Origin of the sequence: Albimonas pacifica, from assembly GCF_900113695.1 — a bacterium.
GTDB lineage: Bacteria > Pseudomonadota > Alphaproteobacteria > Rhodobacterales > Rhodobacteraceae > Albimonas > Albimonas pacifica.
On sequence record NZ_FOQH01000013.1, the window covers coordinates 1 to 112,140 of the forward strand.

A 112,140-nucleotide genomic window follows, 5' to 3' on the forward strand; every position below is an offset into this window, starting at 1 on the left:
CGTGAGCTGGGTTTAGAACGTCGTGAGACAGTTCGGTCCCTATCTGCCGTGGGTGTTCGAGACTTGAGAGGAGCTGCCCCTAGTACGAGAGGACCGGGGTGGACGCACCACTGGTGGACCTGTTGTCGTGCCAACGGCAGTGCAGGGTAGCTATGTGCGGACAGGATAACCGCTGAAGGCATCTAAGCGGGAAGCCCCCCTCGAAACCAGGTCTCGCCTGAGAGCCGTGGAAGACCACCACGTCGATAGGCTGGGGATGCACGCGCAGCGATGTGCGCAGTCGACCAGTACTAATCGCTCGATAGGCTTGATCCGCCCCGGAAGACGGCCGACGAAAGTCAGCCCACCCGGACCAGCGCGGTTCATTACAAATACCTGGCATTCTTCGGAAAGATCAAAACCCCGTCTTCGTCGCGCAGCGACGTACCGGCCGAACGGCCGGCGCGCTCCTGCGCGGGTCCGCGCCTCGCGCGGACCTCAAAACGAAAACAGGGGTTGGTTCGCAGGTCCGGCGGTCACAGCGCAAGGGAAACACCCGATCCCTTCCCGAACTCGGCCGTTAAGCCCTGCCGCGCCGATGGTACTGCGACTCAAGTCGTGGGAGAGTAGGTCGCCGCCGGACCCGTCAACCAACCCCTATCTCGTCTCCCTCACGATACCCAAAACCGCGGGGTGGAGCAGCCCGGTAGCTCGTCAGGCTCATAACCTGAAGGTCGCAGGTTCAAATCCTGCCCCCGCAACCAGAATACAAAACATCACCAATCGCTTGAACGCCGCCCCACAGGGCGGCGTTCGCGTGTGGATCTGGCGTGGCCGAACCAGGTCCGATAACGGAGGCTCCGCGTGATGACTGCGCTGACCCCGAAGGCTGGGCCGCGGGCCGGGTCAGAGCGCGGGCGAAGCCGCGCGCAGGGTCGCGTGGCGGCCCAGAGGCAGCATCATCGGCTTGCCGGAGGTCGGGTCGGGGATCACCCGGCTCTCGAGACCGAAGACCTCGAGCACCGTCGCCTCGGTCAGCACCCGATCGGGAGGACCGGAGGCGTGGACGCGGCCGGCGACCATCGCCACCAGCGCGTCGGCGTAGCGGGCGGCGAGATTGAGGTCGTGCAGCACCATCACCACCGTCGTGCCGCGGGCGCGGTTGAGGTCGGTCAGCAGATCCAGAACCTCGAGCTGGTGGGCGACGTCGAGATAGGTGGTCGGCTCGTCGAGCAGCAGCAGCTCGGTCCGCTGCGCCAGCGCCATGGCGATCCAGGCGCGCTGGCGCTGACCCCCGGAGAGCTCGTCGACCGCGCGCTCGGCGAGGTCCGCGGTGGCGGTCGCGGCCAGCGCCTCGGCCACCGCCTCGTCGTCCTCGCGCGTCCAGCGCGACAGGGGGCCGTGGTGGGGGTGGCGGCCGCGACCCACCAGATCGGCGACGGTGATCCCCTCGGGCGCCAGGGGCGTCTGCGGCAGCAGGCCCAGGCGGCGGGCCAGCGCCCGGGTCGGCAGGCGGTGGATGGCGCGGCCGTCGAGCAGGACCTCGCCCCGCGTCGGAGCCAGCAGGCGGGCGAGGCTGCGCAGCAGGGTGGACTTGCCGCAGGCGTTGGCGCCGACGATGGCGGTGATCCGCCCCGGCGCGATCTCCAGCGACAGGTCGTGGAGGATCTCGCGCCCGTCGTAGCCGGCGTGCAGGCCATGGGCTGCGAAGGAGTCGACGGTCATGACAAGGCCCCGCTGCGCCCGGCCCGGACGATGAGATAGAGGAGGTAGGGCGCCCCCAGCGCCCCGGTGACGACCCCCACCGGGTAGCGGCCCGGCAGCAGGAACTGGCCGGCGTAGTCCGCGCCCAGCGTCAGCAGCGCCCCCACCAGCGCGGCGGGCGCCAGCAGCGAGCCGCGCGCGCCGACGACCCGCGCCGCGATCGGGCCCGAGAGGAAGGCCACGAAGGCGATCGGCCCCGCGACCGCGGTCGCGACCGACACCAGCCCGACGGCCGCGAGCGCGACGACCAGGCGCGTGCGCTCGACCCGCACGCCCAGCGCGGCGGCGGCGTCGTCGCCGAGCCGCATCGTCTCCAGCGCCCGGGCCTGGGCCAGCAGCACGGCGCCCAGGGCCAGCAGGGCGGCGAGCAGGGGGCGGGATTGCTCCAGCGTCGCGCCGTTGACGCTGCCGGTCAGCCAGCGCATCGCCTCCTGCAGGGTCCAGGAGGGGGCCTGCGAGAGGCACCAGGCGGTGACGCTCTGCAGCATGGCCGAGACGCCGATGCCCACCAGGATCAGCCTGGCGCCGGCGACGCCGCCCCGCCAGGCCAGCGCCCAGATCGCCAGCGCCACGCCGAGGCCGCCGGCGACGGCGAGCAGCGAGACGGCCGGGCCGCTCCACCCCAGCAGCACGATCGCGAACACCGCCGCGGCGCCCGCGCCCGAGGAGATGCCGATCACGTCGGGGCTCGCCAGCGGGTTGCGCAGCAGGGTCTGGAAGGCGGCCCCGCCGAGGCCGAAGGCCATGCCGGCGAGGATCGAGAGCGCCGCGCGCGGCAGGCGCAGCTCGCCCACCGTGAAGGAGGCGACCGGCACCTCCTCCCCCGCCAGCACCCGCAGCACGTCGAGCGGCGGGGTGAAGGAGCGTCCGAGGCTGAGCGTCAGCGCCGCGGCGGCGAGAAGCAGCGCCAGCAGCATGAGGCCCAGGCGCTGGCGGCGGCGGCCGCGGGCCCGGCGCAGGCCGGCGACATGGGCGGCGAGGCTCACAGCGCGCGCACCTTGCGCCGGCGCACGATCCAGATGAACAGCGGCGCGCCCACGAAGGCGGTGACGAGGCCGACGTCGAGCTCGGCCGGCCGCGCGGCCAGCCGACCGGCGACGTCCGCCAGCAGCAGCAGGATCGCGCCCGCCAGCGCCGAGACCGGCAGCAGCCAGCGATGCTCGACCCCCACCAGCAGGCGGCACAGGTGCGGGGCGGCGAGGCCCACGAAGCCGATCGGCCCGCAGACCGCGGTCGCCGCGCCGCAGAGCAGCACCGCCCCCAGCGCCGCCACGGCGCGGGCGCGGGCGACGCGGACGCCGAGGCCCGCGGCCAGCTCCTCGCCCAGGGCAAGCTGGTCGAGGCTGCGGGCGGAGATCAGCGACAGCGCGAAGCCCGCGAGCAGGAAGGGCAGGGCGGGCAGGATGCCCTCCCAGCTCGCCCCGCCGACGCCGCCCACCTGCCAGGCGCGCACGCCGCCGGCGATGTCGTTGCGCGGCAGCACCACGGCGACCACCAGCGAGCTCGCCGCGATCGAGGTCGCCGCGCCGGCGAGCGCCAGGCGCAGGGGCGTGGCCGCGCCCCGGCCCAGCGAGCCGACGGCGTAGACGAAACAGGCCGCCGCGGCGGCGCCGAGGATGGCGGTCCACAGGTAGGCCTCGACGCTCTCGATCCCGAACCAGGCGACGCCGATCACCACCGCCAGCGCCGCGCCGGCGTTCACGCCCAGGATGCCCGGATCGGCCAGCGGGTTGCGGGTGACGCCCTGCATCACCGCGCCCGAGAGCCCCAGCGCGGCGCCGGCGAGCGCGGCCAGCACGGTGCGCGGAACCCGCACCGCGACCGCGGCCGCGTCGAGCGTGTCGACCCGCCCCGACAGCCCCGCCGCCACGTCCGCCCAGGCCACCGCGCGCGCCCCGAAGGCCAGCGACAGCGCCGCCGCCCCCGCCAGCGCCAGGGCGCCGGCGGCGAGCCACAGGCCGCGCAGGCGCCGGCGCGCATGGGCCGGCGCCGGGATGGGCTCGGGGACGGGTTCGGCCACGGGCCCGGCGGTCATCGCGCGCGCCGGGCGGCCTCGGCCAGGCGGTCGACGTAGGCCTCGAGCACCCAGGGGATCGAGAGCGGCGTGGGGTTCGCGCCCGTGCCCACCGGGTCGTTGCCCAGCAGCACCACCGAGCCCGCCTGCACCGCCTTCATGCGGCCGGTCAGGGGATTGGCACGGATCGAGTCGCGCAGCGCCTCGCCGCCGTAGGCGATCAGGATGTCCACGTCGTCGAAATCGTCGATCCGCTCGGCGCTGATCTCGCCGGCGTAGCGGCCGGCCGCGCCCGCCTCCTCGACCGCGCGGGGCGAGACGAGGCCGAGGTCGGCGAGGAATTTCACCCGCGTGTCGGCGGCGGTGTAGAAGCGGATCACGCTCAGGTCCCGCGCGTCGAGGTGGGTTACGAACATCGCCGACTTGCCCGCCAGCGCCGGATGGCGGGCGAGGGTCGCGGCGATCTCGGCCTCGGTGCGCGCGATCAGCGCCTCGCCCTCGGCCGAGAGGCCCATGCCGGCGGCGTTCAGCCGGATCATCTCCCGCCAGTCGGTCGCCCAGGGCCCGGCGCGCCAGGCGACCACCGGGGCGATGGAGCTCAGCGTGGCGTAGTCGGCCTGCGAAAGGCCCGAGTAGGCGGCCAGGATCACGTCGGGGCGCGTCTCGGCCACCGCCTCGAAGTCGATGCCGTCGCCCTCGTCGAAGAGGACCGGGGGCTCGGCCCCCAGCTCCGCCAGCCGCGCGGCGGTCCAGGGCAGCAGGCCGTCGCCGTCGTCGTCGCCGAAATTCGCCCGCGCCATGCCCACCGGCGCGACGCCCAGCGCCAGGGGAACCTCGTGGTTCGCCCAGGCCACCGTCGCCACCCGCTGCGGCCGCCGGGGGATCGTCGTGGTTCCCAGCCCATGGGCGACGGTGGCGGGGAAGGCGTCCGTCGCGGCGGAGGCGGCGGAAGCGAGAAGCGGGCTCGCCGCCAGTCCGGCGAGGAAGGACCGGCGGGATCGGGACGAGGGCTGCAAGGCGGATCTCCCATCGGGAAACGGACGACGGACGGCAGGCTGGCGACGGCGAGCGCGCCCCGGTTCCACCTTCCGCGCGCGCGGGTCAAGGCGGGCGGGGCGGTTCCGCCGGGATCGGCGCGGGGCCGCGCCGAGATTCACCCTGAATTCTGACAAAAACCGTCGGAAACGCCAATACACCTGCCGCAGCCTCGGCTATGCCTCGCCCCGCACAGCCGCTCCGGGTCGCGGCGGCGTCCGCGCGCCGCGATTCGCCCGCCGCCCCTCCCCCGCCCGCGGCGGGCCGGAGGGCGCCCGCCATCGACGGGACAGCCAGCACGGGCCGGCGAGCGCCGGCCGCCCCTCCGCCGACACGCAAGACCATTCGCCGGGACCGAGAATGACCGCACTGATGAAGGCCAGCCCAGGCCGCCGCTTCGCCCGCCCGGGCGCCCGCCGCCGGATCGCCCGCCTGATGCTGGGCGGCGCCACGCTGGCGCTGGTTCCCGCCGCCGGCTGGGCGCAGGAGACGCCCGCCGCAGATCCCGCGCCGGCCGAGGGCGAGGTCTACCGCCTGTCGCCGGTTCTGGTGGACCGCGGCGCGCGCGGCGACGACGACGCCCGCTCGGTGGTGGCGCGCGAGATCTCGGTCGGCGGCAAGGTGGCGACCTCCATCCAGGACACGCCGGCCTCGATCTCGGTCGTCACCCAGCGCGAGATCGAGCTGCGCGACGCCGACACCATCGAGGAGGTGCTGAGCTACACGCCCGGCATCGTCACCGACTACTACGGCTCCGACGACCGCAACGACTACTTCCAGATCCGCGGCTTCGACGCCTCGACCTATCGCGACGGCCTGACGCTGGGCACCATGCGCGGCGTGCGCGAGGAGCCCTACGCCTTCGAGCGGGTGGAGATCCTGAAGGGCGCCAACTCGACCCTCTTCGGCCCCTCCGAGCCGGGCGGGTCGATCAACTACGTCTCCAAGCTGCCGCGCTTCGAGGAGTTCGGCGAGGTCTACGTGCAGGGCGGCTCGTTCGAGCATCGCGAGCTTGGCTTCGACTTCGGCGACACCATCGACGCCGACCAGACGCTCGCCTTCCGCCTGACCGGCAAGCTGCAGGACGCCGAGCGCGAATACGCCCATTCGCGCGACGACGAGGGCTTCCTGATGGGCGGCCTGACCTGGGAGCCGACCTTCGACACCTCGATCTCGCTGGTGGCCGACTGGCTGGTGCGCGACGCCTCGCCCAACAGCGGCGGCTATCCGCTGGACCGCGACTACAGCCGCGAGCTGTTCTTCGGCGAGCCCGACCTCAACCGCCACGCGGTCGAGCGGGCGACGGTCACGCTGCTGGGCGAGCATGACTTCGGCGGCGGCTTCTCCCTGCGCGGCAACGTGCGCTACAGCGACCTGACGGACGACTTCGGCTACGTCTACCTGTCCGACTACCCGGGCCGCCCCGGCACCGTGGTCGACCGCTTCCAGTTCGGCTCCGACAGCTCGGCGCAGGAGCTGATCGGCAACCTGATCGGCCAGTACGACCGCGACTTCGGCGCCATCGACAGCTCCACCCTGCTGGGGGCGGAGTTCCGCGACGCCTCGACCTCGACCAGCTCCTTCTACGGGGCCGTGGCGGGGATCGACGTGGCGAACCCGGTCTACACCGGCGCCCCCCCGGCCGTGGCGCCCTACCTGGTGCAGGACCAGGACTACTCGACCCAGGCGCTGTTCGTGCAGCAGAACCTGTCGTTCTACGACACGATCATCGTCACCGGCGGCGTGCGCCACGACTGGCTGGACCTGCGCCAGACCGACCGCGTGGGCGGCGCGCCCGTCACGGCCTCGGACGACTTCGCCGAGTTCTCGTTCCGCGGGGCCGTCACCTGGAAGGTCACCGACGAGGTCTCGACCTACGTCAGCTACGTCGAGTCGGTCTCGCCTCCCGGCATCGGGGTCGAGCCGGAGCGGGGCGAGCAGTACGAGATCGGCGTGAAATACGCCCCCGACGCCTTCCCGGCGCTGTTCTCGGCCTCGGTCTTCGACCTGACCAAGAACAACGTCACCATCGCGGTGGTGCAGCCCGACGGCGCCATCGTCCGCCAGCTGATCGGCGAGAGCCGCGCCCGCGGCTTCGAGCTGGAGGGCAAGGCCGAGATCACCGAGACCTTCTCGATCTTCGGCGGCTACACCTTCCTCGACACCGAGGTGGTCAAGGGCGTGGTGCGCGGGGTCGACGTCTCGGGCAAGCGGCTCGCCTCGACGCCCGAGCACATGGCGAGCCTGTGGGCCACCTACGTGGTCCCGGGCGAGGGGGCGCGGGGCGACCTGACCTTCGGGTTCGGGGCGCGCTACGTGGGCGCCTACTACTTCAACGCCTCCAACGACAACGGGCGCAGCGACGACGCGGTGCTGTTCGACGCCTCCATCGGCTACAAGGTCACCGAGAACGCCGAGCTGCAGGTCAACGTCACCAACCTGATGGACGAGCAGAACGTGGTCGGGCGGGGCACCGCCGACTACTACAACCCCGGCCGGACGGTGATGGCGAAGCTGCGCTACGTGTGGTGACCGGGACGGGGGGCGCCGCCGGCCGGTCCGGCGGCGCCCCTCCCGCGAAGGGCCTCAGGCGGCGCGGGCCCGGCGCCAGGCGGCGGGGGTCTCGCCCTCGACCTGGCGGAACACCCGGGTCAGGTGCGCCTGGTCGGAAAAGCCGAGCCGGTCGGCGACCTCGGAGATGCTCAGCGCCCCGTCGGCGAGCAGCGCCTTGGCGAGCTCGATCCGCCGGCGCGACTGCCACTGCAGGGGCGTGAGCCCGGTGGTGTTGCGGAACACGTGAGAGAACCAGCTCTCCGACAGGCCGACGGTCGCGGCCATCTCGGCCACCGTCAGGCGACGGCCGCCGCCGGCCTCGAAGCGCTCGACGATGCGGCGCATCTGCCAGCGGGTCAGCCGGCCCTCGGCCCGCGCCGGCGCCGGGCCGCCGGCGGGGCCGCCCAGGTCGAGCACCGCGGTGGCGAGGCTGATCGCGAGGCTCTCGGCGTAGAGGTCGTGGCGGCGCGGCTCGGTCACCTCCTCGACCAGCAGGCGGGCCAGGCCCTCGATGTCGCCGGTGTCGCGCACCTCCGCCGGGCGGGCCAGCGCCTCGCGCGCGGCGGCGCGGCCCAGCGCGCGCCCGAGCGTGTCGGAGAGCTTGGCCGCGTCGAGATGGACGTCGAGATGCGAGAAGACCAGCGGCGCGGTGAAGGCGGTCCACATCGGCGTGCCCGCGGGCACGTAGAAGGCCCGCGCCATCGGCCGCCCGCGTCGGGCCAGGGCCCGCTCGCTCTCGCCGACCTGAACGGAGGAGACGTCGTCGAAGAACACCGAGATCCGCGGGTTGGCCGAGAGGTAATAGCCGCGCCCGCCGCACTCGCCCTCCGCCTGCCAGAAGGCGCCGAGCAGCCCGTCGAGCCCGCGCCAGCGCAGCGGCGCGGTGGCGCGGATGCCTTCGGTCCTGCCGGTGAACTGGTGTCGGTAGCCCATCTGCCTTCGGCGCGCGTCCATCCTGGGGGAGGGGAGCCGCTGGCTGGGCGCGGGCGCGTGTCCGGTCGTCGCCCGGAGACGTCTGCCCACGCGGAACTTGCGAGCCTCGCCGAACGCCTAGGGCCTTTGCGGGCGGCTTGCAAGTCCGCCCCCGGCCGCGCCCCGCCGGCTTTCCCCGCCGTTTCGTCCGGCCGCCCCGCGCCGTCGGCCGCGTCCGGTCGCCAGACATGCCGCAGGGCGAGGTCGCCCGGACGCCGGCCGCGCGCAGGCGTCGGCGCGTCCCGCGGCCTGCGCGCGGCCGGCGCAAAGGCCGAAGGGGGCGGCCCCCGCGAAGGGGCCGCCCGCGCCGCCGCCCCCTGCGCGGGGGCCGGGCGGCTCACTTCTCGACGCGGAAGTCCTGGTGGCAGGCCTTGCAGGTCTGGGCGAGGTGCATGAAGGCGCCGTCGGGCGGCATCGCGGCGAGCTGCTCGGGCGAGGGGCCGCCGTCCGCCATCATCGCGCCCATGCCGCCGCCGCCCATCATGCCGGCCTGCTTCATCGCCTCGGGGCCGCGGGGGTTGTCGGCCGCCTCCGCCAGCGCCCTGGCGGTCTCGGCGAGCCGGCCGGCGAGGGCGGCGAAGCGGTCGGGCTCGCTCCAGATCGCCGGCGCGGCCTCGGACGGGGCGTGGCCGGTGCCTTCGGGGAACATCGCCACCAGCGACTCGCCGCCGGCGGCGACGATCACGCCGGCCTGGTCGCGCACCGCGGCGGCGTCGTAGGGCGCTTCGCCCTTCAGCATCTGGGCGATCGCCTTGGTCGCGCCGGCGATGTCCTTCATCGCCTCCATGCGCTCCATCACCACGCCCTCGGCGCCGCCATGCGCCAGCGCGCCCGCGCCGGCGAGCGTCGCGCCGCCCAGGGCGAGCGCGAGACATCCACGTTTCATCATCGTCAGGTCTCTCCAGGTTCTCAGCAGGGTGGCCGCGCCGTCGCGGCCGCTCAGCCCCGCCCGGAGATCGGAGGCGGCACGCCCGGGGCCGGCGCAGCCAGCGCCCGCAGGCGTCCCGGCGCCGAGGGCGGCGCCGCCGGCGCCGGAGCGCCGACGCCCGCGAGCCCCGCCCGGTCCGGCGTCAGCGCCGCGCAGATCGCGCCCGCCGCCGCGTGGCAGCAGGGACGCTCGGCCTCGCCCCCGGCGTCGGCCCGCGCGACGGCGGGCGGCGGCGCCGCGCGCTCGACCGCCGGCGCGCCGCCATGGGCCCGCGCCTCGCCGGTCGAGACCAGCAGGGCCAGCGCCGTCAGCGCCGCCGCCAGCGCCATCAGCCCCACGGGGCGCAGCATCGTCCGGATCCGTCGCATCCGCCTCGGGTCGTCCTCGGTTCCCGTCGTCGCGGCGCAGCCTAACCGCTGATCCGCCGCCTGTCCCGCCACGAAATCGCGGGGTCCGAAACCCCCTTGACCTTCCAGCGACTGGAAGCCCCATCTCTACGTGCAGGATCGACTCTCATGCGCGGAGCCCCCAGATGACCGCCCCTCACCGCCCGCATGCGGCGCACCCTGCCGGCCACGGCCACGAGCACGCCCACGGCCATGGCCATGGGCATTCCCATGGCGATGCTCACGACCCCGCCGGGTCGGGCGTGCTGCGCGACCCGGTCTGCGGGATGACCGTGGACCCCGCGGCCGGCAAGCCGACGGCCGAGCACGACGGCCGCGTCTTCCACTTCTGCTCCGAGCGCTGCCGCGGCAAGTTCGTCGCCGCGCCCGGCGACTACCTGACCGCCAGGGACCCGGTCTGCGGCATGGATGTGGACCGCTCCACCGCCGCCCACATGACGAAGCATGAGGGCCAGCGGCGTTACTTCTGCTCCGCCGGCTGCCAGGCGAAGTTCGAGGCCGAGCCGGACCGATACCTCGGCGACCGCCCGCCGCCCGAGCCGGCGCCCGCGGGGACCCTCTACACCTGCCCGATGCACCCCGAGATCGTGCAGGACCATCCCGGCGACTGCCCCAAGTGCGGCATGGCGCTGGAGCCGATGACCCCCTCGGCCGAGGCGGGCCCCAACCCCGAATACGTCGACTTCCGCCGGCGCCTCGCGATCGCCGCGCCCCTGGCGGGCGCGATCTTCATGCTCGAGATGGGGTCGCATCTGGGCCTGCCCTTCGCCGACTGGATCGGCCATCGCGCCTTCGGCTGGGTGCAGTTCGCCCTGGCCACGCCCGTGGTCTGGATCTGCCGGCCGTTCTTCAAGCGGGGCTGGGCCTCGGTCGTCAACCGCAGCCCCAACATGTGGACCCTGATCGCGCTGGGCACCGCGGCGGCCTACCTGTTCTCCCTCGTCTCGCTGCTCGCGCCCGGCGTGTTCCCCGCGGCGATGCGCGACCCGATGGGCATGACCCCGGTCTATTTCGAGGCCGCCGCCGTGATCCTGGCGCTGGTCCTCGTCGGCCAGGTGATGGAACTGGCCGCGCGCGAGCGGACCGGCGACGCCATCCGCGCCCTGATGGACCTCGCCCCCAAGACCGCCCGCCGGGTGCAGGGCGAGCGCGAGGAGGACGTGCCCCTCGACGCCCTGCGCTCCGGCGACGTGCTGCGGGTGCGCCCGGGCGAGAGCGTGCCGGTGGACGGCGAGGTGATCGAGGGCCGCTCCTCGGTCGACGAGAGCATGATCACCGGAGAGCCGGTCCCGGTCGAGAAGACCGTCGGCGAGCCGGTCACCGGCGGCACGCTCAACAAGAGCGGCACGTTCCTGATGCAGGCCGGGGCGGTGGGCGCCGACATGACGCTCAACCGGATCGTGGAGATGGTGGCGAAGGCCCAGCGCTCGCGCGCGCCGATCCAGGCGGCGGCGGACCGGGTGGCGGGCTATTTCGTGCCCGCGGTGGTGGCGGTCGCGGCGCTCGCCTTCGCGCTGTGGGCGGCGCTGGGGCCGTCGCCGGCCCTGTCCTACGCCTTCGTCGCCGCGGTCTCGGTCTTGATCATCGCCTGTCCCTGCGCGCTGGGCCTCGCCACGCCGATGTCGATCATGGTCGCCACCGGCCGCGGCGCGCAGGCGGGCGTCCTGATCCGCGACGCCGAGGCGCTGGAGCGGCTGGCCGGGGTCGACGTGCTGATCGTGGACAAGACCGGCACCCTGACCGAAGGCCGGCCCGCCCTGACCGAAGCCGAGCCCGTCGAGGGCGTGGGCGAGGCCGAGCTCCTCTCCCTCGCCGCCGCGCTCGAGCGGGGGTCGGAGCATCCGCTCGCCGAGGCGATCGTGACGGGCGCCGAGGACCGCGGGGCCGGGCGGCTCGAGGCCTCCGACTTCGAGGCCGTCGCCGGCAAGGGCGTGACCGGGACGGTCGCGGGCCGCGCCGTCGCGCTGGGCAACGCCGCGCTGATGGCGGATCTGGGCGTCGACCCCGGCCCGCTGTCGGCGCGCGCCCGCGCGCTGCAGGAGCAGGGCCGCACGGCGATGTTCGTGGCCGCCGACGGCCGGCCCGCGGGCCTGATCGCCGTCGCCGACCGGATCAAGCAGACGACGCCCGCCGCGATCCGCGCGCTGCACGCCTCGGGCCTGCGCATCGTCATGGCCACCGGCGACGCCGAGGCCACCGCCCGCGCCGTCGCGAAGGAGCTGAACATCGACGAGGTCCATGCCGAGGTCTCTCCCGAGGACAAGCACGCTCTGGTCGAGCGCCTGCACGGCGAGGGCCTGTCCGTCGCCATGGCCGGCGACGGCGTCAACGACGCCCCCGCGCTGGCCGCGGCGGACGTTGGAATCGCGATGGGCACGGGCGCCGACGTGGCGGTCGAGAGCGCCGGCGTGACCCTGGTCAAGGGCGACCTGAACGGCGTGGTCCGCGCCCGCAGGCTGGCCGAGACGACGATGCGCAACATCCGCCAGAACCTGTTCTTCGCCTTCGCCTACAACGCCGCCGGCGTGCCGCTGGCCGCGGGGGTGCTCTACCCGGTGTTCGGTCTGCTGCTGTCGCCGGTGGTGGCGGCGGCGGCGATGAGCCTGTCCTCGGTCTCGGTGATCGGCAACGCGCTGCGGCTGCGGGTCGCGAAGCTCTGAGGCGGGCGGCCCGTCCTCAGGTCCAGAAGAGCACGGTCGCGGCCCAGGCCGCGGCCGCCGCGCTCAGCAGCACCGGCCAGCCGGCGCGGGGAAAGTCGGAGAAGCGATAGCCGCCCAGCCCGTGGGCGAGCGTGTTGTTGTGGTGGCCGAAGGGCGTGAGAAAGTCGAGCGAGGCCCCCGCCGCCAGCGCGATCAGGAACGGCTGGGGCGGGGCGCCGGAGACCTCGGCGAGCTCGACCGCGATCGGCGCGAGCGCCACCACCAGCGCCGCGTTGTTGACCAGCGGCGTCAGCGCCGCCGCCAGCAGCAGGATCGCGCCGATGGCGAGCGGCGGCGAGGCGACGGCGGGCAGCGAGGCGACCGCCCCCGCGAGGCTCGCCGCCGCGCCGGTGGTCGCCGCCGCCTCGCCCAGCGGGATCATCGCCGCCAGCATCACGATCACCCCCCAGTCGAGCGAGGCGAGCCCGGCGCGCAGCCGCAGCGCGCCCCCCAGCAGCAGGGCGAGCAGAACCGCGCCGAAGGCCGCCGCGGGATCGGCCAGGCCGAAGCCCGCCGCCGCCACCCCCAGCCCGAAGGCCGCCAGCGGCCACAGCGGCGGCGCGGGCCCCGTCTCCTCCGGGCCCGGCGCCAGCAGCAGCGCGTCGCGCTCGCCCAGCGCCCGGCGCAGGGCCTCGGGCGGGCCCTCGAGGTGCAGGACGTCGCCCACCCCCAGCCGCAGGTCGGCGAGCCGCCCCTCGATCAGCCGCGGGCGCGGGCCGAGGCCCACCGCCACCAGCCGCGCGCCCGCGTCTTCCAGGAAGGCCAGCGCGCCGGCGGGGGAGCCGACCAGCGGCGAGGCGGGCGAGATCACCGCCTGCATCGGCTCGGCCCCGCGGGCGGGCGCGGCGGCGGCGAGCGCCAGCGCCCCCTCGGCCCGCAGGGCGTCGAGCGTGCGCGGATCGGCCTCGGCCAGCAGCCGGTCGCCGGCCGCGAGCGGGGTGCGCGGCCACAGCGGCGAGACCGCGCGGCCGGCGCGCTCGATCCCGCGCACCGCAAGGCCGCGGGGCAGGTCGGCGAGCGCCCGGCCGACGAGGGGCGAGCCCTCGGGCAGGGTCAGCTCCGCCACCACCGGGCTGGGGTCGAGGGCCTGCGCCTCCTCCGGATCGGGGTCGAGGACCCGCGGCGCCCAGAGGAGCAGCGCCGCCAGCCCCGCCAGCGCCGCCGGCACGCCGGCCAGCGCGAAGTCGAAGAAGCCGAAGCCGCGGCCCACGGCGTCGGAGAGCGCCTCGCTCGCCAGCAGGTTGGGGGGCGTGCCGATCAGGGTGCACAGCCCGCCCAGCAGCGTGGCGTAGGAGACCGGGAGCAGGATCGCCCGCGGCGCCAGCCCCGTGCGCCGGGCGGCGGCCTGCACCACCGGCAGCATCAGGGCGAAGGCGCCGACGTTGTTCATCACGCTCGAGAGCGCGGCCGCCAGCGCCAGCAGCGCCGCGCGCGCCCGCCCCGGTCCGCGCAGGCGCGCCAGCAGCCGCTCGGTCGCCGCCTCGAGCAGGCGGGCGCGCGACAGCAGGCGCACGATCAGCAGGATCTCGACCACGGTGATCACCGCGGGATTGGCGAAGCCGGAGAAGATCCGGTCGGCCGGCACCAGCCCCAGCGCGGCCCCGAGGGCGAGGCCGGAGAGGGCCACCACCTCCAGCCGGAAGCGGCCGGAGGCGAAGGCGGCCAGCAGGCCGGCGAGCAGGGCGAGAATCGCGATCTGGTCCGCGGTCATGGTCACGCCGTCGACGAGGGGGCGGGCGGCCAGCCAAGCACGCGGCCGGGGACGAGAGAAGGGCCCGCGCACGGGGCGCCGCAAGGGCGTCCGCGCCGACCCGCCCGCCCAGGGGGCTCCGGCGCCTCTCCGGCGCCGGGCGGCGGCGCGCCGCCCTCCTGCGGCCCTTCCCTCCGGGCCGCGCCGTCCCTCCCGCGCGCCGCGCCGCGTCGGCGGCCGGACGGCGCCCAGGACCGCGAAGGGGGCGCCGCCTCGGCGCCGTCGCCGCGGCGCGCGGAACCGGAGCGTCGGCCGCGGAGCCCCGCGGCCCGCCCGCCGACAGCGAGGCGACGCCGCCGGGGAGCGTGGGCGGGGGCGTTCGGGCGGGCGCGCGGAGACCGTCCGGTCCCGGGCGGGGACCGGCGCGGCCGCGGCCGATGCGTGCGCGGCGCGCGGCGTCCGGGCGGGGGCAGGCTCAGCCCGCCCTGCGCCGCGGCATCGCCAGCAGGTCGCCCAGGGTCTCGGCGGCCAGCGCGGCCTGGCGGACGATCTCGGGGACCGCGGTGATCTCGAACAGGCTGCCCTGGCCGAGGGGGCCCAGCGCGAAGAGGCCGCTGACCTCGCCCCCCCGCGGGCTCCACAGCCGCCCGTCCGCCGCCACCCGCAGCCCCAGCCCCGAGGGATCGGGCGCCGCCAGCCCCTGGGCGATCAGCGCCGCGGGCAGGGGCGCCGAGAGGTCGGGGCGGTGGCCCGAGCAGTCGATCGCGACGTCGACCGCCAGCGTCTCGGGCGCCCGCGCGCCGCGCCAGGCGACCCGCAGGCGGCAGGGGGCGTCGCCGGCGGCTCCAGCACCCGGCCGGCGCGCAGGCGGGTGCGGGGGCGGGCGAGCTCGGCGGCCAGCCGCGCGTGCTGGACGGGGGGCAGGCGGTGGCGGTGGGCGTCCCAGAACGGGCGCAGGTGGCGCAGGAAGCGGGCGCGGTCGGCCGCGCTCAGCGCCTGCCAGATCGCCTGGGCGTGGGGGCGCAGGCGGTTGACCTCGCCCTGCCAGGGGCGGCCCTCGGCCTCGGCCCGGGCGCAGGCGGCGCGCAGGTCGCGGACGAGCTCCGCCAGCCGCACGCCGGCCGGGGTCTGAAGGGCGGGGGGGCGCGCCGCCATCTCGGCATGGGGGCGGGGGACGAGGGCGCGGCGCGAAATCACCGTGATCTCCGCCTCGCAGCCCTCGGCCCGCAGGCGCAGCAGCACGTCGGCCATGGTCAGCCCGCTTCCCACCAGCGCCACGCGGCGGGCGCGGGCGAGCTCCTGCGCCGGGATCGGCGCGTGCGGGCAGCGGCCGAAGCGCGGGCGCGGATCGTCGTAGCCGGTGGCGAGGATCGCCGCGTCGGCATGCAGCGCAGGCCCCAGGTCGAGCGCGACGGCGAAGCCTCCGCCCGGGGCGGGAGAGATGTCGCGCGCCTCCCGCTCCACCGTCTCCAGCGAGACCTCGGGCCGGGCGGCGGCGGCCTCGTCCAGCCGCCGGCGCACGTAGTTGGCGAAGAGCGCGCGGGGCGCGAAGCTGTCGGCGATGGCGGCCTGCGCCTCCGCGTCGCCCCCGTCGCCGGTCAGCCGGGCCATCCAGTCGGCGAAGTCGCCCGGCCGCCCGGCGAGGATCGAGAGATCCCGGGCGCGCACGTTCAGAAGCTCCCCCGCCCGCGCCCGCCCGTAGGCGAGCCCGCCCCCGCGGGAGCGGTCGCGATCCACGATCGTGATCGCCAGCGGGCCGCGGGCCGCCTCGGCCAGGGCGACGGCGGCGGCGGCGCCGGTGAAGCCGCAGCCCAGGATCGCCACGCGCGGCGGCGCGTGGCGCGCCACCAGGCTGCGCACCCGGGCGAGATGGTCGCGACGGTCAGCCATGGGCGAGCTGCCGGGCCGGCGCGCGATCCGCCGGCCGGCCCTCTCCGGCCAGCGGGTAGAGGCGGAAGGCGGTGGGGCGGAAGGCGAGCAGGGTTCCCGGCGCGCAGCTCTGCGCGAGCGGCAGGTCCACCTCGACCCGCCGGTGCGCAGCGCCCAGCTCCAGCTCCACCCGGCGCACGCCGGCGATGCGGCGGCCGCCCGTGACCATGCCGGCGAGACCGCCCGCCCCGTCGCCGACCAGCGCCTGGTGGGGGCGGAAGAACAGCTCGGCCGGCCCCTCCCAGTCGGCGCGCAGGCCGGTGGGGCGGTCGTCGAGGAACACCTCGCCGCCCTCGACCCTGACCGGCAGGCGGGAGCTCTCGCCGATGAAGCCGTGCACGAAGGCGGTGGCGGGGCGGTCGTAGACCTCGTCCGGCGTCGCGGCCTGCTCGATCCGGCCCTGGCTCATCACCACCACGCGGTCGGCGAGCTCCAGCGCCTCCTCCTGGTCGTGGGTCACGAAGACGGTGGTGTGGCCGGTGCGGTCGTGCAGCTCCCGCAGCCAGCGGCGCAGGTCGCGGCGCACCTGGGCGTCGAGCGCGCCGAAGGGCTCGTCGAGCAGCAGCACGCGGGGCTCGATCGCCAGCGCCCGGGCCAGCGCCACCCGCTGCCGCTGGCCGCCCGACAGCTGTGGCGGGTAGCGTTTCTCGAGGCCGCCGAGCTGAACCAGTTCCAGCAGCTCGCGGGCGCGCCGGTCGATCTCGGCGCGCGCCGGGCGCAGGGCCCGCGGGCGGGCGGAGAGGCCGAAGCCCACGTTCTCGAGCACCGTCATGTGGCGGAAGAGGGCGTAGTGCTGGAACACGAACCCCACCCGGCGCGCCTGCACCGAAAGGCGCGAGGCGTCCTCCTCCCCGAACAGGATCCGGCCGCGGCCCGGCGTCTCCAGCCCCGCGATCAGGCGCAGGAGCGTGGTCTTGCCGGAGCCGGACGGCCCCACCAGCGCCGCGAGCTCCCCCGAGGCGATGGCCAGGTCGATCTCGTGCAGCGCCGGATGGCGGTCGAAATCCTTGGCGACGGCTTCGATGCGGACTTCCATGGGACGTCTCCTCAGCGCACGCGGCCGGGAGCGCCGCCGCCGAGGCGGGCTTCCAGGGCCGTCTTCAGAACCAGGGTGACCAGCGCCAGCAGCGCCAGCAGGGAGGCCACGGCGAAGGCGGCCTGGAAGTTGTATTCGTTGTAGAGGATCTCGACATGCAGCGGCATGGTGTTGGTCATGCCCCGGATGTGGCCCGAGACGACCGAGACCGCCCCGAACTCCCCCATCGCGCGCGCATTGCACAGGAGCACGCCGTAGAGCAGGCCCCACTTCACGTTGGGCAGCGTCACCCGCAGGAAGGTCCGCCAGCCGGAGGCGCCCAGCGACAGGGCCGCCTCCTCCTCCGTTGTGCCCTGGGCCTGCATCAGCGGGATCAGCTCGCGCGCGACGAAGGGCACGGTGACGAAGACGGTGGCGAGCACGATGCCCGGAACCGCGAACAGCACCTGCACCCCGTGCGCGCTCAGCCACGGCCCGATCGCCGAGCCCGCCCCGAACAGCAGCACATAGATCAGCCCCGCGATCACCGGCGAGACCGAGAACGGCAGGTCGATCAGCGAGATCAGGAAGGCCTTGCCCCGGAACTCGTGCTTCGCCGCCGCCCAGGCCGCCGCCAGCCCGAAGACGCAGTTCAGCGGCACCGCGATCACGGCGACCAGCAGGGTCAGGCGGATCGCCGAGAGGGCGTCCGGCTCGACCAGCGCCGCCGCCCAGGCCCCGAAGCCAGCCGACAGCGCCTGCGCGAAGACCGCGGCCAGGGGCGCCAGCAGGAACAGGGCGAGGAACAGGAGCGAGGCCGCGATCAGCCCCGCGCGCACGCCCGGCGTCTCGGACGTGCAGTCGCGCGACGCGCCGGCGGCAGGAAGCCCGGGGAAGAACAGGGTGCGGGCGATGTCAACCATGACCGTATCTCCGACGGCTCCACGCCTGGAGCGAGTTGATCGCCAGCAGCATCGCGAAGGAGATCGCGAGCATCACCGCGGCGATGGCGGTGGCGGCGGCGTAGTTGAACTCTTCCAGCCGGATCACGATCAGCAGGGGCGCGATCTCGGACCGGTAGGGCAGGTTGCCGGCGATGAAGATGACCGAGCCGTATTCCCCCACGCCCCGCGCGAAGGCGAGCGCGAAGCCGGTCAGCAGCGCGGGCGAGAGCGAGGGCGCCAGCACCCGGAACACGGTCCGCGCGCGGGAGGCGCCGAGCGTGGCCGAGGCCTCCTCGATCTCGCGCTCGATCTCCTCCATCACCGGCTGCACGGTGCGCACCACGAAGGGCAGGCCGACGAAGACCAGGGCCACGACGATGCCCAGCGGCGTCCAGGCGATCTTCAGTCCCAGCGCCGCCAGCGGCCCGCCGATCCAGCCGTCCGGCGCATAGAGCGCGGTCAGCGCGATGCCCGCGACCGCGGTCGGCAGGGCGAAGGGCAGGTCCACCGCCGCGTCCAGCAGCGGCCGGCCGGGAAAGCGGTAGCGGACCAGCACCCAGGCGACGAGCGCGCCGAAGACCACGTTCAGCGCCGCCGCCGCGAAGGCGCAGCCGAAGCTGACCTTCAGCGCCGCAAGCGTGCGCTCGTCGGTCGCCAGGCGCAGGAATTCCGCCCAGCCCAGGTCCGCCGTGCGCCAGACCACGCCCGAGAGCGGGATCAGCACCACCAGAGACAGGTAAAGGATCGTGAAGCCCAGCGTCAGCCCGAAGCCCGGGATGACGCTGGGCCGCCGGAGTGCAGGCAGCGCCAGCGCCATGGCTCAGTTCCCCGGCCGGTAGAGACGGTCGAAGACGCCGCCGTCGGAGAAATGCGTCGCCTGCGCCTCGCTCCAGGAGCCGAAGACGTCCTCGACCCGCACGCGCTCGACGTCCGGGAACAGGCGCATGTGCTCGGGGTCCGCCAGCTCCGGCTTGGCGGGGCGGTAGTGGTGCCTGGCCGCCAGCTTCTGGCCGGTCTCGGAATAGAGGAAGTCGAGATAGGCCTGCGCCGTCCGCGTGGTTCCGTTCGCCTCGGCGTTGGCGGGGACCAGGGCCACGGGCGGCTCGGCCAGGATCGAGATCGAGGGGACCACGATCTCGAACGCGTCCTCGCCCAGTTCGTCGAGCGAGAGATACGCCTCGTTCTCCCAGGCCAGCAGCACGTCGCCGATGCCCCGCTGGGTGAAGGTCAGGGTCGAGCCCCGCGCGCCCGTGTCCAGCACCGGCACGTTGCGGTAGAGCGCGCCGACATAGGCCTCGATCTTCGCCGCGTCGCCGGCGAATTCCTTCTGCGCCCAGATCCACGCGGCGAGGTAGTTCCACCGCGCCCCGCCCGAGGTCTTGGGGTTCGGGGTGATCACAGCCACGTCCTCGCGCGCGAGATCGTCCCAGTCGGCGATCTCCTTCGGGTTCCCCTTCCGCACCAGGAACACGATGGTCGAGGTGTAGGGGCTGGAGGCGTCGGGCAGGCGGCTCCGCCAGTCGGCGGGGATCTTGCCGGTCTTCTCGGCGATGGCGTCGATGTCCACCGAGATCGCCAGCGAGACCACGTCCGCCGGCAGCCCGTCGATCACCGAACGGGCCTGCTTGCCGGAGCCGCCGTGGGACATCCTGATCTCGACCTCTTCGCCGGTCTTATCCTTCCAGAAGGCGGCGAAGGCGGGGTTCACCTCGGCGTAGAGCTCGCGCGTGGGGTCGTAGCTGACGTTGAGCAGCGTGGTCTGCGCCATGGCCGGCGCAGCGCCCAGGGCAAGGGCGAAAGCCAGCGGACGGAGGGATCGGGTCAGGGCCATGGGGCGTCTCCTTGCGACTCGAAACACCTTAATCACTACCTAATTGGTAGAGATAAGCAAGAAGATAGTCGCGAAGGCCCCTCCGACGTCGCGCGCGCCTTGTCTCGGCGGCGGTTCCGGGCTATCGGAAACCCATCCGTTCCGGTCGAGGAAGCGCCGCTCCGGCGGCGTCGCAGCATGATCTCGCAGAAAGCCCAGTACGCGCTCCGCGCGCTGATCGAGCTGGCCAAGGCGCCGGCCGGCGAGGCGCGCCAGATCGGCGAGATCGCCGACGCCCAGGGCATTCCCAAGAAGTTCCTCGAGCAGATCCTGCTGGACCTCAAGCACCAGGGGATCGTGCTGAGCAAGCGCGGCAAGGCGGGCGGCTACCTGCTGCTGCGCCCGGCCGACAACATCTCGTTCGGGGAGGTGCTGCGCATCGTGGACGGGCCGCTGGCGCCGCTGCCCTGCCTGAGCCGCATCGCCTACCGCCGCTGCGACGGCTGCGCCGACGATTCCGCCTGCGAGATCCGGCGCGTCTTCGCGCGCGTCGCCGAGGCCAGCCGCGCCGTCCTCGACGCCGCCACCATCGCCGACGCGCTCGTCGACGACGGGATGCTGCGCCGCTCCGCCGGGGCCTGAGCCCCGGCGCCCGGCCTCAGCCGTGGTTGGCGAAGGAGACGGCCGAGAGCGCCGCCTCCTGCACCGCTTCGGCGAGCGTCGGGTGGGCGTGGATCGTGGCCGCGAGGTCGTCCAGCCGCAGCCCCGCCTCGATCGCCAGCGCCAGTTCGGGGATCGTCTCGGACGCCCCCGGCCCCACGATCTGCGCCCCCAGCAGCACCCGGTCGGAGGCGCGCGCGACCAGCCGCACGAAGCCCTCGGCCGCGTCCAGCGTCAGGGCCCGGCCGTTGGCGCGCAACGAGAATTCGGCGACCTGCGCCTCGCCCCGGGCGCGGGCCTCCTCGGGCGAGAGGCCGACGGCGGCGATCTCGGGGTCGGTGAAGCACACCGCGGGGATCGCCACGCGGTCCCAGGCGGCGGCGCGCCCGGCCGCGACCTCGGCCGCGAGCTCCCCCTGCGCCATGGCGCGGTGGGCGAGCATCGGACCCGGCGTCACGTCGCCGATGGCGTAGACCCCGCGCATCGAGGTGCGGCAGCGATCGTCGATCTCGATGAACGGGCCCTGGCGGCGCAGCGACAGCTCCTCCAGCCCCAGGCCGTCGGTCATCGGGGTGCGGCCGGCGGCGACGAGGATGGCGTCGGCCTCCAGCGTCTCGGTCGTCTCGCCGGCGGCGATCTCCAGCCGGCCCTCGAACGGGTCGCAGCCGGTCACGCGGGCGCCCAGGCGCAGCGAGACGCCCAGCGCCTCCAGCCGGCGGCGCACGGGGCGGGTCAGGCGCTCGTCCCAGGCGGGGAGGATGGCCTCGGCCGCCTCGACCACCGTGACCGCGGAGCCCAGCTTGGCGAAGGCCGTGCCGATCTCGAGCCCGATGTAGCCCGCGCCGACCACCGCCAGCCGCTCCGGCGGCTCGGGCAGGGCCAGGGCGCCGGCGCTGTCGAGCACCTTGCCCCCGAAGGGCAGGCCCGGCAGCTCGGTCGGGCGGGCGCCGGTGGCGATCACGATCTGCTCGGCGCGGATGCGCCGGGCGCCGGTTTCGCCCTCTACCTCCACGGTCTTGCCGTCGAGAAACCGGGCGCGGCCCTGCAGGGTCTTCACCCCGCTCTTCTCCATCAGCCCGCCGACGCCCGAGCGCAGGCGGGAGACGACCGAGCCCATCCACTCCCGGCTCTCGGCGAACTCCAGCCGGGGTTCGGCGACATGGACGCCGTGGCGCCCGCCGCGGGCCTGCTCGCGGGCGGCGTGGAAGGTCTCGGCCACGTGGATCAGCGCCTTGGAGGGGATGCAGCCGATGTTGAGGCAGGTCCCGCCCAGGGGCCCCGCCTCGACCAGCATCACGTCGACGCCCAGGCGTGCGGCGCGCGAGGCGCAGACGTAGCCGCCCGGGCCGCCGCCGATGACCAGGAGGGCGCAGGTCAGGTCGGTCATGGCGCGTCTCCTGCGTCCGCGTCGATGAAGATCTCGGCCGGGGTCTCCAGCAGCGCCTTGAGGTCGGCCACGAAGGCCGCCGCCGCCCAGCCGTCGACCACCCGGTGATCGAAGGAGCACGACAGGTTCATCATCCGCCGCGGCACGAAGCCGGACCCGTCCCAGGCGGGGCGCACGGCGATGCGGTTGACGCCGACGATGGCGACCTCGGGGTGGTTGACGATGGGGGTGGTGGCGATGGCCCCCAGCGGCCCCAGCGAGGTGACGGTGAGGGTCGAGCCGCTCAGGTCCTCGGGCGCCGCGCGTTTCTCGCGCGCGGCCTCCGACAGGCGGCGGATGGCGCGGGCGAGCTGCCACAGGCCCTGCGCCTCTGCGTGGCGCAGGACGGGGACCATCAGGCCCTGGTCGGTCTGGGTGGCGATGCCCGCGTGCAGGGCGGCGTGGCGGCTGACCACGCCCGCCTCGTCGTCGTAGCGGGCGTTGACCCCGGGATGGTCCTGGATGGCGCGGGCGAGCGCCCGCAGCAGGAACGGCAGCAGGGTCAGCTTGCCGCGCGTGGCGGCATGGCGGCGGTTGAGCGCCTCGCGCAGGGTCTCCAGCGCCTCGACGTCGACCTCCTCGACGATGGAGAAATGCGGGATGCGCGACTTGGCGAGCGCCATGCGCTCGGCGATGCGCCGGCGCACGCCGACGACGCGGACCTCCTCGACCTCCGGCCGGGGGGCGAGGCCGCCGGGCGCGGGCGCGGCGGGGCCGTGGGAGATGAAGGCGTCGAGGTCCTCGTGCAGGATCCGCCCGGCGGGGCCGGAGCCGCGCACCTGGCGCAGGTCCACCCCCGCCTCCCGCGCCCGCCCGCGCACCGAGGGCGCGGCGAGGGGCTTTCCGGTGGCGCCGCGTGCGGGGGCGCCCCCCGCCGCGGGAGCGGGCTTGCGGGGCGGTGGGGCGGGCTTCGCGGCGGCTTTCTCCGCGGCGGGCTCGGGGTCGGGCTTCGGGGCGGGACCCTCCGCCGGCTTCGGCTCGGCCTCGGGCGCGGGCTCGGCGGGGGCGTCGTCGGAGAGTTCCGCGTTGGGATCGGTCTCGATCCGCACCAGGTCGGCGCCCACGGCCAGCACGTCGCCCGGCGCGCCGCCCAGCCAGGCGATGCGGCCGGCGACGGGGCTGGGGATCTCGACGGTGGCCTTGTCGGTGGTGACCTCGGCCAGCAGCTGGTCCTCGGCCACCAGCTCGCCCTGCTTGACGAGCCAGGCCGAGAGCTCGGCCTCGGCGATGCCCTCGCCGATGTCGGGCATGCGGATGGTGCGCAGGGTCATGGCTCAGCCCTCCATCACGGTCTGGATGGCGCGGGCGACGCGGGCGGGGCCGGGGAAATAATCCCACTCCTGCGCATGGGGATAGGGCGTGTCCCAGCCCGCCACCCGCAGGATCGGCGCCTCGAGCGCATAGAAGCACTCGGCCTGCACCAGCGCCGCGACCTCGGCCCCGAAGCCGGAGGTCAGCGTCGCCTCGTGCAGCACGATGCAGCGGCCGGTCTTCGCGACCGAGGCCGTCACCGTCTCGAGGTCCAGCGGCAGCAGGGTGCGCAGGTCGATCACCTCGACGTCGGCGCCGCTCTCCTCCACCGCCGCCAGCGCCACGTGCACCATCGTGCCGTAGGCGAGCAGGGTGGCGTCGGCCCCCTCGCGCACCACGCGGGCCTTGCCCAGCGGGATCTCGTAGCGGCCCTCGGCGACCTCCCCGGCCTCGATCCGGTTCCAGGCGACGGAGGGGCGGTCGAAATGCCCGTCGAAGGGGCCGTTGTAGAGCCGCTTGGGCTCGAGGAAGATCACCGGGTCGGGGTCGGCGATCGCGGCCAGCAGCAGGCCCTTGGCGTCGGAGGGGTTGGAGGGGACCACGGTCTTCAGCCCCGCGACATGGGTGAAAAGGGCCTCGGGGCTCTGGGAATGGGTCTGGCCGCCGAAGATGCCGCCGCCGGTGGGCATGCGGATCACCAGCGGGCAGGTGAACTCCCCCGCCGAGCGGTAGCGCAGGCGCGCCGCCTCGGAGACGATCTGGTCGTAGCCGGGGTACATGTAGTCGGCGAACTGGATCTCGACGACCGGCTTCAGCCCGTAGGCGGCCATGCCGACGGCGGTGCCCACGATGCCCAGCTCGGAGATCGGGGTGTCGAAGCAGCGCGAGGGGCCGAAGCGTTTCTGCAGCCCGGCGGTGCAGCGGAAGACGCCGCCGAAATAGCCCACGTCCTCGCCCATCACGACCACGTCGGGGTCGTCCTCCATGGCGATGGCGTGGGCGTCGCGGATCGCCTCGATCATGGTCATGCGGGGCATCAGAAGCCGACCTCGTGGCGCTGGCGGATCAGGTGGGGGGGCATTTCGGCGAAGACGTCCTCGAACATCTCGCGGGGCGAGGGGCGCTCGCCGGAGTGGAGGGTGCCGATGGCCTCCGCCTCCTTCTGGGCGGCGACGACCTCGTCCAGCGCCTCGGCCTCGGCCTGCACGTGACGCTCCTCGGTCCATTCGCCGATGGCGATCAGGTGGGCTTTCAGGCGCAGGATCGGGTCGCCCAGCGGCCAGGCCTTGCCTTCCTCCTTCGGGCGATAGGCCGACGGGTCGTCGGAGGTGGAGTGGCCGCCCGCGCGGTAGGTCACGAACTCGATCAGCGTGGGGCCGAGGTCGGCGCGCGCCCGCTCCACCGCCCAGGCGCCGGCGGCGTGGACGGCGAGGTAGTCGTTCCCGTCCACCCGCAGCGCCGGGATGCCGAAGCCGTGGGCGCGGGCGGCGAAGGTGCCGGCCCCGCCCCGCGCGATCCCCTGGAAGGTGGAGATGGCCCACTGGTTGTTGACGATGTTGAGGATCACCGGCGGCTTGTAGGTCGAGGCGAAGACCAGCGCGCCGTGGAAGTCCGACTCGGCCGTCGAGCCGTCGCCGATCCAGCCCACGGCCAGCTTGCGCTCGCCCCGGATGGCGGCCGCCATCGCCCAGCCCACCGCCTGCACGTACTGCGTGGCGAGGTTGCCGGAGATCGAGAAGAACCCGTGCTCGCGGGCCGTGTACATCACCGGCAGCTGGCGGCCCCGCATCGGGTCGGCGGCATTGGAGAAGACCTGGTTCATCATCTTCACCAGCGGATAGCCCGCCGCCACCAGCAGCCCCGCCTGGCGATAGGTGGGGAAGTTCATGTCCCCCGCCCGCAGCGCCCGCTGGAAGGCGCAGGAGACCGCCTCCTCGCCGAGATGCTGCATGTAGAAGCTGGTCTTGCCCTGGCGCTGGGCGGTCAGCATCCGCGCATCGTAGGCGCGCAGGGTCAGCATGTGGCGCAGCCCCTCGCGGAGCTGGTCGGGGGTCAGGCTCCCGGCCCAGGGGCCCACCGCCTCGCCGTCGCGGTTCAGCACCCGCACGATCGAGAAGGCGAGGTCGCGCATCTCCTCGGGGTTCTCGCCCGGGTCGGGGCGGCGCACGGCGCCGGCCCGCGGGATCGCCACGTGGCTGAAGTCGGGATCGTCGCCGGGCCGGATCGCCGGGGCGGGGACGTGAAGTCGGGGCGGGACCTCGTCAGGCATAGGCAGCCTCCAGGCTGAGGTCGACCAGGCGGTCGACGCGGTCCGGGACGGCGCGGGCGCGGCGGGGGTCGCTCTCGCCCGTCGCCAGGACCTGCATATAGGTCCCGCAGCGGCGCCGGTCGAGGCGAGGGCCCGCTCGGGCGACGCGCCTGCAGCGCGTGGGGCGAGGCCGGGGGCCTGCCGTCGCGAAGGGGTCTGACCTGCGGATCCGTGCCTGCATCTGCGCCTCCCGTCCCCGGCAGATTAGGCGGGCGTCCGCGGCATGTCCTTTCGAAATCGGCTGGAAATCGGCGGGAACCCGGCAGATCCTTTCTCCAATCGCGCTTGTCGAAGCAGGAGATTCCAGTGACCGCAGAGCCCGCCGCCCTCGACCGTCTCGACCGCCGAATCCTCGCGGCGCTGGCCGCAGACGGACGGATGTCGAACGCCCAGCTCGCCCAGACCGTGGGCCTCTCGCCCAGTCCCTGCTGGCAGCGGGTGCGGCGGCTGGAGGCGGCGGGGGTGATCGCGGGCTACCGCGCGATCCTCGACCAGGAGCGGCTGGGCGCGGCCGAGGTGGTGCTGGTCGAGGTGATCCTCGACCGCCACGACGACGCCGCGCTGGAGCGCTTCGGGCGCGAGATGCTGGAGATGCCGGAGGTGCTGGAGGTCCACCTGACCAGCGGCGAATACGACTACCTCGTCAAGGTCGCCGTGGACGGCACCCGCGGCTACGAGCGCTTCCTGCGCGAGAAGCTGTTCCGGGTGCCGGGCATCCGCCATTCGCGCTCCAGCTTCGTGCTGCGCACGCTGAAGGACGTGCAGGCCTACCTGCCCCCGGCCGAAGGCGCCTAGCGCGAGGACCGGGGCGGGGTCTCGACGTCCCGCCGCCCGCGCGGCGGCGGGATCCGCCGCCCTCGCGACGCGGGCGAGGTTTCGTTTCGCCTCAGCGGCCTGGCGGGGGGCGGGGCGTCGGCCGGCTTGCCGGGGGAGCGCCCGGGCTCTATCTCGCCGGAACGACCGGGCCCCCTGCGCAGGGGGCCCCGACCCTCCTCCAGCCAGCGGAGAGACGCGTGCCCGCCAGACCCGAGCTCAGCCACCAGGGACAGGTTCACGAGCAGCGCCCCTGGCAGGCCTGGGGGACATGGATCCTGCGCGCGCTGGGGCTGGTCGCGGCGGGGGCGGTCTACTGGGGGCTCGGGGGGTCCGAGGGCCTCTCGCCCGACGCGCGCATCGTCGCCGCCGTCGCCGCCCTGATGGCGGTGTGGTGGATGACCGAGGCGGTCCCGCTCGCCGCCACCGCGCTGATCCCCATCGTGCTGTTCCCCGCCCTGACCGGGCAGACGGTGCGCGAGACCACGTCGGCCTACGCCAACCCCATCGTGTTCCTGTTCCTGGGCGGCTTCCTGATCGCCATCGCCATGGAGAAATGGAACCTCCACCGGCGCATGGCGCTGAAGACCATCGCCCGCGTCGGCGTCCAGCCCCGGCGGATCGTCCTGGGGATCATGATCTCCTCGGCCTTCCTGTCGATGTGGGTCTCCAACACCGCGACGGCGCTGATGATGCTGCCGATCGGCATGTCGATCCTGGCGCTGTTCACCTCCGGTGGCGACCGCGCCGCGGCGCGGCAGGCCGATCCCACCGGCGGCGAGCCGATCACGCAGGCGGTGGACGATCCGAACGTCGCCGCCTTCGGGGTGTGCCTGATGCTGGGCATCGCCTGGTCGGCCTCGATCGGGGGCGTGGGCACGCTGCTGGGCAGCCCCCCCAACGCCATCGTGGCGGGCTACGCCGCCGACACGCTGGGCGCGCCGATCTCGTTCTTCCAGTGGATGATGGTCGGCCTGCCGCTGGCGTCGGTCTTCGTGCTGCTGGCCTGGTGGCTGATGACCCGCCTCGTCTACCGCTTCGACCTGCCCGAGATCCCCGGCGGCCGGCGGATGATCGAGCGCGAGATCGAGGCGCTGGGCCCGATGTCCCAGGGGGAGAAGATGGTGCTCGGCGTCTTCGCCGCCGCCGCCTTCCTGTGGATCGTGCCGGGGCTGGTCTCGAACATCGGCGCCGTGGCGCGGGCGGCCCCCTGGCTGGGGAGCTTCGACGACACCGTGATCGCCATCCTCGCCGGCCTCGTGCTGTTCATCCTGCCGGGGCAGGGACGCGGGCGGATGGTGCTGACCTGGCACGATGCCGAGGACGGCCTGCCCTGGGGCGTGCTGCTGCTGTTCGGCGGCGGGCTGGCGCTGGCCTCGGCGGTTGGGGCCTCGGGGCTCGACGACTGGTTCGGCGCGCAGGTCGAGGGGCTGGGCGCGCTGCCCAGCATCCTGCTGGTCGCCGCGGTCGTCGCGATCATCCTGTTCCTGACCGAGGTCACCTCGAACACCGCCACCGCCGCGACCTTCGTGCCGATCCTGGGCGGCGTCGCCACGGGCATCGGCGTGGACGAGATGATGCTCGTCGTGCCCGCGGCGCTCGCGGCCACCTGCGCCTTCATGCTGCCGGTGGGCACGCCGCCCAACGCCATCGTCTTCGGCTCGGGCGCGGTGACCATCGGCCAGATGGCCCGCGGCGGCGCGCTCCTGAACGTGATGGGCGTGGGGCTGATCACCCTGGTGATCTACCTGCTGGGCGGCCTCGCCTTCGGCATCGCGTTCTGAGCGCGCGCCCCGCGCGGCCTCCGCCCTCCTCCCGCCCCGCCGGGCGCGTCGCCGCCTCGGCCCCGGTCGCCTTCACCGTCGACGGCGTCGCCCAGGCCGTCGAGGCCGACGCTCGTCCGAGCCTGCTCGACGCCCTGCGCGAGACGCCGAAGCCGACCGGACCGAAGAAGGGCTGCGGCTACGCCAGTGCGGGGCCCGCTCCGTCGCGGTCAACGGGCGGCGGATCGACGCCTGCCTCAGCCTCGCCGTGATGCCCGGGGGCGACGAGATCCAGACCGTCGAGGGCCTAGGCGATCCCGACGACCTCGACCCCATGCAGGCCGCTTTCGTCGCGCATGACGGCCGCCAGTGCGGCGACGGCACGCCGGGCCACCTGACCGACGTGCACAGCACGGGCCTCGACGCCATCGAGGGCATGCCCGACGGCGGCCTGCGCATCGGCGCCATGGTGCGCAGCGCCGACTTCGCCGCCCACGAGCGGGCGCCCCGGGACTGCCCGGCGCCGACCCGCGCGCTGGTCGCCGGCGCCTCGGGCCAGCTGCGCGACAAGGCCGCCTCCGAGGGCAACCTGCTGCAGCGCACCCGATGCCCTTGCTTCTTCGACGCCAACCAGCCCTGCAACACGCGCGGGCCCGGCTCCGGCTGCGGGCTCCTTGAGGGCGCCAGCCGACAGCTCGGCCTCGTGGGCGTCCCGCAGGCCTGCATCGCCACCCACCCCTCCGACATGGCCGTGGGCCCGCGGGCGCCGGGCGCGACCGTCGAGACGGTGACCGCCGAGGGCGAGGCGCGCGCCATCCCGCTCGCCGAGTTCCTCCGCCTGCCCGACGACACGCCCGAGGTCGAAACCGTGCCGGCGCCCGGCGAGTTCGTCGCCGCGGCGACGCCGCCCGCCCCCGCCGGCGGCCGGCAGGGCTGCCGCAAGGTGCGCGGCCGGGCCTCCTGCGCCTTCGCCGTGGTCTCGGTGGCGCTGGTGCGCCGGACCGACGGGACCGGCTAGGTCGCCGTCGGCGGCGTCGCCCCGCGCCCCTGAGCGATGGAGGAGGCGGCCGCCGCCCTCCCCCGGGGCGCGGCGGCGGTGGCGGCGGTCCTGTTCCGCGACGCGCAGCCCACCCATCGCCACGCTGTTCCGCGGCGCCGAGGTCCAGCGCCACCACCACCTCGTCGCCCTGGTGGTGGCGGAGACGTTCGAACAGGCCCGCGACGCCGCCCGCCCGATCCGCGTCGACTACGAGGTCGACGAGAGCGCGGCGATCGCCGAGCGGCGGGGCGCGCGCTCAGGCCAGCAGCTTGCCGGGGTTGAGGATCCCCGCGGGGTCCATGGCGGCCTTCAGGCGGCGCATCAGGGACATCTCGACCGGGTCCTTCAGACGGGCCATCTCGTGCATGCGCAGGCGGCCCACCCCATGCTCGGCGGTGATCGAGCCGTTCATCTCCGCCACCAGGTCGTGGACGATGCGGTTGATCGCCTGGGTCTCGGCCTTCCAGGCGGCGTCGGTCCAGTCCTCGGGGCGGATCGGGTTGTAGTGCAGGTTGCCGTCGCCCGCGTGCCCGAACGTGCAGGGGCGGAAGCCGGGGTAGACCGCCGCCAGCGCCGCGTCCGCCTTCGCCACGAACTCGGGGATGCGCGAGACGGGGACCGAGATGTCGTGCTTGATCCCGGCGCCGGCGCGCTGCTGCACCTCGGCCTGGTCCTCGCGGATCCGCCACAGCTTCTGCGCCTGGTCGAGCGAGGCGGGCAGCACCGCGTCCGTCGCGATCCCCCTCTCCAGCGCCTCGCCCAGCGCGGCCTCCAGCGCCTCGGCCATCTTGCCCTGCGGACCGGGGCCGTCGACCTGCAGCAGCACGCGCCACTCGGACCCCGGCATCGGGTCCTCGTGGCCCATGGTCTGCGCGGCGAGCGTGAAGCAGATCTCGTGCATCAGCTCGAAGGCGGTGACGGTCTCGCCCATAGCGGCCTTCATCAGCGCCAGCAGCTCGATGCCGGCCTCGGCGGAGGGGACGGCGACCAGCGCCACGGCCGAGTCCCTGGGCCTGGGGAACAGCTTCAGTGTGGCGGCGGTGATGATCCCCAGCGTGCCCTCGGCGCCCAGGAACACCTGCTTCATGTCGTAGCCGGCGTTGTCCTTGCGCAGCGACCGCAGCCCGTCCCAGATCTCGCCCTGGGCGGTGACCACCTCCAGCCCCAGCACCAGCGCCCGCGCATTGCCGTAGCGCAGCACCTGCACCCCGCCGGCGTTGGTCGAGAGGTTCCCGCCGATCCGGCAGGTCCCCTCGGCGGCCAGCGACAGGGGGAACAGGCGGTCGTGCCTCGCGGCCTCCTCCTGCACCGTCTGCAGGATCACGCCCGCCTCGACGGTCATCGAGTCGTTCAGGGGATCGACCTCGCGGATCCGGTTCATCCGGGCGAGCGACAGCACGATCTCCGAGCCGCCCATGTGCGGCTGCCCGCCTCCCGTCAGTCCGGTGTTGCCGGACTGGGGGACGATGGGCACGCGCGCCTCGGCGCAGATTCGCACGATGGCGGCGACCTCCGCGGTGCTCTCGGGGCGCAGGACGAGGGGGACCTCGCCCCGCCAGCCGTCGCGCCAGGCGACGAGGTGGGGGGCGATCTCGGCGGGGTCCTCCGCCACGCCCCTGGGGCCGACGGCGGCCTTGAGGCGGGCGAGGACCTCGGGCGGGACAGGGGCGGCGCCGGGCAGGGGATAGAGACGGTCGTCCATCGAAGTCCTTCAGATCTTGGCGAATTTCGCGAGCGCCTCGCGGAACGAGAGGCCGCGGACCATCTCCGCCATCGCGCGGGCGTCGTCGGCGGCATAGCCCGCGGCGAGCTCGGCGATCTCGGCCGCGCGGGCGGCCGGCAGGACCACCACCCCGGTGCCGTCGGCGACGATCACGTCGCCGGGGGAGACCGGGATGCCGGCGGCGACGACGGGCTCGTTGATCGCCTCCACCCTTATCCGGGTCTTGCCCGGCGTGGGGACCATATGGGCGGAGAACACCGGGAAGCCGAATTCCAGGATCTCCTCGCGGTCGCGCACGCCGCCGTCGACGATCAGGCCCTCGATCCCCTTCAGCCTGGCGGCGTAGGAGGCCATGCCGCCCCAGGTCGAGACCGGGGCGCCGCCGTTCGCCACCACGATCACGTCGCCGGGGCCGGCGGCGTCGATCATGTGGCCGACCTTGAAGTCCGCGACGGGGAAGGAGCCGGCCGGCCCGGTGACTTCGCGCGCGGTCACGGCCCGGCCGACGCAGCGCAGCCCGGGGCCGGCGGCATGCAGGCCCAGCATCACGCCGCCGGCGCCGGTCTCGTCGATGGCGTTGGCGAGCGTCGGGGTGGCGAGGGTGCGCAGGGTCGCGAGCACCTCGTCGGGAACGACTTCGGGCACGGGGGTCATCGGGCGGTCTCCAGGTCCAGGGCGGCGTCGATCAGGGCCTTTTCCTCGGCGTCGTGCCAGGCGTGCCAGCCGACGGCGGGGGAGGCGGCGGCGGGCCGCGAGACCAGCCGCGCGGCGCGGCCCGCCACCCGCTCGATGCGTCGGTCGAGCCAGGGGAAGGGGCCGAGGTTCTCGGGCTCCTCCTGGGCGAAGACCAGCTCGCCCCCGGCGCCGGAGAGCGCCTCCGCCAGCGCCCCGGCGGGGAAGGGGTGGAGCTGTTCGAGGCGCACGAGCGCGACCCGCCCCTCCAGCCCCCGCTCCGCCCGCGCCTTCGCCAGCAGCCAATAGAGCTTGCCGGAGCACAGGATCACGCGCTCGGCCTTGGCGGCGGGCTCGGCCAGCACCGGGGCGAAGCCGGTTCCGGGGGCGAAGTCCGCGGGCGCGGAGGTGCAGGCGGGCAGGCGCAGCAGCAGCTTGGGGGTGAACACGGCCAGCGGCTTGGGCGTGGGCAGCGCCATCTGGCGGCGCAGCAGGTGGAAGTATTGCGCGGGCGTCGAGGGGTTGGCCGCGATCAGGTTGGCCTTGGCGCAGCGGGCCAGCACCCGCTCGACATGGCCCGTCGAGTGGTCCGGCCCGCCGCCGTCCCAGCCATGCGGCAGCAGCAGCACCAGGCGCGAGGTCAGCAGCCAGCGGTCCTCGCCCCCCGTCAGGAACTGGTCGAACATCGGCTGGAAGACGTTGAGGAAGTCGCCGAACTGCGCCTCCCACACGTCGAGGCCCTCATAGGCGGTCGACAGCCCGTACTCGAAGCCCAGCGCCGCGTTCTCGATGAGGGGGGAGTTGAAGACCTCCGCCGCGCCGAATTGCGAGAGCGTGTCGTGGACCGCGCCGCTCTCCTGGTCGTGCAGGCGCATGTGGCGCTGGGCGAAGGTGCCGCGCACGGCGTCCTGGCCGGAGAAACGCAGGGGGCGGCCCTCGGACAACAGCGAGGCGAAGGCCAGCGCCTCGGCGAAGGCCCAGTCCACGGGGGCCTCGCCGCGGGCCATCCGGCGGCGCTTCGCCAGCACCTGCTGCACCTTGGGATGCAGGCGCGCCCCCGCAGGCGGCTGCGCCAGGGCGCGGGCGAGGCGCTGCATCTCCTCCAGATCCACGCCCGTGTCATGGTGGGCGAGCAGCGCGGCCTCGGCCCCCTCCGCCAGCCCCGGCGCCTCGGGGGCGTTGGGCGTGGCGGGGGGCGCGGCGAAGGCGGCGTCGAGATCGGCCTGCAGGGCCGAGAGGTCGGGGGCCGGCAGGCCGGCGGCGGCGGCATAGCGCTCCGACAAGGGCGGCAGGGCGTCGATGGCGACGTACATGCGCGGCTGGGTGAAGCGGGCCTCGTCCATCTCGTTGTGGCCGCGGCGGCGGTAGGCGACGAGGCGGACCACGACGTCCTCGCCCCAGCGCGCGCGCCAGCGGGCGGCGGCGCGGGCGGCGGTCAGGATCGCGTCGGGGTCGTCGCCGTCGACGTGCAGGATCGGCGTCTCGGTGATCTTGGCGACGTCGGCGGCGGTGCGCGAGGACCGCGCCTCGGCCCCGTCGGTGGTGAAGCCCACCTGGTTGTCGAGCAGCAGGTGCAGCGTGCCGCCGACCGAGTAGCCGGGCAGGCGGGAGAGCTGCAGCATCTCCATGTTCACGCCCTGGCCGGCGAGCGCCGCGTCGGTGTGCAGGATCATCGGCAGCACGTCGGGGCCGCGCCCCGCCCCCTCCGCCCGCGCCCGCCCCAGCGCCACGGGACCGACGATGGAGAGGTGGGAGGGATGCGGCGCCGTCCACACCTCCACCCCGTCCTCGCGCACGCCGTCGAAGCCCAGGTGGTAGGGCACGTCCGAGGCGGCGCCGAGCGTCGCGGGCAGGTCCGGGGCGCCGCGCAGCTCGGCCGCGATGCGCGCCAGCGGCTTGCCCAGGACCAGCGCCATCTGGGTGATCCGGCCGCGGTGCATCCCCCCCGCCACCACCCGCCGCGCGCCCGAGGCGCGGATCGCCTCGTCCATCAGCAGCACGAAGCCCTCGGCGCCCGAGAGGCCGAAGGTCTTGGTGGTCGGCAGGCGGCGCCGGACGTCGCCCTCCAGCCGCTCGGCCGCGGCGATCAGGTGCAGGGCGCGCAGGCGGTCGGGGCGGGTCGGGGCCTCGGCCGTCTCGGCCTCCGCCGCCAGCCAGTCGAAGCGCCCGGGGTCCTGGAGGTGGCCGAACTCCCAGCCGAGGCCGCCCGCGTAGATCGCGGCGAGCGCCGCGCGCAGGTCCTCGGGGCCCGGAAGGTCGAGGGGCGCCGGCCGCTCGGGCGCCGCCAGGCCGAGCGGATCGAGCCGCGCGGCCCGCCAGCCGTGGCGCCGCCAGGCCTCGCACAGCCGCTGGGCCGTGGGGTCCTGCGCCCAGGCCTCGCCTCCGGCGCTCGCCTCGTCGCGCATCGCTTGCCTCCCGGTTTCGGGGCCTTATGCTGGCCTTACCTGTCGGCCGAAAGACAATCACGCGGCCGGGCGCGGGTCAAACGACGATGACGCAAATGCGGGGAGGAGAACGGCGATGGCTGTGCAGGCCGGTGTCGAACGGGCGGGGCTGCGCCCGCGGGGGCGGGGATGCCCCGGGGCTCTGGGATGAGCGACGCGCTGCCCCTCAAGGGCCGCCTGGTGCTGGACCTCAGCCAGGGCATCGCGGGGCCGTCCTGCGGCATGGCGATGGCCGAGCTCGGCGCGCGGGTGATCAAGGTCGAGCCGCCCGCCGGCGACTGGATCCGCAACCTCGGCGTCGCCGCGGCGCCGGGCGCCACGGGCTTCTCGCTCTACTACAACCGCGGGAAGGAGAGCCTGACCCTCGACCTCAAGTCGAAGGCGGGGCTGGAGGCGGCCCTCAAGCTCGCCGCCCGGGCGGACCTGCTGATCGAAAGCGGGCGCCCCGGCGTGACCGAGAAGATGGGCCTGGGGTTCGAGGCGGTGCGCGCGCTGAACCCCGGCATCGTCTACCTGACCATCTCCGGATTCGGCCTGGTCGGTCCCCGGCGGGCCGAGCCGATGGTCGACACCTACGCCCAGGCCTTCACCGGCATGATGGCGATCACCCGCGACGCACAGGGCGAGCCGGTGCGCTCCGGCCAGCCGCTGATCGACGCGGTGACCGGGCTCTACGCGGCCCAGGCGGCGCTGGCGGCGCTGTTCCCGACGCAGGGTCCGCGCGAGGCGCGCCGGCTGGACGTCTCGCTGGTGCAGTCGGCGGCGGCGCTGATGGGGCCCAAGCTGCTGGAGTGGGAGATCACCGGCGGCCAGGTCCTGTCGATCAACCCGCCGGCGGGGATCTACATGGCCGCCGACCGCCACCTGGCGCTGACCCTGGTGCGGGAGACGGAGTGGGCCGGCATCTGCCGGGCGCTGGGCCGCGAGGCCTGGATCGAGGATCCCCGCTTCGCCTCCTTCGCCCTGCGCAACGCCAACTGGGACGTGCTGCGCGCCGAGATGGCGGCGATCTTCGCCACCGACACCGCAGATGCGTGGAGCGCGCGCCTGACCGCGCAGGGCATCCTCGCGCGGCCGGTCAACGACTTCTCCGACTGGCTGGCCGAGGCGCAGGTGCAGGCGATGAACGCGGCCCCGGTGATGGACCTGGGCGCGGTCAGCCTGCCCACGCCCCGCACGCCGTCGCGCCAGCCCTTCGCCGCGCCCGCGCCGGACGCCGGCGCGCACACCGCCCGCCTGTCGGAGGAGTTCGGGCTGGTGCTCGACTGACCTCGCCGGCCGGCATGGCGCATTGACATGTGCCCTACGGGTCCGGCCCGCGCCGGCGCCCGTGGGGCGCGCCGACCGACGCGCGCCGCGCGCCCCGGGCCCGACCCGGGGCCCCCCGCGGCCCGCCTTCCGCGCGCCCGGCGCCGCCCGGGCGCGCCCCTTCGCCAAGGAGCCCCCATGACCGACGCCGCCCCGCGCATCGACCCGCTGTCGCTTCGCCCCTGCGCCACCCGATGGTTCGAGGACTACGAGGTCGGCGAGGTGTTCTACATCCCCTCGCGCACCATGACCGACGCGCTTTTCTCGGCCTTCCAGCTCGCCTCGGGCGACAACCACCCGATCCATTACGACCGGCACTGGTGCCAGGCGCAGGGCCACCGCGAGCTGCTGGCCCACGGCTATCAGGTGGTGATCCAGACCTGCGCCGGCGCCGGCCAGCTCCCGCACATGATGGGCGACGCGCTGGTGGCGTTCCTCGAGCAGGGCTCGCGCTTTCTCGGCGCGGTCTATGCGGGCGACACGCTCTACCCGCAGCTCGAGATCTCCGAGCTGGTTCCCGGGCGCTCCACCGGCGTGATGACCTGCAAGGCCTCGGTCTGGAACCAGGACGGCAAGCTGGTGCTCGACGGGTTCCACAAGTACCTGCTGCGCAAGCGTCCCGCCTGACCCTGCGGCCCGTCGCGCCGGCGCGCGCCCCCCGAGACGCCCGCCCCCTGCGCGCCGCCCGCCCTGCGCCGCGGGCGGGGCCGCGCCGCGCGCGCATCGCCCGACGCGGCGCCTCCGACGGCGCCGCGGGGCGCCCCGCGCCGGCCTCCGATCCGCCTCGGAAACCGCGATTCGTCATTCCGGTATGTGCGCCGCGCAATGGCCGCAGGCCCCTCCGAAGCCGATACGAGGCGGTCATCAACCTGAAAGCGCGACAGAAAATCAGAGGCGACCCAGGCATCCCGGGGCCTGAATTCGAAACCGAGCCCCTCCTTGAACGGGTGATCTCTATTTTTCGAAAACAGGGTATTCACAAAGGCCCGGTTGCGGGCGATCATCCCCCATTCGCCTCAAGAGCGAAGCGCCGAAAGAAGGACGCCCGCGCAGACGGGCGCTAGGGAGGATCTCCAGATGCCGCCGACCCGCTCGTCCGGGACTTGTCCCGCCATGCGCCCGTCCCGCCCCGACCCCCGACCCCGCCGGCGCGGGCTCGCCCGCCTCGCGGCCGCTCTCGGCGCGGCCGTCCTGCTCGCCGCGCCCTTCGCCGCCGGCGCCCAGCAGAAGGGCGGCTCGATCACCGTGGGGCTCGAGACGGACGTCACCGGCTTCGACGCGGTCGCGGGCGGCGTGCTGGGCCAGACCGGCGAGATCGTGATGCGCACGATCCAGGAGCCGCTGCTCGACTTCGATCCCGACACCAAGGAGGTGAAGCCCCTGCTCGCCACCGCCTGGGAGGCGAACGAGGACCTCACCCAGTACACCTTCACCCTGCGCGAGGGCGTGAAGTTCCACGACGGGACCGAGTTCACCGCCGAGGACGTCGCCGCCCACTACAACCGCATCCTCGACCCCGAGCAGAAGTCGCGCTCGCGTTCCTTCATCTCGGTGATCCAGGGGGCCGAGGCGCTGGACCGCTACACGGTGCGCTTCACCCTGGCCCACCCCTGGGGCGCCTTCCTGCCCTATCTCGCCGCCACCTCGATGTCGGGGCCGATTCCCCCGCGCGCCCATGTCGAGGCGGGCGGGCAGAACCGGCATCCGATCGGCACCGGGCCGTTCGAGTTCGTCTCCTGGCTGGGCGGCGACCGGATCGTGGTCAAGCGGTTCGAGGACTACTGGGCGAAGGACGAGATCCACCTCGACGAGGTGGTGTTCCGGATTCTGCCCGACACCCAGACCCGCTTCGCCTCGCTGAAGTCGGGCGAGGTCGACGTGATCTGGACCGACCGCGGCCAGACCATCGTCAACGCCCAGAAGGACCCCGACATCGTCTCCCTGAAGACCGAGGGCGCGGGGGCCGAGATCATCCTGCTCAACGCGCGCAACGCCCCGCTCGACGACGTGCGGGTGCGCCAGGCGCTGGCCCACGCCTTCAACCAGCCCGCGGCGGTGAAGATCATCTGGCAGGACACCAAGCCCGTGGTCTCCAGCCCGATGGGCGACAGCCGGGACTGCGGCGAGGCGAAGCTGCGCGGCTACGATCCCAAGGCCGCCAAGGCGCTGGTCGAGGACTACGGCAAGCCGATCAGGCTGAGCATGGTCCACACCGCCACCCCGCGCGGCCGCGAGATCGGCGAGCTGATCCAGCAGATGTCCAAGGCCGTGGGCATCGAGGTCGAGCTGATCCCCGTCGACCAGGGCACGCTGATCAAGCGCACCTTCGGGCGGGAATTCGACATCGTCGGCTGGCGCATCGCCGACGCGGTGGACGTGGGCCCGCAGCTCTACGCGCTGGCGCGCTCCGACAGCTCCTACAATCTCACCGGCTACAGCTCGCCCGAGTTCGACGACCTCGCCCACCGGATGCGCACGGCGAAGGACGTCGACGAGCGGTTCGAGCTGCAGTGCGAGATCGTGGCCGAGATGAACGACCAGGCCACGATGCTCTACTGGGGCGGGGGCGCCTTCTACGCCTTCACCACCCCGCGGGTGAAGGGCGTGCCGCCGCCCTACCGGGGCGCGGTGGACGTCACCCGCGCCTGGGTCGAGGAATGACCGCGCCGCGGGAGGGCTGAGCGATGAACGCGCTCCTGCGCCGGGCGGGGCGGCTGGCCGTGGTGCTGGCCGTCGTCACCCTGATCACCTTCCTGCTGGTCGCGGCGCTGCCCGGCGACGTCGCGCTCGACATCGCCGGCGCCGACGCGACCGAGCAGGAGGTGGCCGAGATCCGGGCCGAGATCGGGCTCGATCGTTCCCTCGCGGTCCGCTACCTCGACTGGGTCTCGGGCATCGTCACCGGCGACTGGGGTCAGAGCTGGCGGACCGGAGAGCGGGTCTGGGACGCCATCGCCCAGCGGGTCCCGGCCTCGCTGGAGCTGATGGTGCTGGCGCAGATCATCGCGGTGTCGCTGGCGATCCCGGCGGCGCTGCTCTGCGCGCGGGCGCCGGACGGACGGGTGGACCGCGCCATCGGCTTCCTCGCCTTCGGCTCGGTCTCGATGCCGTCCTTCATGACCGCGGTGCTGCTGATCCTGCTGTTCTCGCTGACGCTGGGCTGGCTGCCGGCCACGGGCTACGAGCCGCTGTCCGCGGGCCTGTGGGAGAACCTGCGCCCGATGATCCTGCCCGCGCTGAGCCTGGCGCTGGTCGAGTGGACGGCGCTGATGCGCACCCTGCGGGCCGAGATGATCGGGGTCCTGCAGGAGAACTACATCGCGCTCGCCCGCGCCAAGGGGATGAGCGACCGGCGCATCCTGGTGGTGCATGCGCTGCGGCCCTCCTCCTTCTCGATGATCACCCTGCTGGGGCTCCAGGTCGGGCGGCTGATGGGCGGCTCGATCATCATCGAGCAGATCTTCGGCATCCCCGGCGTGGGGCGGCTGCTGGTGACCTCGGTCTTCTCGCGGGATTTCATGATGATCCAGGGATGCGTGACCTTCTTCGCGCTGGCCTACGTGCTGGCGAACTTCTGCACGGACCTCGCCTATGCGCGGCTCGACCCGCGGGTCCGCGGCCTCGGGGGGAAGGCGGGCGCCCATGGCTGACGTCGCCGCCCCGATGCCCGCGGCGGTCGAGGACCGCCACGCCGAGGCCATCGCCGCCCACCGTCGCCGCCGGCGCCTGGGTCCGATGTTCTGGATCCCCGCCGCCTGGCTGGTCGTGCTGATCCTCGCCGCCGCCGCCGCCCCCTGGCTCGGCCTCGCGCCCCCCGACGAGATCGACTGGATGGCGATCCAGGCGCCGCCGGGGGTCGAGAACCACATCCTGGGCACCGACGTGCTGGGCCGCGACATCCTCAGCCGCGTGCTGCACGGGGCGCGGGTGTCGCTGACCGTGGGCTTCGCGGCGCCCGCCATCGGGGTGGGCATCGGCCTCGCGCTCGGCCTCGCCGCGGGCTACTTCCGCGGCTGGGTGGACGAGGTGGTGGGCATCCTGATCGACGCCTGGCTGGCGATCCCGGGGCTGGCGGTGCTGCTGCTGTTCTCGGCGGTGTTCGGGGGCTCGCTGTCGATGGTGTGCCTGTCGCTGGGGCTGCTGTTCATCCCCGCCGCCGCCCGCATCACCCGCGCCCAGACGCTGAGCTACGCCAACCGCGAGTTCGTGTTGGCGGCGCGCGCCATGGGCGCCTCCGACGCGCGCATCCTGCTGCGCGAAGTGCTGCCCAACATCGTCTGGCCGCTGATGGCATTCGTGATGATCGACATCCCCATCGCCATCGTGGTCGAGGGCGCGCTTTCCTTCCTCGGCCTCTCGGTCAAGGCCCCCACGCCCTCCTGGGGCGGCATGATCGCCGAGGGGCGCGAGCATATCGAGGACTCGTCCTGGATCAGCCTGATCCCCACCGCGGTGATGTTCGTCACGGTGCTGAGCTTCAACCTCGCCGGCGACGTGATCCGCCGCCGCTTCGCCGACACGCGGGAGGCCGCGCTGTGAGCCTGCTGGAGGTCGAGAACGCCCGCGTCGCCTTCCCCACCGCCCGCGGCCTGCTGACCGCGGTGGACGGGGTGTCGCTCTCGGTCGACGAGGGCCGTGTGCTTGGGATCGTGGGCGAGAGCGGTTCGGGCAAATCCGTGCTGTCGCGCGCCATCATGGGCCTTCTGCCCCGCAGCGCCCGCACCGGCGAGGCGATGCGCATCCGCCTCGGCGGGCGGGAGCTGGGCGCGCTGCCCGAGCGCGAGCTGCGCCGCCTGCGCGGGCGCGAGATGGCGATGATCTTCCAGGACCCGATGACCGCGCTGAACCCGGTGATGACGCTGGGCGACCAGATCGGCGAGAGCCTGCGCCTGCACCTCGGCATGGGCCGCCGCCAGGCCCGCGACCGCTCGGTCGAGCTGCTGGCCGCCGTGGGCCTGCCGCAGCCCGCAACCCGCGTCGACCAGCACCCCCACCAGCTTTCGGGGGGCATGCGCCAGCGGGTGGCCATCGCCATCGCGCTGGCCTGCGACCCGCGGCTGCTGATCGCGGACGAGCCGACGACGGCGCTCGACGTCACCGTGCAGCACGGGATCCTCGACCTCCTGCAGGCGCAGTCGCGCGAACGGGGCATGGCGATGATCCTGATCACCCACGACCTCGGGGTGGTGGCGGGGCGGGCCGACGAGGTGGCGGTGATGTATGCGGGCCGCGTGGTCGAGCAGGCCCCGACCCGCGCCCTCTTCGCCGCCGCCTCGATGCCCTACACCCGCGGCCTGCTCGCCTCGATCCCGCGGATCGAGGATGCGCCGGGCCGGCGGCTGGAGGCGATCGGCGGCCGTCCGCCCGACCTCGTCAGCCCGCCCGCCGGCTGCGCCTTCTCGCCCCGCTGCGCCCATGCCTCCGACCTCTGCCGCCGCCAGGCGCCGGGGCTGGAGGACGGCGGCGCCACCCGCTTCGCCTGCTGGCATCCCGCGCTGGAGGCCGCCGAATGAACGCCCTGACCGAGACCCGCGCCCACCGCCCCGCCACGGAGGGTTTCCTCGAGATCCGCGGCCTGACCGTCGAGCATCCCCTGCGCGGGGGCCGCAAGGTTCACGCCGTCACCGACCTCGACCTGAGCATCGCGAAGGGCGAGACGCTGGGGCTGGTGGGGGAGAGCGGCTGCGGAAAGTCCTCCGCCGCCCGCGCGATCCTGCAGTTGCCGCGGCCGACGCGCGGCTCGGTGCGGCTGGACGGGGAGGAGCTGACGGCGCTTTCGGGCGGGGCCCTGCGCCGGGCGCGGCGGCGGTTCCAGATGATCTTCCAGGACCCCATCGCCTCGCTGAACCCCCGCCGGACGGTGGCCGAGATCGTCTCGGCCCCGCTGGAGATCGCGGGCGAGGGCGACGCCCGCGCCCGCCGCGAGACGGTGGAGGAGATGCTGGAGCTGGTCGGCCTCGACCCCCGCCACGCCATGGACCGCCGGCCGCACGAGTTCTCCGGCGGCCAGTGCCAGCGGATCTCGATCGCGCGGGCGCTGGTGCTGCGGCCGGACCTGCTGGTCTGCGACGAGCCGGTCTCGGCGCTGGACGTCTCGATCCAGGCGCAGATCCTCAACCTGCTGGCGGATCTGAAGGCGCGATTCGGGCTGACGATGCTGTTCATCAGCCACGATCTCGCGGTGGTGAAGAACGTCTCCGACCGGGTGGCGGTGATGCACCTGGGCAGGTTGTGCGAGGAGGCGGGGGCCGAGGCGCTCTACAGCGACCCCGCCCATCCCTACACCCGCGTCCTGCTCTCGGCCGCCCCGCGCCCCGACCCGGACGCCATTCCAAAGCCGCTGCCGATGGCCGAGGGCGAGCCGCCCTCGCCCATCGACCCGCCCTCCGGCTGCCGGTTCCGCACCCGGTGTCCGCGGGCGCAGGCGCTGTGCGCGGCGGAGGTTCCGCCGGTGGTTCCGCGGGGGGCGGGGCACGGGGTCGCCTGCCATTTCCCGCTCGACTGAGCGCCGCGCCCGGGACCGGCGGCGGAGGGGCCCCGGGTCGAGCCCGGGGCGCCCGTGGGGCGGGCGGCGCGCGTCAGGCGGCGGCGCGGGCGCGCTCGGCGGTGGCGGCCAGGGCGTCGGCGATGCGCGCGTGCAGCTCGGTCGGCAGGTCGTGGCCCATGCCCTCGATGGCGACCAGCTCGCAGCCGGGGATCGCCTCGGCGGTGGCCTTGCCGCCCTCGAAGCGCACCAGCGGGTCCTGCACGCCGTGGATCACCGTCGCCGGCAGGTCCAGCGCGGCCAGCTTCGCCGCGCGGCCGGGCGAGGCCATGATCGCCGCATACTGCCGCGCGAAGCCCTGCGGGCGCCAGGCGCGGCGGGCGTCGGCCAGCGCGCGGGCGTGGATCTCCGCCTCCGGCGCGGGGAAGGCCGGCGAGCCGATGGCGCGCGAGGCCGCGACGGAGAGCTTCAGGAAGGTCTCGAGGTCGTCGTCGGGGTGGGGGCGGGGCTTCGACAGCGCCTCCAGCGCCGCGGGCGTGCCGGGGGGCAGGCCGGGCTCGGAGGTGGTGGACATGATCGAGGTCAGCGACAGCGCCTTGGCCCGGTGATCGCAGGCGACGAGCTGGGCGATCATGCCGCCCATCGACATGCCCGCGACATGCGCCTGCGCGATGCCCAGCGCATCCAGCAGCCCGGCGCAGTCGGCGGCCATGTCGCTCAGGCAATAGGGCGCCGCGGGCCAGCGGCCGGCCTGGCGCTCGGCGACGATGGCCTGCAGGTCGGGCACGCCGGCCTCGTCGAACCCCTGGCTGAGGCCGACGTCGCGGTTGTCCATCGCGATCACGTGGAAGCCGCGCGCGACGAGCGCGTCGAGGAACCCCTGCGGCCAGCGGATCATCTGCATGCCGAGCCCGCAGATCAGCAGCAGGGGCGCGCCGGTCTCGGGGCCGTAGGTCTCGTAGGTCAGGCGGATGCCGTTGGCGGTGGTCTGGGGCATGGGGCTCTCCTTGCCGGGCGGGTGCGAGATCTTTTGCATATTTTCGCCCGGGTGAAAATGCGGTCGATGCGGTTTTCGACCCGGGCGCCTCGGTGCGTCCTTTCGCGGGACGGGGCGGACCCTGTATAAGGGGCGGAACAGATTCGAAATAGCGGTATGGTGAAGATGGCGCAGCGTGAAGCAGGTCCGGAGTTCGACGTGATCGTCGTGGGCGCCGGCCTTTCGGGCATCGGCGCGGCGCGCTGGCTGAAAGTGAAGCGGCCGGGCGACCGCATGACGATCCTGGAGGAGAAGCCGAGACTCGGCGGAACCTGGGACCTTTTCCGCTATCCGGGCATCCGCTCGGACAGCGACATGCACACCATGGGCTACGCCTTCAAGCCGTGGACCGAGGCCAAGGCGATCGCCGACGGCCCCTCGATCCTGCGCTACGTGCAGGAGACGGCGGAGGAGAACGGCCTCCTCCCCCTCATCCGATTCGAGACTACGGTCCGCCGCGCCGCCTGGTCGACGGCCGAGGGGATGTGGCGGCTGGAGGTGGTCGAGCGCGGCGAGGCCAAGACCCTGACCACCCGCTTCCTCTTCGGCTGCACGGGCTACTACGACCACCACGCCGGCCACCTGCCGCAGTGGGAGGGCTATGGCGACTACCGGGGGACCCTGGTGCATCCGCAGTTCTGGCCCGAGGGGCTGGACGTGACCGGCAAGCGGGTGGTCCTGATCGGCTCGGGCGCCACGGCCGTCACCCTGACCCCGGCGCTGGCCGAGACGGCGGCCCATGTGACCCAGGTGCAGCGCAGCCCGACCTACGTCGTCTCGCGCCCCGGCGAGGACGCCTTCGCCAACGGCTTGCGCAGGTGGCTGCCCGACCGGCTCGCCTATTCCCTCACCCGCTGGCGCACGATCCTGGCGGGGCGGATGCGGCGGCGGCGGTTCGCGAAGGACCTGCCGGCGGCGAAGCGGCTGCTGGTGGGCGGCGTGGCCAAGGCGCTGGGCGACGCGGTCGACTGGCGCACCCATTTCGTGCCCAGCTACTGGCCCGGCCAGCAGCGGATCTGCGCGGTGCCGGACGACGATTTCTTCACCGCGCTGAAGTCGGGCAAGGGCTCGATCGTCACCGGGACGATCGCGCGCTTCACCCCGACCGGGCTGCGGATGGAGGACGGGACCGAGCTGGAGGCGGACGTGATCGTCACCGCCACCGGGCTGAACCTGACCTTCATGGGCGGCATGGAGCTGGAGGTCGACGGGCAGCCCATCGACCCGGCGAAACTGCTGATCTTCAAGGGCTTCATGTATTCCAACGTGCCGAACCTGGTGTATTTCAAGGGCTACACCAACGCCTCGTGGACGCTGAAGGTGGACCTGGTGGCGGAATACGCCTGCCGGCTGCTCGACTACATGGATCGCCGCCGCCTGACCCAGGTCACGCCCCGCGCCGGCGCGCAGGCCTTCGCGAAGACCGGGGCGGCGCTGAAGTTCACCTCCGGCTACGTGCTGCGCACCGCCCACCTGCTGCCGCGCCACGGGGCCGATTTCCCCTGGATCCACGAGCAGGACTACCTGTGGGACCGCAAGACCCTCAAGCGCGGGCGCATCGACGACGGCACGCTGGATTTCTCCACCGCCCCCGTCGTCCTCCCCCGGGCCCAGCGCGCCGAGGCGGCGCGGCTGGCGGCGGAGTGATCAGCCCTGCTGCGGGAACATTCCGAAGGCGAGCACCGAGGCGTAGAGCGCGATCGCCTCGGCCCGGCTCATCGGCAGGGCCTGCGCCCAGGCGTGCACGTCCCAGGCGCCGTTGATCATCACCGCGAGGCATTGCGAGGCGATCATCGGGTCCACCGGCCGGATCGAGCCGTCGGCGATCCCGTCCGAGATCATCCCCGCATAGCGGCGCGCCATCCGGTCCGCGCCGCGCAGGGCCTGCACCCGCAGGTCGATGGGCAGGGCGTGCAGGGCGGTGATGCGCAGCAGCGGGAACTCGGCCGCAAACTGCTGGGCGAGCAGCGCGCCCACGCAGTCCGCAAGCCGCCGCCAGCCGTCGCCCGGCCGCTCCATCGCCAGGGTCTGGGCGCGGGCCACCCGTTCGTAGCTGCGCGCGAAGCAGTTCATCACCAGGTCGTCCTTGCCCTCGAGGTGATGGTAGAAGCTGCCCTTGGAGACGTTGAGCTGCGCCGCGATCCGCTCGACCGAGGCGCCGCGGTAGCCGCGCACGTTCACCAGCACGGTGGCCGCGCGCAGGAAGGCCTCGGGGCCCGGCTCGCCGGAGGGGCCGCTCTGCTCGGGCGGGTCGATGACCAGCGGGCGCGGCGCCCAGGCCCCGCCGGGGGCGGCGAGGCCGTCGGCCAGCAGCTCGACCATCCGCTCGCGCACCCGCTCGAAATCCTCGGTGGGATAGTGGTGCAGCCAGGCGCGCATCCAGTGGGTGACGTCCAGCAGCACCTGCGCGCAGGCGACCGCGCGGGGCGGCGCCTCGGGCAGGGCGGCGGGGTCGAAGGGGCCGGGGGCGAAGAACGCCGCCGCCCGGGCGCGCATCGCCTTGTAGCGGTCGATCAGCTGCTGGCGCAGCGGGTCGTCCAGCGCCCGGATCTCGGAGAGGATGGCGATGTGGCGATCCTCGCCCGCGCGCACCCGCCGCTCGCGTTCCAGGCGCAGGTCGATGAAGGCGGCGACGCGGGCGCGGGGATCGGGCGCGCGGCCCGCGGCCTCGGCCATGTCGTCGAGCCGCTGCACCGCCCGGTCGAGGGCGGCGGCGGCGAGCTGCTCCTTGCGCTTGAAATAGTAGGTGATCGATGTCGTGTTGAGGCCGACGGCCTCGCCCACGGCGCCGAAGGTCAGCCCTTTCAGGCCGCGGGACGAGATCAGCTCGTCCGCCGCATCCAGGATCCGCTCGCGCTTGGCGCGCCAGCGGTCGGAGGGATCGGCGATCTGGGGCGTGTCCAGGGTCATGTTCCTGAAATAGCAACAGCGCGGGGGCGCCGTCCATCGGCGAGCCGAACCGACGCGACGAAGGGAGAGACGACGAGATGACTCCGCAGGAGAATGTGGACCTGTCGGGCCGCGTGGCGGTGGTGACCGGGGCGGCCTCGGGCATCGGGCGGGCCTCGGCGCTGATGTTCGCCGCGGCCGGCGCGGCGGTGGTGTGCTGCGACAAGGCCGAGGGCGTGGAAGCGACGGCCGAGGCGATCCGGACGGCCGGCGGGCGCGCCGCGGCCCGGGTGATGGACGCGGGACACGAGCCCGACGTCGCCGCCGCCATGGAGGCGGCGGAGGCGGAGTTCGGCGGGCTCGACGTCGTCTTCGCCAACGCCGGCATCACCGGGGGCGTGCGCGAGTTCCTCGACGCCGGCCCCGAGGTCTGGGCCGAGGTGCTGCGGGTGAACCTGATCGGGCCCTATCTCGCGATCCGCCACGCGGGGCCGCGGATGGCGGCGCGGGGCGGCGGCTCGATCATCATGACCGCCTCGGTCGCCGGGATCCGGGCCAACGCGGGGCCGGCGAGCTACTCGGCCTCCAAGGCGGGCGTGGTGAACCTGGCCCAGACCGCGGCGCAGGCCTTCTCGGGCACGGGCGTGCGGGTGAACTGCATCTGCCCGGGCCTGATCGAGACCGAGATGACCCGGCCGATCTACGACTACGCCAAGGCGATGGGCACGGAGGTGCCGATCGGCATGTCCAACCCGCTCAAGCGCGGCGGCGTGCCGGACGAGATCGCCACGGCCGCCCTGTTCCTCGCCTCGCCGCTGTCGAGCTACGTCAACGGCCATGCGTTGGTGGTGGACGGGGGGCTGTCGTCCTCGCATCCCTGGACGGGCGCGCGGCCCTTCTCGGCCGCCCGCGGCGGCGAGGCGAAGGCGGCGGAGTAGCCGCGCCCGCCGCGGCGGGGACGCGCGAGCGCGCGCGCCCCGGGCTCGACCCGGGGCCCGCGCCGCCGGCGCCCAGGGGCGCCGGCGCTCAGAAGGCCAGCGCCAGGATCTCGCGCACCTGCTCGGGGCCGTCGATCCGGCGCGGGTTGCGCTTCACCGGGCCGTAGCCCATCGCCTTCTCGGCCAGCGTGGGCAGGTCCGCCTCGCTCAGCCCCGCCGCGCGCAGGCTGCCGGGCACGCCCAGGCGCTGCACCAGCTCGGCCAGCAGGTCGCCGGCGGGGCGGCTCGGATCGCCCAGCGCGGCGGCGAGCGAGCGCTGCCGATCGCCGTTCACCGCCGCGTTCCAGCGCATCACCGCCGGCAGCATCACGCACGACGTGACGCCGTGCGGCACCCCGAACCCCGCCCCCAGCGCATAGCCGATGCCGTGGCTCGCGCCCGAACCCGCGCCCCCCATCAGCGCCAGGATCCCCTGCCACATGCCGAACTGCGCGTCCTGGCGGGCGAGCAGGTCGTCGGGGTCGTCGCGGATCGCGGGCAGGGCGCGCGACAGGCGGTGCGCGGCGCCCAGCGCGTAGAGGTCGGTCATCGGGTTGGCGGTGGGCGAGCAGAACGCCTCGCAGGCGTGGTCCATCGCCCGCATGCCGGTCGAGACCAGCAGGTCCAGCGGCGTCGCGTCGGTCGAGGCGGGATCGAGGATCGCCACCCGCGGGATCAGGATCGGCTTGGCGAAACCGTGCTTCACCCCGGCTTCGGGGTTGGAGATCCCGGCGATGCCGGTGAACTCGGCCGCCGAGAGCGTGGTGGAGATCGAAATCGCCCGGATCGCGCCCTTCGGCTTCAGGTCGCTCGACGGCTTCCAGCGGTCCGCCTGGGCGCGCAGGCCCTCGACCGTGTCGACGCCTTCCTCGAGGCAGATCTGGATCGCCTTGGTCGAGTCGACCACCGACCCGCCCCCCACCGCCACCAGCACGTCCGCGCCCGCGGCGCGCGCGGCGACGGCGGCCTCGACCACCTCCGTCTCGGGCGAATGGGCCGAGATCCGGTCGTAGACCCCGACGCAGGCGTCGCCGAGACCGGCGAGCGCCCGCGCCAGCGGCCCGCCCTCGGCCCGCGCCAGCGAGCGGGTGGAGGTCACGAAGGCCCGTTTCAGGCCGGCGCGGGACAGCTCCTCGACCAGCGCCTCGGCGGCGGGACGGCCGAAGACCACCCGCTCCTGGGGCGCGAGGTCGAGGGCGCCGCGGATCGGGCCGTCGGGATGGTCGGGCGTCGTGTCGGACATGGCGTGGCTCCTCCCCAGGATGCGAGTTTGCGCCAGCATGGGGCGCCGCCGAGCGGCTGGCGAGATCCGACGCGAAGAATCCGCCGGCCGCCGGCAGGTGTCGCGCAAGGCGGCGCGGCCGGGTTAAGAGGGGGGGCGACACGGGAGGAGAGGGGACCGCGGGATGAACATCGCGCTCTGGCTGCACCAGACCGCGCTGCTGCGCGCCGAGGCGCCGGCGGTGAAGGTCGGCGAGGCGCTGCACGCGCGCTACGGCGACTACGCCGCGCGCACGCGCGCGCTGGCGCGGGCCTTCGCGGGCATGGGCGTGGGGCCGGGGGATCGGGTGGCGCTGTTCGCGAAGAACGATCCGGACTACCTGGCGGTGATGCACGCGGCCCTGTGGCTGGGCGCCGTCATCGTGCCGGTGAACGCCAAGCTGCACCCGGTCGAGGCGTGCTGGATCCTCGCGGACTCCGGCGCGCGCATCGCGGTGACCGAGGGCGGCGACCTCTCCGCCCTGCCCGAATGGCCCGCCGGCTGCCGGGAGATCGGTCTGCGCTCCGACGCCTTCGCCGCGGCGGCGGCGTCCGGGCCGCAGGACCGGGCGACCCCGCCGCGGGCGGTGGCGGGCGACGACCTTGCGTGGCTCTTCTACACCTCCGGCACCACCGGGCGGCCGAAGGGGGTGATGCTGACCCACGCCAACCTGCGGGCGATGGCGGCGACCTATACGCTCGACGTGGACCCGGCGCTGGCCACGGACCACCCGCTCTACGCCGCGCCCATGTCCCATGGGGCGGGGCTCTACAACTTCCAGTTCATGCGGGTCGGCGCCTGCCACGTGATCCCGCCGGGCCGCGGCTTCGATCCCGGAGAGATCGAGGGGCTGGCGGGGTCCCTCGGCGGGCTGGTGTTCTTCGCCGCCCCCACCATGATCCGCCGCCTCGTCGCCCATGCCCGCGCGAGCGGCTGGCGGGGCGAGGGGGTGCGCACGGTGATCTACGGCGGCGGGCCGATGTATCTGGCCGATCTCGACGAGGCCGTGGAGACCTTCGGCCCCCGCTTCGTGCAGATCTATGGCCAGGGCGAGAGCCCGATGACCATCACCGTGCTGCCGCGCGACATGGCCGCCGACCGCGACCATCCCCGCGCCGAGGCCCGCCGCGGCTCGGTCGGCTACGCCCATGCCTGCGTCGAGGTGCGGGTGGCGGACGCGGACGGCGCCGACTGCGCCTGCGACGCCCCCGGCGAGATCCTGGTGCGCGGCGACACGGTGATGAAGGGCTACTGGAACCGCCCCGAGGCCACCGCCGAGACGCTGGCCGGCGGCTGGCTGCACACCGGCGACATCGGCCGGCTCGACGCCGAGGGCTTCCTCACCCTGACCGACCGCTCGAAGGACGTGATCATCTCCGGCGGGACCAACATCTACCCGCGCGAGGTCGAGGAGGTCCTGCTCGCCCACGCCGACGTCGCCGAGGTCTCGGTGATCGGGATCCCCAACGCCGAGTGGGGCGAGGACGTGCTGGCCTTCGTGGTCCTGCACCCCGGCCGCCACTGCGGCCCCGAGGCGCTCGACGCCTGGTGCCGCGCCCGCATGGCCGGCTTCAAGCGGCCCAAGCACTGGCGGTTCCTCGAGGATCTTCCCAAGAACGCCTACGGCAAGGTGCTGAAGACCGAGCTGCGGGAGCGGGCCTGACCCGCCCGCCGCCGCGCCGCCCCGACCGGGTTCCTTCCGACCGCGCCCCGACCGCGCCCCGACCGCGCTTCGGGCGAGCCCCGGGCCTGACCCGGACCTGACCCGGGGCCTCGCGCCGTCGGCGCCCCGCGAGAGGCCCCGGGTCGAGCCCGGGGCGCCCGCCCGGGCCCGCCGTCGCGCTCAGGCCAGCAGGAACGACCGGATCAGGACCTGCCGCTGCGGCCGGACCACCTCCAGCGTGCCGACGAAGACCCGGGCGTTGAGCCAGTCGCACTCGCCCGCGGGCGCGCAGACGAAGATGCGGGAGCGGGCGTAGGCGAGGCCGCCGTCCGGCGCATAGTCGATCAGCACCAGGTTGCGGACCTCGATGGCGACGCCCCCGTCGGTGCGCATGTGGTAGATCGCCTCCAGCTCCTTGCGCCCGTCGGGGCGCAGGCGCTGCAGGTCGAAGCCGCCGGGCAGGATCTCGCCCTTGAAGGGGCGGGGCGAGGCGGTCTCGGGCGCCAGCCGCCCCTCGAACCGCCCGCCCAGGATCGGGACCACGAAGCGGTGGCCGTCGGGGCCCGCGCCATGGTCGAGCGTGGGGGCGATGTCGACATGCGCCTCCCAGCAGGGCAGCAGGCGGGGCTCGGTCGCGGAGAAGGGCATGGCGGCTCCGGAGGCTCAGGCGACGCGGTCGCGGATCGCCTGGGGCGTGGGGACGGTGGCGGCGAAGGAGGGGCGCGCCTCCAGCCGGTCGGACAGGGCCGCCAGGTTGGGGTGGCGCGCCCGCCAGGGGAAATCGGGCCAGCGGACCTCGAGGTACTTCAGCGCCGCGCCGGTGGAGATATCCGCCTGCGTGAAGCGATCCCCCCAGGCCCACGCGCCCGTCGCCACGAGACGCGCGAGCTCCGCCAGGCCTGCGTCCACCTTGCGAAGCTGGCGGTCGAACCACTCCTGGCTGAACTTCTCGGGCGCGCGGGATTTCTCGAAGAACATCAAGACCAGCGCGTCGCAGATCCCGTCGCCCAGCACCTCGTAGCGCTTCACCGCCAGGCGGTCGTCCAGCGCCTGCGGGACCAGCGGGGGCGCGGGGTGCTTGGCCTCGATCCACTCGTTGACCAGGCGGCTCTCGAAGATCGCCTCGCCGCTCTCCAGCACCAGGGCGGGGACCTTTCCCAGCGGGTTGACCGCGGGAACGGCGGCGTCGGCGTTCCAGGGGACCTCGGTGATCAGCTCGAAGGGGATCGCCTTCTCGATCAGCTGGATGCGGACCTTGCGGGCGAAGGGGCTGGGGGTGGCGGAGTAGAGGCGATACATGGGGGCGACCTCCTGAGGCGGGAGGCGCCAGCCTCGGCCGGCGGAGGCGGGCGGTCAAGCGTGGCGCCGGGCCCGCGCGGCCCCTAGACTGCGCCCGGGGAGGGCCGGAGGCGCCATGGACATCCGACAGCTGCGATACCTGATCGCGCTGGCCCGCGAGCGCCACTTCTCGCGCGCCGCCGAGGCCTGCGCGGTGACGCAGCCCACCCTCTCCGCCCGCATCCGCCAGCTGGAGGAGGAGCTCGGCGTCCCCCTCGTCGCCCGCGGCCAGCGCTTCCACGGCCTGACGCCCGAGGGCGAGCGCGTGCTGCGCTGGGCGCGCCGCATCGTCGAGGACTGGGACGGCCTGCGCGACGACCTCTCCGTCGGCGACGGCGGGCCGGAGGGGCGGCTGACGCTGGGCGTGATCCCCTCGGCCCTGCCGGCCGTCGCGCCCCTGGTCACCGCGCTCCGCGCCCGCTGGCCGAAGGTGCGCTTCCAGGTCCTGTCGCGCTCCTCGGCCCGCATCGCCCAGGCGCTGGAGGCGTTCGAGATCGACGCCGGCCTCACCTACCTCGACGAGGCGACCGAGCCGTTCCTCGTCCGGCCCCTCTACGCCGAGCGCTACCGGCTGTTCACCGCGCAGGGCCACCCGCTGGCCGGGCGCGCCTCGCTCGGCTGGGCCGAGGCGGCGGCGCTGCCGCTCTGCGCGCTGACGCCGGACATGCGCAACCGCCGCATCGTCGACGCGGCCTTCGCCGAAGCCGGCGCGGCGGCGGAGCCGGAGGTCGAGAGCAACTCGATGCTCTCCCTGCTGGCGCTGGTGCGCAGCGGCGGCTTCTGCGCGGTGCTGCCCGAGCGGTTGCAGGATCTGGCCGGCGGGGCGGCGGGGCTCGCGGCCGTGCCCCTTTCGGCGCCGGAGGTCTCGCGCCCCGTGGGGCTGGCGGCGCTCGCCCGCGATCCGCTGCCGCTGCTGGTCGAGGGGCTGATGCAGGCGGCCGAGGCGGCCATGATCGACCCCATGATCGACCCCATGATCGACGGGGCCGATCAAACCATAGAGACAGGCGATTTGAAGTCCTGACCCCGGCGCCTCACAATGCGCGCCGGAATGCCCAGCCGGCGCGCGACGGGAGGATGCCCGAATGCCGAACCCAGCCAGGCCGCCCCTCGAGGGCGCCTCCGCGGCGCGGGAGATCTGCGCCCGCCACGGCGACGACCCCGCCGCGCTGATCGAGATACTCCACGACCTCCAGGAGGCCGAGGGCCACGTCCCCCCCGACGCCGTCCCCGAGATCGCGCTCGCCCTGAACCTGGGCCGCGCCGAGGTGCACGGCGTCCTCACCTTCTACCACGATTTCCGCCAGGCCCCCGAGGGCCGGGTCGAGCTTCAGCTCTGCCGCGGCGAGTCCTGCCAGGCGATGGGGGCCGAGGCCCTGATCGCCGCCGTCTGCGCCCGCCGCGGCGCGGCGCTGGGCGAGACCTCGGCCGACGGCGTCACCATCAAGCCGGTCTACTGCCTCGGCAACTGCGCCCTGGCGCCCGCCGCCCGCGTCGACGGCCGGCTGATCGGCCGCGCCTCGGCCGAGCGCCTCGACGCCGCGCTGGACGCAGCCCTGTCGGAGCCCGCCCGATGATCCGCATCTTCGTCCCTGACGACAGCGCCGCCCGCTCGGTCGGCGCCGACGAGGTGGCGGCGGGGATCGCGGCCCGCATCCCCTCGGCCGAGATCGTGCGCACCGGCTCCCGCGGGGCCCTGTGGCTGGAGCCTATGGTCGAGGTCGAGACCCCGCAGGGCCGCATCGCCTACGGCCCCGTGACGCCTGCCGACCTGCCCGACCTGCTCGACGCGCTGCCCTCCGCCGGTCCGCACCCCCTGCGCCTCGGCCCCCCCGAGGATCTGCCCTGGTTCGCCGACCAGCAGCGCCTGACCTTCGCCCGCTGCGGGATCACCCCGCCGCTGGATCTCGCGGCCTACGAGGCCCACGGCGGCCTCGCCGGCCTGCGCGCGGCGCTGGGCATGGAGGGGGCGGCGATCTGCGCCGCCGTGCTCGACAGCGGGTTGCGCGGCCGCGGCGGCGCGGGCTTCCCCACCGGCATCAAGTGGAAGACGGTCCACGAGCAGTCGGCCCCCCGCAAGCACGTCTGCTGCAACGCCGACGAGGGCGACAGCGGCGCCTATGCCGACCGCATGCTGATGGAGGGGGACCCGTTCCTCCTGATCGAGGGCATGGCCATCGCGGCGCTCGCCACCGGCGCGACCGAGGGCTGGATCTACATCCGCTCCGAATACCCCGAGGCCATCGCCCGCATGACCGCGGCCATCGAGGTGATGGAGCGCGCCGGCTGGCTGGGCGAGGACCTCGGCGGCTCCGGCCGCGCCTTCCGCCTGCGGGTCCGCCGCGGCGCGGGGGCCTATATCTGCGGCGAGGAGAGCTCGATGCTCAACTCGATCGAGGGCCGCCGCGGCGTAGTCCGCGCCAAGCCCCCGATCCCCGCCATCGCGGGCCTGTTCGGCGAGCCCACCGTCGTCAACAACGTCCTGACGCTGGCCGCCGTCCCCCTGATCCTGGCCAAGGGCGCAGCGTTCTACCGCGACTACGGCGTCGGCCGCTCCACCGGCACGCAGCCCTTCACGCTGGGCGGCAACGTCGCCCGTGGGGGGCTGATCGAAAAGGCCTTCGGCGTCACGGCGCGCGAGCTGATCGAGGGGTTCGGCGGCGGCACCGCCTCCGGCCGCCCGTTCCGCACCGCCCAGCTCGGCGGCCCGCTCGGCGCCTATGTCTGCGACGAGCAGCTGGACCTGCCGATGGACTACGAGGCGCTGGCCGAGGCGGGCGCGATGCTCGGCCACGGCGGGATCACCGTCTTCGACGACACGGTGGACATGGGCGCCATGGCCCGCTTCGCCTTCGAGTTCTGCGAGATCGAGAGCTGCGGAAAATGCACTCCGTGCCGTGTCGGCGCGACGCGGGGTCGAGAGACCGTCGAAAAAATCCTGCGCGGCGAGAACGTCGCCGCCAACATGGTGCTGGTCGAGGACCTGTGCGAGCTGATGCGCGACGGCTCGCTCTGCGCCATGGGGGGCCTGACGCCGATGCCGGTGCTCTCGGCCCTTCGCCTGTTCCCCGAGGATTTCGACCGGGCGCCAGCCCCCGTCACTGAACACGCCGCCGAGTAAGGGAGACCGTCATGGGCCTTATGAAGGAAATCGACCGCGGCACCCCGGCCCGCGAGGGCGCCTCGGTGACGCTGTGGATCGACGGAGAGCCGGTCTCGGTCCCCGAGGGCACGTCCGTCATGGCCGCCGCCTCCCACGTCGAGCGGGACATTCCCAAGCTCTGCGCCACGGACATGCTGGAGTCCTGGGGCTCCTGCCGCATGTGCCTGGTGGAGATCGAGGGGATGAAGGGCACGCCCGCCTCCTGCACCACGCCGGTGCGCGAGGGGATGCGCGTCACCACCCAGTCCGCGCGCCTCGAAAAGCTGCGCAAGGGGGTGATGGAGCTCTACATCTCCGACCACCCGCTCGACTGCCTGACCTGCGGCGCCAACGGCGATTGCGAGCTGCAGGACATGGCCGGCGCCGTGGGCCTGCGCGAGGTCCGCTACGGCATGGACGGCGACAACCACCACGACGACGCCCACGCCGCCCCCATCGACCTGTCGAACCCCTACTTCCAGTTCGACAGTTCGAAGTGCATCGTCTGCTCCCGCTGCGTGCGCGCCTGCGAGGAGGTGCAGGGCACCTTCGCGCTGACCATCGAGGGGCGCGGGTTCGACAGCCGCGTCTCCGCCGGCGCGTCTTTCGACGACTTCTTCTCCTCCGACTGCGTCTCCTGCGGCGCCTGCGTGCAGGCCTGCCCGACGGCGACGCTGGTCGAGAAATCGGTGGTCCAGCACGGCACGCCCACCCGCCACGTCGACACCACCTGCGCCTATTGCGGCGTCGGCTGCTCCTTCCGCGCCGAGATGCAGGGGAACGAGGTGATCCGCATGGTCCCCTCGAAGGACGGCGGCGCCAACGAGGGCCACTCCTGCGTCAAGGGCCGCTTCGCCTGGAGCTACGCCACCCACAAGGACCGCCAGACCGAGCCGATGATCCGCGACGCGATCACCGACCCCTGGCGCAAGGTCGGCTGGGAGGAGGCCATCGCCTTCGCCGCCGAACGCTTGCACGCGATCCAGTCGGAGCACGGCAAGAGCTCGATCGGCGGCATCACCTCCTCGCGCTGCACGAACGAGGAAGTCTACGTCGTCCAGAAGATGATCCGCGCGGCCTTCGGCAACAACAACGTGGATACCTGCGCGCGGGTCTGCCACTCGCCGACCGGCTACGGGCTGAAGCAGACGTTCGGGACCTCGGCCGGGACCCAGAACTTCAAGTCGGTCGAGAAGGCCGACGTGATCCTGCTGATCGGCGCCAACCCCACCGACGCGCACCCCGTCTTCGCCTCGCGCATGAAGAAGCGCCTGCGCGAGGGCGCGAAGCTGATCGTCCTGGACCCCCGCAAGATCGACCTGGTGCGAACCCCCCATGTCGAGGCCGCCCACCACGTCCAGCTCCGCCCCGGAACCAACGTGGCGGTGATGAACGCGCTGGCCCATGTGGTCGTCACCGAGGGCCTGATCGACGAAACCTTCGTCGCCGAGCGCTGCGAGGCCAAGGACTTCCAGCGCTGGCGCGCGTTCGTCGCCGAAGAGCGCAACTCCCCCGAGGCCCTGGCCGAGACCATCGGCACGGACGCGCAGACCCTGCGCGCCGCGGCCCGCCTCTTCGCCACCGGCGGAAACGCCGCGATCTACTACGGCCTGGGGGTCACCGAGCACTCCCAGGGCTCGACCATGGTGATGGCCATGGCGAACCTGGCGATGGCGACCGGCAACATCGGGCGCGAGGGCGTGGGCGTGAACCCGCTGCGCGGCCAGAACAACGTCCAGGGCTCCTGCGACATGGGCTCGTTCCCGCACGAGCTGCCGGGCTACCGCCACATCTCCGACGACGCCGTGCGGGCGGAGTTCGAGGCCGACTGGGGCGTGCCGCTCCTCGACGAGCCGGGCCTGCGCATCCCCAACATGTTCGCCGCGGCGCTGGCCGGCAGCTTCCGCGGCCTCTTCGTGCAGGGCGAGGACATCGCCCAGTCCGACCCCAACACGCTGCACGTCCACGAGGCCCTGCGCGCGATGGACTGCGTGGTCGTCCAGGACCTTTTCCTCAACGAAACCGCGGCCTTCGCCCATGTCTTCCTGCCCGGAACCTCGTTCCTGGAGAAGGACGGCACCTTCACCAACGCCGAGCGCCGCATCAACCGCGTCCGCCCGGTGATGGCCCCCAAGTCCGGCCTCTCGGAATCCGAGGCCGTCTGCCGGCTGGCTCGTGCCATGGGCTATGACATGGCCTACGAAAACCCCTCGCAGATCATGGACGAGATCGCCCGCCTGACGCCCACCTTCGCGGGCGTCAGCTTCGCGCGGCTGGACGCAGGCCCCTCCCTGCAGTGGCCGGTGAACGAGGCCTACCCGGACGGCGCCCCGATCATGCATGTCGACGGCTTCGTGCGCGGCAAGGGCCGGTTCATGCTGACCGAGTTCGTGCCGACCTCGGAGCGCGCCAACCGCCGCTACCCGCTGATCCTCACCACGGGGCGGATCCTCAGCCAATACAACGTCGGCGCCCAGACGCGGCGCACCGAGAACTCGCGCTGGCATGAGGAGGACGTGCTGGAGATCCATCCGCATGACGCCGAGGAGCGGGGGATCGCCGACGGCGACTTCGTCTCGGTGGCCTCGCGGACCGGGGCGACGATGCTGCGGGCCGAGATCTCCGAGCGGATGCCGCAGGGGGTGGTCTACACCACCTTCCACCACCCGCACTCGGGGGCGAACGTGATCACCACCGACAACTCCGACTGGGCCACCAACTGCCCGGAATACAAGGTGACGGCGGTGCAGGTGACGCCCTCCAACGGGCCCTCGGACTGGCAGGAGTGGCGGCGCGAGATGGAAGACGTGCACCACCGCGTGGCGCTGCCGGCCGAGTGATGGAGATCCTGCGCCTCGACCTGGGCGACGCGTCCGTCTCCCCCGCCGCGCCCGGCCGCCTGGTCGGGCCGGCGGGCGAGACCGCGGCCGCCTGGGCGGTGCCCGAGGAGACGCCGGTCGCCATCCTCCTCAACGGCGAAAGCTTCGCGGTGATGATGGCGACCCCCTCGGACCTCGAGGATTTCTGCGTGGGCTTCGCGCTGACCGAGGGCCTGATCGAGACCCCCTCCGACCTGCATGAACTGCGCCTCGCCGAGGCCGCCGACGGCATCGTCGCGAACCTGGTGCTGGACCCCGCCCGCGTCGCCGCCGCCTCGGACCGCCGCCGCACGCTGGCCGGCCGCGCCGGCTGCGGGATCTGCGGGGCGCAGACGATCTCGGCCGCCCTGCCGCGCCCGCCGCGGGTGCGGGGCCGCGTCCCCGAGGCCGCCGCCGTGCTGGCGGCCTTCGCCGCCTTCCCCGGCGCCCAGCGCATGCGCTCCGAGAACCGCTCGACCCACGCCGCGGGCTACTGCGCCTGGGACGGGACGATGGAGCGGGTGCGCGAGGACGTGGGCCGGCACAACGCGCTGGACAAGCTGGCCGGCGCGCTGGCCCGCGAGGGGCGCGACGCCTCCGCCGGCTTCGTGATCCTGTCGAGCCGGGTGGGCGTCGAGATGGTGCAGAAGGCCTGCGTCCTGCGCGCGCCGTTCCTGGCGGCGGTCTCGGCGCCCTCGGCGCTGGCGCTGAGGGTGGCGGGGCAGGCGGGGCTGCGGGTCGCGGGGCTCGCCGGCGAGGCGCTGATGATCTTCGACCCCGCCCCGGCGGAGCGCCCGATGGAAACCCCGGCATGAAGGCCCCCCGATGAAGACCGACGAGCTCGTGACCATGGCCAACCAGATCGCCGCCTACTTCCGGGCCTATCCGGAGGACGAGGCGGTCGAGGGCGTGGCCGACCACATCCGCCAGTTCTGGGACCCCCGGATGCGCGACGGGCTGCGCGGGCATCTCGCGGCCGGGGGCGAGGGGCTGGACGGGCTGGCGAAGCGCGGGGCCGAGCGGGCGCTGGGCGCCGCCTGACGGCGGCGCGGCGGTCTGCAGGCGCCCTGCGGGCGGGCTTGGCAGCGTCCCGGATCGAGGGATGTTGCGAGGGGTCGGCGAGGCGGGGAGCCTCCGGCGGGCTCCTGACTCACCAGAGAACAAAGCCCCCGCGCCTGTTCTCCGGATCCGTCCATCGCTTGGATCGCCTGAGCGACTCGCCCGCCCCGGTCAAGGACAAGCCGCGCAAGCGCGGTCGCTGCGCGATCCTTGACCGGGGCGGGCGAGTCGCTCTGATCGGCATCCGCGATGGACGGCTCCGGAGAACAGGCGCTTTGCGAGGGCTGCGGGCGTGGCGCCCCGGCGCCTGGGGCGGGCGGAGTTGACAGCTGTCAACGCCGCAACCGGGGGCGGCGGGGCGAAAAGCCCCTCCGCGCAGAGGCGGAGGGGAGGCGCCGCCGCGGGGGCGGCGGGGGGAGGCTCAGAAGCCGTAGAGGGCGGCGGGGGTGTCGACGAGGATCGCCTGCCGCGCGGTCTCGGACGGGGCCCAGTCGAGGAGCAGGTCCGTCAGGGCCGCGTCGTCGGGGTAGGTCTCGGGGGTCTTCGCAAGGTTGTGGGGCCAGTTGGTGCCCCAGATCGCGCGCTCGGGGGCGTGGGCGACGACCAGGCGGGCGACGGCGGAGACGTCGGCGTAGTCGGGCGCGCCGGCGCGCGAGGACTCGTAGCAGCCGGCCAGCTTGAGATGGGCGTTTCCGCGGTCGAGCAGGCGCAGGAGGGCGGCGGTGCGGGCGTCGCCGGGGGCGGCGCCGGAGAAGAACTTGCCGTGGTGGTCGATCACGTAGCGGCCGGGGATGGCGGCGAGGGCGGGCTCGTGCGCCTCGATGTCCGAGCCGTCGAACTGCACGTTCAGCGTCCAGCCCATGGCATGGGCACGCGCGGCGACCTCGGGCAGGGCCGAGAGGCCCACGGCGCCGCCGGGGAGGTCCATGATCCGGGCGCCGCGAATGCCGGCTTCGTGCAGGCGCTCCAGCTCGGCGTCGGGGGTTTCCGGCGTGATCACGGCGACGCCGCGGGCGATCTCGCCGAAGGCCTCGAGGACCGCGCAGAGGTTGGCGTTGTCGGCGCCGTGGGCGTTGCCCTGCACCACCACCACCCGCGAAATTCCCAGCCAGGCCATCAGCTTGCGGTAAGCCTCGGGGCCGACGTCGCCCTCGGGCAGCGGGATCGCGCCGGGGGCGGCGGGGAAGCCGGGCAGGTAGCAGTGCATCTGCGTGTCGATGGCGCCGGGCGGCAGCGTCAGGCGCGGGGGGCGGCCGGAGAGAGGGCGCTCCATTCAGGCCTCCACGGTGTAGCGGGCCAGCGCGGCGCGGTCGATCTCGATGCCGAGGCCCCGGCCCTGGGGGATGGCGACGCGGCCGGCGGTCTGGGCGATGGGGATTGAAAGAATCTCCTGCCGGAACGGGTTCCAGGTCTGGTCGAACTCCAGCAGCGGCTCGCGTTCGGCGTGGCGGGGCGGCGTGGGGGGGAGGGTCGCGAGCATCTGCAGGCTGGCGGCCAGCGCCACGCCGGTGCCCCAGACATGGGGGGTGACGCGGATGCCGGCGGTCTCGGCCAGCGAGACGATCTTGCGCATCTCGGTGATGCCGCCGCAGCCGCAGACGTCGGGTTGCAGGATGTCGACGGCGCGTTTCGCGATGGCCTCGGCGAAGCCGGCGCGGCCGTGCCAGGTCTCGCCGCCCGCCACGGGGATCGGCTGGCGGGCGCGGATCTCGACATAGGCGTCGAGGAGCTCGGGGACCACGGGCTCCTCGAACCAGTCGATATCCTGGTCGGAGACGGCGCGGCCGAGGCGGATGGCCTCGACGGCGTCGTAGCCGTGGTTGGCGTCGATCATCAGGGCGATGCCGGGGCCCAGCACCTCGCGCGCGAGGCGGATCGAGGCGACGTCGGCCGCCACGCCGTAGCCGATCTTGATCTTCACGGCGGTGAAGCCGGCTTCGCGGTAGCCCCGCAGCTCCTCGGCCAGCGCCTCGTCGCGGTCGCGGCCCACGGGGCGGAAGCCGCCGGTGGCGTAGCAGGGGACGTCGGCGCGGTATGCGCCGCCGAGCAGGCGGTGGACGGGGACGCCGAAGGACTTGCCTGCGACGTCCCACAGCGCGATGTCGATGCCGCTCTGCGCGGTCATCGTGGCGCCGCGCTGGCCCTGGTCGCGGAACTGGGAGTAGATCTCGGTCCAGATCGGCTCGATGTCGCGCGGGTCGCGACCGAGGGCGAGCGGGGCCATGGCGCGCACCAGGGCGGCGTTGGGGGCGGCGGGGCCCAGGCACTCGCCCCAGCCGACCGTGCCGTCGTCGCAGACCACCTCCACCAGGCAGGCCCAGCGGGTGGCGAAGGTGGAGAAGGCGCTCTGGAAATGCGCGTCCAGGTCGTGGCGCAGGACGTGGGGATGGATCGCCGCGATCCGCATCTCAGGAGACCTTTTCGATCAGGGCCTTGAGCATCGCCGTCTCCTCGGCCGAGGGCGTGGTCAGCGGCGGGCGGGCGGGGCCGGAGCCGTAGCCGGCCGCGGCGACGCCGGCCTTGATGAGGGAGACCGCGTAGCCCGGCTGCCGGTCCCGGATCTTTGCAAAGGGGAAGAAGAAGTCGTCCAGCAGCGCGCCCATCTTCGCCGAGTTCCCGGCGCGCAGGGCATCGTAGAAGTCGATGGCCATGCCGGGGACGAAGTTGAAGACGGCCGAGGAGTAGGTCGAGACGCCCGCCCCGTCGTAGGCCTCGGCGAAGAGCTCGTGGGTGGGCATGCCGCCGATGTAGCTCAGCCGGTCGCCGAGGGTGCGGGTGATCTCGCGCACCAGTCCGATCTGGCCGGAGCCGTCCTTGAAGCCGATCAGGTTGGGGCAGGCGTCGGCGAGGCGCTGCAGCGTCTCGGTCGAGCAGATCGAGTTGTCGCGGTTGTAGACGATCACGCCCAGGCCGGTGGAGGCGCAGACGGCGCGGATGTGCTGGAAGAGCCCCTCCTGCGGGACGCGCATCAGGTAGTGGGGCAGGAGCAGGATGCCGTCGGCGCCGGCGGCCTCGGCCTCGCGCACGATCTCCTTCGCCATCTCGGTGCCGTAGCCGCAGCCGGAGATGATGGGGGTGGCGCCGGACGCCTCCTTGGCGGCGCGGACCACCCGGCCGATCTCGCGCGAGGTCAGCGAGAAGAACTCGCCGGTGCCGCCGGCGGCGAAGAGGGCGGCCGCGGGGAAGCCCGACAGCCAGTCGACGTGGCGGGCGTAGGAGGCGAGGTCCAGCCCCAGGTCGGCGTCGAAATGGGTCACCGGGAACGACAGCAGGCCGGAGGCGATCCGGGTCTTCAGCTCCGCGGGGGACAGGGCGGGGGTCATGGCGCGCTCCGGCGTGATCGACTGCGAACGCGTCAAGTCATATGATGACGTCGCGACCCCGGTCAAGCCTCCCCGCGCTCCGCCGCCGCGGCGAGCCGGGCGAGCGAGCGGTAGCGGTCGGCGGAGCCCAGCAGGTGCGCGCGCATGGCGGCGCGGGCGGCGCCGGGGTCGTGCCGGGCGATGGCGTCGGCCACGTCCGCGTGCTCCGCCTCCAGCCGGGCGAGGTCCGGGGCGGGCGGGTTCGCGCCCAGCGCGTCGCGCAGCTTCTCGCGCGGGATGGTGCGCCGGCCGAGCTGGGAGAGGAACATCTCGAACCGCGGATTGTTGGTCGCCCGGGCGATGGCCATGTGGAAGGCGTAGTCCGCCTCGGCCGAGGGCGCGCCGCTGCGCGCGGCCTGGGCGAAGCGGCGGTGGCAGTCCTCGATCTCCGCCTCCTGGGCCGGGGAGGCGCGCTGGGCGGCGAGGCCGGCGGCCTCGATCTCGACCGCTGCGCGCAGCTCAAGTTCCTCGATCATATCGGAAATCTTGGAGAAGGCGGGCAGGGGGATGCCGGCGGCCGGGGGCTCCGCCCGTTCCAGGACGAAGACGCCGACGCCGTGCCGGCTCTCGACCAGGCGGTCGGCGCGCAGCTCGGCGATGGCCTCGCGGATCACGGTGCGCGAGACGCCGAAGCGCGCGATCAGGGCGGGCTCGGTGGGCAGCCTGTCGCCGGGGGTCAGCGCGCCCGAGAGGATCTCGCCGCGCAGCGCCTCGATCACCCCGGCGGTCAGGCTCCTGCGGCCGGGGGCGCGGGCCGGGCTGCGGCTGGGCGATGTCATCCGGGTCTGTCTCCCCCGCGGGCGCCGGCCGTCGCTCGGCGCCCGGGGGCGACCGACCGGGCGGGGCGTGGCTTCGGTCGGGGGCGAGACTCCCTCGCTCCGCGCCGGAATGCAAGGGCGAACGTCATATCTCGTGTTGACAAGTCATCATATGAATTGGCAGGGTCACGCCGCGACAACAAGCGCCAGCGCGGCCAGGGAGCAAGGGCCGCCGATTCCGGGAGGACCTCATGACCCGCATTTCCAGACTGAAGCTGGGCGCCGCGGCGCTCGCCGCGCTGACCGCGCTCGCGGCCTCGCCGCTGGCGGCGAAGGACTGGCGCGGCTGGAACATCCACCCGCCGACCTATCCCAACGGCATCGCGCTCGACGCCTTCGCCGAAAAGGTGGCCGAGGCGACGGACGGGCGGGTGACGCCCACCGTCTACCACAACGCCGTGCTGGGCGATCAGCCCGACGCCATCGAGCAGACCCGCAACGGCGCGCTGGATTTCGGCAACTTCAACATGGGGCCGATGGGCCCGATCGTGCCGGCCACCAACATCCTGTCGCTGCCCTTCATCTTCTCGTCCGTCGACCAGATGCACAAGGTGATGGACGGCGAGATCGGGCAGCGCTTCTCCGACGCGCTGGCCGAGCAGGGGCTGGTGGCGCTGTCGTGGTTCGACAGCGGGGCGCGCAGCCTCTACAACACCAAGAAGCCGGTTAAGACCCCCGCCGACGTGCAGGGGATGAAGGTCCGGGTGATGAACAACCAGCTCTACGTCGACATGATCGGCGCGCTGGGCGGCAACGCCACCCCGATGGCCTTCGGCGAGGTCTACCAGTCCCTCAAGACCGGGGTCATCGACGGGGCTGAGAACAACTACCCCTCCTACGAGTCGACCAACCACTACGAGGTCGCCGGCTACTACTCGATCACCGAGCACCTGATCATCCCCGAGTGCCTGTGCGTCTCCACCGCCTCGTGGGAGGCGCTGTCGGACGAGGACAAGGCCGCGGTGAAGCAGGCCGCCGTCGAGGCGGCGGCGATGCAGCGCGAGCTCTGGGCCGAGCGGGAGAAGACCAGCCTCGAGAAGGTCAAGGGCGCCGGCGCCCAGATCAACGAGGTCGAGGACAAGGCCGCCTTCCAGTCGGCGATGGACCCGGTCTACGCGGGCTTCATCGAGAAGAACCCGGAGCTGAAGTCCTGGATCGACGACATCAAGGCCGTGAAGTGAGGGCCGGGGACGGGCAGGGGGGCGCGCGGCGATCCGCCTGCGCGTCCCACGACCTGACGGAGGGGGCGGCATGAGCGCCGGCCCCTCCGTCCCCGGTCCCGAGGAGCCCCGCGCCGGCCGCGCGCCGGGCGAGGGCGTCTTCGGCGAGATCCCCGAGCTCGCCGAGCCGAAGCCCGACGTCATCGCGCCGCCGTTCCCGGCGCTCGACCGGGCGATGGGGGCGCTGGCGCGGGTCTGCATGGCCGTCGCGGGCGTGCAGATCGTGGCGCTGGTGCTGCTGATGGGCTGGCTGGTCTTCGGGCGCTACGTGCTCAACGACACGCCCACCTGGATCGAGCAGCTGGCGATCCTGCTGATCGCCTGGATCACCTTCCTGGGCGCCGCCGTCGGCGTGCGGGACGAGAGCCATCTCTCGATCGACTTCATCCGAGAGAGCCTGCCCCCCGTGCCCCGCGCGGCGCTGCGGGTGCTGGCCGACGTGATGGTCGCCGTGTTCTGCGGGCTGATGACCTGGCAGGGCTGGAAGCTGGTCGGGACCAACCTCGCGCGCGAGATCCCGATGCTGGGCCTGCCCGAGGCCTGGCGCTACGCCGCCCTGGTCGCCTTCGGCGCCCTGGGCCTCCTGTTCGTCGCCCTGCGCCTCGCGCAGCGGGCCGTCGCCCCCACCCGGAGCCTGCCATGGGACTGACGCTTCTGTTCGGCGTCTTCGCGCTGGGCCTGATCGCCGGCGCGCCGGTGGCCTTCGCGCTGGGCCTCGCGGCCGTCGCCTGCTTCGCCTACGAGGGGCTGCCCCTGTTCGTGGCCTTCCAGCGGATGATGTCGGGGGTCTCGACCTTCTCGCTGCTGGCGATCCCGTTCTTCATCTTCTCGGGCGAGCTGATGCTGCATGGCGGCATCGCGCGCCGGCTGGTGACGCTGGCCGCGGCCGCCGTCGGCTCGGTGCGCGGCGGGCTCGGCACGGTGAACGTCGCCTCCTCGATGCTGTTCGGGGGGATCTCGGGCTCGGCCGTGGCGGACACCTCGGCGCTGGGCTCGATCCTGATGCCGGTGATGAAGGAGAAGGGGTACGACGCCGACTATGCGGTGAACGTGACGGTGACCTCCTCCATCGCCGGCATCGTGATCCCGCCCTCGCACAACATGATCCTGTTCGCGGTGGCGGCGGGGGGCGGGATCTCGGTCTCGAACCTGTTCCTGGCGGGCGTGATGCCGGGGATCCTGATGTGCCTGTGCCTGATGGCGGCGGCCTACTGGGTGGCGGTGCGGCGCGGCTACCCGGCCGAGACCTTCCCCGGCTGGCGCGCCCTGGCGCTGAGCTTCGCCGACAGCCTGCCGGGCCTGATGACGGCGGTGATCATCGTCGGCGGCGTGCTCTCGGGCGTGCTGACCGTCACCGAGTCCGGGGCCTTCGGCGCGCTCTACGCGCTGGTCGTCACCGGCGTCGTCTACCGGGAGCTGACCTGGACCGCCTTCCGCGCCGCGGTGGTCAGCGCGGTGCGCACCACGGCGCTGGTGATGGTGCTGGTCGGCTGCGCCTCGGCCTTCGCCTACATGCTGGCGCTCTACCGCGTGCCCGAGCAGCTGACCGACCTGCTGATGGGCATCTCGCAGAATCCCATCGTGATCCTCCTGATGCTGAACCTGATCCTGCTGGCGCTGGGCATGGTGATGGACATGGCGGCCCTGATCCTGATCTGCACGCCGATCTTCCTGCCGGTGGCGACGGGCATCGGCATGGACTCGATCCAGTTCGGCATCATGATGATGATGAACCTCGGGCTGGGCCTCTGCACGCCCCCGGTCGGCGCCTGCCTCTTCGTGGGCTGCGTGATCGGCGGCATCCGGATCGAGCAGGCGGTGCGCACGATCTTTCCCTTCTACGTGGCGGTCTTCGCGGCTCTTATGCTGGTGACCTACGTCCCCGCGATCTCGCTGGGGCTGCCGAGCCTGTTGCTGGAGTGAGCGGATGAAGCTGAAGCGCCTGTTGATCACCGGGGCGGCCGGGGGCCTCGGCCGCCTGGCGCGCGAGCGCCTCGGCGGTCTCGCCGAGACGATCCGCCTCTCCGACGTCGTCGAGATGACGCCGGCGGGCCCGGGCGAGGAGGTGATGACCTGCGATCTCGGCGACTTCGAGCGGGTGCGCGAGGTGGTCGAGGGCTGCGACGCGATCCTGCACCTGGGCGGCGTCTCGGTGGAGCGGAGCTTCGCCGAGATCTCCAACGGCAATCTCACCGGGCTCTACCACCTCTACGAGGCGGCCCGGAAGGCGGGGGTGCGGCGGGTGCTGTTCGCCTCCTCCAACCACGCCATCGGCTTCCATCCGCGCGAGCGGATGCTGGACGCCGACAGCCCCTTCGCGCCGGACAGCCTCTACGGCGTCTCGAAAGTGTTCGGGGAGGCGGTGGCGATGCTCTACTGGGAGAAGTTCGGGATCGAGACGGCGCGCGTGCGCATCGGCTCCTGCTTCGCCGAGCCGCGGGACCACCGGATGCTGGCGACGTGGCTGTCGCCCGACGACTTCGTGCGGCTGTGCGAGGCGGTGTTCCGCGCGCCTCGGCTGGGCTGCCCGGTGATCTACGGGGCGTCGGCGAATGCGGAGCGGTGGTGGGACAACTCGAAGGTCGGCTACGTGGGCTGGGTCCCGCAGGATTCCTCCGAGGCCTTCCGCGCGAAGCTGGACGCGGCGATGACGCCGCCGGCGGTCGACGATCCCGCGAACCGCTACCAGGGGGGCGGGTTCGCGGCGGCGGGGCACTACGAGGACTGAGCGGACTGCAGGCGCCCTGCGGGCGGGCTTGGCTGGCGGGCGCCCGGGGCGAGGGGGCGCTGCGAGACGCGCAGGCCGCTCCGGAACTCACCCAAGAACAAGCCCCGCGCCTGTCCTCCGGATCCGTCCATCGCTGAAGATGCCTGAGCGACTCGCCCCCTCCGGTCAAGGACAAGCCGCGCTGCGCGCGGTCGCTTCGCGATCCTTGACCGGAGGGGGCGAGTCGCTCTGATCGGCATCAGCGATGGACGGCTCCGGAGAACAGGCGCTCCGCGAGGGCCGCCGGCGTGGCGCGCCGGGCGCCGGGGACTGCGGGCGTCAGGCAGAGGGGGCGTCGGCGGCCTCGGCCAGCAGCCAGTCGCGGAACAGGCGGACGGATTCGCGGGGCGGGCCCTCGGCGGGCTCCACGAACCAGTAGGCGCCGCGGGAGCGGATCGGGCGGCCGACCTGCACCAGGCGGCCGTCGGCGAGCTCGGGGCGCACGAGGAAATCGGGGGCGAGCGCGAGGCCCACGCCGGCCTGGCAGGCCTGGATCACCAGGGCGAACTGCTCGAACGCCATGCCCTGCGCGGGGGCGGCGGGCAGGGCGTGGGCGGCGAACCAGTCCTGCCAGTCGTGGGGGCGCGAGCGCATCAGCAGCTTCGGGGCCTCGCGCACCGCCTCCGCGCTCAGGCCCCCGGCGGCGCCGGGGAAGGCGGGGGAGGCGACGGGGATCACCGTCTCGGCCATCAGGGGCGTGAGGCGGGCGCCGGGCCAGTCCTCGGCCCCGTGGTGAATGGCGGCGTCGATGCGCTCGGCGGCGAGGTCGAAGCGGCCGATGCGGGTGGCGAAGGCGATGGTGACGTCGGGATGCGCGGCGGCGAAGCGGGGCATGCGGGGCATCAGCCAGCGGGTCCCGAAGGTCGGCAGCAGGGCGATGGTCAGGGAGCGGCGGCCGGAGTCGGTCATCAGGCCCAGGGTCGCGTCGCGGATGCGGGAGAGGGCGGGGGCGACCTCGCGCGCATAGGCGGCGCCTTCGGGGGTCAGCGCCACGCGGCGGGTGGAGCGTTCCAGCAGGCGGCGGCCGAGGTGGTCCTCCAGGGCGGCGATCTGGCGGGAGAGGGCGGACTGGCTGAGCGAGAGCTCGGCGGCGGCCTCGGTGAAGCTGCCGAGCCGCGCGGCGGCTTCGAAGGCGCAGAGCGCGGTGATCGAGGGGTAGAGGCGGCGCGGGTGGCTCATTCTTGCGATTGTTGCATGAATGGATGCGGGAAACAAATTTCCGGCGCGGGCTCGGGGGCTGTATTGAGACGCAAACCGCAATGCCCGGAGGGAAGCCATGACCGCGCAGCTCAAGCCCAAGGATCGTCCGTCGCAGGCGTCGTTCGTGTGGGAGGACCCGTTCCTGCTGGCCGACCAGCTGGAGGAGGACGAGCGCGCCCTGATGGACGCCGCCCACGCCTTCGCGCAGGAGAGGCTGGCGACCCGCGTGACGAAAGCCTTCCTGGAGGAGACCTCCGAGCCCGAGATCTTCGCCGAGATGGGCGAGATGGGGCTGCTCGGCTCCACCATCCCCGAGGAATACGGCGGGATCGGCGCGGGCTATGTCTCCTACGGCCTGATCGCGCGGGAGGTGGAGCGGGTGGACTCGGGCTACCGCTCGATGATGTCGGTGCAGTCCAGCCTGGTGATGTACCCGATCTACGCCTACGGCTCCGAGGAGCAGCGGAAGAAGTATCTTCCGGGCCTCGCCGCTGGCACGCTGATCGGCTGCTTCGGGCTGACCGAGCCCGAGGCGGGCTCCGACCCCGGCGGCATGAAGACCCGCGCCGAGAAGATCGACGGCGGCTACCGGCTGACCGGCGAGAAGATGTGGATCTCGAACGCCCCCTTCGCCGACGTGTTCGTGGTCTGGGCCAAGTCCGACGCCCATGGCGGCAAGATCCGCGGCTTCGTGCTCGAGAAGGGGATGAAGGGGCTCTCGGCGCCCAAGATCGAGCAGAAGCTGAGCCTGCGCGCCTCGATCACCGGCTCGATCACGATGGAGAACGTCGAGGTCGGAGAGGACGCGCTGCTGCCCAACATCGAGGGCCTGTCGGGTCCCTTCGGCTGCCTCAACCGCGCCCGCTACGGCATCGCCTGGGGGGTGATGGGGGCGGCGGAGGACTGCTGGTTCCGCTCGCGCCAGTACGGGCTGGATCGCAAGCAGTTCAACCGGCCGCTGGCGAACACGCAGCTGTTCCAGAAGAAGCTCGCCGACATGCAGACCGAGATCTCGCTGGGCCTGCAGGCGGCCCTGCGGGTCGGGCGGCTGATGGACCGGGCGATGGCGGCGCCGGAGATGATCTCGATCATCAAGCGCAACAACTGCGGCAAGGCGCTGGACATCGCGCGGATGGCCCGGGACATGCACGGGGGCAACGGGATCTCGGCGGAGTATCACGTGATGCGCCACGCGATGAACCTCGAGACGGTGAACACCTACGAGGGCGCGCATGACGTGCACGCGCTCATTCTGGGCCGGGCGCAGACCGGGCTGCAGGCGTTCTTCTGAGGACGCGGCGCCCGCGTTGCGGGCATTCCTTCGCCTCGGCCCTTGCGGGCCTCAGGAGGGCCCCGCTTCGGCGGGGCCTTCTGCGCTTCGGGAACCCACCCGAGACCAGGCGCTCCCGGCGAGGCCTGGGGCGGGGGCGCCGCGGGGGCGCGATTGACGACCGGTCGGCAGGCAAATAGCGTCGCGGGCGGTGGAGGAGCGCGGCCGGGTCCTGCGGGGGTCGGCGGCAGCAGAAGGAGGGCGCGCGTGAGCGAGGACCCGCGGCGGATTCCGGTCGTCATCGGCGTCGGACAGGTCAACGATCGGCCGGAGGACCCCGAGCAGGGGCTCGACTCGCTCGGCCTGATGGTCGAGGCGCTGCGGCGCGCGGATGCGGACGCCGGCGGCGGCTGGCTGGCGCGGCTGGGATCGGTCGCGGTCGTCGACCAGATCTCCTGCCCGGGGCTCGGGAACCTGGCCGAAGGCGTGGCGACGGCGCTGGGCGCCCGGCCCGCGCATCTCAAGGTCACGCCGGGGCCGATGGGCGACGGACCGGTGACGCTGCTCGCCGAGGCCGCCAACCTGATCGGGCGCGGCGAGGTCGAGGTCGCCGCCGTCACCGGGGGCGAGGCGCTGAGGACCGCCGCGCGCCGGGCGGCCGCCGCAGGGGGCGGGGACGCCAACGCCTCGCGCGCCTCCTCGGAGCGGCGCTCGAAGGGGATGCTGCGCGCGCGCTACGGGCTGACGGCGCCGGTGGACGTCTATCCGCTTTATGAAAACGGCTGCCGCGCGGCCTGGGGGCAGAGCCTTGCCGAGGGCCAGGACGAGAGCGCGCTGATCTGGTCGCTGATGTCCAAGGTCGCCGCCGAAAACCCCGACGCCTGGCTCAGGAAGCCGCTGGAGCCGGCCGACATCCTCTCGCCCGAGGGCGGCAACCGGCCGATCGCCTTCCCCTATTCCAAGCTGATGGTCGCCAACGGCTCGGTCAACCAGGGCGCGGGCTTCATCGTGGCGAGCCTCGCCGCCGCCCGCGAGGCGGGGATCCCGGAGGAGCGGCTGGTGCATGTCGGCCTCGCCGCGCGCGCGCAGGAGGATCCCGACATCCTGCGGCGCGACCGCTACGACCGCACCGCGACCATCGAGGTCTCGATCCGCAAGACGCTGGAGAAGAACCGGGTCGAGGCGAAGGACCTCGACGCGGTGGAGCTCTATTCCTGCTTCCCCTGCGTGCCGAAGATGGCGCGGCGCGTGCTGGGCTGGCCGGCGGAGAAGCCCGCCACGGTCTATGGCGGGCTGACCTTCGGAGGCGGGCCGATCGGCAACGTGATGAGCCATGCGCTCGCCGCGATGGTGGAGAAGATCCGGGGCGGCGCGAAGCTGGGGCTGGTCTTCGCCAACGGCGGGCACGCCACCTACTCCTGCACCATCGTGCTGGGGCGCGAGCCGATCCCGGGCGCGTCCTTCCCCGCCGAGTTCGACCACCAGGCCGACGCCGACGCCCTGCGCGACCCGGTGCCGGAGCTGGTGGAGAGCTACCAGGGCCCCGCCACGGTCGAGACCTACACCGTCTTCTACGGCCGCGACGGGGCGCCCCGGAACGGGGTGATCGTGGCGCGCACCGCCCAGGGCGCGCGCACGGTCGCCCTGGTGCCCGGCGAAGACGCGGCCGCCATCGCCTGGCTGACCGACGGCGCGCAGGAGCCGGTGGGCGCCGCGGGCGAGATCGTGCCGGGGACCGCGCCCGCCCCCGACGGCGGCGCGCCGCTGCAGGTCTGGAAGCGGGCCGGCTGAGCCGCGCCCGCCGCCCCGCGGCCCGATGATCGGCGCGCGTCCCCCAAGGGGGCGCGCGCGCCCCTGAAAAAACCAGGACCGCCCGGCTGCGCCGGGCCGCCAAAATCAAGAACGCCCGGCTGCGCCGGGCCGCCAAAATCAAGAATGCCCGGCTGCGCCGGGCCGGGGCCCGGCCGGATCCGGGCGGGAGGAAGACCATGGCTCGTTTCGAGGGCAAGATCGCGCTGATCACCGGCGCGACCGGCGGCATCGGTTCCGTCACCGCGCGGCGGATGGCGGCGGAGGGCGCGAAGCTCGTGCTGCAGGACCTGGAGGAGGCGCCGCTGAAGGCGCTGGCGGCCGAGCTCGGCGGGGCCGAGATCGCGCCGGGCGACGTCGCCGAGCCCTCGGTCATGCAGGCCGCCGTCGACAAGGGCATGGCCGCCTTCGGGCGAATCGACTGCGCCTTCCTCAACGCCGGCGTCGAGGGGCCGATCGCGCCGCTGGAGGAGGGCGACGTCTCGGCCTTCGACCATGTGATGCGGGTCAACGTGCGCGGGCCCTTCGTGGGTCTGGCGGCGCTGTTCCCGGCGATGAAGGCGACGGGGGGCTCGGTGGTGATCACCTCCTCGACCGCCGGCCTGCGGGGCGCGACGGGGCTGTCGCGCTACACCACCTCGAAGCACGCGGTGATCGGGCTGATGCGCACGGCGGCGCTCGAGGGCTCGGCCCACGGCATCCGGGTCAACACCGTGCACCCCGCGCCCATCGACACCCGCATGATCCACGCGCTGGAGGAGGGCTACGGCAAGGGCGACCCCGAGCGCGCCGCCGCCGCCCTGAAGGCCGCGATCCCGCTCGGCCGCTACGGCGAGCCGGAGGAGGTCGCCGCCCTGGTCTGCTGGCTGCTGTCGGACGAGGCGAGCTTCTGCACCGGCGGCCTCTACCAGGTGGACGGCGGCTCGACCGCGGGGGCGCGGCGCTAGGGCGCCCCGTCCTGCAGGGCGCGCGCCCGGCGCGCGCGCCGGTGCAACCGTTGCGCGAAGGTTCATTTGCCGTAGCGTCGCGGGAGCGTATCCTCTGCCCACCAGAGCGCCCGGAGAGGCCGTAGGGGAGTAGGATTCGATGAAGAGAGCGATCGCGATGATGACGGGGGCGTTGCTCGCCCTCCCGGCGGCGGCGCAGGCCCAGTCCGACGCCCAGGACGACATGGCCGCGAAGGTCCGCAGCCTGGCGCTGGCCATCGGCAACGCCTACGCCTGCACCCCCGAGGACGGGCGGACCACCTTCAAGGAAGAGGCGCATCACCTGTTCGACCTGATCGTGCAGGACGTCGGCTCGGACCTCGCCTTCCTCTACGCCACCGGCGTCGGCTACGGCTCGGCGGTGGAGGCGTCGGAGATCGACTGCCCGGCGATGCTGGAGCAGTGGGAGGGCATCCGCACCGACTACGACCTGAAGGCCGAGGAATGAGACGCCTGGTCCTTTCCGCAGCGGCCGCCTGCCTTGCCGCAAGCGCGGCGGGGGCGGCCCCCTCCTCGGGCGCGGCGCCCGGGGCGGCGGACGGAGCCGCGCCGGCCCTCTTCGCGCCGCTGGCGATCCCGGGGATCGCCGAGGCGCCCGATCCCGCCGGCGAGATCCTGCTCGCCAAGAAGTCCGGCAAGGGCAAGGGCCCCGGCGCCCGGCCCGGAAATCGCGGCGGCGCGCCGGTGCGCAAGCCCGGCTCGGGCCGCCACGGCGCCGGCGTGAACTACAAGAGCGGGAACAACATCGTCGTGAACCGCGGACGGCCGGGCTACAACGGCTATCGGCCGGGCGGCGGGCGCTACTACTACGACGACGACGACAACGACGGGCTGGCCGGCGCGCTGGTCGGCGGGGTCATCGGGCTCGGCGTGGGCGCGGCCATCGCCAACTCGAGCGAGCCCCAGAACACCTGCGTCGACAACAACGGCGACGGCGTCTGCGACGCCTACTGAGCGTGCGCGCGCGCCCGGGCCGCTCCGGCCCCGGGGCGCGCGTCGTTCCGGCCGGGATCAGTCCGCGATGCGGGTGATCTTGGTGCCCTCGATCCCGGCGCCGGCGAAGAAGCCCCGCTGGTCGACGAAGAACACGTAGACCCCGTCCTGGTAGGTGGTGGTCGAGAGCTTGCCCGCCAGCATCGCGTCGTCGGCGTAGACGATCGAGGGGCCGACGCCGACCTCCCAGCCGTCGGTGTCGTCGAGATAGGCCAGCGAATTCTCGGTCATGAACACCATCACGTAGCCGAAGCGCTGGATCCCCGCCTGCAGGCCGTAGCTGACGGCGGCCGAGCGGTAGACCCCGGCCGTCGCGCCCTCGACGCGCAGGATGCCCTTGCCGGTGGCGCCGCCCAGGATCAGGCCGCCCTTCACGATCTCGGGGAAGATCAGCAGGCCGGCGGCGCCGTCGAACATCTCCTGCGTCACGGGCTGGGTGGCGATCAGGCGCTCCATGGTGCGGTCGGCCTGGGACTCGAGTTCGGACAGGCTCTGGGCCATGGCCGGAGCGGGCGCGGCGGCGGCGAGCGTCACGGCGGCCGCGGCGGAAAGAACATCGCGTCGGTTCATCGGTTTTCTCCCCCTGGGGACGCGCCGCGGAGCCGGAGCTCCGCGGCGCGGCGGCGGTCAGTGACCGCCCAGCACCAGCGTGCGGACCGGCAGAAGCAGGGTCTGCGCGCGCAGGATGGCGGCGTGGATGATCGCGACCGTGTCGACCACGTGGTAGAACACGAAGGTCGTCAGCGGCAGGTCGGGATCCTCCAGCTTGGCGTGGTTCGAGGTGTAGGCGTTGGCCACGCAGCGGCTGCCCAGCGTCACCTTGCCCTTGTCCGCCTCGTAGAGCGGGGACATGAACACCAGCACCGTCCCCGGCGAGCGGTTGGTGGTCACGTCCGCGAGGTTGTCGGTCGGGCGGAACTGGCCCGAGGACATCACGTCCTGGATCTCGGAGACGAACACCGGGATCACGTCCATCGGCAGGGACGGGCAGGTGATCTCGCCGATCATGCCGACCTTCAGCACCTGGGTGGAGATCTGGTCGAAGCCGGCGACGAACTGGTCGCGGCCCGCCCCCTCGGGCACCAGCAGGCCGGCGGAGCGGATCATCGGGTTGACCACGTCGCCGGGGCGCAGGGTGAACTGCTCGAGCCGGCCGGCGGTGCCGGCGACGACCGTCGACTTGTCGATCTGGACCTGCGCCTCTTCGAGCTGCGCCTGGGCCGAGGCCTTCTGCGCCGGGATCTGGACGGTGAGCGTCTTCTGCGCCGTCTCGAGCTGGGCCTGCGCCGCGTCCACCTGGCCCTGGGCGCTGTCGACGCGCGCCTTGAGGCTGTCGAGCTCGCGCTGGGCGACCACGTTGGGGTTGCGCTGGTTGAGCTCGACGTTGCGCTGATACTCGATGTTGGCGAGGTTCAGGGCGCTGTTCGCGGCGTCGAGCTGCGCCTGGGCGGCGTCGATCTGGGCCTCGGCCAGCTCGGCGTTGGCGTCGAGCTCGGCCAGGCGACTGCGCGCGGTGGCCGCCGCCGCCTGCTGGGCGGTGTCGTCGAGCTTGAACAGCGGCTGGCCCGCGTCGACCTGCTGGTTGATGCCGACGTAGACCTCTTCGACCCGGCCGTTGCGCTCGGGCAGGATGGTGACCGTGCGGAACATCGAGGTCACGTTGGTCGACGACGGGTGGTAGAAGAACACCAGCGTGATCAGCGAGACGGTGAGCAGCAGGCACAGCGTCAGGCCCCAGCGCAGCTCGTACCAGACCGAGAACAGGGTCAGCTCGCGGCCCCAGCGCTTGCCCTGGACGTAGCGTCGGATCAGGTAGTCCGGCAGGATCGTGACGCTGGAGCAGAACATCAGCTCAAACATTGCGGTCCTCCCGGGCCGGGGTGGAGATGGCGGCCGCGTCGGGCTCCGGCTGGGCCGGGCCCGCGGGCTGCGCGGAGGTGGGCGCGGCCGACCAGGCGGGCGGCGCGGTCTCGGGCGAGGGCGCCTCGCCCTTGGGATCGAGGCGCGCCGCGGCCACGCCGAGCGCGTCGGCGATCTTGTTCAGCGGCGACAGGAAGTCGGGGATGTTCAGCGCGGCGAGCAGCAGCGCCCCCACCCAGAACACCGAGTTGTGGGTGAACAGCGCCAGCAGCGCCATGATGCCCACCAGCTGGAACTGGGTGTGGCTGGCGCGGTGGGCCATCTTCTCGGGGATCGCGTGCAGGTGGAAGTAGATCAGCCCGATGCCGACGACGACCGCCAGCAGGAACAGGCCGACGATGAACAGCATCTGGTCCGGCTGGCCGGGGGGCGTCGCGAAATAGGGGATGGCCTCGAGGGCGACGCCGTGCGTGTCGGCGAGGGCGGCGTCGGGGGTCGGATCTGCCAAGGCGGGTCTCCGGTGGTCTTGCGTCCGGCCGGCGGCGCGCCGGCGCGGATCAGGGGCTCGGGATGAGACCGGGCGAGCCCCCCCGGACACGCCCGAGCGCCGGTCCGGCCGCTGGCGCGGCCGGGCCGGAGGGGGTCAGCGGGAGTCGGCGGGGGCGCCTCCGGTCCCGGTCTGCTGGTCGGCGGCCTGGGCGGCGGCGGCCACCGCGGCCTGGCCCTTGGGCGAGTCGGCGGGGATTTCCTCGCCCTCGTCGTCGGTGACGCGCACGCGCACCTCGCGACGGGCGAACTCGATCCCGGCCTCGTCGAAGGCCTTGTTGACGCGATTGAAGATCTCCTTGCGGAGCACGAACTGCCGGCCGGGGCGGGCCATGAACTTGCCGCGGACCACGACGCCCACGTCGTCGAACTCCAGCACGCCCTGGCTCTTGAACGGTTCGATGAAGTCGGCCTTGAACTCGGGGACCTCCATCATCTCCTGGCCGATCTTCTTGAAGATCTTCTTGATCTTGTTGGGGTCGGTGCCGAAGGGCACGGTGAAGCGCAGCTTCATGATCACCCAGTCGCGGCTGTAGTTGGTGACCTTGGAGATGTCGCCATAGGGGATCGTGTGCACCGCGCCCAGGTGGTGGCGCAGCTGCACCGAGCGGACCGAGATCTTCTCGACCGAGCCCATGGTGCCGCCGACGTCGATGAATTCGCCGGTGCGGAAGGCGTCGTCGACCAGGAAGAACAGGCCCGAGACCACGTCCGACACCAGCTTCTGCGCGCCGAAGCCGATGGCCAGTCCGAAGACCGAGGCGCCGGCGATCAGCGGCGCGATGTCGACGCCCGCCTGGCTGAGCGCCAGCATCACCGTGAAGACGGCGATGAACGACAGCGCCGCCCAGCGCATCAGCGGCAGAACCGTGGCGAGGCGCGAGGCCGAGGCGCCGCCGCCCTCCGTGTCGACGTCGCCGGGCGCGGCGGCGTCGCCCGTCGCCTCGCGGCTGAGGCGGGTGAGGAACTGGATGTTGACCAGCTCGAACAGGATGTAGCCCACGGCGGCTATGGTCAGGAAGCGCATCACCCCCGCCGCCACCGGCGCGCCCACGCCGTCGGCGGCCAGGCCGAACAGCGACAGGCCCCAGGCCTTGGCCAGCAGCAGCACCAGCCCGACGTAGACGAAGACCCGGCCCATGCGCAGGTAGGCCCGCGCCACGCGCCCGCCGGCCGCCTGCGCCGCCTGGCCCGTGCCGGTGGCCCCCGGCGCGAGCCGCAGCGACAGCGCCCGGATCAGGCTGTCGATCGCCGGCACGCAGAGCACGATTATCACCCCCATGCGGGCCTGCCCGCCCATGGTCGCGGGATCGCCCAGCGCCAGGATCAGCTCGGCGATCACCCATTGCAGGACGATCAGCGCCACCGCCAGCCGCGGCCAGACATGGGGCCAGGAACCGGGCGTCACCGGCTCGCCCGGGGCGGTCATCATGCCCGAGAGCGTGTTGCGCCGCCGCCAGGTGAAGGTGGCGGAGACCACGACGAACAGCAGCCCCAGCCAGAAGAACCAGCCGTCGGCCGGGTCCTCGCCCGCCATGCGCATCAGCGCCGTCAGGCGCGAGAGCACGGCCAGCAGCACCGCGAGGCCCACGTAGCCCCGCCAGGCGTCCCGCGCCTCGGCGTCGGAGGCCGTCATCAGGCGCAGCTCCGGCCGGTCGGGCGACAGGCACAGCGTCAGCGCCGCCACGAACAGCGGCACGTTGATGCCGGCCGCGGCCAGGATCAGCCAGGCGATCTCGCGCGGGGCGTCGGTCTCGAAGACGGCGGGGAACGCCAGCGCCAGCACCAGCCCCGCGCCGACCGCGAAGCCCAGGATCCCCGCGAGCGAGATCGCGAACCGGCGCAGGGCCGCGTGCAGCCGGCGGCCGGGCGACAGCGCGTAGCGCGGCTCCGGCGGGGGCGGGGGCGTCGCCTGAGGCTCGGCGGCGGCCTCGGCCAGGGTCTCGGGCGGCAGGGGCACGGCCGCAGGCTCGGGGGCCGGCCCGGGCGGCGTCTCGACGAGGACGCGGAGCGGGGGCTCGCGCCAGGCGGCGGCGACCGCGCGGCGCACGCCGAGGTTGGCCGCGACGCCCACGGCGCCCGCCAGCGCCGTCAGCGCGATCAGCAGCATCGCGCCGCCGAAGCCGCCCTCGATCCCGAAGATGGCGAAAGTGTCGATCAGCGCCCGGAAGCGGGCGCCGAGGTTGAAGACCTGGTCGATCAGGTGCCCGCCCACCGCGGCGGCCGCATCGGCGAGGCCGGGCGCGCCCGCCTCGGCCGCGGCCTCCTGCGCCTCGGCCTGCGCCACCGCGTCGAGCCGTTCGAGCAGAAGGCCGCGGACCTCCTGGTCGGACAGTTCGGCGACCAGCGCGCGGGCGGCCTCGGGGGTCAGGGGATCGGGCAGGGCGGGAGGCGGCGTCTCCTGCGCGGCCGCCGCCAGGGGCGCGAGCAGGATCGCGGCGAGAAGGACGGGCCATGCCGCCCGTCGGCCGGACCGGGGCCCGGGATCGCGGAATCTGCGCATGGCGGTCTCGACACTCCCCTCCCGGAGCTGGGCGTCCGCCGGTTCCCCGGCCGCCGCTGCTCCGCCATCCAGTCCGCGGACCTTATCCAAGCGTCAGCGGAGCGGCTAGTCGGGTTTGCGTGATCTCCAAGGCGCGGCCCCGATTTCGCGCCGGGAGTCGCGCGAGGGGCGCAGCCGGGGGAAAGCGTTGCAAAACAAGGGCTGCACGCCGCGCGGCACATGGTAAAAGATGTCGCAGGCCCCGAGTCTCTCCTGCCCCGGCCGGAGGCGGGTCCGCGGCGCCGGCATGCCTCGGCCGCGCGCGACGCGCACCGGGGCGAGGGAGAGGGCTTCGAGATGTGGGACACGACCGCCCTGCGCGGGACGCTCGCGCGGTTGGCCGGCGCAGGGGCGCTGGCGATCGCGCTGGCCGGCGCGCCGGCGCCCGGGGGGCTGCGCGCCCAGAGCGACGATCCCGTCGAGACCGCCGAGCCTGAGGCCGTCGCCGAGGAGGATCTGCTGAGCGAGTCCGAGCTCGACGATCTCGCCGCCCCCGTGGCGCTCTATCCCGACGCGCTGCTGACCCAGGTGCTGGTGGCCACGACCTTTCCGCTGGACGTGGTGAAGGCCGGGCGCTGGGTCGGGGACAACGCCGACCTCGCCGCCGACGCGCGCGACGACGCCGCCGGGGGGGAGGGCTGGGACCCCTCGGTCGCCGCGCTCGCGGCGGGCTTCCCCAGCCTGGTGACCCGGATGAGCGACAACCTCGACTGGACCCAGGCGATGGGCGACGCGATGCTGACCCAGAGCGACGACGTCCTCGACGCCGTGCAGCGCCTGCGCGCGCAGGCCCAGGACGTGGGCAACCTCGACAGCAACGACGCCCAGACGGTGACGGTCGAGGGCGACGAGATCTACATCGAGCCGACCTCCGAGGAGGTGGTCTACGTGCCCGCCTACGACGCCCAGGCGGTCTACACCCAGTCGAGCGGCGGCAAGACCGTGGTCTACGACGACGGCGACGACGGCTGGGATTCCACCGACATGCTGCTGACCGGCGGCATCGCCTTCGGGGCGGGGATGCTGGTCAACGAGATCTTCGACGACGACGACGACTGGAACGGCTACTGGCGGCCCGGTCCGCCGCCGATCCGCTGGGGCGGGGGCGGCTTCTACCCGCGGCCCTGGGCGCCGGGACGCGGCCCGACCCGGGTGAACGTGGGCAACCGGGTGAACATCGACGTGGACCGCGACGGCCGCTGGCGCCCGGACGACCGCCGCCGCGACGACGCGCGCGACCGGCTGGCGCGCCGCGATCCCGGCGACCGCCCGCACCTGGGCGACCGCAACGGGATCAACCGGCCCGGCGGCCTGAGCGGCGGGCGCTCCGGCGACCGTCCCGGCGGCGGGCGCCCGAACCTCGAATCCTCGATCCAGGACCGCCTGCAAGGCGGGGGCGGCGACAACCGTCCCAATCTCGGAGGCGGCGGCGGGAACCGTCCCAACCTGGGCGGGGGCCGCGGCAACGATCGTCCGAACCTCGGAGGCGGCGGGACCAATCGGCCCAACCTCTCGGGCGGGGGCGGAAACCGGCCCAGCCTGGGCGGCGGCGGGGCGAGCCGGCCGACCCTCTCCGGCGGGGGCGGGCGGCCCGCCTCGGGCGGCGGTCTCTCGCATCTCAAGAACACCTCGAGCAGGGGCGGCAAGGCGGCGATCCAGGCCAAGCGGCCCGCGCCCTCGGCCGCGCGGCCGAAGCTGCCCAGCCACAAGCCCGCGGGCGGCGGCCTGTTCTCGGGCGGCGGCAACGCCGGCACGATGAAGAAGGCGCAGAACCGCGGCGCCGCCAGCGCCGGGCGCGCGAAACTGCCCGTCGGCGGCTCGCGCGCCGCACGCGGCGGCGGCGGCGGCGGACGGATGGGAGGGCTGCGGCGATGACCCCGAGGAGCATGAGCCTGATGATCCGGTCCCCTGCGATCCCCGCCGGTCCCGGCCGGTCCCTCGCCCCCTCCCCTGCGCCTGCCCGCGCCCGCGCCCGGCCGCTCGCGCGCGCCGCGCTGGGCCTGGCGCTGGGCCTCGCCTGCGCAGGCGCGCTGCGCGCCGAGCCCGCCGCCTACCCCTCCCCGCGCGAAGCGCTGGAGGCGGTGGTGGCCGCCGTCGAGGCCGCCGACCGCGACGCCCTGCTGGCCGTCTTCGGACCCGAGGCCGAGGACGTCGTCTTCACCGGCGACCCCGCGCAGGACCGCGAGAACTGGAGCCGGTTCCTCGCCGACTACCGCGTCTCGCACCGGCTGAAGGTCAGCTCCCAGGGCTGGGCCAACGTCTACATCGGCGAGGACCAGCACCCGTTCCCCGCCTCGATCTACCGCAACGAGGACGGGACCTGGGCCTTCGACGCCGAGGAGGCCCGCGACGCGGTCCACCTGCAGCGCATCGGCGCCAACGAGCTGGACGTGATCGCCCTGATGCACGCCTATGTCGGCGCCCAGGCCCGCTTCCGCCAAGTCGACTACGACGGCGACGGCCAGCTCGAGTTCGCGGCCCATGTGCTGAGCGACGCCGAGACCCGCGACGGCCTCTACTGGCCGCCGACCGAGGGCGCGCCCGACAGCCCGATCGGCGACTTCATGGCCCGCGCCTCGGCGGACGGCTACGCGGTCGGCGACGCGGTCGAGGCGCCGGAGCCCTACCTGGGCTACTACTTCCGGGTGCTGACCGGGCAGGGCCCATCGGCGCCCGGCGGGGCGATGAGCTACCTGGTCAACGGCCAGATGCTCGCCGGCCACGCCCTGCTCGCCTTCCCGGCGGACTACGGCGGGACCGGGGTGATGAGCTTCCTGGTCGCCGAGAACGGCGTCGTCCTGCAGGCCGACCTGGGCGAGGACACGCTGGAGCGCGCCGACGCCGTCGAGCTCTACGACCCCGACGCGAGCTGGTCGCCCGCCGACTGAGACGGGTCTCCGGGGCGAGGCTGGAAACGGGATCGCAGGCCGGCGCCGCGGGCGCCGGCCCGGGGCGTTTCACGCCTGCGCCCGCGGGAAGGTCGGTTCTATGAACTTATCGATTGACGTAGGGTTTGGACTCGATTCGGCGAACTGACCGCGAGATTGTCTTGAACTCGGACACCAACCACTGGTCGCGTCCGCCCTGGACGGGGAGCGGGGAGCGCGGGGCGCTGACCTGGCTGCAGGCGCTGGACCGCATGTCCGGCGCCCGGATCCTGTGTCTGGGCGAGCTGCACGACCGCGCCGACATCCATCTGTGGCAGCGCGACGTGATCGAGGGGCTGCTGCCGTTCCGCTCCGACATAGTGGTGGGGCTGGAGATGCTGCCGCGCTCGGCCCAGCCGGCGCTGGACGACTGGACGGCGGGGCGGCTCGGCTTCGCGGCCTTCCTGGAGGCGGTCGACTGGGGCTGCGCCTGGGGCTTCGATCCCGCGCTCTACGCGCCGATCTTCGACCTCGCCCGCGACCGCGGCCTGCGCCTGCGGGCGATCAACGTCTCGCGCGGGCTGGTGCGCCGGGTGGGGCGGGAGGGCTGGGAGGCCGTGCCCGAGGCGGCGCGCGAGGGGCTGACCCCCGCCGCCCCCGCCAGCGCCGCCTACCGCCGCCGCCTGTTCGAGACGACGGGCGGGCGGCGGCCGGATCGCGCGGCGCGCGGGCCCGAGGATCCCGCCTTCGACGGTTTCGTGCGCGCCCAGCAGGCCTGGGACCGCGCCTTCGCGGAAGGCCTGGCCGAGGCCTGCCGCCTGCCCGGCGCGCCGCTGGCGGTGGGGCTGATCGGGCGCGGCCATCTCGAGGGCGGGCTGGGCGTGCCCGAGCAGCTCGCGGCGCTGGGCGAGGACGGCGTGCAGGTCGCGCTGACCGCCGACGCGGACGAGCCCGCGGCCCCCGGCCTCGCCGACCTGGTGTTCCGGCTGCCCCGGGACGGCCGCTGACCGCGCGGGGCCGCGGCCGGGCGCGCCTTGGCCGCAGCCGTCGGCCGCGGGCGGATCAGTCGCTCATCTTGCGCTGGCGGCGGGTGATCTTGCGCCGGCGGAAGCCGGGCTTGGAGGCGATCCCGTGGGAGCCGCCGCCGCCGAAGCCCTTGCCGGGGCCCTTGCGCTTGCGTTGGGCGCGGGGCTTGGCGCCGGCCCGCGGCTCCTGCCCCTCGCGGCCCTTGCGCTTGTCCCGCCGCACCTGAATCGCGGCGGCGCCCTTGAGCAGGTGGTCGATCGCCTCGCGCGCCTGCGCGTCGGTCCAGGTGTCGGTGCCGACCTCGGGATACATCGACAGGTCGTCCCCGAAGACGAAGGGCGAGCCGTCGTCGAGGGTCCAGGCCTCGGCCAGGCGGGCGTTGGAGTCGCTCCAGTGGCCGAGGAAGGCGGCGGCGTCCGCGCGCGAGGGCAGCAGCGCCCCCTCGTTCGAGGCCGCGTCGCGGATCGCCTTGAAGGACTCGCCCCCGATCCCGGCGGCCTTGGCCGCGAGCGAGATCAGCAGGCGCTCGCGCCCCACGGCGGCGTTGCGGCGCACCGGCTCGTCGCCGACCTCGATGTCGATCCCCGCGCGGGCGAGGAAGTCGGCGACCGCGTCGCCGTTCTTCAGCGCCGCGGGATCGAACAGCGCCACCTGCATGTTCTCGCCGCCGAAGGCGCTGCGCCACATCTCCAGCTTGGCGTGGTAGTCGAAGAGCTGCGCGAAATGCGGCTGGTGCGCGGGCAGGGCCGACATCTGGAAGCCGTAGAACCGCGCCGCGGGCCGGCGGGGGGCGGCGGCGATCACCTGCTTGCGGTGCGACAGCGCCAGGCGGTCCTGGCGGCGCAGGTAGGCGATGACGCTGATCCGGTCGAAGCGCGAGCGGGCGATCCTGGCGAGGCGGGCGATATGCTGCGGCTCGTGCAGCCAGAACAGCAGCTCGCTCGACAGGATGCAGGTCGGCGCCTCGGGCTGCAGCAGGGCGTCGGCGGCGTCCTCGCGCAGCCGGGTCTGGAACTTCTCGCCCTTGCCCAGCGTCCTTGCGATGGTGTTGGCGTTGCCGGCGGGCCGGCCGATGGAGTTGGTCTGCAGGTAGGCGACCCCGGCCTTGCGCAGCGCCTCGCTTTCCCGGGTCAGCACGTGCTGGATCGAGGTCGTCCCGGTCTTGTGCGAGCCGATGTGCAGGATCAGGTGCGCCATCCGTCGTCCTCTTGTCCCAGTTCAGCGCAGCCCCGGGCCGCGTGCCAGCCGGTTGGCACGCCCCATACCACGTGTCAACGCGCCCCCCGCCGCAGGCCCCGCCGGTTCAGGGCGCCGGCCGTTGCGGCATGATACCGTTGCCGAGCGGGCACGGCGAAGCCTCGCGAAGACGTGAGCGGCGGCCGCGGGCGCCCGGCCTCAGCGCCGCGGGAACGCCGGGCTGACCAGCTGGGCGCGCAGGTGCTTGGCGATGCGCTCGGCCCAGCGCCGCCGCCAGACGCGCGGGCTGGCGAGGAGCCCCAGGACCGCCAGCGCGAAGGCGCCCGGCCGCCCGCCGGGCCCCAGCGCCACGGGGCGCGGCCAGCGGCCGATGCGGCGCGCGATCCAGGCGTCGCGCTCGGCGTTCACGTCCTGCCCCGCCGCCCGGGCGCGGGAGACCAGATGCGCCCCGATCGGCCGGCGGTGAGCCATGGCGGCGGCGTCGATGATGGCGATGCGCCGCGCAGGGGCGTCCACGTGATGCTGCCAGACGAAGTCCAGCCCTTTCGCGGCGGGCCGGTCCTTCATGTCGGGCATCGCGGCGGCCAGCACCTGCGGCGTCAGCAGGGGCGCCATCAGCTCGACGAAGTTCGTGCGCCGCAGCCGGGTCAGCGGGTTGCGCACGGTGATGTAGTGGGAGAATTCGCTGTCCGGCGTCAGGGCGGGCTGGGCCAGCGCCAGGTCCTCCGCCTCGGCGATCTCGAGCAGCCGCGCGACCGTCGCCGCGTCCGCCTCGATGTCGTCGTCGGGCAGCCAGAGGCGGGGGGCGCGGGCCAGCAGCTCCGGGCGCTCGGCGAGGATGTCGTGCAGCACGTCCCACTTGCCGCCCTCGCGCGGGATCACCGCGTCGGGCTCGAACTCGGCGAGGTCCGGGATCTCCTGGTAGGGCGAGAGGATCAGCTCCCAGTCCCGCGCCGCCCGCGGGGTCTTGGCCCAGCCGGAGACGCGGTGGTCGGCGCCGAGGCGCAGGATCACCACCGCGCGGGGGGCGGGAGGGCGTGCGGCGTGCGGTTCGGCGTGCGGTTCGGCGTTCGGGGCGGTCATCGCGGGCTCTCGAACAGGCGCGCCCAGGCTTCGGGGGCGCGGGCGGCCTCGGCGCCCTCGCGCCAGTCGGCCAGCGCCCGGCGCAGCCGCAGGCGGTAGCGTAGGCTCGCCCACAGGCTGCGCGCCAGCAGCGACAGGGCGACCCTCCGGCGGGGCGCGTGCAGGCGGAACCAGGTCCCGGCCGGATCGCTGCGCACATGCGCGCGCGCCAGCGTCGCGCCCGGCAGGGCCGCCTTCTCGTGCACCAGCGCGAAGGGCTCGCGCCTGGGCGCCGCCAGCGCCAGCGTCGCCAGCGCGAAGCCGCGCGCATGCGCGGCGGCCGAGACCGGCCCCGGCGGCTGCGCGATCACCGGCAGCCCCTCGGGCGCGGCGTCGAGCGGCTGCGGACGCAGCCCGGGCGCGAGCGCCGCCACCTCGGCATGGATCTCCTGCGGGGGGCGGGCGAACAGCGCCCGCGGGCCGCCGAGGAAATGGCGCAGCGCCAGCAGCCGCCACTCGGCGGTCGCGTAATCGTGGGAGAGGGCCGGCGTCAGCAGCCGCTCCAGCACGTCGAGCGCGCGCGGCGGGTCGCCCGGGTCATGCAGGGCCGCGTGGATCAGCCGGTTGCGCAGGTCGTAATAGTGCTGCCAGGACGTCGCCTTGGCGTAGAACGGCTCGTGCCAGACCGAAAGGCCCGGCGGCGTCGCCGTGGGCGCCCCGGCCGCCGTCAGCCGCCGCGAGAGGTCGAGGTCGTCGCCCCGCAGGAACAGCGGCGGCGGCAGGCCGGCGGCGCGCAAAGCGTCGAGCGGCAGGGCGAAGAACCACCAGCCGTTGAACTCGACCGGCTGGAGCGCGGCGAAGGGCGCCAGGCCCTCGGCCGTGGCCAGGTCCGCGCCCTGGGCCGCCGGCCGGATCACGCCGAAGCGGCCCACCGCCGCGCCCGCCTCATGCACCAGCGTGGGCGCGCGCAGGTCCAGCATCGCGCCCCCCAGCGCCCGCGGCTCGCGCAGCAGCGCCAGGTGGTCGACGGCCCGGCCCAGCATCCGTCCGTCGAGGCGGATGTCGTCGTCCATCAGCAGGTGGTGGGTCAGGCCCGGGGTCGCCAGCGCCTCGGTCATGGTGCGGACGAAGCCGCCGCAGCCGCCGAGGTTGGCCTGCTCGATGAGGCTCACGCGCGGGTCGGCGGCGAGGCGCCTCAGCTCGGGGTCCGCGAAGGGCGCGCCCTGGTTGACCAGCCAGATCCGGGCGATCTCGGGCCGCGCCTGCGCCGCGCGCAGCGCCTCGGCCAGGGTCTCGGCGAGCGGCCCCTCCCGGTCATGGGCGACCAGCCCCAGCGACAGGCGCACGGGCCGGGGCGCCGCCTGCACCGCCCAGCGCGCGGCGCGCAGGCGCAGGGGGCCGGCGGCCCGGATCTCCGCCCACAGCCGCCCCTGGGCGGCGGCGGGGACGGGGAGGCGGACCGTCCCGCCCTCGACCTCGCTCCGCGCCAGGGCGACGGCGGCGGCCCCGGGCGCCCGGGCGTGCAGGACGACGGTCCCCGGGCCCTCCAGCGCGGCCTCGAAGGCGAGCGGCCCGGGCGCGCCATGGGCCCGCCACCAGGGCAGGGGGAAATGGTTGAACCAAGTGTCGAGCGACAGGGTCTCCCCCGCCTCCAGCGCGACCGGGAACCGCCCCGGCGCGCGGGCGCCGTCGGGTCCGTCTAGGCGCAGGTAGAGGGCCGGGGGCAGGCCGGGGGGCGCGTCCAGCGCCTCCCGGGCCGTGGTCCAGGCCGGGGCCGGGGCGTCCTCGGGGCGGGGTCCGCTCATCGGGGTCTCCGCCGCGGGGAGGGGGCAGGCGGGCGGCTCAGGCCGCCCGGCGCTGCGCGAGATAGGCCGAGGCGGCGTCCAGCGCCAGCCCGATCGTCACGTCCATGTCGAGATACTGGTAGGTGCCCAGCCGGCCCACGAAGGTCACGCCCTCGACCGTCGCCGCGCGCGCCTCGTAGTCCGACAGCATCTTCTTCTCCCCCAGCAGCCGGATCGGATAGTAGGGGATGTCGTCCGCGCCGCAATAGCGGGAGTATTCGCGGAACACGATGGTGCCCTCGTGCTCTTCCCACGGCGAGAAATGCTTGTGCTCCGAGATCCGGGTGAAGGGCACCTCGGGGTCGGGATAGTTCATCACCGCGCAGCCCTGGTAGTCGCCCTGCGCCCGCTCGCCCTCGAAATCCAGCGTGCGGTAGCCCAGCCGCCCCATGTCGTAGCCGAACCAACGGTCGAGCGGCCCGGAGTAGAAGACGTGGTCGAAGGCCTCGTCCTGCTCTTCCCACTTGGCGCCCAGCCGGGTCTCGATCAGCGGATGGTCGAGGATCTTCTCGACGATGGCGGTGTAGCCATGCTTCGGCATCCCCTGGTGGGGATGGTTGAAGTAGTTGTCGTCGTAGTTGAAGCGCAGCGGCAGCCGCTTGAGGATCGAGGCCGGCAGCTCGGTCGGGTCGATCCCCCACTGCTTGAGCGTGTAGCCCCGGAAGAACGCGCGGTAGAGGTCGTCGCCCACGAAGCGCAGGGCCTGCTCCTCGAAGCTCTGCGGGTCCTCGATGTCCATGCGGGCCTGGGACTCGATGAAGGCCTTCGCCTCGGCGGGGGAGAAGGTCTTGCCGTAGAACTGGTTGATCGTGTGCAGGTTGATCGGCAGCAGGTAGACCGAGCCCCGCACCGTCGCCTTCACCCGGTTCACGTAGGGCATGAACTCGCCGAAGCGGTTGACGTAGTCCCAGACGCGGTCGTCGGCGGTGTGGAAGATGTGGGGGCCGTAGCGATGGACCATGACGCCGGTCTGGGGATCGCGCTCGGTATGGCAGTTGCCCGCCACGTGGGGGCGTTCGTCGATGACGAGGCAGGGCAGGCCGGCCTCGGCCAGCTCCCGCGCGATCACGGCGCCGGAGAACCCGGCGCCCACGAGGCAGATGCGTCCCATGCGTCCCCACATGATATTTTGCGAATGGCCCCCGCTGAGGCGGCGCGGACCCTAGCAGCGGGGGTGGGGGGCGGCAACCGGGCGGGAGGCGAGCGCGCGCGCCGCCCGTCCGCCGGCCCGGGAGCGGCTCCGCCCGTCCCGGCGGCGGCGGGGAGGCGGGCTTCGGCCGGCGCCCGGGCCGCTCGCAGCCGGGGATCCGGCGCAAGGCGGCGGGCGCGCGGAGCGAGGCTGGCGGCGTGCTCTCCCCTCGTCTGCGCGCCAGCTCCCGCTCCCGCCGCGTCGCGATGCGCGACGGCGGCGGGTCGGCGGGCCTTCGCGCCGCGCCTCAGGCGCCGTCCGCGCCCGGGGTCGCGGGCGCGACGGGGACGTTGTCGATCAGGCGCACCTCGTCGATCCAGGCCGCGGCCAGCAGACGCGCCGGGCGGTCGGGGGCGGCGAGCGGGGCGAGCGCCTCCTCGGCGCGCAGCTCCAGATACTCGACCCGCGCGAAGCCGGCCGCGAGGATCGCCGCTTCGCCCTCGGCCAGGACCGCGGCCGGCGGGTCGCCCGCCTCCAGCCGGCGGGCGGCTGCGAACAGCGCCCGGGGGAGGGCCGCGGCCTGCAGCCGGGCCTCCGCCGACAGGCGCACGTTGCGCGAGGACAGCGCCAGGCCGTCGGGCTCGCGCACGGTGGCGCAGCCGACGATCTCGGTCGGCAGGTTCAGATCGCTGGCCAGCCGGCGGACCACCTGGAGCTGCTGGAAGTCCTTCTCGCCGAACATCGCCGCATCGGCGCCCGCGATCAGCAGCAGCTTGGTCACCACCGTCGCCACGCCGTCGAAATGCCCGGGCCGCCCGGCGCCGCACAGCCCCTCGCCGACCCCGGCCACCGAGACGCCGGTGGAGAAGCCCGGCGGGTACATCTCGTCCCCGTCCGGCGCGAACAGCACCAGCCCCTCGCCGAGCGCCGCGAGCTTGCGCGCGTCCGACTCCTCGGTGCGCGGATAGGCGGCGAGGTCGGCGGCGCTGTTGAACTGCCTGGGGTTCACGAACAGGGTCGTCACCACCCGCTCGGCGCGGGCCATCGCCTCGCGCACCAGGGTCAGGTGGCCCTCGTGCAGGGCGCCCATGGTCGGCACGACGGCGATGCGCGCGCCCTCGGACCGCCAGTCGGCCACCCGGGCGCGGAGCTCGGCGACGCTGCGGACGATGTCGACGCTCATCGCGGCGCCGCCTCCGGGGCGGAGACGCGCGCCGGCTCGGCGGCGCCGAACAGGTGCTCGGGCCCGGGGAAGCGGCGCGCCCGGACGTCCTGCGCATAGGCGGCGATCGCCTCGCGCGCGGTCGCGTCGAGCTCGGCGTAGCGCTTCACGAACTTCGGCTTGAAGTCGGCGAACAGGCCCAGCATGTCGTCGACGACCAGTATCTGGCCGTCGCAGGCCGGCGAGGCGCCGATGCCGATCGTGGGGACCGGCAGCGCCTCGGTCACGCGGCGCGCCAGCGGGTCGGGGATCTTCTCGAGCACCACCGCGAAGGCGCCGGCGCCGGCCGCGGCCTGGGCGTCGCGCAGCACCCGCTCGGCGTCCTCGCCCTTGCCCTGCACCCGGTAGCCGCCCAGCGCGTTGACGGACTGCGGGGTCAGGCCGACATGGCCCATCACCGGCACGCCGCGCGCGACGAGGAAGCGGATCGTCTCGGCCATCGCCACGCCGCCCTCCAGCTTCACGGCCGCGCAGCCCGTCTCGGCCATCAGGCGGGCGGCGTTGCGGAACGCCTGCTCGGGCCCTTCCTCGTAGGCGCCGAAGGGCATGTCGACCACCATCAGCGCGCGATCCAGGCCGCGGCGGACGGCCTGGCCGTGGAGGATCATCATCTCCATCGTCACGCCCAGGGTCGAGGGCAGCCCGTGCAGCACCATGCCGACGCTGTCCCCCACCAGGGCGAGGTCGCAATGCGCGTCGACCATCCGCGCGACGGGCGTGGTATAGGCCGTCAGGCAGACGAGCGGCGCCCCGCCTTTCCTGGCCCGGATGTCCGAGGGGCTCGGCGCCCCGCTGCGTCCTGTCGCGCTCATCTCTCGCCCTCCCCTGCTCGCCGCCGTTCCGGCAGGCCGGGGTGACATATGGCGGTTCGCCCGAGAAGTAAATGCAGGCGGGAAGGGGCGGGATATTGGCGGCGTGGGGGCGTAATTTAAGCGGCGTTCAGGATTACGAGTGCGTCAACTTTGGTCTCTTGAGGAATTTCATTTGTGTTCAAGCAATATCATCGAGCGGAGGCGCGGTTGTGTTCGGCGCCGGCCGCGCCCGAGCGCGCCGAGACCGCGCACGACGCCGCAAGGCGGCCGCTCCGGGGCAAGCGGGGCGGCGCGCCGGACAAGGCTCATGGACGAGGTCGCTGCAGGGGCGGGGGCGAGGCGGCCGCAGGCCCCTTCGCGCCGGAGCGGGCCTGCGCTGCACGAGGTCGGGCCTTGGCCGCGGGACGCGGCCCGCGCCGCTCGGCGCCGGCGGGCGCTTCAGCCCCAGCCCGGCTCCGAATCCCAGTCGAAGGACGCCGGCATCCCCTCCGGCGGGGCCTTCGAGAACGCCGCCGGGCGCTTCTCGATGAACGAGGTCACGCCCTCCTTGCCGTCCGCCATCGACATTTCGTAGATCGCGCGGCTGTCGAGCTTGTGGGCCTCCATCGGGTGCGAGGCGCCCGCCATCCGCCACAGGAGCTGGCGGTTCACCGCGACCGACACCGGGGACAGGCCGTCGATGTAGCGGCGCGCGGTCGCGCGGGCCTCCGCCATCAGGTCCTCGGGCTCCACCACCTTGGTGCAGAAGCCGGCCGCCAGCAGCTTGTCGGCGGTCAGGATCTCGGCGGACATCGCCCAGTCGAGCGCGGTCTGCATGCCGACCAGGCGCGGGAGGAACCAGGACGAGCAGGCCTCCATGCACACGCCGATCTTGGCGAAGACGAAGCCGATCCGCGCCTTGGTCGAGCAGATCCGCGCGTCCATCGGCAGGGTCATCGTCGCCCCGATGCCCACGCCCGCCCCGTTGATCGCCGCGATCACCGGCTTCTTCATGCGGAAGATCCGCAGCGTGATCGTGCCGCCGGTGTCGCGGTTGCGCTCCATCGCGGCCGGGTCCGAGGCCGAGACGCTCTCGTCCAGGCCGAAGACGTTGCCCTGCGAGCTCAGGTCCATGCCCGCGCAGAAGGCGCGGCCCTCGCCGGTGAAGATCACCGCGCGGACCTCAGGGTCCGCGTCGGCGCGGTCCAGCACGGCCAGGATCTCGGACGCCATCTCGACGGTGAAGGCGTTGAGCATCTCGGGCCGGCTGAGGGTGACCGTGGCGATCGCGTCCTCGACCTCGTAGCGCAGGGTGGCGTAGCTCATGGTGATCTCCTCCCGGAAGTTTCGGCGAAGGTATCACCTTGCCGGCCGGTCGCGAGAGGCCATCTGACGCGCATGGACGATCCCGCCCTCTGCCCGCTGTGCCTGCGCCCGATCCCGCCGGGGGCGCGGGCGAGCGTGCACCACCTGACGCCGAAGCTGAAGGGCGGGGCGAAGGGCCCGACCGCCCTGATGCACAAGATCTGCCATGACGAGATCCACGCCCGCCTGACCGAGACCGAGATCGCGCGCGAGGCCGCCACGCCTGCGGCCCTGCGCGCCCATCCCGCGCTCGCCCGCTTCCGCGCCTGGATCGCGACCAAGCCGCCCGACTTCGACGCTCGGACTCTCGCAAGCCTGAGGCGCAGGCGGCGGCGGCGATGAGGGCTCGCGTGCTCGTGAAGGGCGATCCCGTCCCGCGGGGCGTTGACGACGCTGCGTTTTCCGGGCCGCCTCTTGCCTGCGACATTTTTCTGACCATCTCGGTCGGATAAGGCCTTTTCCCGAGCGGTTTCGTCGGTCAATGTCCCGACGCGTCGACTCAGGTCTCTGGGTCTCCCTTTTCGGCCTTCACTCTGCGGAGCGCCGCCCTATGATCGTGTGCCACTGCGCCCGGATCAAATCGTCGGACATCCAGGCGGCCGTCGCCTGGATGCGCGCCGCCGACCCGACGGCTCTGATCACCCCGGGCAAGGTGTATCGCGCGCTCGGCAAGCGCCCGGACTGCGGCGGATGCGTCGCGCTGTTCGTGGACGTGCTGCGGGCGGATCAGAACACCGGCGTGCCCCCCGTGCTCCGCGGGTTGCGCAAGCCGGCCGATAGGAGACGGACCCGATGAAGGGCGACGAGAAGGTCATCGAATACCTCAACAAGGGCCTGCGCAGCGAGCTGACGGCGATCAGCCAGTACTGGCTGCATTATCGCCTTCAGAAGGACTGGGGCGTGGGCAAGCTGGCGGAGAAATCGCGCCAGGAGTCGATCGAGGAGATGGTCCACGCGGACAAGTTCATCGACCGCATCATCTTCCTGGAAGGCCATCCGAACCTGCAGGTCCTCGACCCGCTGCGCATCGGCGAGACGGTCAAGGAGACGCTGGAGTGCGACCTGGCCGCCGAGATGGACGCGCTGAAGCTGTATCGCGAGGCCCGCGATCACTGCGAGAAGGTCGGCGACTACGTCTCGAAGAACATCTTCGAGGAGCGGATCCGCGACGAGGAAGGCCACACCGACTACCTCGAGACCCAGCTCGAGCTGATCGAGAAGATGGGCGAGGAGCGCTACATCCAGCTCAACGCGACCTCGGCCGACAAGGAGGACTGATCCTCCCCGGCCAGGGTTCTGGAAATGGGGCCGGCGCGGCGACGCGCCGGCCTTTTGCGTGCGGGGGCGGCGTCGTCCGGGCGGGGGGCCGTCCGCCGGCCGCGATCCGCGCGGCCCGCGCGCCGGTCATGGCCGAGCCCTTGGGTTGCGGATCGCGCGGGCGACGAGGCAGGGTGGCCGGGGCAGGGTGGGCGCGGGCGCCCCGGCGGAGGGATGCATGGCCAGCGCGCCGTCGGAATTCGTGCTCTACCTCGAGGACGCGCTGGGCGAGCTGGGCCCGGTGGAGCGCACCCGCTTCTTCGGCGGCTGGTGCTTCGCGATGCGCGGCGCCCGCTTCGCCTACGTGCTGCGCGGCAAGCTGTGGTTCCCGGTGGACGAGCCCCTGCGCGCGGCGCTGGTGGCCGAGGGCTGCGGCCCCTTCGAATACGAGAAGGGCGGCAAGACCATCACCGTGGCGAAGTTCCACGAGGCGCCCTCGGCCTGCCTCGACGATCCCGACGCCCTGCTGGAGTGGGCCGCCCGCTCCGCCCGCGCGGCGGGGGCGATGTAGCGCCCGTCTCTCCGATGCTTCGCGACCGTCGCGCCGGGCGCGCCCCGGGCTCGACCCGGGGCCTCCCGCGGGCGGCCGCCGGGCGCACGGCCGGGGATCGCGATTGACAGGACGGCCCGCCTGGTCCCTCCTGTTTCGCATGATGCGCATCATATGGAATCGCCCGTGACCGACGCCCCCGAGACCGACGGCCCCCGCGCCCGCGCCAAGCGGGAGTCGCTGCGGCGGATCCTCGTCGCCGCCTCCGCCCGGCTGCGGCGGGAGGGGCTGGAGGGCGCCGCCATCGCGCCGGTGATGAAGGCGGCGGGGCTGACCCACGGCGCCTTCTACGCGCATTTCCGCGACAAGGACGAGCTCGCCGTCGCCGCCTTCCGCCAGGCCTTCGCCACCGAGCGGGAACGCTGGATCGGCGCGACGCGCGACCGCTCCTGGCCCGCCCGGGCGCGCCGGCTGGCGGCGCGCTACCTCACCGCGCGCCACCGCGACGACCCGGGCGCCGGCTGCGCCTTCGCGGCGCTGGCGACCGACGCCGCCCGCGCGCCCGATGCCTTCCGCGCGGCCTATGGCCAGGAGCTGCGCGCCACCCTCGCCGCCATCCGCGGCGCCCCCGACGACGACCCGATGCGCCCGCCGCCGCTGGACCATGCCGCGGCGATGCTGGCGCTGTGCGTGGGGGGGCTGTCGCTCGCCCGCGCGGTGAACGACCCGGAGCTTTCCGAGCGCCTGCTCTCCGCCTGCCGCGACGCGGCCGAGCGGCTGGCCCAGGCCGATGCGGCCGCGGCGCCCCCGGACTGACCCCCCCGATGCGCAACCAAGGGAGGCGCGCATGACCCACGATCCCACCCCCTATGCGGCCAAGAAGAGCCGGGCGGTGATGGGCACGCCAATGGCCTACATCGACGAGGGCGAGGGCGACGCCATCGTCTTCCAGCACGGCAACCCGACCTCCTCCTACCTGTGGCGCGACGTGATGCGGCGCTGCGAGGGGCTCGGCCGGCTGGTCGCCTGCGACCTGGTGGGGATGGGCGACAGCGGCAAGCTCTCGCCCTCGGGCCCCGACCGCTACACCTACGCCGAGCAGCGCGACCACCTCTTCGCGCTGTGGGACGCGCTGGCGCTGGGGGACCGGGTGACGCTGGTGCTGCATGACTGGGGCTCGGCGCTGGGCTTCGAATGGGCCTGGCGCAACCCCGAGCGGGTGCGCGCCGTCGTCTACATGGAAGCGATCGTGACCCCCGTGACCTGGGCCGACTGGCCGGAGAACGCGCGCAAGGTCTTCCAGGGCTTCCGCTCCGAGGCCGGCGAGGCGATGGTGCTGGAGAAGAACGTCTTCGTGGAGCGGGTGCTCCCCGGCTCGGTCCTGCGCGGGCTCTCCGAGGCGGAGATGGCCGAGTACCGCCGCCCCTTCCTGGAGCCGGGCGAAAGCCGCCGCCCCACCCTGACCTGGCCCCGCATGATCCCCATCGAGGGCGAGCCGGCCGAGGTGGTGGAGATCGTCGAGGGCTATTCGGCCTTCCTCGCGCAGAGCGCGATCCCCAAGCTCTTCGTCAACGCCGACCCGGGCTCGATCCTGATCGGACGGCAGCGGGAGGTCTGCCGGGGCTGGGCGAACCAGCAGGAGGTGACGGTTCCCGGGCTGCACTTCATCCAGGAGGACTCCGGCGCCGAGATCGGCGACGCGATCCGCGGGTTCCTCGAGGGACTGGAGCGCTGACGGCGAGGGACGGAGCCGCCCTGCGGGCGGCGTCCGGGCTTCGCCCGGCGGGGGCGGTCTACAGGCGCCCTGCGGGCGGGCTTGGCTGCGTCGCGCGGCTGGGGGCGCATCGAGAGATTGGCGAGGTTGGGAGCCTCCGGCGGGCTCCTGACTCACCAAAGAACAAGCCCGCGCCTGTCCTCCGGAGCCGTCTCTCGCTGATGGATGCCTGAGCGACTCGCCCGCCCCGGTCAAGGACAAGCCCCCCTGCGGGGGGTCGCTGCGCGATCCTTGACCGGGGCGGGCGAGCCGCTCTTTCCGGCATCCGCGAGAGACGGCTCCGGAGAACAGGCGCTTTGCGGGGCGTGGCCGCCGGCGCGCCATGGGCGCGTGGGGCGGGCGTCGGGGGGGAGGCGCGGTGCGGCGGGGGACCCTGCGCGGGCGAGGAGCCTGTCGGCCGGGGGCGCCGTGGAGGGGTGGGAGCGGGCGCTTTTCTCCCTGTGCAGGGGGCGCGGGGTTCGGATAGGCTCCGCCCCGGTTCGCCGCAGACCCGGGAGGAGACAAGAAATGACCGACGAGCAGGGGCCGCGCGCCTACGGCTTCGACACGCTGCAGATCCATGCCGGCGCCCGGCCCGACCCCGCCACCGGGGCGCGCCAGACGCCGATCTACCAGAACACCGCCTATGTGTTCCGCGACGCCGAGCATGCCGCCGCGCTCTTCAACCTGCAGGAAGTGGGCTACATCTACTCGCGCCTGACCAACCCCACGGTCTCGGCGTTGCAGGAGCGGATCGCGACGCTGGAGGGCGGCGCAGGCGCGGTGTGCACCGGCTCGGGCCACGCGGCGCAGATCATGGCGCTGTTCCCGCTGATGAGCCCCGGCGACGACGTGGTGGTCTCGAACCGGCTCTATGGCGGCACGGTCACCCAGTTCTCCCAGACCTTCAAGCGCTTCGGCTGGAAGGCGAAATTCGTCGACATGGACAAGCCGGGCGAGGTGGCGCGCGCCTGCGGCAAGCGCACCAAGGCGATCTTCTGCGAGTCGATCTGCAACCCGGGCGGCTACGTCACCGACCTGCCGAAGATCGCGGCCGTGGCCGAGAAGAAGGGCCTGCCGCTGATCGTCGACAACACCTCGGCCACGCCCTACCTCTGCAAGCCCATCGAGATGGGGGCGACGCTGGTGGTGCACTCGACCACCAAGTACCTGTCGGGCTCGGGCCAGGCGATGGGCGGGGCGATCGTGGACTCGGGCGCCTTCGACTGGTCGGCCTCGGACCGCTATCCCTCGCTGAGCGAGCCGGAGCCCGCCTACCACGGGCTGAAGTTCCACGAGACCTTCGGGCCGCTGGCCTTCACCTTCCACTCGATCGCCATCGGGCTGCGCGATCTGGGCATGACCCAGGCGCCGATGAACGCCTTCCTCACCCTGCTGGGGATCGAGACGCTGAGCCTGCGCATGGCGAAGCACGTCGAGAACGCGAAGAAGGTCGCCGAGTGGCTGGAGAACGACCCCCGGGTCGAGTCCGTCAGCTATGCGGGGCTGAAGTCCAGCCCCTACTACCGGCGCGCGCGGAAGATCTATCCCAAGGGCGCGGGCGGGCTGTTCACCTTCGCGGTGAAGGGCGGTTACGAGGCCTGCGTGAAGCTGGTGGACTCGGTGGAGATCTTCTCCCACGTGGCGAACCTGGGCGACACGCGGAGCCTCCTGATCCACTCCGCCTCGACCACCCACCGCCAGTTGACGCCCGAGCAGCAGGAGGCGGCCGGCGCGGGCCCCAACCGGGTGCGCATGTCCATCGGGATCGAGGACGCCGCCGACCTGATCGCCGATCTCGACCAGGCGCTGGCCAAGGCCACGGCCTGAGCGTGAGCCGCCGCCTGCGCGCGATCCTGGCGGGGCTGACCGTCGCGGCCTGGGCCGCGGCGGGCGCCCCCGCGACGGCGCAGTCGGCGGACGGCTTCGCCGCCCCCGCGCCAGGGCTGCATGTCCCGGCGCCCAATCCCCGGCGAACGGCCGAGGCTCCGCCGCCCGCGGAAGCGCAGACGCCCGGGCCGGAGGCGGCCGACGCCGCGGGCGAGGGCGGCGAGACGGCCGCGGGCGCGCAGGCGGAGGCGGAGGCGGCGCCTCCCCCGGCCGCCGGGGCGGAGACGGCGCCCCCCCGGGCGGAGGCGGCGCCGGGCTTCGCCCCGCCGGCGCAGGGGCTTTTCGTGCCGCGGCCCAACCCGCGCGCGGCCCGCGCCTCGGCCGAGGTCTTCGCGCCGCCGGTGGAGACCGCCGAGGCCGAGGCGCAGGACGACGTCGCCGCCCTGCTGATGCCCGCGCCGCGCCCGGACCGCGCGCAGCCCCGGCCGCCGGACGTCTTCGCGCCGCCGGCCAACGCCGCGCCCGGCGCCGCGCAGGCCGGCCCGCCGCCGCCGCTGGCGCGGCCGGGCGACGTGCCCGCACGCCCCGTCCGGGCGGCGGCCCGGCCTGCGGAGGTGGTCTCGCCGCCGGGCGAGGGACGCCTGCCCCAAGGCTCGGCGCCCCGCGCGCCGGAGGGAGCGACGGGCGGGCGGATGGACCTCGACGCCCTCTCGCTGATCGGGATCTTCGGGGACGTGAACGCGCCCCGGGCGCTGATCCGGCTGCCCTCGGGCGAGATCGCGAGGGTCTCGCAGGGGCAGGCGATCGGAGGGATGACGGTGACGCGGATCACCTCGGAAGGGGTGGCGGTCAGGTCGTCGGCGGGGCAGCGCATCCTGCGCATGCCGTGATCGCGGAGGCGCCCTGCGGGCGGGCCTGGCTGAGTCGCGCCTGCGGGGAAGAGGGCGAGGGACCGGGGAGGGCGGGCGCCTCCGGCGGGCTCCTGACTCACCCAAGAACAAGCCCGCGCCTGTCCTCCGGAGCCGTCTCTCGCCGATGGATGCCTGAGCGACTCGTCCGAAGGGGGCAAGGACAAGCCGCGCAAGCGCGGTCGCTGCGCGATCCTTGACCCCTTCGGACGAGTCGCTCTTTTCGGCATCCGCGAGAGACGGCTCCGGAGAACAGGCGCTCCCGGGAGGGCGTGGGGCCGGCCGGGCCCGGGGCGGGCGTGGCGATGGAGGCCGTGAGCGGCGCGGCGGGGCGGGCGGGGGCGCTTCGGCCGCTTCGCGGCCTGGCCCGGTGGGCAGGGCGCGCCTGCGGGACGTCCGGCGCTGCGCGCCTCCGGGACGTCTGACGCTGCGCGCCTCCGGCGCGACGGCGGGCGCGCCGCGGGCGGCGCCCGGGCCGCAGGCGCGACGGGAGACGCGGCGCCTGCGGCGGGGGAGGCCGCGCGTCAGGCGACGGCGGAGAGGAGGCGCTGGGCGTTCTCCTTGAGGATCAGGGGGCGGACCTCGTCGCGGAAGTCGGCCTGGTCGAAGGCGTTCAGCCACTTCTCGGGCGCGATCATCGGCCAGTCGGAGCCGAACAGCATCTTCTTCTTCAGCATCGTGTTGGCGTAGCGCACCAGGATCGGGGGGAAGTATTTCGGGCTCCAGCCCGAGAGGTCGATGTAGACGTTGGGCTTGTGCTGGGCGACCGAGAGCGCCTCCTCCTGCCAGGGGAAGCTGGGGTGGGCCAGGATGATCGGCATGTCGGGGAAATCCACCGCCACGTCGTCGATGTACATCGGGTTCGAGTACTTCAGCCGCATCCCGTTGCCGCCCTTCATGCCCGAGCCGACGCCGGTCTGGCCGGTGTGGAAGAGCGCCGGTTTTCCCGTCTCCGCAATGGCCTCGTAGAGCGTGTAGGCCATGCGGTCGTTGGGGTAGAACCCCTGCATGGTGGGGTGGAACTTGAAGCCCTGCACGCCGTGGTTCTCGACCAGGTTGCGGGCCTCGCGCGCGCCGAGCTTGCCCTTGGCCGGGTCGATCGAGGCGAAGGGGATCAGGATGTCGGAATGCTCGGCCGCCAGCTCCGCCACCTCCTCGTTGCGGTAGCGGCGGTAGCCGGTCTCGCGCTCCGCATCCACGGGGAAGATCACCGCGGCGATGTTGTGCTCGCGGTAGTGGGCGGCGGTCTGGGGGATCGTCGGCGGGTGGGTCCAGGGCGCGCCGAAGTATTTCGCCATCGTGGTCTGCAGGTCGTCGTAGCCGTCGTCGGAGTGGCAGCCGCAGGGTTCTTCCGCATGGGTGTGGAAGTCGATGGCGCGGACCTTGGAGAAATCGACCATTGCGTGCTCCTTCAGACCCGGATCAGGGCGGGGTCTTCGTTGTCATAGAGCCGCTCCAGCAGGGCGGCGCGGCGGGTCAGGATGCGGCGGGGGTTCAGCGAGCCCTTGTCGGTGATCTCGCCGTCCTTCAGCGAAGGCGGCTCGGCCAGGATCAGCGCGCGGGACACGCGGCGGGCCGAGCCGGTGGCGGCCTCGGCCAGGCGGTTCAGCACCGCCTCGATCTCGGCCTGGAGATGCGCGTCGATCAGCGCGCCCTCGGAGGTGGTGGCGCCGCGCGCGCGGTCGGGGCGGGGGAAGATCATGAGGCCGATCTCGCCCCTGTCGTGACCGCAGATGACGACGTCCTGGACGAGGCCGCGCAGGGCGTCGAGCGCCTCCATCCGCAGCCGGCCGGCCTGCACCCAGGTGCCGGTGGTCAGCTTGAAGTCCTCCGAGACGCGGCCGTCGAAGGTCAGGCCGCGGGCGGGATCGTCGGGGTCCACGAAGCGCACGGCGTCGCCGGTGATCAGGAAGCCCTCCGCGTCGAAGGCGGCCGCGCTGCGCTCGGGGTCGCGGTGGTAGCCGGGCATCACGTTGGGGCCCTTCACCCGCAGCTCGCAGCGCATCTCGGCGTCGGGGATCAGCTTCGCCTCCACCCCCGGCAGCGGCACGCCGATGACGCCGGAGCGGCCGATGGGTTCATGGAGCATGATCGCGGCGGGGGCTGTCTCGGTCATCCCCCACGACGTGATCATCAGGGGCAGGCGGCCGCGGACCTCGAGCGCCATTTCCTCCAGCCGCGTCCACACGGCCTGGGGCAGGGAGGCGCCGGCGTAGAAGATCAGGTCGAGGTCGCGGAAATAGGCCTCGCGCAGCTCCCGGTCCGCCTCCATCGCCTGCACCAGCATCGAGAAGCCGACGGGGACGTTGAAGCTGATGGTGCCGCCGCGGGCGCGGATGTTGGCGGCCGAGGTCGCGAAGTCGGCGGCGGTGGGGCGGCCGTGGTCGATGCTCATCGTCCCCCCCAGCGCCAGCATCATGTTGATGTTGTGCGAGCCGCCGAAGACATGGTTCCAGGGCAGCCAGTCCACGATCCGCTGCGGCCGGTCCTTCAGGAACGGCAGCACCGAGAGCATCTGCGCCTGGTTCGCGCACATCATCCGCTGGGTGGTGAGCACCCCCTTGGGGTCGGAGCTGGAGCCGGAGGTGAACAGGATCTTCGCGACCGTGTCCGGGCCGACGCGCGCGTGGGCGGCCTCCAGCGCGGGGCCCGGCTCGCCGGCCAGCAGCTCGGCGAAGGGGGTTACGGGGCGCGGGGCGCCCTCGGGGGCCACGGCGACGATCTCGACGCCTTCGAAGACCGGCCGGGCCAGCGCCGAGGCGTAGCGGGCGGCGTCGGAGACGAAGGCCATCGCCGGGGCCAGCTTCCGAATGGCGTAGTCGAGGCGGGGCTGGGCCTCCTCGATCAGGGAGTATTGCTCGGCCAGAGGCGATGTGGGGACGCCGGCGTACTGCGCCGCATAGGACAGGATCGCGTGGTCGACGCCGTTGCCCGAGAGGATCGCGATGGGCGTGTCGGGGCCGAGGCCACGGGCGACCAGCGACGCGGCCACGGCGCGGACCTGCGACAGGACCTGGGCGTAGGTCAGGTCCCGCCAACCCTCGCCCGCGCGCTCGGAAAGAAAGACCTGGCCCGGCGTCTCCTGCGCCCAGCGATGCAGCCAGACGGCGGTGGTCTCCACCGTCGGGTCGAGGGGCGCGGCGGTGGTCATGCGCAGGGCCTCGCCCCGCCGCTCGACCGCAGCGGAGGGGGGGACCAGGCGCAGGCCGGTGGTGGGGTCCTTGCCCGTGATGTCCATCGTCTCGTCCTCCCGGAGGGCCGGTCTTGGCGCCGGCGCCGCCTTGCATGGGTCCGCCAGGGGCGGGGTCAGTCGGTGGCGCCGTCGATCCGGCGCAGGAGCGCGTGCAGGCGCTCGCGCTCCTCGGGGCTGAGGGCGGCGAAGAGGCGGGCCTCGTGCGCATGCACCAGCGCCTCGGCCCTGGCCCAGGCGCGGCGGCCCTTGAGGGTCACGCGCAGCGCGTAGCTGCGCCGGTCGCCCTTCACCCGGTTGCGGGCGATCAGGTCGGCGTTTTCCAGCTCGTCCACCAGCACCACCACGCCCGAGCGCTCGACCTTCAGGGCCTGGGCGAGCTGGGTCTGGGTGATGTCCGGATTCTCCAGGATCACCGCCAGCGCCGAGAAGGTGGCGACCCGCAGGCCGGCAGGGGCCAGCGTCTCGGTCATGTCGGCGCGCACCTTCATGTAGACGCGCTTCATGTTGTAGCCGGCGAACTGGCGGAGCCGCTCGTCGGTGACCTCCGCAGGGGCCGGGGCGGCCTTGGGCTCGGGCATGGCGTCCTCCCTCAGCGGGCCACCGCCTGCACCAGCCAGAAGCTGAGCGCGGGGAAGGCGATCAGAAGCGACAGGCGCAGGAACTCGGCGGCGATGAAGGGGGAGACCCCGCGGAAGATCGCGGCGGTGGGGATGTCGCGGGCCATGGCCGAGATCACGAACAGGTTCATGCCCACCGGCGGCGTGATCATGCCCATCTCGACCACCACCAGCGTGATGATGCCGAACCACAGGGCCTGCTCCTCGGGGCTCAGGCCGAAGTCGAGCGCCATCACGGTCGGGAAGAACACCGGCACGGTCAGCAGGATCAGCGACAGGCTGTCCATCACGCAGCCCATCACCAGGTAGAAGGCCACGATGCAGAGAAGGACGGTCATCGGGGCGATGCCGGCCTCGCCGAACCAGGCCGCGACCTCCGTCGGCATCCGCGACAGGGCGAGGGCCACGTTGAACAGGTCCGCGCCGAAGACGATGGCGAAGATCATCGCGGTCGAGGCCGCCGTCTCGATCAGGCTGTCGAGCAGCGCGCGCAGCGTCAGGGCGCCCTTCGCGAAGCCCGCGAGCAGGGTCATGGCGACGCCGACCGAGGCGCCCTCGGCCGGGGTGAAGACCCCTCCGTAGATGCCGCCGAGCACGACGACGAAGATCGCCACGATATGCCAGATGCCGCCGAGCGCCCGCAGGCGCGTCGCCATGTCGGCGCCGTCGTGGGTGGGCCCCTCGGCGGGCCGAAGGCGGGTGTAGACGGCGATGGCGAGGCAGAAGCCGATCACGGCCAGCGTGCCGGGGATGGTGGCGGCGAGGAACAGCTTGACGATGTTCTGCTCGGTCAGCAGGGCGTAGATGATCAGCACCACCGAGGGCGGGATCAGGATGCCCAGCGTGCCGCCTGCTGCGAGGGATCCCGCGGAAAGCGCCCCGGAATACCCGTGCCGCCGCATCTCGGGCAGGGCGACCTTGGCCATGGTCGATGCGGTGGCGAGCGAGCTGCCCGAGATCGAGCCGAACATCGCGCAGCCCGCCACCGCGGCCATCGCGAGCCCGCCGCGGAAATGCCCGATCCAGGCGTTGGAGGCCGCGAACAAGGCCGCGGATATGCCCGTCTGCGTCGCCAGGTGCCCCATCAGGATGAACAGAGGCACGATGGCGAGCTCGTAGCTCATGAACTTGTCGGTCCAGGCGGTGGAGAGATAGGCCAGCAGCGCCTGGGGGCTGGCGAGCAGCACGTAGCCGCCCGCGCCCACGATCCCCATCGCCAGCGCGATCGGCGCGCGGGCGAAGATCGCCAGCAGCAGCACGATCACCATCACGAGGGCGAGCGTCGAGGGGCTCACAGCGGCGCGCTCCCCGCGCCCGGCTCGGGCAGGCCCGCGAGCTGGCGCAGACCGGACTCGAGCGCCACCACCGCCGAAAGCGCCATGCCCGCCACGCCCGGCACGTAGACCCACCACACCGGGAAGCGCAGCAGCATGGTGCGGTCGCCGTAGTCGAGCATCACCTGCATCCCGTCCCACATCCGCCAGGCCAGCGCCGCCCAGGCGGCGGCGAAGAGCACGGTCCACAGGCCGTCGATCCGCCGGACGCTCCGCTCGGGCGCCCAGGAGGTGAAGATGTCCACCATCACGTGACCCTTCTTGAGCTGGCACAGCGGCAGGAACAGCGCCGCGCAGGAGGCGCAGGCGAGCTCCACCATCTCGAAATCCCCGCGGATGCCGCCGACGCCCACGGTGCGCATCACCACCGAGGCGGTGACGGCCATCGACACCGCGAAGATCGTCAGCCCGCCGGCGCCGGCGAAGACCAGGCACAGCCGCTCCAGCCAGCGGTGCAGGGCGGGCGACGGGCCGCCCGCCCCGGGGGAGGGCGGGCGACCGCCCTCCCGGGTCCCGGTCCCTGCCATCAGGCGCCCGCGTCCAGCAGCGCGTTGGCGCGCGCGAGGATGGCGGCGCCGTCATGGCCGGCGGCGTCCAGCTTCTCGGTCCACTTGGCGTAGATCGGGTCGGCCATCGGGCGCCACCTGGCGATCTCCTCGGCCGGGATCTCGACGATCCGGTTGCCCTGCTTCTCGACCATGCCGCGGCCGAAGGCTTCGAACTCGTCGAAATTCCTGCCGATGGCGCGGGACCACTCGGGCCCGGTGTGGTCGTCGATCACCTTCTTCAGGTCGTCCGACAGCCCGTCGTAGGCGCCCTGGTTCATCACGATCGCGAAGGTGTTGGCGTAGAGGCCGCGGGCGCCCGCCGCCGGCTCGCAGCTGATCGTGGTCAGCTCCTGCAGCTTGAAGGGCGGCACCACCTCGTAGGGCAGGCAGCAGCCGTCGATGACGCCGTTCGAGAGGCCCACCACCATCTCGGTCACGGGGAAGAACACGGTTTCCGCGCCCATCGCGGCCAGCAGCTCGCCGGTGGCCTGGTTGGGGGCGCGCAGGCGCTTGCCCTGGAAGTCGGCGGCCGAGGTGATGGGCGTGTCGCGCATGTGCAGCTTGCCGCCGTCATGCATGTGGAAGGCGAGCGGCTTCAGGCCCTTGTATTCGTCCTTCCCGAATTCCTCCATCAACTGGTGCAGCGCGACCGAGCCCTTCTCGGCGTTGGTGACCATGAAGGGGAGCGACATGGTCTCGGCCACCGGGAAGCGGTCGGGGGTGTAGACGGGGAGCGTCCAGGCGATGTCGCAGACGCCCTGGCGGGCCTGGTCGGCGAGCTGGGGCGGCTTGCCGCCGAGCTGCATCGCCGGGAAGATCTGCACCTCGATGGCGCCCGACGAGGCGTCCATGACCTGCTTGGCCCAGGGCTCGAAGACCTTGGTGTGCATGGGGGCCACGGGGGGCAGGAAGTGGCTGAGGCGCAGCGTGACCTCGGCGGCGCGGGCGCGGCGCACGAAGGCGGGGGCGGCTAGCGCGCCGCCGATGCCGGCCAGCGCGGCGCGGCGGGTAATCCGGGTCATGGTCTCTTCTCCCTGGTCGCGCCGCCGCCTCTGCCGGGCGGTCGGCGGGTGATGGCCGTCAGCGGAAGGCGGGCGGCCGTTTCTCGAGGAAGGCGTTCAGCCCCTCCTCGGCGTCTCGACTGGTCTGGCTGATCGCGGCGCACAGGCTCTCGACGAAGAGCCCGTCGGGCTTCGACATGTCGGAGATGCGGGCGATGGCCTGGATCATCATGTAGTTCGAGAGCTTCGCGTTCTTCGCGACCTGGCGGGCGAGCTCGCGGGCCTTCGCCAGCGCCTCGCCCGGGCCCACGGCGTAGTGGGCGAGGCCCAGCGCCGCGGCCTCCTCGGTCGCGTACTTGCGCCCCGTCAGCATCATCTCGCACATCCGGTCGGCGCCGAGGATCCGGCCCACGCGCACCGTGGCGCCGCCGCCCACGAAGATGCCGCGCATCCCCTCGGGCAGCTGGAAGATGCAGCCGGGCTCGGCCACGCGGACATGGGTGGCGCAGGCGAGCTCGAGCCCGCCCCCGATCACCGCCCCCTGCAGCGCCGAGACCACCGGCAGCCCCGAGAACTGCACCCGGTCCATCACCCGGTGCCAGTTGCGGGAGTGGGCGAGCACCTCCTCCGCCTCGCGCGAGACATGCTCGGAGAGGTCGAGGCCCGAGCAGAAATGGCCGCCGGCGCCGGCGAGGATCGCCGCGCGCACCCCCTTCGGCGGGGCGCCGAAGAACCCGTCGATCTCCTCGAGCAGCGCATCGCACATGGCGTTGCGCTTCTCGGGGCGGTTCAGGGTCAGGGTCGCGACGGGGCCGTCGATCTCGACGGTCAGCATCCGGGCCGGGTCGGTCATGCGTCCTCTCTGGCCGGCGCGCGGACGGGGCGCGGACGGCGCTGGGGTGGTTCTGGCAGAGGGGGGGCGAGCCGGCGGACGGACGCGCCGAAACCGGCACGGGCCAAGCCGCGGATCCTGTCCTCCCTGCGGGTCCGCTCTGCGGCGGTTGACGCTGACGCTGGGGCGTCCGGACTGTTCTGTCAATGAACAATTTCCGCCGCAACGCACCATGGCGGGCAGGGAGCGGGGACGGAGGCGCCCTGCGGGCGGGCTTGGCGGGGGCGCTTGGGTCGCGATGGCGCGGCTGGATCGGCGACGGAGGAGCCTCCGGCGGGCTCCTGACTCACCAAAGAACAAGACGCCCGCGCCTGTTCTCCGGATCCGTCCATCGCTTGGATCGCCTGAGCGACTCGCCCGCCCCGGTCAAGGACAAGCCGCGCAAGCGCGGTCGCTTCGCGATCCTTGACCGGGGCGGGCGAGTCGCTCTGACGGCATCCGCGATGGACGGCTCCGGAGAACAGGCGCTGCCGGGGAGCTTGCGGCCACGGGCGCCTGGGGCGGGCGGCGCGCCACGGGGGGGGCGGGGTCAGCCGCGGGGGAGGGTGAGGACGGCGCGGAGGCCGGCGGGGGCGGTCTCGAAGCTCAGGGCGCCGCCGTGCTGGCGGGCGATGGCGGCGGCGATCGAGAGGCCGAGGCCGGCGCCGCGGGCGGCGGCGGCGTTGGGGCCGCGGGCGAAGGGCGCGACCAGCGCCTCCATCGCCGCGGGGTCGGCGGCCGGGCCGCCTTCGTCGGTCACCGCGATCCGCGCCGCGGCGGCGTCGGCCTCGAGCGAGACCTCGGCGCGGCGGCCGTACTTCAGGGCGTTGTCGATCAGGTTGCCCAGCGCCCGGCGCAGGGCGAGGGGGCGGGCCTCGATCACCACCCGGGCGCCCGGCGGCTCGGGGGCGCGGGCGGCGAGGAACAGCGTCCCGACCGGGCCGCCGGGGCGGGGCGGCGGGGCGGCCAGGGTCACCGGGCGGCCGAGATCGGCGTAGTCGGCGACCACCGCCTCCACCAGCGCGGTGAGGGAGAGGGAGCGGCGCGCCTCCTCCCCCATCTCGGCGCGGGTGAAGGCGAGGACCGAGTCCAGCATCCCCGTCATCTCGTCCAGGTCGCGCTCGAGCTTGCCGCGCAGTTCCGCGTCCTCGATCAGGGCGGCGCGCAGGCGCAGGCGGGTGGCGGGAGCCCCGAGGTCGTGGCTGACGCCGGAGAGGACCAGCGCGCGCTTCTCCAGCCGCTCGCGCTCCTCGGCGAGGCGACGGTTCACGGCCGCGATCACCTCGCGCAGCTCGGCGGGGCCGCGCGGGTGGATCGGGGCGTGCTCGTCCCGCCGCGTGCGCAGGGCGGCGGCGGCGGCGCGGAACTCGGCCGAGATCGCGGACCAGCGGCCCAGCAGCAGGGCGGCGGCCAGCACCAGGCCCAGGGCCGCGGGGGCGCGCAGGTCGGGGGGCGCGTCGGCGCAGCCCCAGATCGCCTCGCCCTCCACCCGCCGCCAGGGGCCGTCGCCGAGGCGGGCGAAGACCCGCGGCTCGGCGCACCAGCGCGCCAGCAGGGCGGAGAAGGCGCCGAGCGCGGCGGCGGGACCGCCCGCGGCCTCGTCGCCCGCGATGGAGGAGACGGGATAGGAGAGCTCGGCCGACAGCACCCGAAGCCGCAGCCGGTCGCCGCCGATGGCGCCGGGGCCGAGGGAGAGGAACGAGATCTCGGTCGCGAAGGGCAGGGCGGGGTCGGCGGCGGGCGCGCCGTCGGGCAAGGGGTCGGAGAGGGCGAGGCCGACGGGCGGCGTGCCGCCCGCGTCGAGCGCGTGGTAGAGCTGCACCCCGGCGGTGCGGGCGCGGGCGAGGCGCGCGTCCCAGGCGGCGTCGGACCAGGCCCAGGCCCAGGCGGCCGCGGCCCCGGCCGCCAGCGCCAGCAGCACCAGCGCGACGCCGTGGAGGCGGAGCGGCCAGGGCCCGCGGCCGGAGCGCGCCCCGCCGCGCCGCGGGCGCGCGGCGGGGGGCGGCGCCTCTGCGGCGTCGGGACCGGCAGGCGGCCGGCCGGCCTCGGGCGCGGGACCGCCGGCGGGGACGGCGGCGCCCTGCGGACGGGCCGCCGCCGGGGCGGCGGGGCCTGGAGGCGGCTCGCGGGGCGTCATGGCGCGCGTCAGGGGGCGGGGGCGGCGGCGGCGCGCGGGGCGGTCTCGACCTCCGCCGTCAGCACGTAGCCGACGCCGCGCTGGGTGCGGATCAGGGCGGGGGCGCGCGGGTTCTCCTCGATCTTCGAGCGCAGGCGCCCGACCAGCACGTCCACCGCCCGCGAGGCGCCGTCGGCGTCCGCCGGGGCGGGGTCCGCGTCCGGGTCGTGGAGCGCCTCGGCGATCTCCTCGCGGGTCAGGGGAATGTTGGGATTGGCCAGCAGGCAGGCCAGCAGCGCCGCCTCGCGCCGGGAGAGCGAGGCCTCGACCCCGTCGGGGCCGGTCGCGGTTCCGGTGCGCGCGTCGTAGGTCCAGCCGGCGAAGCGGTGCACCCCCTCGGCCCGGCGATAGGCGAGCGAGGCCGCCCGCCGGGTGCGGCGCAGGACGGCGCGGATCCGGGCGAGCAGCAGGTCGGGGTTGAAGGGCTTCGCCACGTAGTCGTCGGCCCCCTGCTCGTAGCCCGCCATGCGCTGGTGGTCGGCCGAGAGCGCGGACAGCATCACGATCGGCACATCATGCTCGGCGCGCAGGCGCGCGCAGATCTCGAGCCCGCTCTCGTCGCCGAGCATCACGTCGAGCAGGATCAGGTCGATGCGATGGCGGGCGAAGGCCTCGCGCGCCTGCGCGCCGGTGGCGGCCTCGACGGCGGCGAGACCGTTGCGGCGCAGGAAATCTGTCAGCATCCCGCGCATCTCGGGGTCGTCGTCCACGACCAGCAGCCGGGGTATCGTCATCGCGGCCCTCTCCTCCCGTCGCCCCGTCCGCGGCTTGCCGCGCGTCGGTTCGGGGCGTCTCTATAGTCTGCCGCGTAACGGATTGTAACGGAACGGTCGGAAATCCGCGTCGCCTTCGGCGGTGCAGCACGGATCGGGCGTTGATGCTGCGCCGCCGCTTCCGCGAAGGTCCGGCCCGGAGCCGCCGGCCCTCGGGAGGGACCTTCGGCGGAAACGGGAGGATGACATGCGCAAGCTGAACGTTCTGGCGGCCTCGTCGGCCATGTCCCTGGTCGCGGGGGCCCTGATCGCGGGCGCCGCGGCGGCCGAGCCGCAGGTGGAGGTGCTGCACTGGTGGACCTCGGGCGGCGAGGCCAAGTCCGTCGCCGTCCTGCAGCAGGAGTTCTCCGAGCGGGGCGGGACCTGGACCGACATGCCTGTCGCCGGCGGCGGCGGCGACGCCGCGATGACCGCGCTGCGCGCCCGCGTGCTGTCGGGCAACGCCCCGACCGCGGTGCAGCTCAAGGGCCCCGCGATCCAGGAGTGGTATGAGGAGGGCGTGCTCTCCGACATCTCCGACGTGGCCGAGGCGCAGGGCTGGGCGGGCGTGCTGCCGGAGGCCATCGCCGCGCACATGAAATGCGACGGCGCCTGGTGCGCCGCCCCGGTGAACGTGCACCGCGTGGACTGGATCTGGGCCAACGCCAAGGTCCTCGAAGACGCCGGCATCGAGATGCCGACCACCTGGGACGAGTTCAACGCCGCCGCCGAGAAGCTGCAGGGCATGGGCGTGGTCCCGCTCGCCCACGGCGGCCAGGCCTGGCAGGACGCGACGCTGTTCGAGGTCGTGGTGCTCAGCCTCGGCGGGCCGGAGTTCTACCGCTCCGCGCTGGTGGACCTCGACCCCGAGGCGTTGAAGTCCGACCAGATGAAGGCCGTCTTCGAGCAGATGCGCACGCTCCGCGGCTTCGTCGACGACAACTTCTCGGGCCGCGAGTGGAACCTCGCCACCGCCATGGTGATCAATGGCGAGGCCGGCTTCCAGATCATGGGCGACTGGGCGAAGGGCGAGTTCGTGGCCGCGGGCAAGACCCCGGGCGAGGACTTCCTGTGCGCCTCCGCGCCGGGCGCGGGCTTCCTCTACAACGTCGACAGCTTCGCGATGTTCGAGGTCTCGGGCGACGACAAGATCGCCGGCCAGAAGCTGCTGGCCGAGCTGATCATGGGCCCGACCTTCCAGGAGACCTTCAACCTCAACAAGGGCTCGATCCCCGCGCGCACCGACGTGTCGCTGGAGAAGTTCGACAGCTGCGCCGCGACCTCCTCGCAGGAGATGGCGCAGAGCGCCGAGGGCGGCTCGCTGCTCCCCTCCTACGCCCACGGCATGGCGCTGCGCGGCGCGCAGGCGGGCGCGATCACCGACGTGGTCACCGCCCACTTCAACTCGGAGATGAGCGCGGACGAGGCGGTGCAGATGCTCGCCGACGCCGTCGCCAACTCGATGTGATCGCCTGATCCGCAGACCGCCGGCGCAGGGCCACACCCCGCGCCGGCCTACGGCCCCTTCCCCCTTCCTCGCGGGGGAGGGGGCCGCCCCTCCGGGGGACGCGCGTGCGAGGGAGGGAACCTCTCCATGTTCGACTGGCTGGAACGTCAGGCCCCGAAGCTGGTGCTGGCGCCGTCCTTCGCCGCGATGCTGCTGTTCGTCTACGGCTTCATCGGCTGGACCGCGTGGGTCAGCCTGACGAAATCGCGGCTGCTGCCGAAATACGAGATCGACGGCTTCGGCCAGTACGAGCGCCTGTTCAACGCGCCGCGCTGGGACGTGGCGATCGAGAACCTTGCGATCTTCGGGATCCTGTTCATCGGCGTCTCGATGGCTCTGGGCCTGTTGCTCGCGATCCTGCTCGACCAGCGGATCCGGGCCGAGGGGGCGCTGCGCACCATCTACCTCTACCCGATGGCGCTCTCGATGATCGTCACCGGCACGGCGTGGAAGTGGATCCTCAACCCCGGATTAGGGATTGAGGCGATGGTGAAGGGTTGGGGTTTTGACACCTTCACCTTCGGCTGGCTCGTGGATCCCGACATGGCGATCTACACGGTGGTGATCGCGGGGGTCTGGCAGGCCTCGGGCTTCGTGATGGCGCTGTTCCTCGCGGGGCTGCGCTCGGTCGACTCCGAGATCATCAAGGCCGCGCAGGTCGACGGCATCCCCACCACGCGGATCTACACCGCGATCATCATCCCCTCGATGGCCCCGATCTTCCTGTCGGCCTTCATCGTGCTGGCCCACCTCGCCATCAAGAGCTTCGACCTGGTCATCGCCCTGACCGGGGGCGGGCCGGGCTACGCGACCGATCTGCCCGCCACCTACATGTATGCGATGGCGTTCTCGCGCGGGGACCTCGGGCAGGCGGCGTCGTCGGCGATGATCATGATGATGATCGTCTTCGCGGTGGTGGTCCCCTACCTCTATTCCGAGCTGAGGACGCGCAAATGAGCGACCTGTCCGGCTACACGCCCGAGCGCACCGACTGGGGCCGCTTCGCCCTGCGCTGGGGGCTGTTCGTGATCCTCGGCCTCTTCGCGCTGTGGTATCTCGCGCCGCTCTTCGTGATGCTGACCACCTCGGTGAAGACCCTCGAGGAAATCCGCACCGGCTCGCTGATCGCGCTGCCGCGCGAGATCACCTTCGAGCCCTGGGCCAAGGCCTGGTCGCAGGCCTGCTCGGGCATCACCTGCGAGGGGCTGCGGCCCTACTTCTTCAACTCGATCCTGCTGGCGGTGCCGTCCGTGGCGATCTCGACCGTGATCGGGGCGCTGAACGGCTATGTCATCGCGCAGTGGCGGTTCCGCGGCGCGGACACGATCTTCGCGCTGCTGCTCTTCGGCTGCTTCATCCCCTTCCAGGTGGTGCTGCTGCCGATGGCCAAGATGCTGGGGCTGCTGGGGCTGGCCGGGACCATCCCGGGGCTGATGCTGGTGCACGTGGTCTACGGGATCGGGTTCACGACGCTCTTCTTCCGCAACTTCTACGTCACCATCCCCGCGGACCTGCTGAAGGCCGCCAAGGTGGACGGGGCGGGGTTCCTGCGGATCTTCGTCTCGATCTTCCTGCCGCTGTCGGTGCCGATCGTCGTGGTCTCGATCATCTGGCAGTTCACCCAGATCTGGAACGACTTCCTGTTCGGCGTCTCGTTCTCCTCGGCCGGCTCGCAGCCGGTGACGGTGGCGCTGAACAACATCGTCAACTCGACGACCGGCGTGAAGGAATACAACGTCGACATGGCGGCCGCGATCATCGCCGCCCTGCCGACCCTTCTCGTCTACGTCGTCGCCGGCAAGTACTTCATCCGCGGCCTGACCGCGGGCTCGGTGAAAGGCTGACCCATGGCGCCCGTGCTGACGATCCGGAACCTCCGCAAGGCCTATGGCGAGACGGTGATCCTCCACGACGTGAACATCGAGATCGAGGAGGGCGACTTCCTGGTGCTCGTGGGCCCGTCCGGCTGCGGCAAGTCCACGTTGCTCAACTGCATCGCGGGGCTGGAGCCGATCACCGGCGGCTCGGTCGCCATCGGCGGTCGGGAGATGACCAAGGCCCCGCCCAAGGACCGCGACATCGCGATGGTGTTCCAGAGCTATGCTTTGTACCCGACGATGACGGTCGCGAAGAACATCACCTTCGGCATGAAGGTGAGGGGCGTCGACAGCGCCACCCAGAAGCGCAAGCTGGAGGAGGTGGCCCGCCAGCTCCAGATCTCGCAGTTGCTCGACCGCAAGCCCGGCCAGCTCTCCGGCGGGCAGAGGCAGCGCGTGGCGATGGGCCGGGCGCTGGTGCGGGAGCCGAAGCTGTTCCTGTTCGACGAGCCGCTGTCGAACCTGGATGCGAAGCTGCGCGTCGAGATGCGCACCGAGATCAAGCGCCTGCACCAGGACCTCGGCGCCTCGATGGTCTACGTGACCCACGACCAGATCGAGGCGATGACGCTGGCGACCAAGATCGTGGTGATGAAGGGCGGCGTGATCCAGCAGATCGGCGCGCCGTCGGAGATCTACAACCGCCCCGCCAACATGTTCGTGGCCGACTTCATGGGCTCGCCCGCCATGAACCTGATCCCCGCCACCGTCGAGAACGGGCAGGTGGCGATCGCGCGCGAGGGCGACGAGCCGATCCTGATCGACCTGCCGGGGGGCGCGAGCCTGCCGCGCGACGTGGTGCTCGGCCTGCGCCCCGAGGACATCGTCGAGCCGGGCGCCCGCAGCGGCGCCCACGTGGTCCCCGCCCGCTGCAAGGTCGAGGTGGTCGAGCCCGCGGGCGCCGACACCTACGTCGTCTCCCGCCTCGGCGGCGCGGCGGTCACCGCGCGGCTTTCGGCCGAGACCCAGGCCCGCGCCGGCCAGCCGCTCGACGTGGCCTTCGACCTCGGCAAGGCCAGCTTCTTCGAGCCGCAGACCGGCGCCCGGCTGAACTGACCGCGCGCCGCGCCCGCCGCCAGGCGCGCCCCGGACTTGATCCGGGGCCTCTCCGACCCTCGCGGCCGGCGCGACCTGCGCGGGGGGCGGGCGCTCGCATCGGGCAGGCCGGCGCTTGCGGCCGGCGTGGGGCAGAGGCCCCGGATCAGGTCCGGGGCGCCCGGGGGGCGGACCGGGCTCCGAAGACCGCAGGGCGCCGCCGGGCCGATCAGGCCAGCAGCAGGCCGGCCGCGTCGTCGTTCAGGATCAGGCCGAGGCCCTCGGCGTCCAGCAGCTCCGCGCCCTGGGGGTTGGAGAGGAGGACCGCAAAAGTCTCGTCGGCCTCCGGGATCTCGTCGCCGGTCAGGGCCACGTGGATCTCGCGGGTCTGCTCGCCGGGGGCGAAGCGCAGCGTGCCGGAGGCGGCCTCGAAGTCGTCCTCCCCGGCGGTCCCGGGGGCGGCGGTCCAGTCGACCGTGATCTCCTGCACCGCGGGGGCGGTCAGCGAGACCTCGAAGACCATCCAGGCGGTCCCGCCTTCGTCGAGATCGAACTGCATCGGCTCGAGGTAGGCCATCTTGGCCTCGATCACCGTGCGCCAGTCGTCGGCGAGCACCCCGCCGGTGTCGCCGGAGTTGGGGTTCCAGGACCAGTACGTCCAGCCGATCCCCTCCTGGCCCGGGGCCAGTTCGGAGGCGCCGTCGCCGTCGAAGTCGCCCTGCAGGTAGGCGGTCAGGGCGGCGAGCCAGGGTTCGTCCTTGGGGTCCTGAAGGCGTGTGCCGAATTCGCCCAGCATCACCGGGGCGATCTCGTCCTCGAAGATGAAGCCCCAGGCCTCGCGGAAGATCTCCGGCAGGTCCTCGGCGAAGTCGGGGGACTGGAACCACGGCTGGGCGTGGACGGAATTGCCGTAGTCGTGGGGCGAATAGACCAGCTTGTCGGCCACGGCCAGCTCGATGGGCCGGTCGCGAACGCCCTGCAGGGCGCCGCCCCACCAGTAGCTGTCGCCCTGGTAGGCGCCGACGCCCTCGACCAGGATCAGCCAATTGGGATTGACCTCGCCGATGGCGTCGCCGGCGGCCTCGGCCGCGCGGGCCCAGTCGGAGGCGCCGCCGCCCCCCCAGGTCCCCGCATGAGGCTCGTTGTGCAGGTCGGCGCCGATCACGGTGGGGTCGTCGGCGTAGCGGGCGGCGAGCATCCGC

The 112,140-nt window shown here is 73.5% G+C and carries 98 protein-coding genes, 1 tRNA gene and 2 rRNA genes (1 of these 101 only partly in view); 49 read left to right on the plus strand and 52 right to left on the minus strand.

Annotation, left to right across the window (positions count from 1 at the left end; translation table 11 throughout):
- The 3 genes from BM064_RS23190 to BM064_RS23200 all read left to right on the plus strand — a co-directional run.
- Positions 1-315, plus strand: a 23S ribosomal RNA gene (locus tag BM064_RS23190); the annotation flags it as partial.
- Between the two features lie 192 nt (positions 316-507).
- A 5S ribosomal RNA gene (gene rrf, locus BM064_RS23195) occupies positions 508-622 on the plus strand.
- A gap of 44 nt (positions 623-666) precedes the next feature.
- A tRNA-Met gene (locus tag BM064_RS23200) sits at positions 667-743 on the plus strand.
- Positions 744-885: 142 nt separating this feature from the next.
- Here the strand turns inward: BM064_RS23200 and BM064_RS23205 are convergent.
- The 4 genes from BM064_RS23205 to BM064_RS23220 are packed head-to-tail and all read right to left on the minus strand — an operon-like array spanning position 886 to position 4,773.
- Positions 886-1,704, minus strand: coding sequence for an ABC transporter ATP-binding protein (locus tag BM064_RS23205; protein ID WP_092864742.1), 819 nt, complete (start codon positions 1,702-1,704; stop codon positions 886-888).
- Positions 1,701-2,729 carry a FecCD family ABC transporter permease gene (locus BM064_RS23210; RefSeq protein WP_245779262.1) on the minus strand — a complete coding sequence of 343 codons (1,029 nt, stop codon included), beginning with the start codon at positions 2,727-2,729 and terminating at the stop codon, positions 1,701-1,703. The genes BM064_RS23205 and BM064_RS23210 overlap by 4 nt, the downstream gene beginning before the upstream one ends.
- Entirely contained in the window at positions 2,726-3,778 is a 1,053-nt protein-coding gene (locus BM064_RS23215) for a FecCD family ABC transporter permease (protein WP_092864745.1), read from the minus strand. Before BM064_RS23215 ends, BM064_RS23210 begins: the two co-directional genes overlap by 4 nt.
- Entirely contained in the window at positions 3,775-4,773 is a 999-nt protein-coding gene (locus BM064_RS23220; protein ID WP_425426192.1) for an iron-siderophore ABC transporter substrate-binding protein, read from the minus strand. The genes BM064_RS23215 and BM064_RS23220 overlap by 4 nt, the downstream gene beginning before the upstream one ends.
- 454 nt (positions 4,774-5,227) lie before the next feature.
- On the opposite strand from BM064_RS23220, the gene BM064_RS23225 reads away from it, so the two are divergent.
- Complete coding sequence (locus tag BM064_RS23225; protein ID WP_092865012.1) at positions 5,228-7,324, plus strand: TonB-dependent siderophore receptor; 2,097 nt, start codon at positions 5,228-5,230, stop codon at positions 7,322-7,324.
- A gap of 54 nt (positions 7,325-7,378) precedes the next feature.
- Here the strand turns inward: BM064_RS23225 and BM064_RS23230 are convergent, their stop codons facing one another.
- The 3 genes from BM064_RS23230 to BM064_RS23240 all read right to left on the minus strand — a co-directional run bounded on the left by BM064_RS23230 (position 7,379) and on the right by BM064_RS23240 (position 9,595).
- Positions 7,379-8,278, minus strand: a complete 900-nt coding sequence (locus BM064_RS23230; protein ID WP_092864748.1) for a helix-turn-helix transcriptional regulator — start codon at positions 8,276-8,278, stop codon at positions 7,379-7,381.
- Positions 8,279-8,654: 376 nt separating this feature from the next.
- Positions 8,655-9,206: a c-type cytochrome gene (locus tag BM064_RS23235; protein ID WP_245779263.1), complete on the minus strand. Its 552-nt coding sequence runs from the start codon at positions 9,204-9,206 to the stop codon at positions 8,655-8,657.
- 50 nt (positions 9,207-9,256) lie between these two features.
- A complete protein-coding gene (locus BM064_RS23240; RefSeq protein ID WP_092864751.1) occupies positions 9,257-9,595 on the minus strand; it encodes a hypothetical protein in 339 nt (112 codons plus the stop codon).
- A 182-nt stretch (positions 9,596-9,777) separates the two neighbouring features.
- Here BM064_RS23240 and BM064_RS23245 point away from each other — a divergent pair, with 182 nt between their 5' ends.
- Positions 9,778-12,312, plus strand: a complete 2,535-nt coding sequence (locus BM064_RS23245) for a heavy metal translocating P-type ATPase (RefSeq protein ID WP_092864754.1) — start codon at positions 9,778-9,780, stop codon at positions 12,310-12,312.
- A 16-nt stretch (positions 12,313-12,328) separates the two neighbouring features.
- Here BM064_RS23245 and BM064_RS23250 read toward each other — a convergent pair whose 3' ends face one another.
- From BM064_RS23250 to BM064_RS23280, 7 genes are all read right to left on the minus strand, one after another.
- Entirely contained in the window at positions 12,329-14,062 is a 1,734-nt protein-coding gene (locus tag BM064_RS23250) for an SLC13 family permease (protein WP_092864757.1), read from the minus strand.
- 454 nt (positions 14,063-14,516) lie between these two features.
- Complete coding sequence (locus BM064_RS23255; RefSeq protein WP_092864760.1) at positions 14,517-14,702, minus strand: hypothetical protein; 186 nt, start codon at positions 14,700-14,702, stop codon at positions 14,517-14,519.
- 47 nt (positions 14,703-14,749) lie between these two features.
- Positions 14,750-15,931, minus strand: a complete 1,182-nt coding sequence (locus BM064_RS23260; RefSeq protein ID WP_092864763.1) for an FAD/NAD(P)-binding protein — start codon at positions 15,929-15,931, stop codon at positions 14,750-14,752.
- Positions 15,924-17,006, minus strand: coding sequence for a sulfate/molybdate ABC transporter ATP-binding protein (locus tag BM064_RS23265; RefSeq protein WP_092864766.1), 1,083 nt, complete (start codon positions 17,004-17,006; stop codon positions 15,924-15,926). Before BM064_RS23265 ends, BM064_RS23260 begins: the two co-directional genes overlap by 8 nt.
- Before the next feature lie 11 nt (positions 17,007-17,017).
- Complete coding sequence (cysW, locus tag BM064_RS23270; RefSeq protein ID WP_092864769.1) at positions 17,018-17,908, minus strand: sulfate ABC transporter permease subunit CysW; 891 nt, start codon at positions 17,906-17,908, stop codon at positions 17,018-17,020.
- Positions 17,901-18,746: a sulfate ABC transporter permease subunit CysT gene (gene cysT, locus BM064_RS23275; protein ID WP_092864773.1), complete on the minus strand. Its 846-nt coding sequence runs from the start codon at positions 18,744-18,746 to the stop codon at positions 17,901-17,903. The genes cysW and cysT overlap by 8 nt, the downstream gene beginning before the upstream one ends.
- 3 nt (positions 18,747-18,749) lie before the next feature.
- Positions 18,750-19,760, minus strand: coding sequence for a sulfate ABC transporter substrate-binding protein (locus BM064_RS23280; protein WP_092864776.1), 1,011 nt, complete (start codon positions 19,758-19,760; stop codon positions 18,750-18,752).
- A 177-nt stretch (positions 19,761-19,937) separates the two neighbouring features.
- On the opposite strand from BM064_RS23280, the gene BM064_RS23285 reads away from it, so the two are divergent.
- On the plus strand, positions 19,938-20,381 hold the full coding sequence (locus tag BM064_RS23285; protein ID WP_092864779.1) for an RrF2 family transcriptional regulator: 444 nt from the start codon (positions 19,938-19,940) through the stop codon (positions 20,379-20,381).
- A gap of 16 nt (positions 20,382-20,397) precedes the next feature.
- Here the strand turns inward: BM064_RS23285 and lpdA are convergent, their stop codons facing one another.
- From lpdA to BM064_RS23305, 4 genes are read right to left on the minus strand one after another with little or no spacing between them, the layout of a single operon-like run.
- Complete coding sequence (gene lpdA, locus BM064_RS23290) at positions 20,398-21,786, minus strand: dihydrolipoyl dehydrogenase (RefSeq protein ID WP_092864782.1); 1,389 nt, start codon at positions 21,784-21,786, stop codon at positions 20,398-20,400.
- The gene (locus tag BM064_RS23295; protein WP_092864785.1) at positions 21,783-23,096 is read right to left on the minus strand and encodes a dihydrolipoamide acetyltransferase family protein; all 1,314 of its coding nucleotides are present in this window, start codon (positions 23,094-23,096) and stop codon (positions 21,783-21,785) included. The genes lpdA and BM064_RS23295 overlap by 4 nt, the downstream gene beginning before the upstream one ends.
- A 3-nt stretch (positions 23,097-23,099) precedes the next feature.
- Positions 23,100-24,113 carry an alpha-ketoacid dehydrogenase subunit beta gene (locus BM064_RS23300; RefSeq protein WP_092864788.1) on the minus strand — a complete coding sequence of 338 codons (1,014 nt, stop codon included), beginning with the start codon at positions 24,111-24,113 and terminating at the stop codon, positions 23,100-23,102.
- Entirely contained in the window at positions 24,113-25,345 is a 1,233-nt protein-coding gene (locus tag BM064_RS23305) for a thiamine pyrophosphate-dependent enzyme (protein WP_092864791.1), read from the minus strand. Before BM064_RS23305 ends, BM064_RS23300 begins: the two co-directional genes overlap by 1 nt.
- Positions 25,346-25,690: 345 nt before the next feature.
- Here BM064_RS23305 and BM064_RS23310 point away from each other — a divergent pair, with 345 nt between their 5' ends.
- From BM064_RS23310 to BM064_RS23320, 3 genes are all read left to right on the plus strand, one after another.
- A complete protein-coding gene (locus tag BM064_RS23310) occupies positions 25,691-26,179 on the plus strand; it encodes an Lrp/AsnC family transcriptional regulator (protein WP_245779264.1) in 489 nt (162 codons plus the stop codon).
- A gap of 218 nt (positions 26,180-26,397) precedes the next feature.
- Positions 26,398-27,981, plus strand: coding sequence for an SLC13 family permease (locus BM064_RS23315; protein ID WP_092864794.1), 1,584 nt, complete (start codon positions 26,398-26,400; stop codon positions 27,979-27,981).
- 250 nt (positions 27,982-28,231) lie between these two features.
- Positions 28,232-28,978, plus strand: a complete 747-nt coding sequence (locus BM064_RS23320) for an FAD binding domain-containing protein (protein WP_092864797.1) — start codon at positions 28,232-28,234, stop codon at positions 28,976-28,978.
- 277 nt (positions 28,979-29,255) lie between these two features.
- Here BM064_RS23320 and BM064_RS23330 read toward each other — a convergent pair whose 3' ends face one another.
- From BM064_RS23330 to BM064_RS23340, 3 genes are read right to left on the minus strand one after another with little or no spacing between them, the layout of a single operon-like run.
- Positions 29,256-30,701, minus strand: a complete 1,446-nt coding sequence (locus tag BM064_RS23330; RefSeq protein WP_092864800.1) for an FAD-binding oxidoreductase — start codon at positions 30,699-30,701, stop codon at positions 29,256-29,258.
- A gap of 9 nt (positions 30,702-30,710) precedes the next feature.
- Positions 30,711-31,376: an RraA family protein gene (locus BM064_RS23335; RefSeq protein ID WP_092864803.1), complete on the minus strand. Its 666-nt coding sequence runs from the start codon at positions 31,374-31,376 to the stop codon at positions 30,711-30,713.
- A complete protein-coding gene (locus BM064_RS23340) occupies positions 31,373-33,799 on the minus strand; it encodes a thiamine pyrophosphate-dependent enzyme (RefSeq protein ID WP_092864806.1) in 2,427 nt (808 codons plus the stop codon). Before BM064_RS23340 ends, BM064_RS23335 begins: the two co-directional genes overlap by 4 nt.
- A 186-nt stretch (positions 33,800-33,985) precedes the next feature.
- Between BM064_RS23340 and BM064_RS23345 the strand changes: the two genes are divergently transcribed.
- The 7 genes from BM064_RS23345 (at position 33,986) to BM064_RS23375 (ending at position 41,651) form a co-directional block, all read left to right on the plus strand.
- Positions 33,986-35,107 carry a CaiB/BaiF CoA transferase family protein gene (locus tag BM064_RS23345; RefSeq protein WP_177236380.1) on the plus strand — a complete coding sequence of 374 codons (1,122 nt, stop codon included), beginning with the start codon at positions 33,986-33,988 and terminating at the stop codon, positions 35,105-35,107.
- A 177-nt stretch (positions 35,108-35,284) separates the two neighbouring features.
- Complete coding sequence (locus tag BM064_RS23350; RefSeq protein WP_092864812.1) at positions 35,285-35,773, plus strand: MaoC family dehydratase; 489 nt, start codon at positions 35,285-35,287, stop codon at positions 35,771-35,773.
- Between the two features lie 486 nt (positions 35,774-36,259).
- The gene (locus BM064_RS23355) at positions 36,260-37,807 is read left to right on the plus strand and encodes an ABC transporter substrate-binding protein (protein ID WP_143103433.1); all 1,548 of its coding nucleotides are present in this window, start codon (positions 36,260-36,262) and stop codon (positions 37,805-37,807) included.
- Between the two features lie 23 nt (positions 37,808-37,830).
- The gene (locus BM064_RS23360; RefSeq protein ID WP_092864818.1) at positions 37,831-38,796 is read left to right on the plus strand and encodes an ABC transporter permease; all 966 of its coding nucleotides are present in this window, start codon (positions 37,831-37,833) and stop codon (positions 38,794-38,796) included.
- Complete coding sequence (locus tag BM064_RS23365; RefSeq protein WP_218161113.1) at positions 38,789-39,685, plus strand: ABC transporter permease; 897 nt, start codon at positions 38,789-38,791, stop codon at positions 39,683-39,685. Before BM064_RS23360 ends, BM064_RS23365 begins: the two co-directional genes overlap by 8 nt.
- Entirely contained in the window at positions 39,682-40,659 is a 978-nt protein-coding gene (locus BM064_RS23370) for an ABC transporter ATP-binding protein (RefSeq protein WP_092864821.1), read from the plus strand. Before BM064_RS23365 ends, BM064_RS23370 begins: the two co-directional genes overlap by 4 nt.
- The gene (locus BM064_RS23375; protein WP_092864825.1) at positions 40,656-41,651 is read left to right on the plus strand and encodes an ABC transporter ATP-binding protein; all 996 of its coding nucleotides are present in this window, start codon (positions 40,656-40,658) and stop codon (positions 41,649-41,651) included. Before BM064_RS23370 ends, BM064_RS23375 begins: the two co-directional genes overlap by 4 nt.
- A gap of 73 nt (positions 41,652-41,724) precedes the next feature.
- Here BM064_RS23375 and BM064_RS23380 read toward each other — a convergent pair whose 3' ends face one another.
- Positions 41,725-42,627: an alpha/beta fold hydrolase gene (locus BM064_RS23380; RefSeq protein ID WP_092864828.1), complete on the minus strand. Its 903-nt coding sequence runs from the start codon at positions 42,625-42,627 to the stop codon at positions 41,725-41,727.
- 165 nt (positions 42,628-42,792) lie between these two features.
- On the opposite strand from BM064_RS23380, the gene BM064_RS23385 reads away from it, so the two are divergent.
- A complete protein-coding gene (locus tag BM064_RS23385) occupies positions 42,793-44,313 on the plus strand; it encodes a flavin-containing monooxygenase (protein ID WP_218161114.1) in 1,521 nt (506 codons plus the stop codon).
- On the opposite strand, the gene BM064_RS23390 is transcribed toward BM064_RS23385, so the two are convergent.
- Complete coding sequence (locus tag BM064_RS23390) at positions 44,314-45,576, minus strand: TetR/AcrR family transcriptional regulator (RefSeq protein ID WP_092864834.1); 1,263 nt, start codon at positions 45,574-45,576, stop codon at positions 44,314-44,316.
- 77 nt (positions 45,577-45,653) lie between these two features.
- Between BM064_RS23390 and BM064_RS23395 the strand changes: the two genes are divergently transcribed.
- Entirely contained in the window at positions 45,654-46,493 is an 840-nt protein-coding gene (locus BM064_RS23395; protein ID WP_092864837.1) for an SDR family NAD(P)-dependent oxidoreductase, read from the plus strand.
- A gap of 88 nt (positions 46,494-46,581) precedes the next feature.
- On the opposite strand, the gene BM064_RS23400 is transcribed toward BM064_RS23395, so the two are convergent.
- Positions 46,582-47,775: an iron-containing alcohol dehydrogenase gene (locus tag BM064_RS23400; RefSeq protein WP_177236381.1), complete on the minus strand. Its 1,194-nt coding sequence runs from the start codon at positions 47,773-47,775 to the stop codon at positions 46,582-46,584.
- 163 nt (positions 47,776-47,938) lie between these two features.
- On the opposite strand from BM064_RS23400, the gene BM064_RS23405 reads away from it, so the two are divergent.
- Positions 47,939-49,456 (plus strand): class I adenylate-forming enzyme family protein, encoded by a 1,518-nt coding sequence (locus tag BM064_RS23405; RefSeq protein ID WP_092864843.1) that lies wholly within the window; start codon positions 47,939-47,941, stop codon positions 49,454-49,456.
- 180 nt (positions 49,457-49,636) lie between these two features.
- Here BM064_RS23405 and BM064_RS23410 read toward each other — a convergent pair whose 3' ends face one another.
- Entirely contained in the window at positions 49,637-50,104 is a 468-nt protein-coding gene (locus tag BM064_RS23410; protein WP_092864846.1) for a DUF3237 domain-containing protein, read from the minus strand.
- Between the two features lie 15 nt (positions 50,105-50,119).
- Positions 50,120-50,755: a glutathione S-transferase N-terminal domain-containing protein gene (locus BM064_RS23415; RefSeq protein ID WP_092864849.1), complete on the minus strand. Its 636-nt coding sequence runs from the start codon at positions 50,753-50,755 to the stop codon at positions 50,120-50,122.
- A gap of 115 nt (positions 50,756-50,870) precedes the next feature.
- Between BM064_RS23415 and BM064_RS23420 the strand changes: the two genes are divergently transcribed.
- From BM064_RS23420 to BM064_RS23445, 6 genes are all read left to right on the plus strand, one after another.
- Positions 50,871-51,818, plus strand: coding sequence for a LysR family transcriptional regulator (locus BM064_RS23420; protein ID WP_092864852.1), 948 nt, complete (start codon positions 50,871-50,873; stop codon positions 51,816-51,818).
- Between the two features lie 61 nt (positions 51,819-51,879).
- Positions 51,880-52,371: an NADH-quinone oxidoreductase subunit NuoE family protein gene (locus BM064_RS23425; protein WP_092864855.1), complete on the plus strand. Its 492-nt coding sequence runs from the start codon at positions 51,880-51,882 to the stop codon at positions 52,369-52,371.
- Entirely contained in the window at positions 52,371-53,915 is a 1,545-nt protein-coding gene (locus BM064_RS23430; protein ID WP_218161118.1) for a formate dehydrogenase beta subunit, read from the plus strand. The genes BM064_RS23425 and BM064_RS23430 overlap by 1 nt, the downstream gene beginning before the upstream one ends.
- Before the next feature lie 11 nt (positions 53,916-53,926).
- Positions 53,927-56,776 carry a formate dehydrogenase subunit alpha gene (gene fdhF, locus BM064_RS23435; RefSeq protein WP_092864861.1) on the plus strand — a complete coding sequence of 950 codons (2,850 nt, stop codon included), beginning with the start codon at positions 53,927-53,929 and terminating at the stop codon, positions 56,774-56,776.
- Positions 56,776-57,609 (plus strand): formate dehydrogenase accessory sulfurtransferase FdhD, encoded by an 834-nt coding sequence (locus BM064_RS23440; protein ID WP_092864864.1) that lies wholly within the window; start codon positions 56,776-56,778, stop codon positions 57,607-57,609. The genes fdhF and BM064_RS23440 overlap by 1 nt, the downstream gene beginning before the upstream one ends.
- 10 nt (positions 57,610-57,619) lie before the next feature.
- Positions 57,620-57,835 (plus strand): formate dehydrogenase subunit delta, encoded by a 216-nt coding sequence (locus BM064_RS23445; protein WP_092864867.1) that lies wholly within the window; start codon positions 57,620-57,622, stop codon positions 57,833-57,835.
- A 439-nt stretch (positions 57,836-58,274) separates the two neighbouring features.
- On the opposite strand, the gene BM064_RS23450 is transcribed toward BM064_RS23445, so the two are convergent.
- The 4 genes from BM064_RS23450 to BM064_RS23465 all read right to left on the minus strand — a co-directional run bounded on the left by BM064_RS23450 (position 58,275) and on the right by BM064_RS23465 (position 61,994).
- Entirely contained in the window at positions 58,275-59,126 is an 852-nt protein-coding gene (locus BM064_RS23450; protein ID WP_092864870.1) for an amidohydrolase family protein, read from the minus strand.
- The gene (locus tag BM064_RS23455; RefSeq protein ID WP_092864873.1) at positions 59,127-60,260 is read right to left on the minus strand and encodes a mandelate racemase/muconate lactonizing enzyme family protein; all 1,134 of its coding nucleotides are present in this window, start codon (positions 60,258-60,260) and stop codon (positions 59,127-59,129) included.
- Between the two features lies 1 nt (position 60,261).
- The gene (gene kdgD / locus BM064_RS23460) at positions 60,262-61,164 is read right to left on the minus strand and encodes a 5-dehydro-4-deoxyglucarate dehydratase (RefSeq protein ID WP_092865020.1); all 903 of its coding nucleotides are present in this window, start codon (positions 61,162-61,164) and stop codon (positions 60,262-60,264) included.
- Between the two features lie 74 nt (positions 61,165-61,238).
- On the minus strand, positions 61,239-61,994 hold the full coding sequence (locus BM064_RS23465; protein WP_092864876.1) for a FadR/GntR family transcriptional regulator: 756 nt from the start codon (positions 61,992-61,994) through the stop codon (positions 61,239-61,241).
- A gap of 230 nt (positions 61,995-62,224) precedes the next feature.
- Here BM064_RS23465 and BM064_RS23470 point away from each other — a divergent pair, with 230 nt between their 5' ends.
- The 4 genes from BM064_RS23470 to BM064_RS23485 all read left to right on the plus strand — a co-directional run bounded on the left by BM064_RS23470 (position 62,225) and on the right by BM064_RS23485 (position 65,981).
- Positions 62,225-63,214, plus strand: a complete 990-nt coding sequence (locus BM064_RS23470; RefSeq protein ID WP_092864879.1) for a TRAP transporter substrate-binding protein — start codon at positions 62,225-62,227, stop codon at positions 63,212-63,214.
- 70 nt (positions 63,215-63,284) lie between these two features.
- Positions 63,285-63,902, plus strand: a complete 618-nt coding sequence (locus BM064_RS23475) for a TRAP transporter small permease (protein WP_218161115.1) — start codon at positions 63,285-63,287, stop codon at positions 63,900-63,902.
- On the plus strand, positions 63,893-65,176 hold the full coding sequence (locus BM064_RS23480; RefSeq protein WP_092864882.1) for a TRAP transporter large permease: 1,284 nt from the start codon (positions 63,893-63,895) through the stop codon (positions 65,174-65,176). The genes BM064_RS23475 and BM064_RS23480 overlap by 10 nt, the downstream gene beginning before the upstream one ends.
- A gap of 4 nt (positions 65,177-65,180) precedes the next feature.
- Positions 65,181-65,981 (plus strand): NAD-dependent epimerase/dehydratase family protein, encoded by an 801-nt coding sequence (locus tag BM064_RS23485; RefSeq protein ID WP_218161116.1) that lies wholly within the window; start codon positions 65,181-65,183, stop codon positions 65,979-65,981.
- A gap of 318 nt (positions 65,982-66,299) precedes the next feature.
- Here the strand turns inward: BM064_RS23485 and BM064_RS23490 are convergent, their stop codons facing one another.
- Positions 66,300-67,199: a LysR substrate-binding domain-containing protein gene (locus BM064_RS23490; RefSeq protein WP_177236382.1), complete on the minus strand. Its 900-nt coding sequence runs from the start codon at positions 67,197-67,199 to the stop codon at positions 66,300-66,302.
- Between the two features lie 97 nt (positions 67,200-67,296).
- Between BM064_RS23490 and BM064_RS23495 the strand changes: the two genes are divergently transcribed.
- The 5 genes from BM064_RS23495 (at position 67,297) to BM064_RS23515 (ending at position 72,239) form a co-directional block, all read left to right on the plus strand.
- Complete coding sequence (locus BM064_RS23495) at positions 67,297-68,511, plus strand: acyl-CoA dehydrogenase (protein WP_092864888.1); 1,215 nt, start codon at positions 67,297-67,299, stop codon at positions 68,509-68,511.
- A gap of 246 nt (positions 68,512-68,757) precedes the next feature.
- The gene (locus BM064_RS23500; protein WP_092864891.1) at positions 68,758-70,281 is read left to right on the plus strand and encodes an acetyl-CoA acetyltransferase; all 1,524 of its coding nucleotides are present in this window, start codon (positions 68,758-68,760) and stop codon (positions 70,279-70,281) included.
- Between the two features lie 197 nt (positions 70,282-70,478).
- A complete protein-coding gene (locus BM064_RS23505; RefSeq protein WP_092864894.1) occupies positions 70,479-71,246 on the plus strand; it encodes an SDR family NAD(P)-dependent oxidoreductase in 768 nt (255 codons plus the stop codon).
- A gap of 139 nt (positions 71,247-71,385) precedes the next feature.
- Entirely contained in the window at positions 71,386-71,733 is a 348-nt protein-coding gene (locus BM064_RS23510; RefSeq protein WP_092864897.1) for a hypothetical protein, read from the plus strand.
- Positions 71,730-72,239, plus strand: a complete 510-nt coding sequence (locus BM064_RS23515) for a hypothetical protein (protein ID WP_092864900.1) — start codon at positions 71,730-71,732, stop codon at positions 72,237-72,239. The genes BM064_RS23510 and BM064_RS23515 overlap by 4 nt, the downstream gene beginning before the upstream one ends.
- Before the next feature lie 57 nt (positions 72,240-72,296).
- On the opposite strand, the gene BM064_RS23520 is transcribed toward BM064_RS23515, so the two are convergent.
- The 4 genes from BM064_RS23520 to BM064_RS23535 form a co-directional block, all read right to left on the minus strand.
- Entirely contained in the window at positions 72,297-72,848 is a 552-nt protein-coding gene (locus tag BM064_RS23520) for a lipid-binding SYLF domain-containing protein (RefSeq protein ID WP_092864903.1), read from the minus strand.
- Positions 72,849-72,905: 57 nt separating this feature from the next.
- Positions 72,906-74,138: an HlyD family secretion protein gene (locus BM064_RS23525; protein WP_092864906.1), complete on the minus strand. Its 1,233-nt coding sequence runs from the start codon at positions 74,136-74,138 to the stop codon at positions 72,906-72,908.
- Positions 74,131-74,646 carry a hypothetical protein gene (locus BM064_RS23530; protein ID WP_092864909.1) on the minus strand — a complete coding sequence of 172 codons (516 nt, stop codon included), beginning with the start codon at positions 74,644-74,646 and terminating at the stop codon, positions 74,131-74,133. The genes BM064_RS23525 and BM064_RS23530 overlap by 8 nt, the downstream gene beginning before the upstream one ends.
- Before the next feature lie 135 nt (positions 74,647-74,781).
- Positions 74,782-77,187, minus strand: coding sequence for a mechanosensitive ion channel family protein (locus BM064_RS23535; RefSeq protein WP_092864912.1), 2,406 nt, complete (start codon positions 77,185-77,187; stop codon positions 74,782-74,784).
- A gap of 336 nt (positions 77,188-77,523) precedes the next feature.
- Between BM064_RS23535 and BM064_RS23540 the strand changes: the two genes are divergently transcribed.
- The 3 genes from BM064_RS23540 to BM064_RS23550 all read left to right on the plus strand — a co-directional run bounded on the left by BM064_RS23540 (position 77,524) and on the right by BM064_RS23550 (position 81,100).
- Positions 77,524-79,101, plus strand: a complete 1,578-nt coding sequence (locus BM064_RS23540) for a DUF3300 domain-containing protein (RefSeq protein WP_177236383.1) — start codon at positions 77,524-77,526, stop codon at positions 79,099-79,101.
- Positions 79,098-80,114 carry a DUF2950 family protein gene (locus BM064_RS23545; RefSeq protein ID WP_092864918.1) on the plus strand — a complete coding sequence of 339 codons (1,017 nt, stop codon included), beginning with the start codon at positions 79,098-79,100 and terminating at the stop codon, positions 80,112-80,114. The genes BM064_RS23540 and BM064_RS23545 overlap by 4 nt, the downstream gene beginning before the upstream one ends.
- 161 nt (positions 80,115-80,275) lie before the next feature.
- A complete protein-coding gene (locus BM064_RS23550) occupies positions 80,276-81,100 on the plus strand; it encodes a ChaN family lipoprotein (RefSeq protein WP_245779266.1) in 825 nt (274 codons plus the stop codon).
- A 55-nt stretch (positions 81,101-81,155) separates the two neighbouring features.
- Here BM064_RS23550 and BM064_RS23555 read toward each other — a convergent pair whose 3' ends face one another.
- The 7 genes from BM064_RS23555 to BM064_RS23585 form a co-directional block, all read right to left on the minus strand.
- Positions 81,156-82,316 (minus strand): hypothetical protein, encoded by a 1,161-nt coding sequence (locus BM064_RS23555; RefSeq protein WP_092864921.1) that lies wholly within the window; start codon positions 82,314-82,316, stop codon positions 81,156-81,158.
- A gap of 198 nt (positions 82,317-82,514) precedes the next feature.
- Positions 82,515-83,399, minus strand: coding sequence for a DUF707 domain-containing protein (locus BM064_RS23560; RefSeq protein ID WP_092864925.1), 885 nt, complete (start codon positions 83,397-83,399; stop codon positions 82,515-82,517).
- Positions 83,396-85,183, minus strand: a complete 1,788-nt coding sequence (locus BM064_RS23565) for a glycosyltransferase (protein WP_092864928.1) — start codon at positions 85,181-85,183, stop codon at positions 83,396-83,398. The genes BM064_RS23560 and BM064_RS23565 overlap by 4 nt, the downstream gene beginning before the upstream one ends.
- A 37-nt stretch (positions 85,184-85,220) precedes the next feature.
- Entirely contained in the window at positions 85,221-86,333 is a 1,113-nt protein-coding gene (glf, locus tag BM064_RS23570; RefSeq protein WP_092864931.1) for a UDP-galactopyranose mutase, read from the minus strand.
- Positions 86,334-86,658: 325 nt separating this feature from the next.
- Positions 86,659-87,534, minus strand: a complete 876-nt coding sequence (gene panC / locus BM064_RS23575; protein WP_092864934.1) for a pantoate--beta-alanine ligase — start codon at positions 87,532-87,534, stop codon at positions 86,659-86,661.
- Positions 87,531-88,385: a 3-methyl-2-oxobutanoate hydroxymethyltransferase gene (gene panB / locus BM064_RS23580; RefSeq protein WP_092864937.1), complete on the minus strand. Its 855-nt coding sequence runs from the start codon at positions 88,383-88,385 to the stop codon at positions 87,531-87,533. The genes panC and panB overlap by 4 nt, the downstream gene beginning before the upstream one ends.
- A gap of 438 nt (positions 88,386-88,823) precedes the next feature.
- The gene (locus BM064_RS23585) at positions 88,824-89,690 is read right to left on the minus strand and encodes a crotonase/enoyl-CoA hydratase family protein (protein ID WP_092864940.1); all 867 of its coding nucleotides are present in this window, start codon (positions 89,688-89,690) and stop codon (positions 88,824-88,826) included.
- Between the two features lie 72 nt (positions 89,691-89,762).
- On the opposite strand from BM064_RS23585, the gene BM064_RS23590 reads away from it, so the two are divergent.
- The 8 genes from BM064_RS23590 to BM064_RS23625 all read left to right on the plus strand — a co-directional run bounded on the left by BM064_RS23590 (position 89,763) and on the right by BM064_RS23625 (position 96,009).
- Positions 89,763-90,071: an HNH endonuclease family protein gene (locus BM064_RS23590; protein WP_092864943.1), complete on the plus strand. Its 309-nt coding sequence runs from the start codon at positions 89,763-89,765 to the stop codon at positions 90,069-90,071.
- Between the two features lie 208 nt (positions 90,072-90,279).
- Positions 90,280-90,525, plus strand: a complete 246-nt coding sequence (locus BM064_RS23595; RefSeq protein ID WP_092864946.1) for a (2Fe-2S)-binding protein — start codon at positions 90,280-90,282, stop codon at positions 90,523-90,525.
- The gene (gene bfr / locus BM064_RS23600; RefSeq protein ID WP_092864949.1) at positions 90,522-91,007 is read left to right on the plus strand and encodes a bacterioferritin; all 486 of its coding nucleotides are present in this window, start codon (positions 90,522-90,524) and stop codon (positions 91,005-91,007) included. Before BM064_RS23595 ends, bfr begins: the two co-directional genes overlap by 4 nt.
- Positions 91,008-91,224: 217 nt before the next feature.
- A complete protein-coding gene (locus tag BM064_RS23605; RefSeq protein WP_092864952.1) occupies positions 91,225-91,557 on the plus strand; it encodes a TfoX/Sxy family protein in 333 nt (110 codons plus the stop codon).
- A 165-nt stretch (positions 91,558-91,722) separates the two neighbouring features.
- A complete protein-coding gene (locus BM064_RS23610) occupies positions 91,723-92,352 on the plus strand; it encodes a TetR/AcrR family transcriptional regulator (protein WP_218161117.1) in 630 nt (209 codons plus the stop codon).
- A gap of 31 nt (positions 92,353-92,383) precedes the next feature.
- Positions 92,384-93,271, plus strand: a complete 888-nt coding sequence (locus BM064_RS23615) for a haloalkane dehalogenase (RefSeq protein WP_092864959.1) — start codon at positions 92,384-92,386, stop codon at positions 93,269-93,271.
- 546 nt (positions 93,272-93,817) lie between these two features.
- A complete protein-coding gene (locus BM064_RS23620; RefSeq protein WP_092864962.1) occupies positions 93,818-95,119 on the plus strand; it encodes an O-acetylhomoserine aminocarboxypropyltransferase/cysteine synthase family protein in 1,302 nt (433 codons plus the stop codon).
- 2 nt (positions 95,120-95,121) lie between these two features.
- Positions 95,122-96,009 carry a hypothetical protein gene (locus BM064_RS23625; RefSeq protein WP_092864965.1) on the plus strand — a complete coding sequence of 296 codons (888 nt, stop codon included), beginning with the start codon at positions 95,122-95,124 and terminating at the stop codon, positions 96,007-96,009.
- 542 nt (positions 96,010-96,551) lie between these two features.
- On the opposite strand, the gene BM064_RS23630 is transcribed toward BM064_RS23625, so the two are convergent.
- The 9 genes from BM064_RS23630 to BM064_RS23670 all read right to left on the minus strand — a co-directional run bounded on the left by BM064_RS23630 (position 96,552) and on the right by BM064_RS23670 (position 106,501).
- A complete protein-coding gene (locus BM064_RS23630; RefSeq protein ID WP_092864968.1) occupies positions 96,552-97,427 on the minus strand; it encodes an amidohydrolase family protein in 876 nt (291 codons plus the stop codon).
- An 11-nt stretch (positions 97,428-97,438) separates the two neighbouring features.
- Positions 97,439-99,265: a feruloyl-CoA synthase gene (locus tag BM064_RS23635; protein ID WP_092864971.1), complete on the minus strand. Its 1,827-nt coding sequence runs from the start codon at positions 99,263-99,265 to the stop codon at positions 97,439-97,441.
- Between the two features lie 68 nt (positions 99,266-99,333).
- Positions 99,334-99,798, minus strand: coding sequence for a MarR family winged helix-turn-helix transcriptional regulator (locus BM064_RS23640; protein WP_092864974.1), 465 nt, complete (start codon positions 99,796-99,798; stop codon positions 99,334-99,336).
- Positions 99,799-99,809: 11 nt separating this feature from the next.
- Positions 99,810-101,132: a TRAP transporter large permease gene (locus BM064_RS23645; RefSeq protein WP_245779267.1), complete on the minus strand. Its 1,323-nt coding sequence runs from the start codon at positions 101,130-101,132 to the stop codon at positions 99,810-99,812.
- The gene (locus BM064_RS23650; RefSeq protein WP_092864977.1) at positions 101,129-101,698 is read right to left on the minus strand and encodes a TRAP transporter small permease; all 570 of its coding nucleotides are present in this window, start codon (positions 101,696-101,698) and stop codon (positions 101,129-101,131) included. Before BM064_RS23650 ends, BM064_RS23645 begins: the two co-directional genes overlap by 4 nt.
- Positions 101,698-102,741 carry a TRAP transporter substrate-binding protein gene (locus BM064_RS23655; RefSeq protein ID WP_177236384.1) on the minus strand — a complete coding sequence of 348 codons (1,044 nt, stop codon included), beginning with the start codon at positions 102,739-102,741 and terminating at the stop codon, positions 101,698-101,700. Before BM064_RS23655 ends, BM064_RS23650 begins: the two co-directional genes overlap by 1 nt.
- A 58-nt stretch (positions 102,742-102,799) precedes the next feature.
- On the minus strand, positions 102,800-103,573 hold the full coding sequence (locus BM064_RS23660; RefSeq protein ID WP_092864980.1) for a crotonase/enoyl-CoA hydratase family protein: 774 nt from the start codon (positions 103,571-103,573) through the stop codon (positions 102,800-102,802).
- Positions 103,574-104,141: 568 nt separating this feature from the next.
- Positions 104,142-105,512 (minus strand): sensor histidine kinase, encoded by a 1,371-nt coding sequence (locus BM064_RS23665; protein WP_245779268.1) that lies wholly within the window; start codon positions 105,510-105,512, stop codon positions 104,142-104,144.
- Between the two features lie 224 nt (positions 105,513-105,736).
- A complete protein-coding gene (locus BM064_RS23670; protein ID WP_092864983.1) occupies positions 105,737-106,501 on the minus strand; it encodes a response regulator transcription factor in 765 nt (254 codons plus the stop codon).
- Positions 106,502-106,763: 262 nt separating this feature from the next.
- On the opposite strand from BM064_RS23670, the gene BM064_RS23675 reads away from it, so the two are divergent.
- The 4 genes from BM064_RS23675 to BM064_RS23690 all read left to right on the plus strand — a co-directional run bounded on the left by BM064_RS23675 (position 106,764) and on the right by BM064_RS23690 (position 110,959).
- Positions 106,764-107,987 (plus strand): ABC transporter substrate-binding protein, encoded by a 1,224-nt coding sequence (locus BM064_RS23675; protein WP_092865041.1) that lies wholly within the window; start codon positions 106,764-106,766, stop codon positions 107,985-107,987.
- Positions 107,988-108,113: 126 nt separating this feature from the next.
- Positions 108,114-108,983, plus strand: a complete 870-nt coding sequence (locus tag BM064_RS23680) for a carbohydrate ABC transporter permease (RefSeq protein ID WP_092864986.1) — start codon at positions 108,114-108,116, stop codon at positions 108,981-108,983.
- On the plus strand, positions 108,980-109,870 hold the full coding sequence (locus BM064_RS23685; protein WP_092864989.1) for a carbohydrate ABC transporter permease: 891 nt from the start codon (positions 108,980-108,982) through the stop codon (positions 109,868-109,870). The genes BM064_RS23680 and BM064_RS23685 overlap by 4 nt, the downstream gene beginning before the upstream one ends.
- Before the next feature lie 3 nt (positions 109,871-109,873).
- Positions 109,874-110,959 (plus strand): ABC transporter ATP-binding protein, encoded by a 1,086-nt coding sequence (locus BM064_RS23690; protein ID WP_092864992.1) that lies wholly within the window; start codon positions 109,874-109,876, stop codon positions 110,957-110,959.
- A gap of 208 nt (positions 110,960-111,167) precedes the next feature.
- On the opposite strand, the gene BM064_RS23695 is transcribed toward BM064_RS23690, so the two are convergent.
- Positions 111,168-112,140, minus strand: partial view of a Calx-beta domain-containing protein gene (locus BM064_RS23695; protein ID WP_092864995.1) — the 3' end only. 3,116 nt of this gene lie beyond the right edge of the window; 973 of the gene's 4,089 nt are visible here — the last part of the coding sequence; its start codon lies beyond the right edge, outside the window; its stop codon occupies positions 111,168-111,170.

Excerpts from the sequence above, each read along its gene's own strand:
- BM064_RS23205 (WP_092864742.1), bottom strand. The coding sequence starts at position 1,704 with ATGACCGTCGACTCCTTCGCAGCCCATGGCCTGCACGCCGGCTACGAC.
- BM064_RS23215 (WP_092864745.1), bottom strand. The coding sequence starts at position 3,778 with ATGACCGCCGGGCCCGTGGCCGAACCCGTCCCCGAGCCCATCCCGGCG.
- BM064_RS23225 (WP_092865012.1), top strand. The coding sequence starts at position 5,228 with ATGCTGGGCGGCGCCACGCTGGCGCTGGTTCCCGCCGCCGGCTGGGCG.
- BM064_RS23230 (WP_092864748.1), bottom strand. The coding sequence starts at position 8,278 with ATGGGCTACCGACACCAGTTCACCGGCAGGACCGAAGGCATCCGCGCC.
- BM064_RS23235 (WP_245779263.1), bottom strand. The coding sequence starts at position 9,206 with ATGATGAAACGTGGATGTCTCGCGCTCGCCCTGGGCGGCGCGACGCTC.
- BM064_RS23240 (WP_092864751.1), bottom strand. The coding sequence starts at position 9,595 with ATGCTGCGCCCCGTGGGGCTGATGGCGCTGGCGGCGGCGCTGACGGCG.
- BM064_RS23245 (WP_092864754.1), top strand. The coding sequence starts at position 9,778 with ATGACCGCCCCTCACCGCCCGCATGCGGCGCACCCTGCCGGCCACGGC.
- BM064_RS23250 (WP_092864757.1), bottom strand. The coding sequence starts at position 14,062 with ATGACCGCGGACCAGATCGCGATTCTCGCCCTGCTCGCCGGCCTGCTG.
- BM064_RS23260 (WP_092864763.1), bottom strand. The coding sequence starts at position 15,931 with ATGGCTGACCGTCGCGACCATCTCGCCCGGGTGCGCAGCCTGGTGGCG.
- BM064_RS23265 (WP_092864766.1), bottom strand. The coding sequence starts at position 17,006 with ATGGAAGTCCGCATCGAAGCCGTCGCCAAGGATTTCGACCGCCATCCG.
- cysW (WP_092864769.1), bottom strand. The coding sequence starts at position 17,908 with ATGGTTGACATCGCCCGCACCCTGTTCTTCCCCGGGCTTCCTGCCGCC.
- cysT (WP_092864773.1), bottom strand. The coding sequence starts at position 18,746 with ATGGCGCTGGCGCTGCCTGCACTCCGGCGGCCCAGCGTCATCCCGGGC.
- BM064_RS23280 (WP_092864776.1), bottom strand. The coding sequence starts at position 19,760 with ATGGCCCTGACCCGATCCCTCCGTCCGCTGGCTTTCGCCCTTGCCCTG.
- BM064_RS23285 (WP_092864779.1), top strand. The coding sequence starts at position 19,938 with ATGATCTCGCAGAAAGCCCAGTACGCGCTCCGCGCGCTGATCGAGCTG.
- lpdA (WP_092864782.1), bottom strand. The coding sequence starts at position 21,786 with ATGACCGACCTGACCTGCGCCCTCCTGGTCATCGGCGGCGGCCCGGGC.
- BM064_RS23295 (WP_092864785.1), bottom strand. The coding sequence starts at position 23,096 with ATGACCCTGCGCACCATCCGCATGCCCGACATCGGCGAGGGCATCGCC.
- BM064_RS23300 (WP_092864788.1), bottom strand. The coding sequence starts at position 24,113 with ATGCCCCGCATGACCATGATCGAGGCGATCCGCGACGCCCACGCCATC.
- BM064_RS23305 (WP_092864791.1), bottom strand. The coding sequence starts at position 25,345 with ATGCCTGACGAGGTCCCGCCCCGACTTCACGTCCCCGCCCCGGCGATC.
- BM064_RS23320 (WP_092864797.1), top strand. The coding sequence starts at position 28,232 with ATGCCCGGGGGCGACGAGATCCAGACCGTCGAGGGCCTAGGCGATCCC.
- BM064_RS23330 (WP_092864800.1), bottom strand. The coding sequence starts at position 30,701 with ATGGACGACCGTCTCTATCCCCTGCCCGGCGCCGCCCCTGTCCCGCCC.
- BM064_RS23335 (WP_092864803.1), bottom strand. The coding sequence starts at position 31,376 with ATGACCCCCGTGCCCGAAGTCGTTCCCGACGAGGTGCTCGCGACCCTG.
- BM064_RS23340 (WP_092864806.1), bottom strand. The coding sequence starts at position 33,799 with ATGCGCGACGAGGCGAGCGCCGGAGGCGAGGCCTGGGCGCAGGACCCC.
- BM064_RS23345 (WP_177236380.1), top strand. The coding sequence starts at position 33,986 with ATGAGCGACGCGCTGCCCCTCAAGGGCCGCCTGGTGCTGGACCTCAGC.
- BM064_RS23350 (WP_092864812.1), top strand. The coding sequence starts at position 35,285 with ATGACCGACGCCGCCCCGCGCATCGACCCGCTGTCGCTTCGCCCCTGC.
- BM064_RS23355 (WP_143103433.1), top strand. The coding sequence starts at position 36,260 with ATGCGCCCGTCCCGCCCCGACCCCCGACCCCGCCGGCGCGGGCTCGCC.
- BM064_RS23360 (WP_092864818.1), top strand. The coding sequence starts at position 37,831 with ATGAACGCGCTCCTGCGCCGGGCGGGGCGGCTGGCCGTGGTGCTGGCC.
- BM064_RS23365 (WP_218161113.1), top strand. The coding sequence starts at position 38,789 with ATGGCTGACGTCGCCGCCCCGATGCCCGCGGCGGTCGAGGACCGCCAC.
- BM064_RS23375 (WP_092864825.1), top strand. The coding sequence starts at position 40,656 with ATGAACGCCCTGACCGAGACCCGCGCCCACCGCCCCGCCACGGAGGGT.
- BM064_RS23380 (WP_092864828.1), bottom strand. The coding sequence starts at position 42,627 with ATGCCCCAGACCACCGCCAACGGCATCCGCCTGACCTACGAGACCTAC.
- BM064_RS23385 (WP_218161114.1), top strand. The coding sequence starts at position 42,793 with ATGGCGCAGCGTGAAGCAGGTCCGGAGTTCGACGTGATCGTCGTGGGC.
- BM064_RS23390 (WP_092864834.1), bottom strand. The coding sequence starts at position 45,576 with ATGACCCTGGACACGCCCCAGATCGCCGATCCCTCCGACCGCTGGCGC.
- BM064_RS23395 (WP_092864837.1), top strand. The coding sequence starts at position 45,654 with ATGACTCCGCAGGAGAATGTGGACCTGTCGGGCCGCGTGGCGGTGGTG.
- BM064_RS23400 (WP_177236381.1), bottom strand. The coding sequence starts at position 47,775 with ATGTCCGACACGACGCCCGACCATCCCGACGGCCCGATCCGCGGCGCC.
- BM064_RS23405 (WP_092864843.1), top strand. The coding sequence starts at position 47,939 with ATGAACATCGCGCTCTGGCTGCACCAGACCGCGCTGCTGCGCGCCGAG.
- BM064_RS23410 (WP_092864846.1), bottom strand. The coding sequence starts at position 50,104 with ATGCCCTTCTCCGCGACCGAGCCCCGCCTGCTGCCCTGCTGGGAGGCG.
- BM064_RS23415 (WP_092864849.1), bottom strand. The coding sequence starts at position 50,755 with ATGTATCGCCTCTACTCCGCCACCCCCAGCCCCTTCGCCCGCAAGGTC.
- BM064_RS23420 (WP_092864852.1), top strand. The coding sequence starts at position 50,871 with ATGGACATCCGACAGCTGCGATACCTGATCGCGCTGGCCCGCGAGCGC.
- BM064_RS23425 (WP_092864855.1), top strand. The coding sequence starts at position 51,880 with ATGCCGAACCCAGCCAGGCCGCCCCTCGAGGGCGCCTCCGCGGCGCGG.
- fdhF (WP_092864861.1), top strand. The coding sequence starts at position 53,927 with ATGGGCCTTATGAAGGAAATCGACCGCGGCACCCCGGCCCGCGAGGGC.
- BM064_RS23440 (WP_092864864.1), top strand. The coding sequence starts at position 56,776 with ATGGAGATCCTGCGCCTCGACCTGGGCGACGCGTCCGTCTCCCCCGCC.
- BM064_RS23445 (WP_092864867.1), top strand. The coding sequence starts at position 57,620 with ATGAAGACCGACGAGCTCGTGACCATGGCCAACCAGATCGCCGCCTAC.
- BM064_RS23450 (WP_092864870.1), bottom strand. The coding sequence starts at position 59,126 with ATGGAGCGCCCTCTCTCCGGCCGCCCCCCGCGCCTGACGCTGCCGCCC.
- BM064_RS23455 (WP_092864873.1), bottom strand. The coding sequence starts at position 60,260 with ATGCGGATCGCGGCGATCCATCCCCACGTCCTGCGCCACGACCTGGAC.
- BM064_RS23465 (WP_092864876.1), bottom strand. The coding sequence starts at position 61,994 with ATGACATCGCCCAGCCGCAGCCCGGCCCGCGCCCCCGGCCGCAGGAGC.
- BM064_RS23470 (WP_092864879.1), top strand. The coding sequence starts at position 62,225 with ATGACCCGCATTTCCAGACTGAAGCTGGGCGCCGCGGCGCTCGCCGCG.
- BM064_RS23475 (WP_218161115.1), top strand. The coding sequence starts at position 63,285 with ATGAGCGCCGGCCCCTCCGTCCCCGGTCCCGAGGAGCCCCGCGCCGGC.
- BM064_RS23480 (WP_092864882.1), top strand. The coding sequence starts at position 63,893 with ATGGGACTGACGCTTCTGTTCGGCGTCTTCGCGCTGGGCCTGATCGCC.
- BM064_RS23485 (WP_218161116.1), top strand. The coding sequence starts at position 65,181 with ATGAAGCTGAAGCGCCTGTTGATCACCGGGGCGGCCGGGGGCCTCGGC.
- BM064_RS23490 (WP_177236382.1), bottom strand. The coding sequence starts at position 67,199 with ATGAGCCACCCGCGCCGCCTCTACCCCTCGATCACCGCGCTCTGCGCC.
- BM064_RS23495 (WP_092864888.1), top strand. The coding sequence starts at position 67,297 with ATGACCGCGCAGCTCAAGCCCAAGGATCGTCCGTCGCAGGCGTCGTTC.
- BM064_RS23505 (WP_092864894.1), top strand. The coding sequence starts at position 70,479 with ATGGCTCGTTTCGAGGGCAAGATCGCGCTGATCACCGGCGCGACCGGC.
- BM064_RS23510 (WP_092864897.1), top strand. The coding sequence starts at position 71,386 with ATGAAGAGAGCGATCGCGATGATGACGGGGGCGTTGCTCGCCCTCCCG.
- BM064_RS23515 (WP_092864900.1), top strand. The coding sequence starts at position 71,730 with ATGAGACGCCTGGTCCTTTCCGCAGCGGCCGCCTGCCTTGCCGCAAGC.
- BM064_RS23520 (WP_092864903.1), bottom strand. The coding sequence starts at position 72,848 with ATGAACCGACGCGATGTTCTTTCCGCCGCGGCCGCCGTGACGCTCGCC.
- BM064_RS23525 (WP_092864906.1), bottom strand. The coding sequence starts at position 74,138 with ATGTTTGAGCTGATGTTCTGCTCCAGCGTCACGATCCTGCCGGACTAC.
- BM064_RS23535 (WP_092864912.1), bottom strand. The coding sequence starts at position 77,187 with ATGCGCAGATTCCGCGATCCCGGGCCCCGGTCCGGCCGACGGGCGGCA.
- BM064_RS23540 (WP_177236383.1), top strand. The coding sequence starts at position 77,524 with ATGTGGGACACGACCGCCCTGCGCGGGACGCTCGCGCGGTTGGCCGGC.
- BM064_RS23545 (WP_092864918.1), top strand. The coding sequence starts at position 79,098 with ATGACCCCGAGGAGCATGAGCCTGATGATCCGGTCCCCTGCGATCCCC.
- BM064_RS23555 (WP_092864921.1), bottom strand. The coding sequence starts at position 82,316 with ATGGCGCACCTGATCCTGCACATCGGCTCGCACAAGACCGGGACGACC.
- BM064_RS23560 (WP_092864925.1), bottom strand. The coding sequence starts at position 83,399 with ATGACCGCCCCGAACGCCGAACCGCACGCCGAACCGCACGCCGCACGC.
- BM064_RS23565 (WP_092864928.1), bottom strand. The coding sequence starts at position 85,183 with ATGAGCGGACCCCGCCCCGAGGACGCCCCGGCCCCGGCCTGGACCACG.
- glf (WP_092864931.1), bottom strand. The coding sequence starts at position 86,333 with ATGGGACGCATCTGCCTCGTGGGCGCCGGGTTCTCCGGCGCCGTGATC.
- panC (WP_092864934.1), bottom strand. The coding sequence starts at position 87,534 with ATGAGCGTCGACATCGTCCGCAGCGTCGCCGAGCTCCGCGCCCGGGTG.
- panB (WP_092864937.1), bottom strand. The coding sequence starts at position 88,385 with ATGAGCGCGACAGGACGCAGCGGGGCGCCGAGCCCCTCGGACATCCGG.
- BM064_RS23585 (WP_092864940.1), bottom strand. The coding sequence starts at position 89,690 with ATGAGCTACGCCACCCTGCGCTACGAGGTCGAGGACGCGATCGCCACG.
- BM064_RS23590 (WP_092864943.1), top strand. The coding sequence starts at position 89,763 with ATGGACGATCCCGCCCTCTGCCCGCTGTGCCTGCGCCCGATCCCGCCG.
- BM064_RS23595 (WP_092864946.1), top strand. The coding sequence starts at position 90,280 with ATGATCGTGTGCCACTGCGCCCGGATCAAATCGTCGGACATCCAGGCG.
- bfr (WP_092864949.1), top strand. The coding sequence starts at position 90,522 with ATGAAGGGCGACGAGAAGGTCATCGAATACCTCAACAAGGGCCTGCGC.
- BM064_RS23605 (WP_092864952.1), top strand. The coding sequence starts at position 91,225 with ATGGCCAGCGCGCCGTCGGAATTCGTGCTCTACCTCGAGGACGCGCTG.
- BM064_RS23615 (WP_092864959.1), top strand. The coding sequence starts at position 92,384 with ATGACCCACGATCCCACCCCCTATGCGGCCAAGAAGAGCCGGGCGGTG.
- BM064_RS23620 (WP_092864962.1), top strand. The coding sequence starts at position 93,818 with ATGACCGACGAGCAGGGGCCGCGCGCCTACGGCTTCGACACGCTGCAG.
- BM064_RS23630 (WP_092864968.1), bottom strand. The coding sequence starts at position 97,427 with ATGGTCGATTTCTCCAAGGTCCGCGCCATCGACTTCCACACCCATGCG.
- BM064_RS23635 (WP_092864971.1), bottom strand. The coding sequence starts at position 99,265 with ATGGACATCACGGGCAAGGACCCCACCACCGGCCTGCGCCTGGTCCCC.
- BM064_RS23640 (WP_092864974.1), bottom strand. The coding sequence starts at position 99,798 with ATGCCCGAGCCCAAGGCCGCCCCGGCCCCTGCGGAGGTCACCGACGAG.
- BM064_RS23650 (WP_092864977.1), bottom strand. The coding sequence starts at position 101,698 with ATGGCAGGGACCGGGACCCGGGAGGGCGGTCGCCCGCCCTCCCCCGGG.
- BM064_RS23655 (WP_177236384.1), bottom strand. The coding sequence starts at position 102,741 with ATGACCCGGATTACCCGCCGCGCCGCGCTGGCCGGCATCGGCGGCGCG.
- BM064_RS23660 (WP_092864980.1), bottom strand. The coding sequence starts at position 103,573 with ATGACCGACCCGGCCCGGATGCTGACCGTCGAGATCGACGGCCCCGTC.
- BM064_RS23670 (WP_092864983.1), bottom strand. The coding sequence starts at position 106,501 with ATGACGATACCCCGGCTGCTGGTCGTGGACGACGACCCCGAGATGCGC.
- BM064_RS23675 (WP_092865041.1), top strand. The coding sequence starts at position 106,764 with ATGTCCCTGGTCGCGGGGGCCCTGATCGCGGGCGCCGCGGCGGCCGAG.
- BM064_RS23680 (WP_092864986.1), top strand. The coding sequence starts at position 108,114 with ATGTTCGACTGGCTGGAACGTCAGGCCCCGAAGCTGGTGCTGGCGCCG.
- BM064_RS23685 (WP_092864989.1), top strand. The coding sequence starts at position 108,980 with ATGAGCGACCTGTCCGGCTACACGCCCGAGCGCACCGACTGGGGCCGC.
- BM064_RS23690 (WP_092864992.1), top strand. The coding sequence starts at position 109,874 with ATGGCGCCCGTGCTGACGATCCGGAACCTCCGCAAGGCCTATGGCGAG.